The sequence below is a fragment of the Algiphilus aromaticivorans DG1253 genome (assembly GCF_000733765.1).
In the GTDB taxonomy this organism is placed as follows: Bacteria; Pseudomonadota; Gammaproteobacteria; order Nevskiales; family Nevskiaceae; genus Algiphilus; species Algiphilus aromaticivorans.
The window spans coordinates 1-111,230 of the sequence record NZ_JPOG01000001.1; the positions used below are offsets into that span (position 1 = coordinate 1).

At 65.1% G+C, this 111,230-nt stretch carries 110 protein-coding genes, 1 tRNA gene and 3 pseudogenes (1 of these 114 running past the window's edge); 53 read left to right on the forward strand and 61 right to left on the reverse strand.

Features of this window, described 5'->3' with window-relative positions:
* Positions 1–62: 62 nt before the first annotated feature.
* Together U743_RS00005 and U743_RS00010 are read right to left on the reverse strand one after the other, a co-directional pair.
* Positions 63–794, reverse strand: coding sequence for a hypothetical protein (locus tag U743_RS00005; RefSeq protein ID WP_156966273.1), 732 nt, complete (start codon positions 792–794; stop codon positions 63–65).
* A 42-nt stretch (positions 795–836) separates the two neighbouring features.
* Positions 837–1,214 carry a hypothetical protein gene (locus U743_RS00010; protein WP_043764546.1) on the reverse strand — a complete coding sequence of 126 codons (378 nt, stop codon included), beginning with the start codon at positions 1,212–1,214 and terminating at the stop codon, positions 837–839.
* A gap of 224 nt (positions 1,215–1,438) precedes the next feature.
* Between U743_RS00010 and U743_RS00015 the strand changes: the two genes are divergently transcribed.
* Entirely contained in the window at positions 1,439–1,900 is a 462-nt protein-coding gene (locus U743_RS00015; RefSeq protein WP_043764548.1) for a hypothetical protein, read from the forward strand.
* A 3-nt stretch (positions 1,901–1,903) separates the two neighbouring features.
* Here U743_RS00015 and U743_RS00020 read toward each other — a convergent pair whose 3' ends face one another.
* Positions 1,904–2,821, reverse strand: coding sequence for a LysR family transcriptional regulator (locus U743_RS00020; protein ID WP_043764550.1), 918 nt, complete (start codon positions 2,819–2,821; stop codon positions 1,904–1,906).
* A 103-nt stretch (positions 2,822–2,924) separates the two neighbouring features.
* Between U743_RS00020 and U743_RS00025 the strand changes: the two genes are divergently transcribed.
* Positions 2,925–3,533 carry an FMN-dependent NADH-azoreductase gene (locus U743_RS00025; RefSeq protein WP_198021862.1) on the forward strand — a complete coding sequence of 203 codons (609 nt, stop codon included), beginning with the start codon at positions 2,925–2,927 and terminating at the stop codon, positions 3,531–3,533.
* A 4-nt stretch (positions 3,534–3,537) separates the two neighbouring features.
* On the opposite strand, the gene U743_RS00030 is transcribed toward U743_RS00025, so the two are convergent.
* Positions 3,538–4,485, reverse strand: a complete 948-nt coding sequence (locus U743_RS00030) for a DUF3187 family protein (protein WP_043764554.1) — start codon at positions 4,483–4,485, stop codon at positions 3,538–3,540.
* 115 nt (positions 4,486–4,600) lie between these two features.
* Here U743_RS00030 and U743_RS00035 point away from each other — a divergent pair, with 115 nt between their 5' ends.
* Positions 4,601–5,668 carry a 3-deoxy-7-phosphoheptulonate synthase gene (locus U743_RS00035; protein ID WP_043764556.1) on the forward strand — a complete coding sequence of 356 codons (1,068 nt, stop codon included), beginning with the start codon at positions 4,601–4,603 and terminating at the stop codon, positions 5,666–5,668.
* A 48-nt stretch (positions 5,669–5,716) separates the two neighbouring features.
* Here the strand turns inward: U743_RS00035 and U743_RS00040 are convergent, their stop codons facing one another.
* Entirely contained in the window at positions 5,717–6,553 is an 837-nt protein-coding gene (locus tag U743_RS00040; protein ID WP_043764558.1) for a class I SAM-dependent methyltransferase, read from the reverse strand.
* Between the two features lie 168 nt (positions 6,554–6,721).
* On the opposite strand from U743_RS00040, the gene U743_RS00045 reads away from it, so the two are divergent.
* Positions 6,722–7,432: a winged helix-turn-helix transcriptional regulator gene (locus U743_RS00045; RefSeq protein WP_043764560.1), complete on the forward strand. Its 711-nt coding sequence runs from the start codon at positions 6,722–6,724 to the stop codon at positions 7,430–7,432.
* 446 nt (positions 7,433–7,878) lie between these two features.
* Here the strand turns inward: U743_RS00045 and U743_RS00050 are convergent, their stop codons facing one another.
* Both U743_RS00050 and U743_RS00055 read right to left on the reverse strand, forming a co-directional pair.
* Positions 7,879–9,873: an SDR family oxidoreductase gene (locus tag U743_RS00050; protein WP_043764561.1), complete on the reverse strand. Its 1,995-nt coding sequence runs from the start codon at positions 9,871–9,873 to the stop codon at positions 7,879–7,881.
* A 107-nt stretch (positions 9,874–9,980) separates the two neighbouring features.
* Positions 9,981–10,403 carry an HIT domain-containing protein gene (locus tag U743_RS00055; RefSeq protein ID WP_052367335.1) on the reverse strand — a complete coding sequence of 141 codons (423 nt, stop codon included), beginning with the start codon at positions 10,401–10,403 and terminating at the stop codon, positions 9,981–9,983.
* Positions 10,404–10,466: 63 nt separating this feature from the next.
* On the opposite strand from U743_RS00055, the gene U743_RS00060 reads away from it, so the two are divergent.
* The 8 genes from U743_RS00060 (at position 10,467) to mnhG (ending at position 16,930) form a co-directional block, all read left to right on the forward strand.
* Positions 10,467–11,120 (forward strand): Rossmann-fold NAD(P)-binding domain-containing protein, encoded by a 654-nt coding sequence (locus U743_RS00060; protein WP_043764564.1) that lies wholly within the window; start codon positions 10,467–10,469, stop codon positions 11,118–11,120.
* A gap of 69 nt (positions 11,121–11,189) precedes the next feature.
* Positions 11,190–13,481, forward strand: coding sequence for a hydrogen gas-evolving membrane-bound hydrogenase subunit E (gene mbhE, locus U743_RS00065; RefSeq protein ID WP_043770385.1), 2,292 nt, complete (start codon positions 11,190–11,192; stop codon positions 13,479–13,481).
* A 109-nt stretch (positions 13,482–13,590) separates the two neighbouring features.
* On the forward strand, positions 13,591–14,016 hold the full coding sequence (locus tag U743_RS00070; protein WP_043764566.1) for a Na+/H+ antiporter subunit B: 426 nt from the start codon (positions 13,591–13,593) through the stop codon (positions 14,014–14,016).
* Positions 14,016–14,363 carry a Na+/H+ antiporter subunit C gene (locus U743_RS00075; RefSeq protein WP_043764568.1) on the forward strand — a complete coding sequence of 116 codons (348 nt, stop codon included), beginning with the start codon at positions 14,016–14,018 and terminating at the stop codon, positions 14,361–14,363. Before U743_RS00070 ends, U743_RS00075 begins: the two co-directional genes overlap by 1 nt.
* Positions 14,360–15,844 carry a Na+/H+ antiporter subunit D gene (locus U743_RS00080; protein ID WP_043764570.1) on the forward strand — a complete coding sequence of 495 codons (1,485 nt, stop codon included), beginning with the start codon at positions 14,360–14,362 and terminating at the stop codon, positions 15,842–15,844. Before U743_RS00075 ends, U743_RS00080 begins: the two co-directional genes overlap by 4 nt.
* On the forward strand, positions 15,841–16,314 hold the full coding sequence (locus U743_RS00085) for a Na+/H+ antiporter subunit E (protein ID WP_043764572.1): 474 nt from the start codon (positions 15,841–15,843) through the stop codon (positions 16,312–16,314). The genes U743_RS00080 and U743_RS00085 overlap by 4 nt, the downstream gene beginning before the upstream one ends.
* Positions 16,311–16,577, forward strand: a complete 267-nt coding sequence (locus tag U743_RS00090) for a monovalent cation/H+ antiporter complex subunit F (protein ID WP_043764574.1) — start codon at positions 16,311–16,313, stop codon at positions 16,575–16,577. The genes U743_RS00085 and U743_RS00090 overlap by 4 nt, the downstream gene beginning before the upstream one ends.
* On the forward strand, positions 16,574–16,930 hold the full coding sequence (gene mnhG, locus U743_RS00095) for a monovalent cation/H(+) antiporter subunit G (protein ID WP_052367336.1): 357 nt from the start codon (positions 16,574–16,576) through the stop codon (positions 16,928–16,930). Before U743_RS00090 ends, mnhG begins: the two co-directional genes overlap by 4 nt.
* A 148-nt stretch (positions 16,931–17,078) precedes the next feature.
* On the opposite strand, the gene U743_RS00100 is transcribed toward mnhG, so the two are convergent.
* Positions 17,079–17,486, reverse strand: coding sequence for a SufE family protein (locus U743_RS00100; RefSeq protein WP_043764576.1), 408 nt, complete (start codon positions 17,484–17,486; stop codon positions 17,079–17,081).
* Between the two features lie 77 nt (positions 17,487–17,563).
* On the opposite strand from U743_RS00100, the gene rph reads away from it, so the two are divergent.
* The 9 genes from rph to U743_RS17800 all read left to right on the forward strand — a co-directional run bounded on the left by rph (position 17,564) and on the right by U743_RS17800 (position 25,402).
* Positions 17,564–18,286, forward strand: a complete 723-nt coding sequence (gene rph / locus U743_RS00105; RefSeq protein WP_043764578.1) for a ribonuclease PH — start codon at positions 17,564–17,566, stop codon at positions 18,284–18,286.
* Complete coding sequence (rdgB, locus tag U743_RS00110; protein ID WP_043764580.1) at positions 18,283–18,888, forward strand: RdgB/HAM1 family non-canonical purine NTP pyrophosphatase; 606 nt, start codon at positions 18,283–18,285, stop codon at positions 18,886–18,888. Before rph ends, rdgB begins: the two co-directional genes overlap by 4 nt.
* Positions 18,885–20,036 (forward strand): radical SAM family heme chaperone HemW, encoded by a 1,152-nt coding sequence (gene hemW / locus U743_RS00115; protein ID WP_043764582.1) that lies wholly within the window; start codon positions 18,885–18,887, stop codon positions 20,034–20,036. Before rdgB ends, hemW begins: the two co-directional genes overlap by 4 nt.
* Before the next feature lie 9 nt (positions 20,037–20,045).
* Entirely contained in the window at positions 20,046–20,231 is a 186-nt protein-coding gene (locus tag U743_RS00120; RefSeq protein ID WP_043764585.1) for a CPXCG motif-containing cysteine-rich protein, read from the forward strand.
* Positions 20,232–20,339: 108 nt separating this feature from the next.
* Positions 20,340–20,543, forward strand: a complete 204-nt coding sequence (gene rpmE / locus U743_RS00125; RefSeq protein ID WP_043764587.1) for a 50S ribosomal protein L31 — start codon at positions 20,340–20,342, stop codon at positions 20,541–20,543.
* Positions 20,544–20,666: 123 nt separating this feature from the next.
* Positions 20,667–21,923, forward strand: a complete 1,257-nt coding sequence (locus U743_RS00130) for a malic enzyme-like NAD(P)-binding protein (RefSeq protein ID WP_043764589.1) — start codon at positions 20,667–20,669, stop codon at positions 21,921–21,923.
* A gap of 20 nt (positions 21,924–21,943) precedes the next feature.
* Entirely contained in the window at positions 21,944–23,233 is a 1,290-nt protein-coding gene (locus U743_RS00135) for a citrate synthase (protein WP_043764590.1), read from the forward strand.
* Between the two features lie 123 nt (positions 23,234–23,356).
* Positions 23,357–24,703 (forward strand): MFS transporter, encoded by a 1,347-nt coding sequence (locus U743_RS00140; RefSeq protein ID WP_052367337.1) that lies wholly within the window; start codon positions 23,357–23,359, stop codon positions 24,701–24,703.
* A gap of 63 nt (positions 24,704–24,766) precedes the next feature.
* Positions 24,767–25,402, forward strand: coding sequence for an outer membrane protein (locus tag U743_RS17800; RefSeq protein ID WP_052367338.1), 636 nt, complete (start codon positions 24,767–24,769; stop codon positions 25,400–25,402).
* A gap of 732 nt (positions 25,403–26,134) precedes the next feature.
* Here the strand turns inward: U743_RS17800 and U743_RS00150 are convergent.
* Positions 26,135–26,569 carry a Panacea domain-containing protein gene (locus U743_RS00150; RefSeq protein ID WP_043764594.1) on the reverse strand — a complete coding sequence of 145 codons (435 nt, stop codon included), beginning with the start codon at positions 26,567–26,569 and terminating at the stop codon, positions 26,135–26,137.
* Between the two features lie 206 nt (positions 26,570–26,775).
* Between U743_RS00150 and U743_RS00155 the strand changes: the two genes are divergently transcribed.
* From U743_RS00155 to U743_RS00180, 7 genes are read left to right on the forward strand one after another with little or no spacing between them, the layout of a single operon-like run.
* Positions 26,776–27,369: a recombinase family protein gene (locus tag U743_RS00155; protein ID WP_043770394.1), complete on the forward strand. Its 594-nt coding sequence runs from the start codon at positions 26,776–26,778 to the stop codon at positions 27,367–27,369.
* 33 nt (positions 27,370–27,402) lie between these two features.
* On the forward strand, positions 27,403–28,230 hold the full coding sequence (locus tag U743_RS00160; protein WP_043764596.1) for a DUF6694 family lipoprotein: 828 nt from the start codon (positions 27,403–27,405) through the stop codon (positions 28,228–28,230).
* Positions 28,231–28,232: 2 nt separating this feature from the next.
* A complete protein-coding gene (locus U743_RS00165) occupies positions 28,233–29,843 on the forward strand; it encodes a type I restriction-modification system subunit M (RefSeq protein ID WP_043764598.1) in 1,611 nt (536 codons plus the stop codon).
* Entirely contained in the window at positions 29,833–31,083 is a 1,251-nt protein-coding gene (locus U743_RS00170; RefSeq protein WP_198021865.1) for a restriction endonuclease subunit S, read from the forward strand. The genes U743_RS00165 and U743_RS00170 overlap by 11 nt, the downstream gene beginning before the upstream one ends.
* Before the next feature lie 50 nt (positions 31,084–31,133).
* Positions 31,134–31,760: a hypothetical protein gene (locus U743_RS18965; protein ID WP_156966274.1), complete on the forward strand. Its 627-nt coding sequence runs from the start codon at positions 31,134–31,136 to the stop codon at positions 31,758–31,760.
* Entirely contained in the window at positions 31,757–34,861 is a 3,105-nt protein-coding gene (locus U743_RS00175) for a type I restriction endonuclease subunit R (RefSeq protein ID WP_043764600.1), read from the forward strand. Before U743_RS18965 ends, U743_RS00175 begins: the two co-directional genes overlap by 4 nt.
* Positions 34,862–34,899: 38 nt before the next feature.
* Positions 34,900–35,682: a hypothetical protein gene (locus U743_RS00180; protein WP_043764602.1), complete on the forward strand. Its 783-nt coding sequence runs from the start codon at positions 34,900–34,902 to the stop codon at positions 35,680–35,682.
* Here U743_RS00180 and U743_RS19695 read toward each other — a convergent pair.
* From U743_RS19695 to glnK, 6 genes are all read right to left on the reverse strand, one after another.
* Entirely contained in the window at positions 35,626–35,934 is a 309-nt protein-coding gene (locus U743_RS19695) for a GIY-YIG nuclease family protein (RefSeq protein ID WP_084191241.1), read from the reverse strand. The two genes, U743_RS00180 and U743_RS19695, sit on opposite strands and share 57 nt — an antisense overlap.
* Complete coding sequence (locus U743_RS18970; protein WP_156966275.1) at positions 35,927–37,237, reverse strand: hypothetical protein; 1,311 nt, start codon at positions 37,235–37,237, stop codon at positions 35,927–35,929. Before U743_RS18970 ends, U743_RS19695 begins: the two co-directional genes overlap by 8 nt.
* Positions 37,237–37,677, reverse strand: a complete 441-nt coding sequence (locus U743_RS00190) for a helix-turn-helix domain-containing protein (RefSeq protein ID WP_043764604.1) — start codon at positions 37,675–37,677, stop codon at positions 37,237–37,239. Before U743_RS00190 ends, U743_RS18970 begins: the two co-directional genes overlap by 1 nt.
* Positions 37,678–37,701: 24 nt before the next feature.
* Positions 37,702–38,886: a tyrosine-type recombinase/integrase gene (locus tag U743_RS00195; protein ID WP_043764605.1), complete on the reverse strand. Its 1,185-nt coding sequence runs from the start codon at positions 38,884–38,886 to the stop codon at positions 37,702–37,704.
* 208 nt (positions 38,887–39,094) lie between these two features.
* A complete protein-coding gene (locus tag U743_RS00200) occupies positions 39,095–40,327 on the reverse strand; it encodes an ammonium transporter (protein WP_043764607.1) in 1,233 nt (410 codons plus the stop codon).
* Between the two features lie 27 nt (positions 40,328–40,354).
* On the reverse strand, positions 40,355–40,693 hold the full coding sequence (gene glnK / locus U743_RS00205) for a P-II family nitrogen regulator (RefSeq protein ID WP_043764609.1): 339 nt from the start codon (positions 40,691–40,693) through the stop codon (positions 40,355–40,357).
* Between the two features lie 147 nt (positions 40,694–40,840).
* Here glnK and U743_RS00210 point away from each other — a divergent pair, with 147 nt between their 5' ends.
* Positions 40,841–41,095: an accessory factor UbiK family protein gene (locus U743_RS00210; RefSeq protein WP_043770400.1), complete on the forward strand. Its 255-nt coding sequence runs from the start codon at positions 40,841–40,843 to the stop codon at positions 41,093–41,095.
* The gene (locus U743_RS00215) at positions 41,092–42,600 is read left to right on the forward strand and encodes a YifB family Mg chelatase-like AAA ATPase (protein ID WP_043764611.1); all 1,509 of its coding nucleotides are present in this window, start codon (positions 41,092–41,094) and stop codon (positions 42,598–42,600) included. The genes U743_RS00210 and U743_RS00215 overlap by 4 nt, the downstream gene beginning before the upstream one ends.
* 69 nt (positions 42,601–42,669) lie before the next feature.
* Here U743_RS00215 and U743_RS00220 read toward each other — a convergent pair whose 3' ends face one another.
* A complete protein-coding gene (locus tag U743_RS00220; RefSeq protein ID WP_052367339.1) occupies positions 42,670–43,380 on the reverse strand; it encodes a TorF family putative porin in 711 nt (236 codons plus the stop codon).
* Between the two features lie 147 nt (positions 43,381–43,527).
* The gene (locus tag U743_RS00225; RefSeq protein ID WP_052367340.1) at positions 43,528–44,004 is read right to left on the reverse strand and encodes a c-type cytochrome; all 477 of its coding nucleotides are present in this window, start codon (positions 44,002–44,004) and stop codon (positions 43,528–43,530) included.
* Between the two features lie 147 nt (positions 44,005–44,151).
* Here U743_RS00225 and U743_RS00230 point away from each other — a divergent pair, with 147 nt between their 5' ends.
* A complete protein-coding gene (locus U743_RS00230) occupies positions 44,152–44,544 on the forward strand; it encodes a hypothetical protein (protein ID WP_232226682.1) in 393 nt (130 codons plus the stop codon).
* An 80-nt stretch (positions 44,545–44,624) separates the two neighbouring features.
* Positions 44,625–45,071: a CoA-binding protein gene (locus U743_RS00235; protein WP_043764615.1), complete on the forward strand. Its 447-nt coding sequence runs from the start codon at positions 44,625–44,627 to the stop codon at positions 45,069–45,071.
* A gap of 132 nt (positions 45,072–45,203) precedes the next feature.
* On the opposite strand, the gene U743_RS00240 is transcribed toward U743_RS00235, so the two are convergent.
* The 8 genes from U743_RS00240 to U743_RS00275 form a co-directional block, all read right to left on the reverse strand.
* Positions 45,204–45,617: an OsmC family protein gene (locus U743_RS00240; protein WP_043764616.1), complete on the reverse strand. Its 414-nt coding sequence runs from the start codon at positions 45,615–45,617 to the stop codon at positions 45,204–45,206.
* Positions 45,618–45,621: 4 nt separating this feature from the next.
* Entirely contained in the window at positions 45,622–45,960 is a 339-nt protein-coding gene (locus tag U743_RS00245) for an adenine nucleotide alpha hydrolase family protein (RefSeq protein WP_043764618.1), read from the reverse strand.
* A gap of 262 nt (positions 45,961–46,222) precedes the next feature.
* Positions 46,223–47,083 (reverse strand): VOC family protein, encoded by an 861-nt coding sequence (locus tag U743_RS19205; protein ID WP_198021866.1) that lies wholly within the window; start codon positions 47,081–47,083, stop codon positions 46,223–46,225.
* A gap of 105 nt (positions 47,084–47,188) precedes the next feature.
* Positions 47,189–48,244 (reverse strand): ACR3 family arsenite efflux transporter, encoded by a 1,056-nt coding sequence (arsB, locus tag U743_RS00255; RefSeq protein ID WP_043764620.1) that lies wholly within the window; start codon positions 48,242–48,244, stop codon positions 47,189–47,191.
* Between the two features lie 60 nt (positions 48,245–48,304).
* Positions 48,305–49,033 (reverse strand): arsenical resistance protein ArsH, encoded by a 729-nt coding sequence (gene arsH / locus U743_RS00260; RefSeq protein ID WP_043764622.1) that lies wholly within the window; start codon positions 49,031–49,033, stop codon positions 48,305–48,307.
* Positions 49,034–49,043: 10 nt separating this feature from the next.
* Positions 49,044–49,463 carry a GFA family protein gene (locus U743_RS00265; RefSeq protein WP_043764624.1) on the reverse strand — a complete coding sequence of 140 codons (420 nt, stop codon included), beginning with the start codon at positions 49,461–49,463 and terminating at the stop codon, positions 49,044–49,046.
* A gap of 4 nt (positions 49,464–49,467) precedes the next feature.
* Positions 49,468–49,965, reverse strand: a complete 498-nt coding sequence (locus U743_RS00270; RefSeq protein WP_084191242.1) for an arsenate reductase ArsC — start codon at positions 49,963–49,965, stop codon at positions 49,468–49,470.
* On the reverse strand, positions 49,950–50,285 hold the full coding sequence (locus U743_RS00275; protein WP_043764627.1) for an ArsR/SmtB family transcription factor: 336 nt from the start codon (positions 50,283–50,285) through the stop codon (positions 49,950–49,952). Before U743_RS00275 ends, U743_RS00270 begins: the two co-directional genes overlap by 16 nt.
* Positions 50,286–50,381: 96 nt before the next feature.
* On the opposite strand from U743_RS00275, the gene U743_RS00280 reads away from it, so the two are divergent.
* Positions 50,382–51,212 (forward strand): SDR family NAD(P)-dependent oxidoreductase, encoded by an 831-nt coding sequence (locus tag U743_RS00280; protein ID WP_043764629.1) that lies wholly within the window; start codon positions 50,382–50,384, stop codon positions 51,210–51,212.
* A 114-nt stretch (positions 51,213–51,326) separates the two neighbouring features.
* Here the strand turns inward: U743_RS00280 and U743_RS00285 are convergent, their stop codons facing one another.
* Positions 51,327–51,926, reverse strand: coding sequence for a TetR/AcrR family transcriptional regulator (locus tag U743_RS00285; protein WP_043764631.1), 600 nt, complete (start codon positions 51,924–51,926; stop codon positions 51,327–51,329).
* A gap of 238 nt (positions 51,927–52,164) precedes the next feature.
* Here U743_RS00285 and fadI point away from each other — a divergent pair, with 238 nt between their 5' ends.
* The 4 genes from fadI to U743_RS19390 are packed head-to-tail and all read left to right on the forward strand — an operon-like array spanning position 52,165 to position 59,359.
* Complete coding sequence (gene fadI / locus U743_RS00290; protein WP_043764633.1) at positions 52,165–53,469, forward strand: acetyl-CoA C-acyltransferase FadI; 1,305 nt, start codon at positions 52,165–52,167, stop codon at positions 53,467–53,469.
* Positions 53,470–53,481: 12 nt separating this feature from the next.
* Complete coding sequence (gene fadJ, locus U743_RS00295; protein ID WP_084191243.1) at positions 53,482–55,854, forward strand: fatty acid oxidation complex subunit alpha FadJ; 2,373 nt, start codon at positions 53,482–53,484, stop codon at positions 55,852–55,854.
* A 9-nt stretch (positions 55,855–55,863) separates the two neighbouring features.
* Positions 55,864–58,113: an acyl-CoA dehydrogenase gene (locus U743_RS00300; protein ID WP_052367341.1), complete on the forward strand. Its 2,250-nt coding sequence runs from the start codon at positions 55,864–55,866 to the stop codon at positions 58,111–58,113.
* A 13-nt stretch (positions 58,114–58,126) separates the two neighbouring features.
* Entirely contained in the window at positions 58,127–59,359 is a 1,233-nt protein-coding gene (locus U743_RS19390; protein WP_043764635.1) for a CaiB/BaiF CoA transferase family protein, read from the forward strand.
* A gap of 18 nt (positions 59,360–59,377) precedes the next feature.
* Here the strand turns inward: U743_RS19390 and U743_RS00310 are convergent, their stop codons facing one another.
* Positions 59,378–59,956 (reverse strand): rhomboid family intramembrane serine protease, encoded by a 579-nt coding sequence (locus U743_RS00310; protein WP_043764637.1) that lies wholly within the window; start codon positions 59,954–59,956, stop codon positions 59,378–59,380.
* A 27-nt stretch (positions 59,957–59,983) separates the two neighbouring features.
* On the reverse strand, positions 59,984–61,120 hold the full coding sequence (locus tag U743_RS00315) for an aminotransferase class V-fold PLP-dependent enzyme (protein WP_043764639.1): 1,137 nt from the start codon (positions 61,118–61,120) through the stop codon (positions 59,984–59,986).
* Between the two features lie 299 nt (positions 61,121–61,419).
* On the opposite strand from U743_RS00315, the gene U743_RS17805 reads away from it, so the two are divergent.
* The gene (locus tag U743_RS17805; RefSeq protein WP_052367342.1) at positions 61,420–62,487 is read left to right on the forward strand and encodes a GGDEF domain-containing protein; all 1,068 of its coding nucleotides are present in this window, start codon (positions 61,420–61,422) and stop codon (positions 62,485–62,487) included.
* A 6-nt stretch (positions 62,488–62,493) separates the two neighbouring features.
* Here the strand turns inward: U743_RS17805 and U743_RS00325 are convergent, their stop codons facing one another.
* A complete protein-coding gene (locus U743_RS00325) occupies positions 62,494–63,039 on the reverse strand; it encodes a YaeQ family protein (RefSeq protein WP_043770428.1) in 546 nt (181 codons plus the stop codon).
* A gap of 114 nt (positions 63,040–63,153) precedes the next feature.
* On the opposite strand from U743_RS00325, the gene U743_RS00330 reads away from it, so the two are divergent.
* Complete coding sequence (locus U743_RS00330; protein ID WP_043764641.1) at positions 63,154–63,765, forward strand: DUF6151 family protein; 612 nt, start codon at positions 63,154–63,156, stop codon at positions 63,763–63,765.
* Positions 63,766–63,815: 50 nt separating this feature from the next.
* Entirely contained in the window at positions 63,816–64,418 is a 603-nt protein-coding gene (locus tag U743_RS00335; protein ID WP_052367343.1) for an MOSC domain-containing protein, read from the forward strand.
* 75 nt (positions 64,419–64,493) lie between these two features.
* Here the strand turns inward: U743_RS00335 and mdoH are convergent, their stop codons facing one another.
* Both mdoH and U743_RS00345 read right to left on the reverse strand, forming a co-directional pair.
* On the reverse strand, positions 64,494–66,821 hold the full coding sequence (gene mdoH / locus U743_RS00340; protein ID WP_052367344.1) for a glucans biosynthesis glucosyltransferase MdoH: 2,328 nt from the start codon (positions 66,819–66,821) through the stop codon (positions 64,494–64,496).
* Positions 66,818–68,371, reverse strand: coding sequence for a glucan biosynthesis protein G (locus tag U743_RS00345; RefSeq protein WP_043764642.1), 1,554 nt, complete (start codon positions 68,369–68,371; stop codon positions 66,818–66,820). The genes mdoH and U743_RS00345 overlap by 4 nt, the downstream gene beginning before the upstream one ends.
* A 271-nt stretch (positions 68,372–68,642) precedes the next feature.
* Here U743_RS00345 and U743_RS18975 point away from each other — a divergent pair, with 271 nt between their 5' ends.
* Positions 68,643–68,834 carry a hypothetical protein gene (locus tag U743_RS18975; RefSeq protein WP_156966277.1) on the forward strand — a complete coding sequence of 64 codons (192 nt, stop codon included), beginning with the start codon at positions 68,643–68,645 and terminating at the stop codon, positions 68,832–68,834.
* Positions 68,835–68,846: 12 nt separating this feature from the next.
* Here the strand turns inward: U743_RS18975 and U743_RS00350 are convergent, their stop codons facing one another.
* The 6 genes from U743_RS00350 to U743_RS17810 form a co-directional block, all read right to left on the reverse strand.
* Positions 68,847–69,869 carry a fatty acid desaturase gene (locus U743_RS00350; protein WP_043764645.1) on the reverse strand — a complete coding sequence of 341 codons (1,023 nt, stop codon included), beginning with the start codon at positions 69,867–69,869 and terminating at the stop codon, positions 68,847–68,849.
* Positions 69,870–70,401: 532 nt separating this feature from the next.
* Entirely contained in the window at positions 70,402–71,148 is a 747-nt protein-coding gene (locus U743_RS00355; protein WP_156966278.1) for a PEP-CTERM sorting domain-containing protein, read from the reverse strand.
* A gap of 62 nt (positions 71,149–71,210) precedes the next feature.
* Positions 71,211–71,573, reverse strand: coding sequence for a VOC family protein (locus tag U743_RS00360; protein ID WP_043764647.1), 363 nt, complete (start codon positions 71,571–71,573; stop codon positions 71,211–71,213).
* Positions 71,574–71,672: 99 nt separating this feature from the next.
* Positions 71,673–72,035, reverse strand: coding sequence for a potassium channel family protein (locus U743_RS19600; protein ID WP_198021868.1), 363 nt, complete (start codon positions 72,033–72,035; stop codon positions 71,673–71,675).
* Positions 71,938–72,945 (reverse strand): IS30 family transposase, encoded by a 1,008-nt coding sequence (locus U743_RS00370; protein WP_043770443.1) that lies wholly within the window; start codon positions 72,943–72,945, stop codon positions 71,938–71,940. Before U743_RS00370 ends, U743_RS19600 begins: the two co-directional genes overlap by 98 nt.
* Positions 72,894–73,241 (reverse strand): hypothetical protein, encoded by a 348-nt coding sequence (locus U743_RS17810; RefSeq protein ID WP_052367347.1) that lies wholly within the window; start codon positions 73,239–73,241, stop codon positions 72,894–72,896. Before U743_RS17810 ends, U743_RS00370 begins: the two co-directional genes overlap by 52 nt.
* Before the next feature lie 485 nt (positions 73,242–73,726).
* Between U743_RS17810 and U743_RS00380 the strand changes: the two genes are divergently transcribed.
* Positions 73,727–74,869: an epoxide hydrolase family protein gene (locus tag U743_RS00380; RefSeq protein ID WP_043764648.1), complete on the forward strand. Its 1,143-nt coding sequence runs from the start codon at positions 73,727–73,729 to the stop codon at positions 74,867–74,869.
* 290 nt (positions 74,870–75,159) lie between these two features.
* Complete coding sequence (locus U743_RS00385) at positions 75,160–75,960, forward strand: alpha/beta hydrolase (RefSeq protein ID WP_043764650.1); 801 nt, start codon at positions 75,160–75,162, stop codon at positions 75,958–75,960.
* A 605-nt stretch (positions 75,961–76,565) separates the two neighbouring features.
* Here U743_RS00385 and cadR read toward each other — a convergent pair.
* Complete coding sequence (gene cadR, locus U743_RS00390; protein ID WP_007148576.1) at positions 76,566–76,973, reverse strand: Cd(II)/Pb(II)-responsive transcriptional regulator; 408 nt, start codon at positions 76,971–76,973, stop codon at positions 76,566–76,568.
* A 95-nt stretch (positions 76,974–77,068) separates the two neighbouring features.
* Here cadR and U743_RS00395 point away from each other — a divergent pair, with 95 nt between their 5' ends.
* The 3 genes and pseudogenes from U743_RS00395 to U743_RS00405 all read left to right on the forward strand — a co-directional run.
* Positions 77,069–77,965, forward strand: coding sequence for a cation transporter (locus U743_RS00395; RefSeq protein WP_043764655.1), 897 nt, complete (start codon positions 77,069–77,071; stop codon positions 77,963–77,965).
* A 3-nt stretch (positions 77,966–77,968) separates the two neighbouring features.
* Positions 77,969–78,481, forward strand: a complete 513-nt coding sequence (gene lspA, locus U743_RS00400) for a signal peptidase II (RefSeq protein ID WP_003821921.1) — start codon at positions 77,969–77,971, stop codon at positions 78,479–78,481.
* A gap of 21 nt (positions 78,482–78,502) precedes the next feature.
* Positions 78,503–78,781 (forward strand): annotated as a pseudogene (locus U743_RS00405) (transposase family protein); the annotation flags it as partial.
* Positions 78,782–78,851: 70 nt separating this feature from the next.
* Here U743_RS00405 and istB read toward each other — a convergent pair.
* The 8 genes and pseudogenes from istB to U743_RS18490 form a co-directional block, all read right to left on the reverse strand.
* Positions 78,852–79,517 (reverse strand): annotated as a pseudogene (gene istB / locus U743_RS00410) (IS21-like element helper ATPase IstB); the annotation flags it as partial.
* 8 nt (positions 79,518–79,525) lie between these two features.
* Entirely contained in the window at positions 79,526–80,557 is a 1,032-nt protein-coding gene (locus U743_RS00415) for an IS30 family transposase (RefSeq protein WP_043764661.1), read from the reverse strand.
* An 18-nt stretch (positions 80,558–80,575) separates the two neighbouring features.
* Complete coding sequence (locus U743_RS18980; protein ID WP_156966280.1) at positions 80,576–80,734, reverse strand: hypothetical protein; 159 nt, start codon at positions 80,732–80,734, stop codon at positions 80,576–80,578.
* Positions 80,731–81,747 carry an IS21 family transposase gene (istA, locus tag U743_RS00420; protein WP_043764662.1) on the reverse strand — a complete coding sequence of 339 codons (1,017 nt, stop codon included), beginning with the start codon at positions 81,745–81,747 and terminating at the stop codon, positions 80,731–80,733. The genes U743_RS18980 and istA overlap by 4 nt, the downstream gene beginning before the upstream one ends.
* Before the next feature lie 201 nt (positions 81,748–81,948).
* Positions 81,949–82,218, reverse strand: a complete 270-nt coding sequence (locus tag U743_RS19700) for an antitoxin Xre/MbcA/ParS toxin-binding domain-containing protein (RefSeq protein ID WP_043764664.1) — start codon at positions 82,216–82,218, stop codon at positions 81,949–81,951.
* Between the two features lie 201 nt (positions 82,219–82,419).
* Complete coding sequence (locus U743_RS18480) at positions 82,420–83,742, reverse strand: TniQ family protein (RefSeq protein ID WP_084191246.1); 1,323 nt, start codon at positions 83,740–83,742, stop codon at positions 82,420–82,422.
* Positions 83,739–84,812, reverse strand: a complete 1,074-nt coding sequence (locus tag U743_RS18485) for an AAA family ATPase (RefSeq protein WP_084191247.1) — start codon at positions 84,810–84,812, stop codon at positions 83,739–83,741. Before U743_RS18485 ends, U743_RS18480 begins: the two co-directional genes overlap by 4 nt.
* Positions 84,809–87,307 carry a hypothetical protein gene (locus U743_RS18490; RefSeq protein ID WP_084191248.1) on the reverse strand — a complete coding sequence of 833 codons (2,499 nt, stop codon included), beginning with the start codon at positions 87,305–87,307 and terminating at the stop codon, positions 84,809–84,811. The genes U743_RS18485 and U743_RS18490 overlap by 4 nt, the downstream gene beginning before the upstream one ends.
* A 1,567-nt stretch (positions 87,308–88,874) precedes the next feature.
* Here U743_RS18490 and U743_RS19400 point away from each other — a divergent pair.
* Positions 88,875–89,188, forward strand: a pseudogene (locus U743_RS19400) (ATP-binding protein); the annotation flags it as partial.
* A gap of 647 nt (positions 89,189–89,835) precedes the next feature.
* On the opposite strand, the gene U743_RS17815 reads toward U743_RS19400, so the two are convergent.
* Positions 89,836–90,396, reverse strand: coding sequence for a methyltransferase family protein (locus U743_RS17815; protein ID WP_052367350.1), 561 nt, complete (start codon positions 90,394–90,396; stop codon positions 89,836–89,838).
* A gap of 117 nt (positions 90,397–90,513) precedes the next feature.
* Between U743_RS17815 and U743_RS00460 the strand changes: the two genes are divergently transcribed.
* Positions 90,514–91,518 carry an adenylate/guanylate cyclase domain-containing protein gene (locus U743_RS00460; protein ID WP_084191250.1) on the forward strand — a complete coding sequence of 335 codons (1,005 nt, stop codon included), beginning with the start codon at positions 90,514–90,516 and terminating at the stop codon, positions 91,516–91,518.
* Positions 91,519–91,564: 46 nt separating this feature from the next.
* On the opposite strand, the gene U743_RS00465 is transcribed toward U743_RS00460, so the two are convergent.
* The 6 genes from U743_RS00465 to U743_RS00485 form a co-directional block, all read right to left on the reverse strand.
* Complete coding sequence (locus tag U743_RS00465; RefSeq protein ID WP_043764676.1) at positions 91,565–91,897, reverse strand: P-II family nitrogen regulator; 333 nt, start codon at positions 91,895–91,897, stop codon at positions 91,565–91,567.
* A gap of 14 nt (positions 91,898–91,911) precedes the next feature.
* Positions 91,912–95,010: an efflux RND transporter permease subunit gene (locus tag U743_RS00470; RefSeq protein WP_043764678.1), complete on the reverse strand. Its 3,099-nt coding sequence runs from the start codon at positions 95,008–95,010 to the stop codon at positions 91,912–91,914.
* Positions 95,011–95,025: 15 nt separating this feature from the next.
* Positions 95,026–96,411 (reverse strand): efflux RND transporter periplasmic adaptor subunit, encoded by a 1,386-nt coding sequence (locus tag U743_RS00475; protein ID WP_052367351.1) that lies wholly within the window; start codon positions 96,409–96,411, stop codon positions 95,026–95,028.
* A gap of 11 nt (positions 96,412–96,422) precedes the next feature.
* Complete coding sequence (locus U743_RS00480) at positions 96,423–97,691, reverse strand: TolC family protein (protein ID WP_084191251.1); 1,269 nt, start codon at positions 97,689–97,691, stop codon at positions 96,423–96,425.
* Positions 97,692–97,757: 66 nt separating this feature from the next.
* Positions 97,758–98,072, reverse strand: a complete 315-nt coding sequence (locus tag U743_RS18985; protein WP_156966283.1) for a hypothetical protein — start codon at positions 98,070–98,072, stop codon at positions 97,758–97,760.
* Positions 98,073–98,371: 299 nt separating this feature from the next.
* A tRNA-Ile gene (locus tag U743_RS00485) sits at positions 98,372–98,447 on the reverse strand.
* A 395-nt stretch (positions 98,448–98,842) separates the two neighbouring features.
* Here U743_RS00485 and U743_RS00490 point away from each other — a divergent pair.
* On the forward strand, positions 98,843–100,435 hold the full coding sequence (locus U743_RS00490; protein WP_043764680.1) for a peptide chain release factor 3: 1,593 nt from the start codon (positions 98,843–98,845) through the stop codon (positions 100,433–100,435).
* Positions 100,436–100,461: 26 nt separating this feature from the next.
* Here U743_RS00490 and U743_RS00495 read toward each other — a convergent pair whose 3' ends face one another.
* The 3 genes from U743_RS00495 to U743_RS00505 form a co-directional block, all read right to left on the reverse strand.
* A complete protein-coding gene (locus tag U743_RS00495) occupies positions 100,462–100,683 on the reverse strand; it encodes a hypothetical protein (RefSeq protein WP_043764682.1) in 222 nt (73 codons plus the stop codon).
* 96 nt (positions 100,684–100,779) lie between these two features.
* On the reverse strand, positions 100,780–102,126 hold the full coding sequence (locus tag U743_RS00500) for an MATE family efflux transporter (RefSeq protein WP_052367353.1): 1,347 nt from the start codon (positions 102,124–102,126) through the stop codon (positions 100,780–100,782).
* 4 nt (positions 102,127–102,130) lie between these two features.
* Positions 102,131–102,775 carry a hypothetical protein gene (locus tag U743_RS00505; protein ID WP_043764684.1) on the reverse strand — a complete coding sequence of 215 codons (645 nt, stop codon included), beginning with the start codon at positions 102,773–102,775 and terminating at the stop codon, positions 102,131–102,133.
* A 65-nt stretch (positions 102,776–102,840) separates the two neighbouring features.
* On the opposite strand from U743_RS00505, the gene U743_RS00510 reads away from it, so the two are divergent.
* Positions 102,841–103,134 (forward strand): acylphosphatase, encoded by a 294-nt coding sequence (locus U743_RS00510; RefSeq protein ID WP_043764685.1) that lies wholly within the window; start codon positions 102,841–102,843, stop codon positions 103,132–103,134.
* Here the strand turns inward: U743_RS00510 and U743_RS00515 are convergent.
* From U743_RS00515 to folE, 3 genes are all read right to left on the reverse strand, one after another.
* Positions 103,109–103,948, reverse strand: coding sequence for an SDR family NAD(P)-dependent oxidoreductase (locus tag U743_RS00515; RefSeq protein WP_043764687.1), 840 nt, complete (start codon positions 103,946–103,948; stop codon positions 103,109–103,111). The genes U743_RS00510 and U743_RS00515 overlap by 26 nt on opposite strands.
* Positions 103,949–104,009: 61 nt before the next feature.
* On the reverse strand, positions 104,010–104,990 hold the full coding sequence (locus U743_RS00520) for an acyl-ACP desaturase (protein ID WP_043764689.1): 981 nt from the start codon (positions 104,988–104,990) through the stop codon (positions 104,010–104,012).
* A gap of 124 nt (positions 104,991–105,114) precedes the next feature.
* Positions 105,115–105,678 carry a GTP cyclohydrolase I FolE gene (folE, locus tag U743_RS00525; protein ID WP_043764691.1) on the reverse strand — a complete coding sequence of 188 codons (564 nt, stop codon included), beginning with the start codon at positions 105,676–105,678 and terminating at the stop codon, positions 105,115–105,117.
* A 74-nt stretch (positions 105,679–105,752) separates the two neighbouring features.
* Here folE and U743_RS00530 point away from each other — a divergent pair, with 74 nt between their 5' ends.
* Positions 105,753–106,532 carry a ParB/RepB/Spo0J family partition protein gene (locus tag U743_RS00530; RefSeq protein WP_043764692.1) on the forward strand — a complete coding sequence of 260 codons (780 nt, stop codon included), beginning with the start codon at positions 105,753–105,755 and terminating at the stop codon, positions 106,530–106,532.
* A gap of 346 nt (positions 106,533–106,878) precedes the next feature.
* Positions 106,879–108,642 carry an SLC13 family permease gene (locus tag U743_RS00535; protein WP_043764695.1) on the forward strand — a complete coding sequence of 588 codons (1,764 nt, stop codon included), beginning with the start codon at positions 106,879–106,881 and terminating at the stop codon, positions 108,640–108,642.
* A 129-nt stretch (positions 108,643–108,771) separates the two neighbouring features.
* Here U743_RS00535 and mnmG read toward each other — a convergent pair whose 3' ends face one another.
* Both mnmG and U743_RS00545 read right to left on the reverse strand, forming a co-directional pair.
* Positions 108,772–110,652: a tRNA uridine-5-carboxymethylaminomethyl(34) synthesis enzyme MnmG gene (mnmG, locus tag U743_RS00540; RefSeq protein WP_043764697.1), complete on the reverse strand. Its 1,881-nt coding sequence runs from the start codon at positions 110,650–110,652 to the stop codon at positions 108,772–108,774.
* Positions 110,653–110,859: 207 nt separating this feature from the next.
* Positions 110,860–111,174: a DUF962 domain-containing protein gene (locus U743_RS00545; protein WP_052367354.1), complete on the reverse strand. Its 315-nt coding sequence runs from the start codon at positions 111,172–111,174 to the stop codon at positions 110,860–110,862.
* 38 nt (positions 111,175–111,212) lie between these two features.
* Here U743_RS00545 and U743_RS00550 point away from each other — a divergent pair, with 38 nt between their 5' ends.
* Positions 111,213–111,230, forward strand: partial view of an ATP-dependent zinc protease family protein gene (locus tag U743_RS00550; RefSeq protein WP_052367355.1) — the 5' portion only. 414 nt of this gene lie beyond the right edge of the window; 18 of the gene's 432 nt are visible here — the first part of the coding sequence; it begins with the start codon at positions 111,213–111,215; the stop codon falls past the right edge of the window.

Genomic DNA, 111,230 nt, shown 5'->3' on the forward strand with positions numbered 1-111,230 from the left:
CCCCGAGACGACGGCGGCGATAAAGGCTGTTAGGCAGAAGGCTGCGAGCAGCACCCGCGGTGCTAGAAGCGGTAGCCGATGGAGAAGCCGGCTACGGGATAGAGCTTGAAGTCGTCAAGTCCGGCTTCCAGGTCTGCACGTTCTCTCTCGAGTTCTTCCCGGAAAACCACCGCGCGCGGATCGTTGCCCTCGACGTCGAAGGAGGTTGTGCTGCAGTCCGGGGACGCCACGTCGCACACGCTGCCGGAGCCTTTTGCCTCGGCGCTCGGGCTGCCCTGGAAGAGCACGCCCAACTCCAGCTTGAAGTAGACGCCGTTGTTCTCGGCCTGCGCGGCGTTGCCCCAGCCGACGCCCGCGTAGGGCGCCACGGACTCGAAGTCCAGGCCGGCCGTGAGTTCAAAAGGATTATTGGGGTCGGAACGATAGCTGCGATTGCCCACCTGGAAGCTGTCGTTGCCGGTGGCTTCGCTGGCGAGTAGGTTGATTTCGTTGCCATTGCTGTAGAGGCCGCCGGTGAGATGGAAGCCGCCGCCGAAGATGTGCACGTCGGCGAGCAGCCCTACCGTGCGCAGCTGCAGCTCGCCGTCGTAGTTGATGTCGTCCTCGGTGATGTCGTCGCTGTAGCGGAAGGTGTTGAAGGGCACGCGCAACACCAGTCGGTCGAGCAGCCCGACCGAAAGCTCGGCGCCGGCACCAAGGGTGGAGGCGCGTAAGCCGATACCGGTCTCGGCGGCTGTAGCCACCCCTGGCATCAAGCTAAGCATTCCCAGGCCCGCCAGCCAATTCTTTATCAAGTCACGCTCCGTTTCATCGTTTTGCAACAAGCAGCGCGAAGCTTAGCGGGAAGTGAGGCGGTGAGCCCTCAGCGCAGGCGCGGCGGGTCGGTGATCGGCGACGGCGATATCGAAGTCGCGATCGGTAGGAATGCGGGTCAGCGGCGCCCCGGCCCATAGCACGAAGACGCGCCGGCCCTCGGTGTCGCGGTAGGCGCCGGCGGCGTAGCCCGGCGTGCGAATGCGGCCTTCCGCTTCAAGGGCGTCGAAGGCGATGGGCGTGGCTTGCTCCGGATGCAGCTCGTCGAGCGGCAGCTTGATGGAGAAGGCACGGCTGGCGCGCATGTGCATATGTTCGCCATCGTTCCAGGCGCCGTTGCTGCTGATCACCCAGCTGCCGATGGTTGCGGCCATCGCGCCGATGATGCCGAGCGCCAACACGATGCCCCCCGCGTATCGCTGGCGGCATCGCCTGCGCGCTGTTGGGCGCGATGCGGCGGTAGGCCAGGGCGATGGCGAGCGGCAGAAAGGCCAGCAGGCAGACCCAGCCGATCTGGCTCCAGCCGGGGGTGACGATGGCGATGGGGATAACGGAATCGGGCATTGGGTCTGCGGCGCGCTTTGGATGCTGCGATTATGCGGCCTCCCGTTTTCCGGAAGCCTTCATGATCGATCCCCTCGCGCTGCCGACCGCCGTACGGTTGGCACTGTCCGCCGCCGGTGCGCTGCTGATGGTGGGTCTGCTCACCGGCGTCTGGAAGTACGCTCAGATCGCGCGCTCGTCGAACGCGCAGGCGCATCCCTATGTCGACATCGCACACCGTGCCAGCCTGCTCTACAGCTTCGCGGCGCTGGTGCTGGCTGCGCTCGCCGCGGTTTCGGTCTGGCCGGGCTGGGTGAATCTGCAGGCGGTTCTCTGGCCGCTGATCTTCTTCACGCTGGCTATTGCCAGCTACGTCCTGCACGGCGCGCTGGGTGATACCGACAATCAGCTGCGTTCTCCGCACGTGCTGGGTGCGCGCCGCCTGCCTGCCTGGCCACTGCACGCCTTCATGGGCGCGCTCATCGTGGCCGAGATCGGTGGCGTGGCGGTGCTGCTGGCCGGGGCGCTTGTAGCGCTCTGGTAGGCCTCAGGCCTCGCTGCAGTCGAAGCGCGCGCGCAGCGCTTCGTCGCCACGCAGCCGCTCGCGGAACCAGTTGAGAGCCAGCCCCTGCTCACCGCTGCGCCAAGCCACCAGCAGGCGCGTGCGCTCGCGCGGCACTTCCACCTGCAGGCGCACCAGGCGGCCGTCGGCGAGCCAGGGATAGGCCAGATGCCGTGGCACGAAGCCAACGCCCAGCCCGGCGGCCTGGGCGGCGATCTTGTGCATGACGCCGGACACTGCCAGCACGGGCTGGCCATCCTGCACGCCCGCGGTGCGCGCGGCGAGCTTGCGCGCCGAGTCGGCGGCCACCACGGAGCGATGCCGGCGCAGCACGCGCGGTGGCAGCGGTCCCTTATCGGCCTCGGCCACCAGGGGGTGGTCGGGCGCGCAGGCGAAATCCCAGGCGATCTCGGCCAGGCGGGCGCTGCTCAGGCCGTAGCCGCTGGGTGCCTCGCCGCCGGCGATGGCGATGTCGGCACGGCCGCCGATGAGCGCGTCCCAGGGACCGCCCAGGGTTTCCTCGATCAGGCGCAGCTCGGTGCGCGTGGCCAGCGCGTCGAAGTCGGCAACCAAGGGGAACAGCCAGTCCACCGGCAGCATGGCGTCGGCGGCGATGCCCAGCCGCGCCTCCCAGCCCTCGCCCAGCTTGCGCAGGCGGTTGTCGGTGGCCTCGGCCTGGCGCAGCAGCGCGCGCGCTTCCTCGACGACCGCCTGGCCGGCGGCGGTGAGCTGCATGCGCCGCCCGACGCGCTCGAAGAGCTGCAGGTTGTAATCCGATTCCAGCTTCTGGACGGTATAGGTCAGCGCTGATGGCACGCGATGCAGGCGCTCGGCGGCGCGCGCGAAGCTGCCGGCCTCGGCGATGGTTTCCAGCGTGCGCAACGATTCCAGGGTCAGGCGCATGGCGGCATTCAAATGAATTGATTACTGGATTCTGCACGCTCCGCTTTTTCATCGCCACGCCGAGGCATAGATTGCGGCTCAGGTTTCAATAGAGATGAAAGCCATGAAGCTCCATGTCGTCCGCTACACCCCTCGTACCGGCTCGCGTACTGCGCGTCTGCTCGATCACGCCCTGGCGCAGCTCGAGGTCACGCCCACCGTCACCGACCTCGGCGCCAGCCAGCCACCGCTCTTCGACACCACACGCGTCGACGCCTACGTCGCGCGCAACTACGGTGGCGCCGAACTCTCCGCGCAGGCGGCCGCGGCTATCAAGCCCATGGATGCCTACGTCGACAAGCTGCGCGCGGCCGATCGCGTCATTCTTGCCACGCCGATGCACAACTTCGGTCTGCCGGCGCCGGTGAAGGCCTGGTTCGATGCCGTCATCCAGAAGGATCGGACATGGACGGTGCGCGACGGGCAGTACGAGGGATGGCTGACCGGCCACAAGGCGCTCGTGCTTTACACCAGTGCTGGCCAGTACGAGGAGGAACCCGGCAGCTACGACCTGCTCACGCCCACCGTGCGCCAGCTCTTCGGCTTCATGGGTTTCCAGGAGGTCGATGTCGTCGCCGGGCAGGGAGCCGCCGCTGATCCGGACACGGTCGAACAGCGCCTGGCTGCGGCCTGCGGGCGTATCGACGGCGTGTTGGCGCGCTGGCGCGCCTGAGGCATTACCAGTAGATCGCGGCCTGCATGCTGAAATCCGGCGAAGCGTGGACGCCCAGATCCTCCTGGAAAAGAAGGTGGAGGCGGGTGGTCGCGCCGAGCCGGAAGACGCCGCCCACTGAAAGCTGCACGCTGTCGCGGGCCAGTGCCTCTATTTCGCTGTCGGTGTAGGGCGCGCGGTGCGCGTAGATCTGCACCAGGCCAGTGAGCCAGTTGGTGATATCCAGCCCCAGGCCTGCACCGCCGAAGGGTGTGACGCGGCGCTGTTGCTCGGGCAGGACGTCGCCGCGCTCGTTGAAGGCGCCGCCGGCGGACAGGAACCCGCTAACCGGCCCGGCACGAAAATCGCGCGTGACCCAGAGCGCCGCACCCCAGGCGCCGCCGCCGGATAGCTTGTCGCCGTCGCCGGTGGGGGCGCGCAGCTGTGCACCCAGCAACCAGTCGTCGGCGGGCTCGAAATGCCAGGCGACTTCCAGGTCGCCGAGGCGGTTGCCGCGGTCCTGCACGTTGAGCAGTACTTCGCCGTCGCGCTCGTAATAGAAGACGTACTGGTCGTCGAGCGCTTGGTCACGCCCGCCCTGCGGTAGCCCGAAGAAGTCGTGCCAGTCGACGATGATGCTGTCCATGAAGCCGCCGCCCTGGTGCAGCAACGGCAGGCGCACGCTCCAGAAACTGCGTTGGGAGAAGCGTCCGCTGGCGGACAGCGCCAGCTTGTAAACCTCGCCGTCGGCGAGGAATCGCTCGTCGGCCGCTTCCAGCGCCGCATACTCGCTGATCAGATCGAAGCTGGCGCCGAAGTCGAGCTGCCCGGCTTCCGGGGCGCGTGGTGCGAGTTCGGGCAGCGGCACGGCGCGCGCCAGCTGAGCGTCGTTGCGCACGGCGAAGAAATCGGCGGCTGGGGCGGCGGGCAGGGCGCACAGCAGGAGCAGTGCGCAGACAATTCGATACGGCATGGAGGCTCGGCCATAGGCGGAAGTGTCGCCGAGGATAGCCGATGCGCATCGGAATGCTGCGAAGGGTCTGCTAGTATCGCGCGCCCGAATTGATCCCACAGCAGCAGGTGCTGCCATGTCCGCCGTAACCGAAAACACCCGAATCCGCAGTGTGCGCCCCGTTTCGACCCCGGCCGAAGTCCAGGGCGAGTACCCGATGTCGCAGGCCGCCATCGATACCGTGCTGAGCGCCCGCCGCGAGATCCAGGAGATCCTCGCCGGTCAGAGTGACCGCCTGCTTGTTATTGTCGGCCCGTGCTCGATCCATGACCCAGAGGCAGCCCTGGAGTACGCCGAGCATCTGCGCGCGTTGCGTGAGCAGCTGTCACGCGACCTGCTGGTGGTCATGCGCGTCTATTTCGAGAAGCCGCGCACCACGGTCGGCTGGAAGGGCCTGATCAACGACCCGAGCCTGGACGACAGCTACCACATCGACACCGGCCTGCGCGCCGCGCGCAAGCTGCTGCTGCAGCTCACCGAGTCGGGTGTGCCGGCGGGCGTGGAGTTCCTCGACCTGCTGACGCCGCAGTACCTGGCGGATCTGGTCAGCTGGGGCGCCATCGGCGCGCGCACCACCGAGTCGCAGCTTCACCGTGAAATGGCTTCCGGGCTGTCCTGCCCCGTCGGCTTCAAGAACGGCACTGACGGCTCGGTGAAGCTGGCCGTGGACGCCGTCATGTCGGCGGCGCACTCGCATCACTTCCTGTCGATGACGCGCGACGGTCAGGTCGGCATCTTCGAGACCACCGGCAACCCGGACTGTCACCTCATCCTGCGCGGCGGCTCCAGCGGCACCAATTACGACGCCGCCAGCGTTGACGCGGCCTGCGCGGGGCTGGCCAAGGCCGGGCTGCCCGAGCAGGTGATGATCGACTTCTCGCACGCCAACAGCCAGAAGGAGCACAAGCGGCAGATCAGCGTCGGCCAGGATGTGGGCGCCCAGATCGCCGAGGGTGACAACCGCATCGTCGGCGTCATGGTCGAGTCGCATCTGCAGGAAGGGCGCCAGGACCTCGGCGGCGAGCTGACCTACGGCCAGTCCGTCACCGACGCCTGCATCGGCTGGGATGACACCGTCGCTGTGCTGCGCGAGTTGGCCGGAAATGTCGCGCAGCGGCGCAAGCGGTTGGCCGAGACCGCCTGAGCGAAGGCGTTCAGTTAGGGGGGGGGCGTCGCCGAGCGCCAGGCTGCGTTAGCCAGCTCGACGTGCGACGACCTCCAGGTATTCCGACTCGCAGTAGGTGCCGCCGTCGGCCGCTTGGTTGTGCGCCTTCCAGTGCTGCGTCAACTCCGCGTGCAGCGCTGCCTGGCCTGCTTCGTCGAGGGCAGCGAAGGCCTTCTGCGCCGGGCCGTAGTAGTCGCGAAAGAGATCGACCACCTCCGCCGGGCCGAAGGGATATTCGAAGGGGTAGTGGCGGCGGGTCAACGTCAACTCGGCGCCCTCGCCGAGGCGCTGCCGAACGGTAGCCTCGTCGCCCCATTTGACCGGCGGCGCCATCAGCGGGGAGGGCGGCGCGTGCCTGCCGATGATCTTGAACATGCCGCCGACGAAGCCTTCGGGCGTCCAGTTGCCCATGACAATGCGGCCGCCGGGCCGGCAGACGCGAAGCAGTTCGGCGGCCACCGCGTCTGGCTGTGGCGCGAACATTGCTCCGAGCAGGCTCGTCACCAGATCGAAGCTGGCGTCATCGTAAGGCAGGGCCTCGGCGTCGCCCACTTCGAAGCGGGCGTCGACACCTTCGTTGCGCGCCCAGCTCTGCGCCTGCTCGACGAGGTTCGTGGCGATGTCCACGCCCGTGACCTTCGCGCCGGCACGCGCCGCCGGGACGCTGATCTGGCCGGCGCCGCAGGCGACATCGAGCATGCGCGTGTCCGGCTCGATACCGATGCGTTCCAGAAAATCGACGGCGCCGCGCTCCAGGTAGATCGCGAAGGCACCGTAGTCGCCCGATTCCCAGGTTGCCTTCAGGCGCTGCTTGAGTGCCGCCATCTCCGGGTTGGTGGCTGCTGTGGCCTCGGTTGTGCTCATGGGTTCCTCCATGTGTGGCTCTTGTGTCTGGCTCGCCGTCGAGCCTGTCGACGGTGCCGGTGACTATCGCGCTCTGCTAGGCTCGTAGCCAGTTCAAAAGATGTACCGGCTCACTCGCGCCAAGTCGTGGTTGCATCGATGGCAGTGCCGGTGCTGGGGGAATGGGCGATGGCGTCGCAGCAGGGCTACGGCCAGTTCTGCCCGGTGGCGATGGCCGCTGAAGTGTTGGGCTCGCGCTGGACGATTCTGGTGCTGCGCGAGCTGATCTGCGGCAGCACGCGCTTCAACGAGCTGCGCCGTGGCGTGCCGCGCATGTCGCCGGCGCTGCTGTCCAAGCGGCTCACCGAGCTGGAGGCCCACGGCCTGATTGCACGCAGTCGCGGCGCCGACAGAGGGACCCCTGTCTACCGGCTGACCCAGGCTGGAGAGGAGCTGCGACCCGTGATCATGTCGCTGGGAAGCTGGGGCCAGCGCTGGCTGGAGTCGCAGCTTTCGCTGCGGAATCTCGACCCGTCACTACTGATGTGGGACATGCGCCGCAACTTGAAGCCGGACGCGCTTCCCGAGCGCCGCATCACGATTCAGTTTCTGTACCCGAAGCTCGAGCGCGGGCAGCGGAAGTGGTGGCTGGTCGTCGACAAGACAGCCGCACATGGGCCGGTCGATCTCTGCATGATCGATCCTGGGCACGAGATCGACGTTCACGTGGTGACCGATCTGCGCACGATGACGGCGGTGTGGATGGGCATTACGTCCATCCGTGAGGCGGTCGACAGCGGCCAGCTGCGGCTCAATGGTGCGCCGGAACTCACGGGGCGCATCGAGGAGTGGCTGGGGTTGAGCGCCTTCGCTGCGGAGCGCAAACAGGTGCGCGCCTGAGGGTTGTTCGCGTCAGCGGCTGCCGCTGTCACTGAGCTCGGCATCCTGCCTCGTCGCGGCTCGCGGACGCTCCGACCCCGCGCTGTCGCGCGGGGCCCTCGTCGCTGCTCGCTGCTCCAAGTGACCCACGCCAGCACATCCATGTGCTGGCGTAATTTCGCGCTGCGACTTGGTCGGCGTCCCTAGGCGACGCGCGTCAGCGGCTGCCGCTAGCACTAAACTCGATCTTCCTGATCTCGTTAAGTGCCCCGCGCCCGGCCATCCATGGCCGGGCGTGATTTGCCGCTGCGGCTTGCCTTTGGTGCCTCTAGGAAGTGCGCGTCATCGGCCGCCGCAGTCACTAAGCTCGATCTTCCCGATCTCGTTAAGTGACCTGGCCCGGGCCATCCATGGCCCGGGCGTGCGCCACGCTGCGAACAGCCACCGGCTGTTCGGTCGTGCCGCACTCACCAATGCTCCCCCTTGAAGAGATTGGCGAAGACGACCTGCTCGATGGTGGGCTTGCCGCCTTCCTTGATGCCGTGGGCGGCGCTGGAGGAGGGGAAGAGCTGGAAGCCTTTGGAGAGGATGTAGTCGTTCATCTTCGGCCAGACGGCATAGCTCAGCGCGGCGGCGGTGCCGACCGGGGTGGCGATCGACTTGGGTCGCTTGAGGATGGCTTCGACCACCGTGTCGGCGGCGTGCTCGGGGGTCCAGGTGGGCACGTAGTCGTACATCTTGGTGGGCGCGATCATCGGCGTGCGCACCAGCGGCATGTAGATGGCCGTGGTGTGGATGTTGCGGCTACGCACTTCGGCCGACAGGCAGCGCGTGTAGGCGTCCAGGGCCGACTTGGAGGCTACGTAGGCCGAGAAGCGCGCGGCATTGGCCAGCACACCGATGGAGCTGATGTTGATGATGTGCCCGGACTTTCGGCGCGCCATCTCGGGAAGCAGATTCATGATCAGCCGGATGGCGCCGAAGTAGTTCAGCTGCATCGTGCGCTCGTAGTCGTGGAAGCGGTCGAAGGATTCGAAGACCGCGCGGCGGATTGAGCGCCCGGCGTTGTTGATGAGTACATCGACGTGCCCGAAGTCGGCCAGCACCTGCTGGGCCATCGCGTCGATGGCCTCCATGCTGTTGAGGTCCGTGGGGTAGCAGTGTGCCTCGCCGCCGGCCTTCTCCAGGATGTAACGGGTTTCATCCAGCTTCTCGGGGGTGCGCGCGACAAGGATCACCTTGGCACCGCCTGCGGCCAGTTTCTTGGCGGTGGCGAAGCCGATGCCGCTGGAGGCGCCGGTGATGAGCACGACCTTGCCGCCGATGCGGCGCGGCAGCGCCGACGGAATCCTTACGTCCAGGTCCAGGTGCAGCTCCCAGTACTGGAAGAGCTTGTCGGCGTAGTCGCGGATATCCGGGCACTGGATGCCGGTGCCCTTGAGCGCAGCGCGGGCGTTGCGTTCATCGAAGATGGCCGGGTTGAAGACATAGCCGAGCACCGAGACCGGCACGCCAAGGGCACGTGAGGTCATGCGCAGCACGTTGCCGGGAACGAGGCGGATCGCCGAGTCGGTGACCTGACGCATCGGTGAGGGAAGCCTGCCCATGCCGCCAAGGTCGACCGAGCGCGCAATTTCCGGGCCGTGCGCGGCTTCGAGCAGGGTACCGATGAGTTCGCCGACGCTGGGCGACTTGGACTGGATCAGGTGAAAGCACTCACCGTCGCCCTTTTCGCGGTGGGCGATGGCGTGCATGGCCAGTGCGACATAGTCGACCGGCGCCAGCGGCACGCGGCCGCCGTCGACGCCGATCATGGGGAGCCACTTCGGAACCTTGTCGCGCAGGCGCTGGATGGTCTTGAAGAAGTAGTAGGGGCCGTCGACCTTGTCCATCTCGCCGGTCTCGGAAGAGCCGACGACCGCGCCGGGGCGATAGATGCGGAAGGGGACCCGGCACTCTTCGCGGACGAGTTTCTCGGACTCGAACTTGGTCCGGTAGTAGGGATGATCCAGGCGCTGGCCCTCGTCGAACATGTCCTCGGTGAACTGGCCGTTGAAGTTGGTACCGGCCACGGCCACCGAGCTCATGTGGTGGAAGCGCGGGTTGCCGCCCAGGCTGTTGGCGAAGTCGACGACGTTGCGCGTGCCATCGATATTGATGCGATCGGCCGTTTCGTCGTCCATGTTCATGTCGTAGACGGCGGCCAGATGGAAGATGTGATCGATCTTGCCGGAGAGCTTCTTGCGCGCGTTGGCCGAGGTGAGTCCGGACTCGGAGATGTCGCCCCAGACCGGATGCAGGCGGGCGGCCATGTCGTCATCGAAGGCGCGCTTCAGCTTGTCGAGCTTGTCGCGGGAGGCTTCGCGCACCAGCACGTGCACCTGCGCGTCGCTGTCCTGCAGCAGACGTGCGACCAGAAAGCGGCCGATGAAGCCGGTGGCACCCGTGACGAAGTAGTTCATGCTGTCTTCTCCCCTAGCTCTTGTTCACTTCCGCGTCGGGCGAAGCCCCGGCACGGCTCATTACGCATCAGTTTAGCCACAATACACCCGGCCCTTGTGAGCCGGATTCACGGTCTGAGGCGGCCGGGAAGCGCGTCCAGTAGCTCGCTGCTTCGTTGCTTCGCCACGGTTTCCCCGCAGGCCTGCGCCTCGCCGTAACCCCAGACCGGCGCCGGCCAGGCGTCGTCGCCCTGGTAGCGTGCGATGTGGTGCACGTGCAGCTGTGCCACCTGGTTCCCTAGCGCCGCGACATTCAGCTTGTGCGGCGTGAAGGCGATCCGAATCGCGCGGCACAGGTCCGCAGACTCCTCCCAGAGGCGGCGGTAGTCCTCGGTATCCAGATCGATGGCGTCGCGCGCGCCGGGGATGCGGGGCACCAGCAGGAACCAGGGGAAGCGGGCATCGTCCATCATCAGCAGACGGCACAGCGGGAAATCGGCGAGATGCAGGCAGTCCCGCTGCAACCGGGCGTCGAGGACGAAGTCATTCATGGAGGTGTGCGTCGATTTGGCTAGACTCGCCACGACGCTGCCAAATACGGGGAGGATTGTCCAATGCAGGATCTGACGGGGGCGCTGCTCGCCGGTGGCACGGGGCTGGTTGGCGGGCAGGTGCTGGAAAGCCTGCGCAGGCTGGCCGTGGCTCCGGTACACGCGTTGGCACGCACGCCGCGCGCAGACAGCGAGGGACTTCATTGGCACGACTGGGCGTGGTTTGATGCCGATCCGCTGCCGGAGTGCGCGATGGCATTCTGCTGCCTCGGGACTACCCATGCGCAGGCTGGCTCGAAGGCAGCCTTCGCGGCCGTGGATCGGGATCTGGTGCTGCATTTCGCTGAGCGCGCACGCGCCGCTGGCGTGACCCGCTTCGGTCTGGTGAGTTCGGTGGGGGCCGATGCCGGTGCACGCTCGCACTACCTGCGTATCAAGGGGCAGGTTGAAGACGCCATCAGCGCGATGGCCTTCGACGCGCTGCACATCATCCGGCCTTCATTGTTGCTTGGCAGTCGCGGCGATTCGCGGCCTGCCGAGGATCTTGCGCAAAGGCTGGCGCCGGTCGCAGGTGCCCTGATGGCCGGGCCGCTGCGGCGCTATCGGCCGGTGGGCGCCGACAAAGTTGCACGGCAGCTGGTACACGCCGTGGTCGCGGGTGAAGCCGGGCGCCATGTGCATTACCCTTGGCTCGCGGGCAAGATCAAGAACGCCTAACCAAAGAACGCCTAGCCAACGCCCCAGGGAGAAGCGCTGCCCGTGATTGTCGAGGCCCCCACCAACGTCATGCTGCTCGCCGTCGTGGTTTGCCTGGCCTCCGCCGCGTCGGCGCCGTGGCTGCTGCGCTGGGGGAGCGCGCGCGGCGGCATGCTGCTCGCCGCCGTGCCGCTGATGCTGCTGGCGGTGCTGCTCGGCATGCACGGTGCGGAAGCGCGCAACGGTGCCGTGCTGGAGTCGCTGCCCTGGATACCGGGGCTGGATGTAGCCGCGGATTTCCGTCTCGACGGCTTGTCGCTGCTGATGGCGACGCTGGTGCTCGGCATCGGCGTCATGGTGGTGGCCTACTCCAGCCGCTACATGCCGGACGAGGCGCGAACCGGTCGATTCTTCACCTATCTGATGGCCTTCATGGCCGCCATGCTCGGGGTGGTGCTGGCGGATAATCTGCTACTGCTCTTCGTCTTCTGGGAGCTCACCAGCCTGACCTCCTTCCTGCTGATCGGCTTTGACCACGAATCCGAGAAATCGCGTCGTGCCGCGCTGCAGGGGCTGATCGTGACGGCGGCCGGTGGCCTGGTCATGCTCGCCGGCATGGTGGTGTTGGCCGAGGCAGCGGGTAGCTATCGCATCAGCGACATCATCGCTACGCCCGGATTGCACGAGGCCCCCGGCGCGGGGCTGGCGCTCGGGCTCATCGTCATGGGCTGCTTCACGAAGAGCGCGCAGTTCCCCTTCCACTTCTGGTTGCCAAACGCGATGGCCGCCCCTTCGCCGGTTTCGGCCTATCTGCATTCGGCGACGATGGTGAAGGCCGGCGTCTATCTGCTGGCGCGCCTGCACCCGGCGCTGGGCGAGCACGCGCACTGGTTCTGGTGGCTGGCGCCGGTAGGTGCCTTCACGATGGTGCTGGGCGCGGTGATGGCCTTCCGCAGTTCGGGCATCAAGCGCGTGCTGGCTTATACGACGGTCATGGCGCTGGGCACGCTGACCCTGTTGCTGGGCCTGGGTGCAGCAGCCGCGGCCATGACCTTCCTGCTAGTGCACGCGCTCTACAAGGGCGCACTTTTTCTCGTCGCTGGCATCATCGATCACGAGGCCGGCGCCAAGGACATCCGCGAGGCCAGCGGCCTGGCGCGGGCGCTGCCGGTGACGGCTGCCTTCGCGGCCATCGCCGCGGTGTCGGCTGCCGGCGTGCCCCCGCTCTTCGGCTTCATCGGCAAGGAGTTGCTGCTGGAGTACGGACTGAAGAGCGGCCTCGTCTTCGGCGTGGCGGGCGCGGTGGCTGGTGCGCTGGTGGCGGCGATGGTCGCCACGCTGGTGCTGCGCGTCTTCTTCCTGGGCGAGCGCCGCGCGCCCATGCAGCACATTCACGAGGCACCGTGGCCGATGCTGCTCGGCCCGGTCGTGCTCGGCATAGGCAGCGTGCTCTTCGGTCTGCTGCCGGGCATTCCCGAGGCGCTGGTGCTGCAGTCGGCCGCTGCGGCGGTGGCCCCCGGCACCGAGATGCATCTGGCGCTCTGGCACGGTTTCAATCTTCCGCTGCTGCTCTCCGCGCTGTCATTGGCAGCGGCGGCGGGGCTCTTCGTGGCCTGGCCGCGCTGGCAGGCGGCTTTCGCGGGCTGGTCGCTGCCCGAGCGACGCGGGCCGGAGGCCGGTTACGACGGCTTGATGGCGGGCATCGACCGCTTCAGTGATCGCCTCACCGGACGCATCCAGAGCGGCTATCTGCGCGCCTACGTCCGCACGATCATGGCGGTCGTGCTGCTGCTGACCGGGGCGACGTTGATACTGCGTACCGACGCCGGTCTGGCGGCGGCGCCCTTCCTGATGCCGGGTGTGATTCCGGGGGTGATCGCCGTGGTCGTGGTGATGGCGGCGCTGGCGGCGCTGGACGCGCGCTCGGCGTTGATCTCGGTGATGGCCATGGGTGCGCTGGGCTTCGGTATTGCTCTGCTCTACGTCTGGTACTCCGCGCCCGATCTGGCGATCACGCAGGTGTTGATCGAGACGCTGACGACGATCCTGCTCATGCTGGTCATCTTCCGCATGCCGCGCTTCAAGCGCCTGTCCAGCCGCAACGCGCGTCTGCGCGACGGTGCGGTGGCCGCCGCCTTCGGCCTGCTGGTGACCTGCCTGCTATGGATGGTGGCGGGCAATCGCGAGTTCCCTTCCATCGCGGACTGGCTGCTCGAGCATTCCGTGCCCGACGGCCACGGTCGCAACGTGGTGAACGTCATCCTGGTCGACTTCCGCGCCTTCGATACGCTGGGCGAGATCTTCGTGCTGGCGCTGGCGGCGGTGGGCGTCTACGCGCTGCTGCGCGAGCGCGGCAAGCCTGACGGAGGCTTCGCGGCATGAGACTTTCTGCGTCAATCCACGGGAACGATTCTGGGGCATGCCCACACCGACTCGCGACGCTAAGACCCCCGCGCTGCGCGCGGGGCCCCTCCACGCTACTCGCGGTGTTATGAGCACTTCGCTGATCCTGCGCTCGGCCGGCCAGCTTTTGCTGCCGCTGCTGATGGTGTTGTCGATTTATCTGCTGCTGCGTGGGCACAACGAGCCGGGCGGCGGCTTCATCGCCGGTCTCGTCGCGGCCTCGGCCATCGCGCTCAAGCTCTTCGCCGCCGATATCCAGTCGGCGCGCGGCGTGCTGCGTGTGGATCCGCGCCGGCTGCTCGGCATGGGGCTGCTGGTGGCGTTGGTCGCGGCGCTCATGGCGCCTTTCAGTGGCCGTGGCGCCTTCTTCGAAGGTCTGTGGGTGGATGTGGCACTGCCCGTGGTTGGCAAGACGCACCTGGGCACGCCGCTGCTCTTCGACTTCGGCGTCTATCTGGTGGTCATCGGCGCGGTGCTGACCATGGTGCTGACTCTGGCAGAGATGGAGGACTGATGGCGGGCTGGCTTGCGATCTCGGTGGGGGCGCTATACGGCTGCGCTTTCTACATGCTGTTGCGGCGCTCGATGACAAAGATGGTCATCGGCCTGATCCTGCTATCGAATGCCGCCAATCTGCTCATCTTCGTCGCCGGTGGGTTGACTGAGGCGGCGCCGGCCATCGTGCCGCCGGGAGCTTATGCCCCCACAGGTCTGGTCGCGGATCCGTTGGCGCAGGCGCTGATTCTGACCGCCATCGTCATCGGTTTCGGCGTGCTGGCTTTCGCCGTAGTACTCATCCATCGCGCGCACGAGGTGCTCGGCGAGGATGACCTGGACATGCTCAAGGACGAGATCGAGTGACGCCCGTTCTGCCCATCGTCATTCCCATGATCGCCGGGGCGCTGTCCCTGGTGTTCTGGCGCTCGCGCCGCTCGCAGCGGTTGCTCGCGGTGCTGGGGACCGCGGCGATGGCCGTGTCGGCCGTCGCGCTGCTGGCGCAGGTGCAGGTCGAGGGTGTCGTGACGGTAGCCGCAGGCGGCTGGCCGGCGCCCTACGGCATCGTCCTGGCCGCGGATCTGCTGGGGGCGGTGCTGGTGCTGATGACCGGCATCACCGGCTTCGCCGTGGCGCTGTACTCGCTGCCGACGGTGGGTCGCGGCCTGGAGAACGCCGGCTACTACCCGTTGATGCATCTGCTGCTGGCCGGTGTGGCGGGGGCCTTCCTGACCGGCGACATCTTCAACCTCTACGTCTGGTTCGAGGTGCTGCTGCTGGCGAGCTTCGCGCTGCTGGCCATGGGCGGCGAGCGCGCGCAGATGGCCGGCGCCATCAAGTACGTCGTGCTCAATCTGGTTTCGTCGGCGCTGTTCCTGACCGCCATCGGCCTGCTCTACGGCCTGGCCGGCACGCTGAACATGGCCGATCTGGCCGTGAAGCTGGCGGCCGTGGATGCGCCCGACCGCGTCACCGTCATCGCCACGCTCTTCATGGTGGCCTTCGGTATCAAGGCGGCGGCTTTCCCGCTCTTCTTCTGGCTGCCGGCCTCCTATCACACCGCACCGGTGGCGGTATCGGCGCTGTTCGCGGGGCTGCTGACCAAGGTCGGCGTCTACGCCCTCTACCGCAGCCTGACGCTGCTCTTCACCCAGGATCCGGCCTTCACCTTCGGCATCATGCAGGGGGTGGCGGCGGCCACGCTCATCGTCGGCGTCTGCGGCGCCATCGTGCAGACCGAGCTGCGCCGCGTGCTTGCCTTTGCGCACATCGGGCAGATCGGCTATCTCTTCCTGGGCCTGGCGCTCTATACGCAGACCTCGCTGACGGGCGGGGTTTTCTATCTGGTGCACCACATTCTGGTGATGAGTAATCTCTTCTTCATCGCCGGCATCGTCTATGGCCTGACCGGCTCGCACCGCATCGATCGCATCGGCGGGCTGTGGAAGAGCCACCCGGCTCTGGGCCTGGCCTTCTTCGTGTCGGCGCTGTCGCTGGCCGGCATCCCGCCCTTCTCCGGCTTCTGGGCGAAGTTCATCCTGATCAAGGCGGCGGTGCTGAGCGAGGCCTGGGGGCTGGTTGCTGCGGCCATCGTCGCCGGCGTGCTGACGCTCTACGCGGTCATGCGGCTGTGGAACGAGGTCTTCTGGAAGGCGGCGCCGGACACGCAGCGCGGCCGCATGCCGGCCATCCCGCCCATCATGGGCGTGGTGGTGCTGGCATTGACGCTTGGCACCGTGGGCATCGGCCTGGTCGCGCAGCCGCTCTGGGCGCTGGCCGATGCGGCGGCGCTGCAGCTGCTGGACAGCGATGGCTATATCTCGGCGGTGATGGAGGGGGCGCCGTGATCGGCTACGTCTTCAATCTCATGCTCATGCTGGCCTGGGCGGCGATCACTGGCCTGTTCTCGATGGGTAATCTCATCGTCGGCTTTCTGCTGGGTTATCTGATCATCGCCTTCACGCTGAGCGATGCCGAGCAGTTCCAGGGTTATATCCGCAAGGGGCCGCGTCTGGTCAGCTTCGCGCTCTACTTCTTCCGTGCGCTGGTGATATCGAATCTTCGCGTTGCCTACGACGTGCTGACGCCGACGCATCTGATGAAGCCGGCCGTGATCCGGATGCCGCTGCGCGCGCGTTCGCCGGGCGAGATCACCATTCTCGCGAATCTCATCTCGCTGACGCCCGGCACGCTGAGCCTGGATATCGACGAGGAGCACTTCGTGCTCTATGTGCACGTCATGTACCTCGAGGCCGGCGAGGAAACGCTGCGCGAGCTGCAGGATCTTGAGACGCGCGTGCTGGAGCTGATGCGATGAGTGTGATGGCCGGCCTGACCTACGCGATCCTGGCGCTGGCGCTGCTCTTCGCCGTGCTGCGCCTGCTGCGCGGGCCGAGCGTGGCCGACCGCATCGTCGCGCTGGAGCTGATCGCCTCGGTGACGGTCGGCATCATCGCCGCCTATGCGGTCTTCGAGCAGGTCGAGTCGGCGCTGGATGTCGCGCTGGTGCTGGCGCTCACCGCCTTCCTCGCCGCGATCGCGCTGTCGCGTTATCTGGAACGCCGTGGAGACGAGCAATGATCGAATGGCTGGCCGCGACGCTGCTGCTGATCGGCGCGATCTGGATGCTGATCGCTGCGCTGGGCGTGCTGCGCATGCCGGATCTGCTCACGCGCATGCACGCCACCACCAAGTCGGGCGTCTTCGGCGCGGGCCTCATGCTGCTGGGCGTGGCCTTCTTCTATATGGACGCCAGCGTTACAGCGCGGGTGCTGGCCATCGTCGGCTTCATCACGCTGACCTCGCCGGTGGCGGCGCACGCCATCGGCCGCGCCGGTTATCACACCGGCTCGAAGATGTGGGAGGGCACGCTGAAGGATGATCTCGGCGCCGACCGTGCCAGGGCTGCGGCCAAGCGGCGCGGAGGCCGGTAGGCTTTAGGGAAGCTCTGATCTATGTCGCGAGCGAAGGCAGGTTGGCCGCCGCCGGAGCGCAGGAAGCGCAGTGTATGGGTGAATACATGAGCATTTCGAGCACCGCCGGCGGCCAAGATGCCGAGCGCAGCAATAAATCAGAGCTTCCTTAGCCCGCCGCGCGCTCCGCGGCCAGCGCGCGGATGCGCTCGACCATGGCGTAGAAGCCGTTGCGCCGGTTGGCAGTGATCTGGTTCTCCAGCCCGAGGCGGCTGAAGATGTCGCCGATGTCCATGGCCTGCACTTCCGAGGGGCTGCGCCCGGACATCAGCATGCGCAGCAGCGCGATCAGCCCGCGCACGATGTGGGCGTCGGAGTCGCCGCGGAAGACGAGCTTCTCCGGATCATCGTCGGCCACCAGCCATACCTGAGACATGCAGCCGCGCACGCGGTTGGCTTCGTTGCACTCTTCCTCGGAAAGCGGCGGCAGCTCCTTGCCCAGCTCGATAAGGTACTGGTAGCGCTCTTCCCAGCTGCCCAGCAGCTCGAAGTTGTCAATCAACTCTTCAGGATCCATGGGCGCTATGCTAAACCACTGCCGGACCGCGACAGCGCGCATGGCTATACTGCGCGCCCTCATTTGTGGAGCATTTCATGCCCCGTCCCTCCGGCCGCAACCCGGACGCCCTGCGCCCCGTCAGCTTCGAGCGCGGCTTCACCCGCCACGCCGAGGGCTCGGTGCTGGTCAGCTTCGGCGACACCCGCGTGCTCTGCACGGCCAGCGTCGAGGAGCGCGTGCCGCCCTGGAAGAAAGCCGCCGGCGGTGGCTGGGTGACGGCCGAGTACGGCATGCTGCCGCGCGCCACCGGCGACCGCACGCGCCGCGAGGCCACCACCGGCAAGCAGGGCGGGCGCACGCTGGAGATTCAGCGCTTGATCGGCCGGAGCCTGCGCGCCTGTACCGATCTTGACGCCCTCGGCGCGCGCACCGTGACGCTGGACTGCGATGTGCTGCAGGCCGACGGTGGCACGCGCACGGCCTCGATCACCGGCGCCTATGTCGCGCTCGTCGATGCCGTGCGCGGCCTGCGCAAGCGCGGCGTCGTGCAGCGCGATCCGCTGCTCGGGCAGGTGGCCGCGATCTCGGTGGGCATCTACCAGGGCCAGCCCGTGCTGGACCTCGACTACGCCGAGGATTCCGAGGCCGAGACCGACATGAATGTCGTCATGAACGACGCCGGCCAGTTCATCGAGCTGCAGGGCACTGCCGAAGGCCACGCCTTCCGCCGCGACGAGATGGATGTCATGGTCGACCTCGCGAGTGCTGGCATCGCTCAGCTCATGCAGGCCCAGCGCGAGGTTCTGGAGGCCGCGTGAAGCCGGTCGTTCTGGCCAGCCGCAACGCCGGCAAGCTCAAGGAGCTGGCCGATCTGCTCGCGCCCCTGGACTGGCAGCCGCGGCTGCTCTCCGAATTCAGCGATGGTGCTGCGGAGGAAACGGCGCCGAGTTTCGTCGAGAACGCCCTCGCCAAGGCGCGTTTTGCCGCGGCGGCCTCGGGGCTGCCGGCGCTGGCTGATGACTCGGGCCTGGAGGTCGCCGCCCTGGGCGGTGCGCCGGGCGTGCGCTCGGCGCGCTACGCCGGCGACGCCGCCGATGACGCTGCCAACAACGCCAAGCTGCTGGCGGCGCTGGCCGGGCGGCCGGAGGCCGAGCGCGGCGCGCGCTTCGTCTGCGTGGTCGCCTTCCTGCGCCATCCCGAGGACCCGGTGCCGGTCATCGCCCAGGGCTTCTGGGAGGGGCGCATCCTGGAGGCGCCGCAAGGCGAGGGCGGCTTCGGCTACGACCCGCTGTTCTTCGTGCCCGAGCGCGGCTGCAGCGCCGCCGAGCTGAGCGCGGCGGACAAGGGGCAGCTCAGCCATCGCGGCCGGGCGCTGCGCGCGCTGGCCGAGCTGATGCCGCGCGAGGTCGGCGAGGGATGACACCGCCGCTGGCGCTCTACGTGCACCTGCCCTGGTGCGTGCAGAAGTGCCCCTATTGCGACTTCAACTCGCACGCGCTGCGCGAGGTGCTGCCCGAGGCCGCTTATCGGGACGCGCTGCTCGCCGATCTGGCGCTGGAGCGCGCCGCCGTGGCGGATGACCGGGCGATTACCTCGGTCTTCTTCGGCGGCGGCACGCCCAGCCTGTTCGCGCCCGAGGCCATCGGCGCCGTGCTGGAAGCCGCCGACAGCGCCTTCGGGCTGGCGCCGGATTGCGAGATCACGCTGGAAGCGAATCCCGGCACGGTGGATGCCGGCCATTTCCGCGGCTATCGCGATGCCGGCGTCAATCGTCTGTCCATTGGCGTGCAGAGCTTCGACGACGCCAAGCTCGCGGCGCTCGGTCGCATTCACGATGCGGACGCCGCTCGCCGCGCGGTGGAGACTGCGCGCGCCGCCGGTTTCGACAATCTGAACCTGGATCTGATGTTCGCGCTGCCCGGCCAGGATCGTGCCGGCGCCGAGGCCGATCTGCGCGCCGCCATCGCGCTGGAGCCGGAGCACATCTCCTGGTACCACCTGACCCTGGAGCCGAACACGGCCTTCGCCGCCGCGCCGCCGGCGCTGCCGGACGAGGACGCGGCGGCCGAAATGATGGACGCGGGTACGGCGATTCTGCAGGCGGCCGGCTTCGCCAGCTACGAGACCTCGGCCTGGGCGCGCCCGGGTCGGCAGTGCCGGCACAACCGCAACTACTGGTCCTTCGGTGACTATCTGGGCATCGGCGCTGGCGCCCACGGCAAGATCAGCCGTCGCGGCGAGAGCGGGGAGCTGATCGTGGAGCGTCGCGTCCGGCAGCGGCATCCGCGTCGCTATCTGGCCGCTGCCGGTAGCGAGGCTGCCCTGGCGCAGCGCGAGCCCGTGGCGCGAAGCGCGCGCGGCTTCGAGTTCGCGATGAACGCGCTGCGCCTGCGCGACGGCTTCGACTGGGCGACGTTGGCGGCGCACACGGATCTGGAGCAGGCGGATCTCGCCGCACCGCTGCAGGCCGCGACGGCGCGAGGTCTGGTGACGGTGGGTGCCGGCGGCGTGCGACCGACCGCTCTGGGCCGGGCGCATCTCAATACGCTGCTCGGCCTCTTTCTCTAGGCTGGCGACATGATCGAGGAAGTCGCTGTGAGCTGTCCGGCCTGCTGGGAGACGATCGAGCTGACCGTCGATCTGTCGGCGGGCAGCGCGGCCTATACCGAGGATTGCAGCGTCTGCTGCCGGCCCATGTTGGTGCGGCTGGAGGTCGCCCCGGACGGCGACTGGCGCGTGGATGTCGCCGCCGAGAACGACTGATCTCCGCCGCCGCCGCGCCCCGGCGCTGGGCCGTCCGCGCGACTGCTGGCATTCCGGGCCGCGCTTGCAATATACTCCGCGCCCTTTATTGAAGTGCCGGGAAACGCCATGAAGGCCGAAATCCACCCCCAATACGCGCCGGTGACGGTCACCTGCAGCTGCGGCAACACCTTCGAGACGCAGTCCTCGCTGGGCAAGCCGGATCTGCACATCGAAGTCTGCTCGCAGTGCCACCCCTTCTACACCGGCAAGCAGCGCTTGCTGGATGCGGGCGGCCGGGTCGATCGCTTCCGCAAGCGCTACGGCGGCTGATCGGCGGTAGCCACCGCGCGGCCCGCTGACGGGCCGTCGCGGGCGTCCGCCGCTTTCCGCCTCCTCCGACGGCGCCGCGGCAGCGCGACGCCCCCGCCCGTACCCCCGACCCGACGGCCTCCGATGTCCGACGCCTTCAAGCAGGCTGCGCTCGACTATCACGCCAAGCCCCGTCCGGGGAAGCTGGCGATCGCCATCACCAAGCCCTTCACCACCCCGGAGGAGCTGTCGCTGGCGTACTCGCCGGGCGTGGCCGAGCCGGTTCTGGAGATTCAGAACGACCCCGAGGAGAGCTTCCGCTACACCTCGCGCGGCAATCTGGTGGGCGTCATCACCAACGGCACCGCCGTGCTCGGCCTCGGCCGCACCGGCGCGCTGGCCGGCAAGCCGGTGATGGAGGGCAAGGCGGTGCTCTTCAAGAAGTTCGCGGACATCGATGTCTTCGACATCGAGGTCGACGCCGACGACCCGGACGACTTCATCGAGACCGTCGCGCGCATCGCACCGACCTTCGGCGGCATCAATCTCGAGGACATCGCCGCACCCGACTGCTTCCGCATCGAGCAGGCGCTGATCGAACGGCTGGATATCCCGGTCTTCCACGATGACCAGCACGGCACCGCCATCATCGTCGCGGCCGGCCTGGTCAATGCGCTGCAGTTGCAGGGCAAGGACATCGCCGATATCCGCATCGTTTGCCTCGGCGCCGGCGCCGCCGGCGTCGCCAGCATGGAACTGCTGGCGGCACTGGGCGCGAAGCGCGAGAACATGATGATGGTCGACCGCGCCGGCGTCATTCATAGCGGGCGCGAGAATCTGCCGCCGGAGAAGCAGTCCTTCGCGGTCGATACCGATCGCCGCACGCTGGCCGAAGCCATGGACGGTGCCGACGTCTTCATCGGTGTCTCCGGCCCGAAGCTCGTTTCGGTCGAGATGCTCAAGAGCATGGCCGCCAAGCCGATCGTCTTCGCGCTGTCGAATCCGGTGCCGGAGATCATGCCCAGCGAGGCGCTGGCCGCCCGCGACGACGTCATCATGGCGACCGGCCGCAGCGACTTCCCCAACCAGGTCAATAACGTCCTGGGCTTCCCCTATATCTTCCGCGGGGCGCTGGACGTTCGCGCCCGGCGTATCAATACCGAGATGCAGATCGCGGCCGTGCATGCGCTCTGCGCCTTGACGCACGAGCCCGCCCCACGGGTCGTGATGGAAGCCTATCGGCAATCTTCGCTAAGCTTCGGTCCTGAATACATCATCCCCAAGCCGCTCGATCCCCGCCTGATCGAGTTCGTGCCGCCTGCTGTTGCCGCTGCCGCGGTGGACAGCGGGGTCGCGCGCGCACCCTATCCGGCGCACTATCCCGCGCGCCCCGACGCATAGACAATCTGGAGTAGCTCCTCATGGCGCAATACAGCCTCCTCAACGAGGAAACCGGCGACAAGACCGAACTGCCCGTCAAGGAGGGGACCGTCGGGCCAGTGGGCCTCGATGTCGGCAAGGTCTACGCTCAGCAGGGTGTGTTCACCTACGATCCCGGCTTCACCAGCACCTGTTCCTGCGATTCGGCCATCACCTATATCGACGGTGACGCCGGTCTGCTGATGTATCGCGGCTATCCGGTCGACCAGCTGGCGCAGAACTCCAGCTTCATCGAAGTGGCCTATCTGATCCTCAACGGCGAGCTGCCGAATGCGCAGCAGCTGGAGAGCTTCGATCAGAGCATCCGCCGGCACACGATGATCAACGAGTCGCTGAAGCGCTTCTTCGAGGGCTTCCACTACGACGCGCATCCCATGGCGATGCTCACCGGCGTCGTCGGTTCGCTGTCGGCCTTCTATCACGACACCACCAACAACAAGGATCCGCATCACCGCGAGATCTTCGCGCACCGAATGATCGCGAAGATCCCGACCATCGCGGCGGCGGCCTACAAGCGCTACTTCGGCCAGCCCTTCATCTATCCGCAGAACCACCTCGACTACAGCTCGAACCTGCTGCAGATGATGTTCGCGGTGCCCGCCGAGCCCTACCACGTCGATCCGGTGGCGGCGAAGGCGCTGGACGTGCTCTTCATCCTGCACGCCGATCACGAGCAGAATGCCTCCACCTCGACGGTGCGTCTGGCCGGCTCCACCGGCTGCAATCCCTACGCGGCCATCGCCTCCGGCATTGCCGCGCTCTGGGGCCCGGCGCACGGTGGCGCCAACGAGGCGGTGCTGCGCATGCTCGACGAGATCGGCACCGTCGACAACGTCAAGCCCTTCATGGAGAAGGTCAAGAACAAGGAATCGGGCGTGCGCCTGATGGGCTTCGGCCACCGCGTCTACAAGAACTTCGATCCGCGCGCCACCATCATCCGCGAGCACTGCCACAAGGTGCTGAAGCACTTCGGGCAGGAGAACGACCCGCAGATGGAGCTGGCGCTGGAGCTGGAGCGCATCGCGCTGGAGGACGACTACTTCCGCGAGCGCAAGCTCTACCCGAATGTCGACTTCTACAGCGGCATCATCTACAAGGCGCTGGGCATTCCGGTGAATATGTTCACGCCCATGTTCGCTATCGCCCGCGCGGTGGGCTGGGTGGCGCACTGGAACGAGATGAGCTCGGACGCCAGCACCCGCATCGGCCGGCCGCGCCAGATCTACACCGGCCCGGCGCAGCGCGACTACGCCGCCATCGACAAGCGCTAGGCCGAAGCGGGAGCCCCGCCGCCATGCCTAACAGGAAAGGCCACGCAAACGCGTGGCTTTTTTCTTTGCAGCGGGATCGACAAGGCTTCTACGCGCCGTCGGCCGGACGCAGCATGCGCAGCCATGAACCGCGAGCGCATCAACAGCCGTATCGATAACGGTATCGGCTGGGGGCGGCTGCTGGCATACGGCGTTCCCGGCCTGCCACTGACGGCTATGCTGCTGCCGCTGGTGGTCTTCCTACCGCCCTATTACGCCGCCCTGCCCGGGGTCGGTGCGGCGGCGGTGGGGGCGGTGCTCTTCGGCGCGCGCATCTGGGATGTCGTCACCGATCTCGGCGTCGGCTGGGCTTCGGATCGCTGGCGCGGGCGTCTCGGACGACGTCGCCCCTTCATCCTTGCCGGTGCGCCGCTGCTGCTTCTCGGCACCTGGCTGCTCTTCGTGCCACCGGAGGGCGCCACCTGGGTCTATCTCCTGGTGACCGCGCTGCTGGCCTACCTGGGATGGACCATGGTGTCGCTGCCCTATCAGACCTGGGGCGCGGAACTCTCGGCTGACTACGACGAGCGCTCGCGCATCACCGCGGCGCGTGAGGGTTTTGCGGTGCTCGGCACGATGGTGGCCATCATGCTGCCGACCGCCGTGCAGCGCGCTACCGGAAGCGAGGCCGCCGGTCTGGAATCGCTGTTCTGGTTCATGCTGGTTGCGTTGCCGTTGTCACTGGGCTTGCTGTTCTGGAAGGTGGACGAGCCGGCTGCACCGCAGGCCGCCGGACTGGACCTGCGCGCGGGGATGAAGCTTCTTGCCGGCAATCAACCCTTCCGCCGGCTGCTGCTGGCCTATCTCGCCAACGGCGCGGCCAATGGCGTCCCGGCCACGCTCTTCCTCTTCTTCAATCTGCATGTGCTGGAGGTCAGTCAGGAGCAGGCCGGCATCGCGCTCATCGTCTACTTCCTGTCGGCGGTGGCGGGCCTGCCGCTGTGGCTGCGGCTCGGGCGCGGCCGGCCCAAGCACCGTCTGTGGTGCGCCTCCATGGTCTGGGCGGCCCTGGTCTTCGCCTTCGCCACGCAGCTGGGCGCCGGCGACTACGGCTGGTATCTGCTGATCTGCGTGCTGGCTGGCTCCTGCCTGGGCATCGACCAGGCCGTGCCCGCCTCCATGCAGGCCGATGTCATCGACGAGGACACAGCTGCGGGCGGTGGTGGCCGCGCCGGGCTGTACTTCGGCCTGTGGGGCATGGCCACCAAGCTTTCCTTCGCGCTGGCCGTCGGCCTGACCTATCCGCTGCTCGAGTGGGCGGGATTCAACGCCTCGACCGACGCGCAAGGCGAGTCCGCACTGCAGATGCTGGTCTTCCTCTACGCCGGCTTGCCGGTTCTCGTGAAGCTGGCAGTGGTCGCGCTTGTCTGGCGCTATCCGCTGGACAGGGCCCGACATGCGGAGTTGCGCAGTCGGATCATTGGCGCCTGAAACGCGTCCGCCCGGGTGGAGGGCTGTGCTAGCCTTCCGGCGAAATCCAAGGGGGAAAGCGCCATGAGTGGCAATCGTCTATCCGGCCGGCTGGCCGCGGCCATCCTGATTGGCGGTGCGGTCGGCAGCGCTGCTGCCGCGGATCTCATGCCCGGTCCCTACCTCAAGACCTACGCCGGCTACTCGGAAGGCGATGTCACCTTTCGCACGGACGACGGCAGCAGTCGCGACTTCGCGCCGGACGGCGGCGCCTTCGGCGCAGCGCTCGGTTATCTGGCACCGCTTGGGCAGGGTGCCTTCGGCGTAGAGGTCTTCTACGGCGCCGACGATGCGCGCAGTAGCGATCCGCTGGTACCCGGCCAGTCTGACGGCTCCTCGGCACGCCGCATTTTCCAGGGGGACGAGAGCTTCGGCGCGTCGGCCCGTATCGGCGGCTTCGTGGCGCGCAGGGCCCTCGTCTATGCCATCGGTGGCTGGGAGTGGTATCGCCTCGAGAATACCGCCATCGACGGTGCCGGCGAGCGCACGACCACGGCCACCACCTACAACGGCCCGAGCGTCGGCGTGGGGGCGGCCATGCCGCTATTCAGCAATCGGCTTTCGCTGCGCCTCGAAGCGACCCGCAGCTTCTTTGAAGACCGCGAAGGCGTTGATCCGGAGCACGACCTCTACAGCATCGGTCTGGCCTGGTCCTTCTAGCCGCTTTCGCTTTCGGCGAGCGCACATAACACGATAAGCGCACTATTCAGAAGGAAAGGCGAACTATTGCTTTGTGATCGACCACTGAAGCGAGTACGTCGGCAGGATCAGCGCTTTCAATCGGAGTGGCGGTAGACCTGCTTGCTATCGGTCGGCGGACAGCTCAGTTTGGCTCAGTAGGATAAACGTTGTGTTCTGGATCCCACCAGACAACGAAGAACAGGTCGGAGATCCGATAGCCCCACAGTCGCCCTCTGGCACCGATTCGAAATCGATATGCCGTTTCGTACTGCTCCAAATCTACCGTGCGCCATCGATCTTGTGCCTCTTTGCAGAGCGACGAGACCTCTTGATCATGGTGCTTCTGCCGACCCCGTACTCGGTGTTGAGCTACTTCACCCCACGTGAGGTTCAGGACGTCATTCAAGAAGGGCTCAAGTTGGCATTCCCAGTCGTCGAGCAGTGCGGAACGCGGCCCCCAACTCCAACGCCCCTCTACATCTTGCTGGCTGCAGCAGTACCGAACGGCTTCCGCGAAGATTGAGCCTGGGTCCTGGCTCGCCTTAGGAACTCGACTGGTCGTGGGTTCGCCGGCAGTTCTAGGTCGCTTGTCATGTCCCGCCGGCATGGAGCCTTCTAGCAGTCTCGGCCTTTTGCCTTCATGACGAGCTTGCCTCTCAAGCTTCTTTAAGCGCCTTTTCTCCGCGCGGCTTATTCTCTTTCCGTCTGAGGTCACAGACCGGAATAGAACTCATGCATTTGAGCGTGCGTGATTTCTCTGTTGCAGGAGGCGCCGGCTGGGAGGTCGCCGCGTGCAAGCTTCCACGGCTCCTCCATATGTGTGAGGTCACTCAGCCATTGCGCGTTGTGCTGCCCATAGAAGGCAATGACCTGCTCGACAGTATCCTTTTGGGAAGCATTCAAGGCCTCAGGATTGCCGCTCGGGAAATCTTCTTCGGTGACTCGAAACTTTCCCCGGTGCTCATCGTATAGGTCGCGCACGACCGGCCCGTTTGCCCACGCCTCTATCCTCGCGTGGAAGAGAGGCTCTTCATCCCACACCAGGTTCCAAGCCTGCGCGTAATAGACCAGCTTCTGCAATTTCATAGCGGTCATCGGGCCGCACCGGCGGAGGATGAACCGCGCAACGTCAACGACAGTAGTCATGGTTGCTCTCCTGTTTGGTTGCGGACGCTACCACGTCGGTATCCCAATGACACCAATAAGCCGACGAGTGGTTGCAACTTCGGCGTAAGTCAGAAAACCACCGTTTTCTTTACATCCCGACTGTCCCCTCCCGGAGCCCCTGAAAGGGCTTGATACCGCGCAAGAAACCGCGTACAACTATCTACGTAAAGACTAGGTGCGTTTTCTTGCTAATCGGATATGCCCGAGTATCGACGATCGACCAGCGCCCAGAACTGCAACTGGATGCGCTGCGTGACGCTGGGTGCGAGCAGGTTTTTGAGGATCGGCTCTCGGGGGCCACTAGAGATCGTCCGCAGCTTTCAGCCTGCCTGCAGACGCTTCGCAAGGACGACACCCTGGTTGTGTGGCGCCTGGACCGTCTGGGACGCTCGTTGAAGGACCTCGTAGCGATCGTCACGGAGCTGGACTCCCGAGGAATCGGCTTTCAGTCCGTGACCGAGGCCATCGACACCAGTACGTCGAGCGGACGCCTTGTCTTCCACATATTCGCGAGCCTGGCCGAGTTCGAGCGATCGATCATCCAGGAGCGCACGCGCGCTGGGCTCGCGGCGGCCAGAGCACGCGGTAGAAGAGGCGGGCGGAAGCCAAAGATGACGCTGGCAGATGTGCGCAAGGCCTCGGCCATGTTGCGCGATCCGAACATGACCAAGGCGGAGGTGGCAGAGCATTTTGGCGTTTCACGCATGACGCTGAATGCTTCACTCAAGCGCCACGCCTTGCCGGATACCCCAGGGTCACCAGGTGAGCCTGGGGCGTGATAAACAACAGCTATTCCTAAGGGGACTCGTTTTATGCAAACAAGACCGACACTCGCTCTCTTGCGTGCCGTGGTGCTGGGCCTCTGCGGCGCGCTCGTTGCCTGTCAGGCAGAGCCCACCATAGACGCCAGCTCGGATGCCGCGCTTGAAGCGAGCGCTGAAGAAGTTCGCGAGTCGCTGGCACCCGAACGCCGAGAGAAGTTCGATGAGGCAATGACGCTCCTAGCGTTCAGCAGCATCGACATCGAGGCCTTGTTCAGCGGCGATGCCTCGGCTACTGCGGCCGGGGCGAAAGGGAACATGAAAGCTAGGCTTGATGGCAAAACAGCGGATGAAGTGATCGCGGAAGCTGAGCAGATCAGGGCGCAGCGACGTGAGAAGGAGCGAAGGCAGGCTCTCGCCGAGATTGAGGAGCTGGTCGCCAAGCGCGAAGCCAGCAAAGAGGCCGAGGAGGCTTTGAAGCAGTTCGAGGTTCAGCGCTCCCGCTTCTACGTCGAGGAGCGATCCTTCAGGGATCAGCCAATCATTGAGTTGACGGTCCAGAACAACACCGAGCACGCAATATCCCGAGCCTTCTTCCATGGCGTCGTCGCCAGCCCGGACCGTGCCGTCCCCTGGATTGAGGAAGACTTCAACTACACGATTCGCGGCGGCCTGGAGCCTAGCGAGAAGGCCACCTGGGAGCTTGCTCCAAATTCCTATAGCGGATGGGCAACCGAAGTGCCGGAGGATGCGGTTCTGACAGTCTCGGTTGAGAAGCTCAACGGACCGGACGGCGAGACGCTGTTCGATACGGGCGCATTTGGCGAACGCGAGAAGCGGCGCTTGAAGGCCCTCCGCGACGAGTATGGAACCCAGTAACGATGACCGAAGAAGACTTCAAGAAGACCCTCTGGGATACAGCCAACGCGCTGCGCGGCTCGGTTTCAGCCGCCGAGTACAAGTACCCGGTGCTGGGGCTGGTGTTCCTCAAGTACGTGTCCGACATGTTCGATGCCCAGGCCGAGGTCATCCGATCTCGGCTTGCCGACCCGAAGTCGGACATCTACATGGACGATGAAGCGATTCGCGCCGAGGCCGAGCAGGAGTTCCTGACTGATCGCAGCTTCTATGACGCAGACAACGTGTTCTGGGTGCCGGAGGAGGCGCATTACTCCCGCCTTCTCAAAGGTGCGGCGGCTGCCGGCAAGGATCTGCCCAACCAGCTCAATGCGGCCATGCGGGCCATTGAGAAGGAGAACGCCAGCCTGAACGGCGTGCTCTATCGTCAGTTCGATCAGCTCGAACTCGGGCCGGGGACGCTGGCCTCTCTCATGGCCAAGATCGCGGAATTGAAGTTCGATCCGGGGAAACATGGCAGCCGGGACATCTTCGGCGAGATCTACGAATACTTTCTTGGCGAGTTCGCGCGCGCCGAAGGCGCACAGGCCGGCGAGTTTTATACGCCGAAGAGCGTGGTGAATCTGCTTGTCGAAGTGCTCGCGCCCTTCCGAGGCAAGATCTATGACCCCTGCTGTGGCTCGGGCGGCATGTTCGTCCAGTCCGCGAAGTTCAAGGAGGCCCACGCCTCAAAGCTCGGCAAGAAGGGGGATCTCCCAATCTACGGCCAGGAGATGATGGCTGCGACTCGCCGGCTGGCGAAGATGAACCTCGCGGTGCACGGGCTGGGAGACAGCGATCTCGGCGAAACCTATGGCTCTACCTTCAACAACGACCAGCACCCGAAGCTGCGGGCCGACTACATCCTCGCCAATCCGCCCTTCAATATTTCGAACTGGGGCGGCGACAAGCTGACCGAAGATCCGCGCTGGACCTACGGCATACCGCCGAAGAACAACGCCAACTACGCTTGGCTGCAGCACATGCTGGCGCGGCTATCGACACATGGGCGCGCAGGCATCGTGCTGGCAAACGGTTCGATGACCACCAACACCTCGGGTGAAGGTCAGATCCGCAAGATGATGATTGCCGCCGATGTAGTCGAGTGCATGGTCGCGCTCCCGGGGCAGCTCTTTTCCAACACGCAGATTCCGGTATGCCTCTGGTTCCTGACCAGGGACAAGAAGGCCGGCGTCAATGGGGCTACCGATCGATCTGGCCAGACATTGTTCATCGATGCCCGGAAGATGGGGTCGCTGCAGCTCAGCCGCACCATGATCGGGTTCTCGGATGAGGAAATTCACCGCATTGCGCAGACCTACCATTGGTGGCGGGGCACGGAGTTTGTTGACGAAGGCGAGTACGAGAACGCCCTGGGCTTCTGCAGGTCGGCGGACTATGCGGAGATCGAGAAGCACGGCTTCGTTCTGACCCCAGGACGCTACGTCGGAGCGGCGGAAGTCGAGGACGACGACGAGGCCTTCGAGGAGAAGATGCAGCAGCTCACTTCCAAGTTGAGCGAGCTGTTCGCTAAGGGCAAAGCGCTAGAGGATGAGGTGCGGCGGCAGTTGGAGAGGGTTGGGTATGAGGTGTAGCCGCCCTCTATCGGAAGTAGCCCGTATCCAACAAGGTCGGTACTTAGCGCAGAACGAAATGGCCGAGTGTCCCGGGCCAGGCGCAGAAGTGCCCGTCTGGGGGGCGAACGGCATCCTTGGCTACACATCGGAGCCGGAGTATCAACAGGCGGTAGCTCTCGTGACCTGTCGAGGCAATGGTTGCGGGAAAGTCCAGTGGACTAGAGCGGCGGCCCATGTGTCAAACAATGCCATGGCGATCATTCCAATGGACGGTGACGGCGTAGATCAACGCTTCATGTACTACTCTCTTCATGAAGCAAACATTGCATCAGTTATCTCAGGATCTGCGCAGCCGCAAATCACGCGAACCCATCTCAGTGCCGTCGCCATCTCCTGGCCGGATCGAGGTGAGCGAGAGCGGATCGTTGAGTGCCTCGATTCGCTTGACCAACGCATCGCCAACAACCGCTTCCTAGCCACCAACCTCGAATCCATCGCGCGCGCCATCTTCAAGTCCTGGTTCGTGGACTTCGACCCGGTGCGCGCCAAGATGGAAGGCCGGGAGCCGGAGGGCATGGATCCGGAGATCGCGGCGCTGTTCCCGGATCGGCTGGTGGAGAGTGAGTTGGGGTTCGTGCCGGAGGGGTGGGAATGGGTCCCTCTCTCGGAAATGGCCGAGTTTCTGAATGGTCTAGCACTGCAGAAATTTCCACCGAACGGCCACGACGACTTGCCCGTACTCAAGATTGCTCAACTGCGCTCAGGTGCGTTGGATCCCGATAAACTTGCCTCTCGGGAAGTCGGTGACCGATACATCGTTAGCAGTGGGGACCTTATCTTCTCGTGGTCTGGTTCTCTTATGGTCGATGTGTGGTGTAGCTCTGACTGCGCGCTCAACCAGCATTTATTCAAGGTCAACCCGGCATCTTGGGCATCTAAAGGTTTGCTGTGGGCGGCTATACAGAAAAATATCGAAGGTTTCCAAGCAATCGCGGCCTCAAAGGCAGTCACAATGGGGCACATAAACCGTCGTCACTTGGATGAGGCATTCGTCGCACTTCCCTCACGCGAGAGCGTGAAGATCATGAGTTCTTCGCTCGACGCGCTGACTGAAAATATTATCCATGCGCGCCTGGAATCACATGCTCTCGCTTCCTTGCGAGATTTTCTTCTCCCTCGTTTAATTTCTGGCCGGTTGTCCATAAAAGAAGTTGAGGCTGCGGCAAATACAGAGCCCTGCGAACATAGAGTTGATTAATTGTGCAGATCCTAATAGAAATTGGCCACCTTCTCAGCGCGCTGTCCACAGTGGCAATCGCGATACTCACCTATCACTTATGGAGGGAAAATAAAGCCCTGCGGAAGATGAGTTCAGAAGCGGAAATTGTGCCGCATTTTGAGACTCATCCGGACGGTACCGGCGGGTTGAACCTTTGTCTATCCAACGTCGGCCCTGGACCGGCCATGGATGTCACTTTCTCAATTATTTCCGGTGAAGCTGAGTTTCATCGATATGGTGTCATACTAGATCATAGCAAAAGGCGTTCCGCGATCACGCTAGTGCCTTCTGGGGGGAAATTCAGCTTCCTTTTCGGGATTGGCTATCAGCTCTTCAATCCAAAGGACGGCGATGCAGGTGAGCCGCTTAAGCCGTTTCAAGTCGAAGTGGCTTGGCGAACATCTAAGGATGTTAATATCGTTAAGAAGGTTCACACTCTGGACGTTTCGCAGTTCAGAGGGCTTCCAGGTATGATGAACATGCCTTACGCCCTGCAGAGTGCGCTTGAACTAAAGGCTATGAATCAGCAGCTAGCCGCATTAACAAAGGTGCTTGCGCCCATCGTGGGTTTTGTCGATGCAACTAAGCCAGAAAATCAGTCACGACAGAAGGCGAAGGGCAATCCAGAACCCAAGGAAGGTGGTGGGGGGCAATGAAAGAAGACCACCTCGAAACCTCCGCCCTCGACTGGCTCGGTAGCCTCAGCTACGAGTGCTGCAAGGGCGAGGCGATCACCGGCGAGAGCAAGGACCGGGAGCGCTATCGCGAGGTGGTGCTGAAGCCGCGCCTAGCATCAGCGGTGCGAGCGCTAAATCCCGACCTCGCCGAGGTGGATCAGGTCGTCGAGAAGCTCGCCGACTACAGCGCCCAGTCCCAGATTGAGGGCAACCGCGAGGTTCACGACTGGCTGACCAGCGGTGTGCCGATCGAGGTGATGCGCGACAACGGTGAGCGCGAGGTCATCCGCGCCCAGGTGATCGACTTCGAGAATCCCGAGGCGAATGACTGGCTGGCCGTGCAGCAGTTCACGGTCCACGGCACCCATCCCCGTCGCCCCGATGTCGTGGTCTTCGTCAACGGCCTTCCACTCATCGTCATGGAGTTGAAAAACCCCGGCGACGAGGACGCGGACACCGAGGAAGCCTGGAAGCAGATCCAGACCTACAAGCGGGAGATCCCGCAGCTCTTTCACTACAACCTGCTGAACGTCATCTCTGACGGCATCGTGACCCGATACGGCTCGCTGACCGCCGATCTGGAGCGGCACTCACCCTGGCGCCTGATCGGCGCTGAGGAAGCGCCTAGCCACATGATGGAGCTGGAGGTGCTCTGCCGGGGGCTGCTGGACAAAGCGACGCTCCTGCGCTTCCTGAGGGGCTATGTGGCCTTTGTGACCGACGACGGCGCGGCGCAGGCCAAGGTCGTCGCGCAGTGGCAGCAGTTCCATGGCGTCGAGAAGGCGGTCGAGCGCGCTGTTTCGGCCTATCACAGCGGTGACGGTAAGGGCGGTGTCGTCTGGCACACCCAGGGCAGCGGCAAGTCCTTTCTGGCGCTGTTCTACGCCAATGCGCTGCGCAAACACCCGGAGCTGGAGAACCCGTCCATCGTGGTCGTCACCGACCGCAACGACCTCGACGGCCAGCTCTTCGAGACTTTCGCGGCGTGCAGGGACACGCTGGAGACCGTGCCGGTGCAGTTCGAGGATCGCGCGGACCTGCGCAAGCAGCTTCAAGCCGTAGCAGCGGGCGGAATCTTCTTTACGACCATCAACAAGTTCGCCCCCGTCGAGGATGGCGTCGAGGCGCTGAGCCAGCGGCGCAACATCATCGTGATCGCCGACGAGGCGCACCGCACGCAGTACGGCTTCAAGGCCAAGATCAATGCGGAGACCGGCAAGAAGAAGTACGGGCTTGCCAAATACATGCGTGAGGCGCTGCCGAACGCCATCTATCTCGGCATGACCGGCACCCCTGTCGAGCAGGATGACCGCGACACGCGGGGCGTGTTCGGCGAGTACGTCGATGTCTACGACATGCTCGACGCCCAGCGCGACGGCGCGGTGGTGCCGATTAGCTACGAAGCCCGGATCATCGATCTGGCCTTCAACGAGGCCGAGAAGCAGGCCCTGCTCGACGAGTTCGAAGAGGCCATGGTCGATGAGGACGTGGAGGGGCAGAGCAAGGCGGCCAGCCGCTACACGCGCCTGGAGGCGCTCGCGACCGCCGAAGGCCGGATGCAGACGCTTGCCGAGGATCTGGTCAAGCACTGGGAGCAGCGCCAGGAATCCATCCAGGGCAAGGCGATGGTAGTAGCCATCTCTCGCGCGGCGGCCGTACAGCTCTACGACGAGATCGTGAAGCTGCGCCCTGACTGGCATAGCGACGATCTGGACAAGGGCAAGATCAAGGTCGTGATGACCGGCAGCAAGGCCAGCGACCCCGAGCACTTCGCCCCGCACCGCACGAACAAGACGCAGCGCAAATTTGTCGAGAAGCGCTTCAAGAAGGCGGATGACGAGCTGGAGATCGTCATTGTCCGGGACATGTGGCTGACCGGCACTGATTCGCCGCCCTGCCACACGATGTACATCGACAAGCCCATGCATGGCCACGGCCTGATGCAGGCCATCGCCCGCGTCAACCGCGTCTGGAAGGACAAGCCGGGTGGGCTGGTGGTGGACTACATCGGCATCGGCGAGGACCTCACGAAGGCGATCACCAGCTACACCTCGGCGTCCGGTAAAGAGGAGGAGCCGGTCGATCGCTCCGGTAAGGCGCTGGGCGTGCTGCTCGACACGCTCGACGTGCTGCGCAAGGAGTTCTGGCGCGGCTTCGACTACAGCGGCTTCGAAGACCCTCAGAAGGCCGTGGCGCTGCTCAAGCCCGCGATGGACCACATCGCCCAGATCAACCCCAAGGGCGACGAGAAGGGGCGCAACCAAGGCATCCGGGACTACATCGATCAGGTCACCAAGCTGACCAAGGCCCAAGCGATTGCTGGCACCCGCGAAGAGGCCCTGGCTGTGCGCGACGAGATTGCGTTCATGATGGTCATCAAGGCCGGCCTGGTGAAGATGACGCGCGCCGGGAGCGGCAAGTCCAGGCTCGAAAAGGAAGCCGCTCTGCGCCAGCTCGTCGCCAAGGGTGTGCTGGTCGAGGGTGTACGCGATCTCTACGAGGGCTTGGGCATCGACAAGCCGGACATCTCGCTGGTTGATGAGTCTTTTGTTGAGAAGCTCCGCGAAATGCCTCAGAAGAACCTGGCGGCTGAGCTGCTGCAGCGCCTACTCGACGACAAGATCAAGTCGCGAGGCAGCCGCAACGCGGCGCTGGAAGTCGAGTTTGCCGGGAAGCTGAAGGACGCCATCGACAAGTACCGAAGCCGCTCGCTGCACAGCGCAGAGGTGATCGAGGAGCTGATCCAGATCGCCAAGGAGCTGGCCGAGCACAAGCCCCCTCAGGGTTTGAGCGAGGAAGAGGCTGCTTTCTACGAAGCGCTCGTGAAGAACGAGAGCGCGGTGCGAGAGCTGGGAGATCCGACGTTGCGCGCGCTGGCCCAGGAGCTGACGGACAAGCTGCGCAAGTCGGCCACCATCAACTGGCATGAGCGTCAGTCCGCCCGAGCCGGTATGCGTGCGATGGTCAAGGTGCTGCTGAAGCGCTATCGCTACCCACCCGACAAGCAGGAGGCAGCGACCGAAACCGTGCTGTCGCAGGCGGAGCGTCTCGCTGACACCTGGGCATTTGAGCTGTCGTGACGCATCCCACATCCAGTTGCTGAACAGCCGAAGCGTCCATGCCTCTGCTTCGTTATCAGATCGTCGGCGAAGGCGAAGAACACCCCGATAGCACGACCGGCGCCCGTGACGGGCACTTGGCCGTTCTGCTCAAGCATGACCACGAGCAGGCCAATGCTCAGGTCTATTCGGAGATCGCCGCCAACCGGCTGGCGCAGTTTCTCGGGATCCCGGTTGTGCTCGGTGTCATGGCCACCGGAGAGAGCGACCCTCACGCAGTATCTTTTGCCTCATTGCGGGCGGCTGAGAGTGCACTGCAGCTCTATGATTTCACGCAGCTCGATGAGCGAATGGATGCCGATGAGGCCGACGTGGCTCCCGGTGCTTATATGGGCAGCGGTCATCTCACCGAGATCAAGCGGCTCTGTGAGACGTATCCCGTCGAAGCGGCAGCAGTGGCCGTGTTCGACTTGTGGATTGCCAATGCGGACAGAGCCCTCAACTTCAAGGCGGAGCTGGATGGTGGGGAGAGGGGCGTCCTGTTCGCACTGGACCAAGGCTCGTCTTTGCTCGCGAGTTGCTCGACGATCGAGGCTTCTCTGGATGCTTTGAGCGATGGCACGCGACCAAAAGACCACCCCTTTCAGAAGTATCTCCAGGGTGTACATTGCGGGTCGATGGTCGAACGCATCCGGTCACTGCCCGAATGGGCGATCGAATCGGCGATGACTTACAACGACACGATCGGCAACGTGACACTCGACCAACAGTTCCTGGCTTGCGACCTACTGATCGAGCGCCGGAAGTTGCTGGAGGAAATGGTCAAGCGAGTGCTGTTCTGACCATTGATCAGCGATATGCCGCTTTGCGGTGTGAGGAAGCGGTTTGATTCTCGCTTCCAGGCTCAGGGCTTCACGCTTCGAGCCCACAGGGCGCACGGCTAGTAGCCGAACAGGCTGGTTCATACGTGTGTAACGCGCTCCCTTGCCCTGAAGGTGCTGGCCGAGCCGTCGCACTGGGTCCGGGGAAACGCCCGTATAAATGCGGTTGCCGCGACATAGCAGTAGATAGACGTGCCAGATCGCATCACTCATCGCTGGCGAGGATCTTGTTGTTGCGCGCCCGTACCAGTGCTGGGTCCACCCGATGATGCATGTCCACTGGAAGCAGATGCTCAAGGCGAGCAAGGCCGCTCATGGATGCGCCGGTTACGAAATGCACGACCACCCGGTCGTTGTGGCCACGATACATCGCGCGCAGAAGGCCCGAGTTGCGAATCATGTTCGCCCCGTAGGGCGCGAAGCACCGACTATAAAGATCGTTAAGACGCGGCAAATACGGCTTGAGAAACCGCACAGCCGGGACGCTGTCGGGGTCGTTTGCAGGCCACGCTACCGGTGCCAGTCGGGCGTAGTCAGCCAGAACATTGCCTACATGCGATGGCGTGGGCACCCATGCGGAATGGGGTCGAATCAAAACGCGGCCATCTTCGGCGAGCGTTATCCGGTCGAGTGAAAGTGCGTGGGCTACGGTTGCGCGCAGACCTGCCCCACCGACAAGCCATACGAAGGCGTACTCTGCTGGCGTCATACGTTCGCGCGCTGAAGCGAGAAATGCCTCCAATGTCTTTGGTTGCAGCGCCTTTGGCGGCTCCCGCCGAGCAAAACGAGCGCTTGTCATCTTGTGATGGCGACCTCTGCGATCGGGCCGTAACATTTTCCCGGTAGCAAACCGGAAGAAGTGGAGCAGCTTGTAGCTCTTTATCCGAGGGTTGGCCGCGAGAAACTCGTTCGCGTCGTTGTCTCGCATCACATCCCAGCGATTAACCCCGCGCTCGTGCAGGAATTTCGCGAGTCGAATCGGGATGCGCATACGTTCATAGACGTACTCATTTGAGCGCGTGTGTCCCTTCTTGGTCAGCATCTCGTAGCGCGCTTCGAGGGTCCGGCGGTATTCGGCCAGCACGTCGCGAAGGCCTTCTGGCAAATAGTCCGGTATAGAAGCTGCCCGGGGTGGGTCAATCGGCACTACGTCCGGCAGGTGTACGAGCGCTTCATGGAGTAAAACCTGCATATCAATACTCCCACTGCGCAACAGCATCCCAAGTCCAACGCGGTTGGCGCGGCGGAGATACTCAACAAGTGGCTCACCGTCCACTCCGCAGGCTGCGACGAGGTCCCGGGTTGCCGCGAATAAGATGTCGCGCTTTCCCGATTGCAATCTCGACGGGTTCCGCATTGTCGCGTAGGCCGCCGAATGCAAGCGCGTGCCTCTGGCCGCCCAGCAGGATACTGCGCGGGAATAGCCGGTACGTCCGCAATGGATGCGCTTCCGAGCCTTCTTGCCCGGTGCGGCCTCAATAGCATCACCGCAAATGTCGCAGGTTCTGATCGGCATCAGTTGCGGTCTTTGAGAGCGTCCTTGCTCAGGTGGGTGACTTTCGGCCCAAGGGCTTCATCTTCGTCAGCGGGCTTGGCTTCTTCAGACGAGGGAGCCTGGTCGGGTCTCGCTTGTTCAGCACGCCCCTTGGCGGTGCCCAGGCTGATCGAGCCGTAGCGAAACGGCAGGAGACGGCTCTGGATCGCCTCGGCCTCTTCCTGGGCCGCTTCGGTGATCTCGACGCCGTACACGTCGCCTGGGAGGCACTGCAGTGTGTTGCAGAGCGCCTCGACGAACTGGAGATTGAGGTTCGCAGACGGGTTCCGGGCAATACGGCTCAGCGTGCTTCGAGTGATCGGGAACCCCTGATTCGTCAGGGCCTCGGCTAGTTTCTCGTAAGAGGGGATGCCGCTGTCTTCCATCAACAGGCTGAGGCGGTTTTTCAGCTTGATCTTCATGGTTGAGCGAGTCCTTGGAGGAAGTTACTCATCGTCGGGGAAGTATCCGTCGATGTACACGCCGGCATGCTGGTTGCCGGCGTGCAGCACCTGTGGGTGGTAGTAGTGAAGGGTTGTCGCAAGATGCTTGTGGCGCATGTACTTCTGGGCGACCTCGGGTGAGTAAAGGGGGACCATGAGCGTGCAACCCGTATGCCTCAGGGTATGCGGGGTCGGTTTGCGCGGAAGCCCTGCTTGCAGGGCCACGTTGCCGAGGCGCTTCCGATAGTTGTTCGCGGACATCACGCCACTGCGCTCCGTCGGAAACAGCAGGTCCGAGAGCGGGATGCTCTCCTTGCCGAGTCGGCAGATGCCGTCCGGGTTCTTGCAGCGCGAGAGAATCTGGGGTCGCACCGAGCCGAGATACCAAGTCAGAAGGGCGTGGATGTCAGGCTCGCGCATCGGGATAGTGCCGAATACGTCATTCTTCCCGAAGACCGACAGTGCGCCATAGTCGCCGAATCGCGCGTTTAGGCGAGGGTCGTCGCTGGCGTGGAAGTCCGATAGCTTGACCGTCACCAGTTCTGAAACACGGAGTGCGAAGTGGATCGCGAGATGGAACATCACACGGTCGCGCAGCACGGGTAGCAGGGACTTCGTGCCCCGCTGCTTGGCGACAGCCGCTTCGTATCGAAACTCCTTGTCCATCGCGTCGATGTGCGAGGCATTGAGCGCCCACCCGGCCGCCCGCTTGTCGGGCTTTCGGGTCTTGATCCCGACCGCGTTGGCTTCTGTGACGAACTCGGTAGGCCGCTGGCCAAACTCTCTGGCGATGTCGTTGATCGTCTCCTGCTTGAGCAGGAACGACTGGAAGGAGCGCCAGGCCGATGCATAGCCGGCGATCGTGCTCGACTGCAGCCCATGCGGCCTTTCGGGCGTGATCCGCGACTCCAGATAGTTCACGACATGGATGGGGCGCAGCTCCCAAGGGGTGACTTCTGCGTGGCGGAGGAGGCGCAGGAGCGCATCCCGGTGTTGGTCGCAGCTCGCGGGCTTGTTGCCCTCCCAGTGACGGATGTGTCCGTACCACTGACTGATCAGGCTGTTTGCGTACTCGCGCTCCCGGCCGGATAGGAACGACAGGGCATCTGCCTGAGGCGCCTGCTTGAGGCTTGCCTCCTCTGTAGGCGCACTATTGATCGTGCGCTTCATCGGCAGAACGGTCGTCATGGGGCGTATTGTTGCACAAACAACACGCGCGTGCAAGTTCTGCACGATTAGGCGGGGCCGTGTGGGGTACTGGGCAGCCCGGCTGGTTGGTGTTAGCCTCTAAACGTGCATATTCTGCACGATAAAAGTAGGCATAGTGGAGTAAAAAAAAAGCGGGCCCCCGAGGGAGCCCGCAGTCGGTCTTCAGACCGGGAGACCTGCGAAAGTCTTAGTCGTTGGTGAACTCGGGGTAGGCCTCCATGCCGCACTCGGCGAGGTCCACACCGGCGTCTTCCTCTTCTTCGCTCACCCGCAGGCCGATGAGGGCCTTGATGATGAAGCCGACGACCAGAGCCAGACCGAAGGACCAGGCGAAGATCGCGCCCAGGCCGATCAGCTGCGAGCCGAGGCTGGCGCCGCTGAAGACCCACACTGCGAGTACGCCCCAGATGCCGACCGTGCCGTGCACGGAGATGGCACCGACGGGGTCGTCGATCTTCGACTTCTCCAGCCCGATGATCGAGAAGACCACGATGATGCCGCCGATGAGGCCGATGATCGTCGCCAGTGCGCTGCTCGGGGAGAGCGGGTCGGCGGTGATTGCGACCAGGCCGGCGAGCGCGCCGTTCAGCGCCATCGTGAGGTCCGCCTTGCCGAACATGATCTTGGCCGTGATCAGTGCTGCGAGCAGGCCACCGCAGGCCGCCATGTTGGTGTTGACGAAGACGCGGGCGACGTTGTTGGCGCTCTCGACGCTGGCCACCGCCAGTTCCGAGCCACCGTTGAAGCCGAACCAGCCCATCCACAGGATGAAGGTGCCGAGCGTGGCTAGCGGCAGGTTCGCGCCGGGGATGGCCTTGACCGAGCCGTCGGCGCCGTACTTGCCCTTGCGGGGGCCGAGCACGAGGACCAGTCCCAGGGCTGCTGCGGCGCCGCACATGTGCACGATGCCCGAGCCAGCGTAGTCGCTGTAGCCCAGCTCGCTCAGGAAGCCACCGCCCCAGCTCCAGAGACCCTGGATCGGGTAGATGAAGCCCGTCATGACCACCGCGAAGGCGAGGAAGGAGAAGAGCTTCATGCGCTCGGCGACAGCACCCGAGACGATCGACATGGCCGTCGCTACGAACACCACCTGGAAGAAGAAGTCCGACAGGTTGGAGTAGTAGGGGGCGTCGTCGCCGCCGGCATTGACAGCCTCGGCGGTGTTATCGGTCATGCTCAGGATGAGGTCGAAGCCCGGCAACACATAACCGCCGCCGTACATGAAGTTGTAGCCGATGACCAGATACATGATGCAGGCCACGGCGAACAGCGAGACGTTCTTGGTGAGAATCTCCACCGTGTTCTTGGAGCGGACGAGGCCCGCCTCAAGCATGGCGAAGCCGGCAGCCATCCACATGACGAAAGCGCCGGCTACCAGGAAGTAGAAGGTATCCAGCGCATATGCGAGTTCAGATTCCATTACAAAGCTCCTTGATTATTGGGCGGCTCAGAGCGCGTCCGTGCCGGTCTCACCGGTGCGGATGCGAACGGCCTGCTCAAGTTCGAAGACGAAGACCTTGCCGTCGCCGATCTTCCCGGTATGGGCGGCCTTGGTAATGGCCTCGATGGCGGTGTCGAGCTTGTCCGGCTCGATGGCGACTTCGATCTTCACCTTGGGCAGAAAATCGACGACGTACTCGGCGCCGCGGTAGAGTTCGGTGTGCCCCTTCTGACGGCCGAAACCCTTGACTTCGGTGACGGTGATGCCCTGTACGCCGATCTCCGACAGGGCCTCCCGCACTTCGTCAAGCTTGAACGGCTTGATGATTGCGCTGATGAGTTTCATTCCAGACTCCATTTGGTCGTGTGAGCCCGGACGCGGCTGCCTGCGCCCGGTTGCCGCTTAGTAATGCGAGAGTCGTGCCAACTTCGGCAGGCCGTGGTCGCTCGCGCCCTGTGGCGTCGCGCCAGCGCGATCGCCATACTTCGCGGCATGAACGAAACACCACAGCTGGATGAGCTCGCGGCGCGCCTGGTGCGTGCGGTTCCGGGGATGAGCGGCATGCGCGCCGAGCTGGAGAACAACTTCCGGGCCCTGCTGCGCTCGCATCTCGATCGCCTCGACCTAGTGTCGCGCGAACGCTTTGACACCCAGGCCGAGCTGCTCGCTCGTACCCGCGCCCAGCTCGAGTCGCTGGAAGCGCGCATCCGCGCGCTGGAAAGCGACGAGGGCAACGCTTCGCGGTGAGCCTGGCCACGGTTGCCTCCCGGGCCGTCAATGCGCTGGCGGCCGATCCGGTCGCCGTGGAAGTGCATCTGGCACCGGGGCTGCCGGGCTGGAGTGTCGTCGGCCTGCCCGAGGCGGCGGTGCGCGAGGCCAAGGATCGCGTGCGCGCCGCCATCCTGCAGTGTGGCTACGAGGTGCCGGCGCGGCGTATCACCGTCAACCTCGCGCCGGCTGACCTGCCCAAGGAGGGTGGGCGTTTCGACCTCGCCATCGCCCTCGGCATTTTGATCGCTTCCGGGCAATTGCCTGCTGCTCCATTGGCGGGCGTCGAGGTCCTCGGCGAGCTGTCTCTGGGCGGTGTGGTGCGGCCGGTGCGTGGCGCGTTACCGGCCGCCGCCCGCTGCCGCGAAGCCGGCCACGCCCTGTTGCTGCCGCACGAGAATCTGCAGGAGGCGGCATTGGCGCGCGGCGTGCAGCTTTACGCTGCTGGCACACTTGCCGAGCTGTGCACAGCGCTGCACGCCGGAGCGCTGCCCGAGCTTGGCGATGCCTCGGATGCCGCCATGGCAGAGCGTCCGCCGCTGCCCGATCTGCGCGATGTCGCGGGCCAGCCGCAGGCGCGGCGGGCGCTGGAACTGGCCGCTGCCGGTGCGCACAGCCTGCTGATGGTCGGTCCGCCCGGTAGCGGTAAATCCATGCTCGCAGCCCGGCTCCCCGGTCTGTTACCGCCCCTCGATGAGGCAGGCGCGCTCGAAGTCGGTGCCATCCATTCGGTTGCGGGCTGTTTCGATGCCCAACAATGGGGCGTACCGCCATTTCGTGCACCACATCACAGCACATCCGCGGTGGCTCTGGCCGGTGGCGGCGCCATGCCTCGGCCTGGCGAGGTCAGCCTGGCCCATCGCGGGGCATTGTTTCTGGACGAATTGCCCGAGTGGCGGCGCGATGCCATCGAGATCCTGCGCGAGCCGCTGGAGAGCGGCCGCATCTCTATTGCGCGCGCGGCGCGTAGCGAGGAGTTTCCGGCGCGTTTCCAGCTGATCGCGGCGATGAATCCCTGCCCCTGCGGCTGGCTCGGCGATGCGCAGCGCAGTTGCGCCTGCACGCCGGAGCAGATCCAGCGTTATCGCAGCCGCATTTCGGGTCCGGTGCTGGACCGCATCGACATGCAGATCAGCGTGCCGCGCATGCCGGTGGAGCAGCTGGGTGGCGCGACGGCGGAAGCGGGCGAGGCGAGCGCGCCCGTGGCGGCACGCGTGCAGTCGGCGCGGACACGCCAGCAGGCGCGCCAGGGATGCCTCAATGCCGAGTTGCAAGGCGAGGCGCTGCGCGAACTCGCTATCGCCACCGACGCCGAGCAGCTCCTGCTGCAGTCGGTGGAGCGGCTGCAGCTCTCGGCGCGTGCCTACCACCGCATGCTGCGCGTGGCGCGCACCATCGCCGACCTGGCGGAGGCCGAGACCATCGCGACTGCGCATGTCGCTGAAGCCGTGCGCTACCGCGAACTGGACCGGCCTGTGCAATAAAGCTGCTGGCCACGAAAAAGGGCCGCTTGCGCGGCCCTTTTCCGTTGCAGCCGAGGCTGCGAGTCTTGCTTACATCAGGTCGAAGCTGTAGCTGGCGTCGACCACCATCTTCGGATCGTCATCATCGATGTCGGTCATGACAAGGCCGAAGCTGAAGCCGAAACCGTTGTCGAGGCCGGCCGAGACGCCGAGGTTGTACTCGATGTACGGGTCGCTGTCCGGCGTGAAGCCTTCGTTGCCCTTGCCGCCGTTGTAACCGATGGCTGCGTCGAGGGCGAGTACGCTGGTCAGCGGGAAGCTGCCCGAGCCGTAGACACCGTATGCGGAGTCGTCAACACCAAAGTAGGTGTCCGGCGCGTAGTAGGCGGAAAGCGACAGGGGGCCGAAGCCCAGCGAGCCGTAGATCTCCGGCGTGTTGTAGGAGGGATCGGGGTTATCGACCTCGTCCTCTTCGCTGTACCAGTAGTAGATAGCGCCAACGTCATAGCTGAAGGCGTCGGTTTCACCGGCGTAGCCAGCGTACACATCGACCTCGGTGCCAGCGCCGCCGGCGCCCGTGCCAAAGTTGATCGTGGCCGCCCAGGTGCCGACATAGAAACCGGAATCGGCTGAGTAGTCGAGGCCACCGTAGACCGACGCGCCAGTCGACTGCGTCAGACCACGGAACAGGTACTCGCTCATGACGCCGGCGTTGCCGGACAGATCGGCAGACGCGACGGTCGGCGCCATGGTGGCGGTACCGAGTGCCGCTGCTGCGATCACGTGCTTGATCTTCATCATTTCTTGCCTCTCCAAAGTATTTACAGTGTGGAAAGGCCCTGACCGATCCCCGGCAGCCGGGAGGCGCGATCTGGACCTGGCTCTGGAAAAGCAAAGGGCGTGCCATTTCTGGCACGCCCTTGGCGCAGCGGGCTTCTTGGGGCGGGGTTATTGCCCCGATTCCTCCAGCATGTAGCTCACGGTCTTCTCGATATCCTCGTCGGAGAGGTCCGGGTTGCCGCCGCGGGCCGGCATCTGGTTGAAGCCGTTGATGGCGTGCGACACCAGCATCTCCATGCCCTTTTCGTCCAGGCGCTGACCCCAGTCTTCTTCGTCGCCGACGACCGGAGCGCCGAGCGTGCCGTTCGAATGGCAGGCCGCGCAGTACTGCTCGTTGATCTCGGAAGCGGAGAGCTCTACGGCCTCTTCTTCCTCGTCGGCGCTCGCCAGCTGCGATTCGTCCGTCGCAACCATGGCCAGGGGCTGCACGCGCGCCTCGATGCGCGGTATCTCGGCTTCGTGGATGCCCTCATCGCTGCCGCCCACGAGGTTGGCAATGATGATGATGAAGATGGTCAAGGCGACGAGCGCTCCGAGCACGCCCAGCGTGGTTCCCACGAACTGTTGATCGTTGGCAGCGGACACGGCAAATCCCGATGAAAAAATGAACCTGCGGATTATAGCCGCCGCGGATGCAGGAGGCGGCGCGCGTCCGAAGACGCCGTTGCGCTCGTACTAGCCAAGCGTTTAAGTTTCGGAGCGATGATGCAGACGAATACGCAGGACGTGAGGATGCTTGAGGACCCCATGGCGGCGCATGCGCGCTGGGTGCGACAGCGCGCGGGGGCCGAGCAGTGGCAGCTGGACGAGGCTTCCCGCGAAGTTTTCGATGCCGACGGTACGATCGCGGTTTGCGCGCGTGCGGGGGATGCCCGCTTGATTCTTGCGCTCTGCGCCGCCGATGACCCCGGCGCGCTGGCTGCCGAGGCGGAAGCCAGCTCCGATGCCGATCCGCCGAGTCCGCCGATCTGGTGCCGTGACGAGTTGGCGGACGGCACCGAATCGGAGCGCCGACTGCGCGACGGCAACAACCATCCCATCATCACGCTGCGCGTCGACCATCCGCGCAGCGCCTTCAATGAGGATTTCATCCTCATCAGCCGCAACGCCTGGCTGGAAGACTAGGTCTTGCGCCGAATTGGTGCGGCCCGGCGATCGCGCCCTGTTATGGTGCGTCGCGCCGGAAGGGCGCGGTACGCCTCTTCATGACCGTGAATGTTCACCTGCTGGAAGAGGACGCGGCCATCAGCGCCCTGCTGGCGGAGGCGCGCAGCATTGCCGTGCTCGGCGCCCGCGGCGATGCCCACCGCGACCGGCCGGCGTATTACGTGCCCAAGTACCTGAAGGAAGCCGGTTATCGGCTGTACCCGGTTCCCGTGCACGAGCCGCTGCCGTTGGAGATCCTGGACTTCCCGAGCGTCAAGCATCTCGAAGACCTGCCCCCGGTCGACATCGTCAACATCTTTCGTCGCGCCGAGGATGTTCCCGCGCACCTGGACGCGCTGCTGGCGCTGCGGCCGCGGGCGGTCTGGCTGCAGCTCGGCATCCGCAATGACGAAGTCGCCGGGCAACTCGCGCAGGCCGGCATCGACGTGGTGCAGGATCGCTGCATCATGGTGGAGCATCGACGGCTGCTGGCGCCGGCTGGTTAGCCCCTTGCGGGTGGTGTCCTGCTAAGACAATCAGGTAGGAGGCCGGATAGCGCCGCGCCCTGCCTAAGGAGGGGGCGAACAGCCTTCCGGAAGAAGCCGCTACGCGCCTTGTCGGGGCGATCGTTCAGGGCCTCAAACCCCCGTGGCGCGGCGCCGGATCGTGCCTTCCAGCTGCGTGGCCTCGGCGACGGTGTTCGAGATCGTGCCGTACTTGCGCACATTCTTGTGCAGCAGCTCCAGACGGTGGTCGCTCTCGTCGGTATCGATGACGATCTCGTAGTCGATGGCGTGCATCTTCGGCGGGCTGTCCTGCCGGGTGCCGTGCAGCTTCACTTCGACGCCGCGCAGCTCGAACTTCAGGATCGGCGTAACGCGCTCGATGCTCTTGAGCATGCAGGCCGCCACGGCGGCCAGCAACAGCTCGGCCGGGTTGAAGGCATCTGCGCGGCCCTGAAGGTCGGTGTCGATCGTGATCTCCGCCTCCTTAGTCGTCGCGAGGCTGCCGTGGTCGTCGGTACGCTGGGCCTGAATGGTGTATTCCAGCATGAAATTATCTCCGTGCGCGGGTAACAATCAGGATCGGGCGGTGCATCGTTTCACGCAGCTTCGCGCCCGTGCTGCCGATGGTCTTGTCTGCAGCCCGGTTCCAGCCGTGTTTGCCGACCATGATTGGAGAGTAGCCTTCCTGCCAGGCACGGGTGATGGTTTCGGTTTCATCGCCGCTCTCGATGCGGGAGCTGGCACGGCCGGCGGTGCCTGTCATCTGCTTGATCAGGCCCTGGTGCCGGGCGTCGACGCTTTTCCGAGCGAACTCATCCGGCGCCAGGACTGTCAGGACGGCCATCTCGGCGGAACGGGACGGATCGGAAAGATCCGTGGTGAGCAGCACACACTAAATGTCCTGCTGCAACCCCCCTCGCTGGTGTCGGCTTCGCCCGATTTGACCGGGTCAGCCACTCGATGCGCGCGGGGATAGAGGTGCCGGATGAGCTTCGTGGTGCCGTTGCCCAGGGGCAGTGCACGGTGGAATGTGTGGCTGCGCAAGCCGACCTCGACGATACTCGCCTCATGTCCCGGGCGGGGGCAGCGGGGACTCCTGCGCCGGTGCGCAGTCGGCGCCGACTAGGGCCCCGTGGAGCATTGGCGTGGTCCTACTCCTTCGGCTCGGTGCCGGGTACGAGGAATGTGGGTTGCTCGTCGGCCGGCTTTTCGGCCAGTTCGCTGTCAGTCAGGCGGGCGTAGATCTCGATCAGGGTCCCGTCCGGGTCGCTCAGCCACAGCTCGTGCAGCGGCGTGCCCTTCCAGGTGGTGCGCGGCGGCTTTTCGATGCGCGCTCCGAAATCGGAGGCCCTGTGGTAGGCGTCGATGACTGCCTGCCGGCTGTCCACGCCCACCCCCAGGTGATAGAGGGTGTCGTGGTGCAGGGTCTTGCCGTCGGAGACCAGCAGCACGAAGTTCAGCCCCAGGTCCGGGCGGATAAAGATGGCGTAGCGGTGCGTCCACTCCTTGGGCCAGACATTCAGCAGCCAGGCGTAGAAGCGCACGCTTGCCGGCAGATCCGCTACGCGGATGCTGCCGTGGAACTCGGAGGAAACCGGGCCTTCCGGCAGGTCGAGCAGTTGCTCGAGAATCGCGATGCGCATCTGCAGCTGCTCGCACAGCGCGGCGAAGGCAGTGCGCTGCATGGATGCGTCCGCTTCCCGTGGCAGCGCCGGCAGCTTCCAGTGCAGCTGCCGGGTCGCGCCCGGCACCGTCGGTGCCTCAGTGGTCGGCCCGAGGCTCACCACGAGGTCGGCGTCTGCCAGATCCACCTCCCCGCTGTGCTGCGTCGTCAATGCATCGGCGTCGATACCCCGCTCCGACAGAGCGGCGACGGCCTGCGGGTCGGGGGCTTCAAGCTGCGTGCTGGCGCCGACGATGGATGCCTTGTCGCCGAAGCGCTGGCGGGCAAGGCCCTGCGCCATCAGCGCATAGGCCGACACCTCCGGGCTCAGGAAAACGACTTTGCTCATGATGCGCTCCTTGTCAGGCTTGCGAGCACAGTGGTGCGCGCTGCTATGCCTTGTGCCATGTCGTGCCGGCGAAATGGCCGAGTTGTCATGGCGTCGATCTCCGGTCTAGCTGGATGGAAACCAGCCGCGCGTGCGGTTGGCAAAGGCAACCAGCGACAGCATCACCGGCACCTCCACCAGCACGCCCACGACGGTGACCAGAGCCGCACCGGAGTTCAGCCCGAAGAGGCCGATGGCCACTGCCACCGCGAGCTCGAAGAAGTTGGATGTGCCGATGAGCGCGCAGGGTGCGGCGACGTTGAAGGGTACGCGCCAGGCCAGGGCCGCGGCGTAGGCCAGCATGAAGATGCCGTAGCTCTGAATCAGCAGGGGGACCGCGATCAGGCCGATCAGGGCAGGTTGCTCGAGGATGATCTGGCCCTGGAAGCCGAAGAGCAGCACCACGGTAGCGAGCAGGCCCAGCACGGATAACGGCTTGACCTTGGCGTTGAAGCGGTCGACTTCCAGTTGCGCGGTTTCGGGCGTCGGGCTGGACGCGCTCAGGCGCATGCGCGTGATGACCCCGGCAATCAGCGGAATGATGACGTAGAGCCCGACCGACAGCAGCAAGGTTTCCCAGGGCACGGCGATATCGGTGACGCCGAGCAGCAGGGCGACGATCGGCGCGAAGGCGAAGATCATGATCACGTCGTTCAGCGCTACCTGCGTCAACGTATAGGTGGCGTCGCCGCGCGTGAGCTGGGACCACACGAAGACCATCGCCGTGCAGGGCGCGGCGCCCAGCAGGATCAGCCCGGCGATGTACTCGCTGGCCTTTTCGGGCTGGATCAGGTCCACGAAAAAGTATTCGAAGAACAGCACGCCCAGCGCCGCCATCGTGAAGGGCTTGATCAGCCAGTTGACCGTCACGGTGATGATCAGACCCTTCGGCCGTTCGTGGATGCGCTTCAGGCTCGAAAAGTCCACCGACACCATCATCGGATAGACCATGAACCAGATGAGCACGGCGACGATGAAATTGACCGAGCCGTACTCCACGCGCGACAAGACTTCGAAGACCGCCGGGAAAAGGCTGCCGAGGCCGATGCCGGCGGCGATGCACAGGGCGACCCATACCGACAGGTAGCGCTCGAAGATGGAAAGGGGTTGGGGCTTATCCACGGGACGGTTTCCTTGTCGCTTGCGCCTGAATTGCGGGGCAGTGCATGGGCTTGAGATGGTTCACAGGCGCGCCCCGGCTTGCGCCGCGGCAGCGCGCGCGTGCTGCTCGATGCGCTCGCTGTAGCGGTCGGTCAGCGCCTCGCGGTGGGCGCGCGTCAGCAGCGTGAAGCGCACCAGCTCCTCCATGACGTCGACCACGCGTTCGTAATAGGCCGACGGCTTCATGCGCCCGTCGTCGTCGAACTCCTGCCAGGCCTTGGCCACCGAGGACTGGTTGGGGATGGTGATCATGCGCATCCAGCGCCCCAGTAGGCGCAGCGTGTTGACGGCGTTGAAGGACTGCGAGCCGCCGGAGACCTGCATCACGGCCAGCGTGCGCCCCTGCGTCGGCCGGCTGGCCCCCAGCGACAGCGGGATGTGGTCGATCTGGTTCTTGAGCACGGCCGTGACCGCACCGTGGCGCTCAGGGCTGCACCAGACCTGGCCTTCCGACCACAGCGACAGCTCGCGCAGCGCCTGTACCTCGGGGTGCTCGGCGGCGTCGGGGTGATCGGCCTGCGGCAGACCGCTCGGGTCGTAGATGCGCGCCTCGCAGCCCATGTAGATGAGCAGGCGCGCGGCCTCCTCGGTCAGCAGTCGCGAATAGGAGCGCTCGCGCAGTGAGCCGTAGAGCAGCAGGATGCGCGGCGGATGGTCGTCGGCCAGGCCCAGAACGCGGCCGGGATGGCGCGACAAGGCCTCGGCATCCAGGGCAGGCAGGTGGTCGGGGTCGGGGAGTTCGCGGAGCATGGTGGGTCCTTCAGGCGATGCGGGGGCCGTCCTCGAGCGCGGCGTACTGCGGCAGGCCGTCGTCGATGACCTCCCACTCGGCGCGCGAGGTGGCATAGATGTGATGGCTGGGCCGCGCGTCGATGGGCGTGTCCAGCGTGCCGATGCGCAGGCGCAGCACGCCGGGCAGGTCCTCGCGGCGGCTGTAGATGGGGCTGCCGCAGTCTCTGCAGAAGGCGCGCAGCTTGCCCGGCGAGGAGGCGAACTCGCGCAGGGACTCGCTGCCGGCGGTGAGTCGGAAGGCGCCGGCGTCGACGGGGCTGTTGGTGGCAAAGGCCGTGCCCTGCGCCTTGCGGCATTGCTGGCAGTGGCACATCGCGATCGGCCCGAGCGCGCCCGCGTGGACATAGCGCACGGCGCCGCAGAGGCAACTTCCTTCAAGTGCGGCCATGGCTTCAGCTCTCCGCGGGCGCGAGCCGGTCGTGCAGGGCCTGCGCGCGCTGCGCGAAGTCGGGGGCGTCCCAGTCGGCGTCAGGCCAGCGCAGTAGCTCGTCGATGCGCGCGGCCAGCGCCTCGCGCACGGCCGCGAAGCGCGCCCGCTGCGCGGTCTCGTCGCCGGCGGCCGGCGGATCGGGCATGCCCCAGTGCGCGCGCGCCGCGCGGCCCGGAAACAGCGGGCAGCTCTCGCCGGCGGCCGCATCGCAGACGGTGATGACCAGATCCAGCGGCGGCGCGTCGGCCTCGGCAAAGGCATCCCAGGACTTGCTGTGCAGGCCCTCGGTGGCGATGCCGGCCTCGCGCAGGCATTCCAGCGCCAGCGGATGCGGCGCCGCCTTCGGCTGCGAGCCGGCTGAATGCCCGCTCACGCGGCCGTCGGCGCGATGATTGATCAGCGCCTCGCCCAGGATCGAGCGCGCCGAGTTGCCGGTGCAGAGAATCAGGACGTGGCGCATGTCTGCGGCTCCTTGCAATCGCCGGCGGTGTCGGCAGAATCCGCACAGCAGTTCTCGCCGAGGTAGGCGATCAGGGCGTTCATGGCCGTGTAGTCGGCCGCGTAGTAGAGGTGGCGGCCGGCCTGCCGCACCGACACCAGGCCGGCACCACGCAGCGCCTTCAGGTGGAATGAAAGCACTGACGGCGTCAGCCCGAACTCCTCCTGCAGCTGCGAGGGGCACAGGCCGTCTGGGCCGGCGCGTACCAGGCGCCGGAAGACGGCGAGACGTACGCTCTGCGCAAGTGCGGCAAGGCTTTCGACGGCATTGAAGTGATCCATAGTTCGATAATTATAGAATAATAGAAGCGAATGGCAAGCCCCCGGCGCGCGGCGTTGTGCTGCAATGGCAGACGGATATTTGTTCAGGAGCCCTGCATGTCCGCTTTTCCGTCGTCGCCCGTCGTGCTGATCTCCGGCTGTTCCAGCGGAATCGGCCGCGCGCTGGCCGAGCGCTTCCATCAAAGCGGCTGCCGCGTTTGGGCGACCGCGCGCGACCCGGAGCGGATCGCGGATCTGGCCGTGCAGGGCATGCGTACGCACGCCCTGGATGTGACGAGCGCCGCCTCCATCGCTGCCTGCGTGGCGGCCGTGGAGGCCGAGCATGGGGCCGTGGACATGCTCATCAACAACGCGGGCATTCCGGTCATGGGGCCAACCGCCGAGGTCGCACTCGAGGATCTGCGCGCCATCTGGGAAACCAATCTCACCGGCGTGGTCGCCCTGACCCAGGCCGTGATTCCGCAGATGGTCGCTCGTGGCAGCGGCCGCATCGTCAATATCGGCAGCGTTTCGGGGATTCTGACGACGCCTTTCGCCGGCCCCTACTGCGCCAGCAAGGCGGCGTTGCATCACCTCAACGATGCGCTGCGTATGGAGCTGGCGCCCTTCGGGCTGGAGGTCCTGCTGATCCAGCCCGGCGGCATCGCTTCGGGCTTCGGCGACGCTGCGCGCGCGCAGACGGATGCCGGGCAGTGGCGCCTCTACGCCGACTACTGCGATGGGATCGCCCGGCGCGCCGGCGCTTCGCAGGAGAACTCCACGCCCGCCACCGAGTTCGCGCGCGATTGCGCGGCCGCTGTGCTTGCCGACAAGCCGAAGCCGGTGGTGCGCATTGGCGCCGGCAGCGGTCTGCTGCCGCGGTTGGCGAAGCTGCCGGTGTGGGTTAAGGATCGGTTGTTGATGAAGCGTTTCGGCCTGCGCGGTTGAAGTGCGACCTAGCCACGGACGCAGGCGATCGGCCGCGGCTTTCCGCAAGACCGCTGTTTAAAAGAAGATCTGCGGAAATCTGCGGTTCGAGATCGATTGACGGGGAGGGGCGGCTCAGCGCTGGTTCGGATGCGCGATGGCCCGCCAGAGGATGTCGAAGAGGGTCCCGGCCTGATCGGCCAGGGGCTGGGTTTCGCCGCGGGCGATGTGCATCTGGATGAGTCGGATCAGCACGCCGTAGAAGTAGTCCAGGAGTAGCCGCTCGCTGATCTCGTCGGTGAGAACGCCCTGCTCGCGGCCTTCGCGCAGCACGCGCAGGAAGAGCGCGGTCAGGGTGCGCTGTTCGTCGGTGACGTCGCGGCGCACGACCTCGGAGCTGACGCTGTTCTGGATCATGCGCGCCACATCCGGGTTGCGATCGAAGTAGTCCAGTACGACCCAGAAGACCTTGCGCAGGCGGTCCTTGTAGGTCTCGATGCCCTGCAGGTGGTCGGCCATGCGCGTGGCGAGATCGCGCGCCCAGCGGTGCAGGCAGGCTTCCAGAATGGCTTCCTTGCTGCCGTAGTGGCGGTAGATGGTCTGCAGCGAGGCGCGCGCCCCGGCGGCGATCTCGTCGAGGCCGACGTGATGGAACTCGCGCTCGGCGAAGAGCTGCAGCGCCGCAGCTTCGATGCGCTCCCGGCTGTCGCCGCGCGTCTTTTCGTTGGAGGGCATTGCCGGAATCCGCAATCCAGGAGTCCTTAAGTGTAAGGCATATTACGGATGCAAGCTTGGCAGCTTATGCTTCCGGAATCACGTTGACAGTAATGTGCGCTGCAGCATAGGCTTCATGGCGATGCATTACCCCTTTAACTGAGCACGCTTTCGTAAGCAGCGTTACACATCCGCAGGCATATCTGCGGAATCCGGCGCCAAGCGCGCCCGCTGCCAGCCGAGCCAAACGGAGTCCCCAATGAGTCAACGCCTGAAGCTGAGTGGCCCGCGCGGCCGCGTCGCCATCGTCGCCGGTCTGCGCACGCCCTTCGCCCGGATGGGCACGCATTTCCGCGACATCAACGCGGTGGATCTCGGTGCCATGCTGGTGGCCGAGCTGATCGCGCGCAGCGATCTGGAGCGTGACGAGATCGATCAGATCGTTTTCGGCATGACGGTGATGATGCCGGAGGCCCCCTTCATCGCCCGCGAGATCGCGCTGGCCTGCGGCATGCCCGACGTCGACGCTTACAGCATCACCCGCGCCTGCGCGACCAGCTTCCAGACGCCGGCCAGCGCGGCCGAGAGCATTCTGACCGGTCAGACCGACGTCGCCATCGCCGGCGGCGTCGATTCCACCTCGCACCCGCCCATCACGATTTCCAAGAAGCTCACGGCGGTGCTGCGCGATGCGCAGCTCGCCAAGACCACCAAGCAGCGTCTCAAGCTCTTCGCCCAGCTGCGGCCGAAGGATCTGCTGCCGGTGCCGCCGTCGATCACCGAGTACTCGGTGGGCGAAACCATGGGCCAGAGCGCCGAGAAGATGGTCAAGAAGTGGGGCGTTACCCGCGCCGAGCAGGACGATATCGCCCACGCCTCGCACAGCAACGCCGCCAACGCCTGGAAGCAGGGCTGGATGGACGACCAGGTCATGACCGCCTTCGTGCCGCCCAAGTCCTCGCCGGTGCACGAGGACAATCTGGTGCGCATGAATTCCGAGCGCAGCAGCTACGACAAGCTCAAGCCGGCCTTCGACAAGCAGTTCGGCTCGGTCACCGCCGGCAACTCCAGCCCGCTGACCGACGGCGCGGCGGCGATGATCCTGATGAGCGAGGAGAAGGCCAAGGCGATGGGCTACAAGCCGCTGGGCTACATCCGCGGCTACCACTTCGCGGCCAAGACGCCCGCCGATGATCTGCTGATGGGCCCGGTGCGCGCCGCGCCGGTGGCGCTGGACCGCGCCGGCGTGACGCTGGCCGACATGACGCTTGTCGACATGCACGAGGCCTTCGCCGCACAGATCGCCTGCAACCTCAAGGGCCTGGCTTCGAAGAAATACTTCGAGGAGACCATGGGCCGCAGCCAGCCGGTGGGCGAGGTCGATCCGGCCAAGCTCAACGTCAACGGCGGCTCCATCGCCTACGGCCACCCATTCGGTGCCACCGGCGCGCGCGTCATCACGCAGACCCTCAATGAGCTGCAGCGTCGGGGCGGCGGCATGGCCCTGACCACGGCCTGTGCGGCCGGTGGCATCGGTGCCGCGATGGTGCTGGAAAGCGAATAACCGGAGCGAGCCATGAGTGAAGAAGACAACAACCGCGTTGCGAAGAAGGCTGCGGCCAAGAAGACCGGCGCCAAGAAGGCAGCTGTGAAGAAGTCCGCCGCCAAGAAGACGGTGGTCAAGAAGGCGACTGCGAAGAAGACGGCTGCCAAGAAATCCGCCGCTGCCAAGAAAGCGGCGCCGGCCAAGCGCGCGGCGGGCAAGACCGCGACCAAGGTCGCCTCCGGCACCAGCTTTCGTTTCACCCGCGGTAACGACGACATCGCTGTCATCGAGATCAATGTCCCGGGTGACGCGCAGAACACGCTCAAGGCCGAGTTCGCGGACGAGTTCGCCGCGGCCATGAAGCAGGTGCGCGGCGACGGCAAACTCAAGGGCGTCGTGCTGATGTCGACGAAGCCCGGCTCCTTCGTTGCCGGCGCCGACATCCAGATGTTCGAGCGCGCGCAGACCGCGGCCGAGGTCGAAAAACTCTCGACGCAGTGCCAGCAGGCCTTTCAGCAGCTGGAGGATCTGGAGATCCCGGTGGTCGCGGCCATCGACGGCGCTTGCCTCGGCGGCGGTCTCGAACTGGCGCTGGCCTGTCACGCGCGCATCGCCACCGACAGCGCCCAGACCAAGCTCGGCCTGCCCGAATGCATGCTGGGCCTGCTGCCCGCCGGCGGCGGCACGCAGCGCCTGCCCCGCCTGATCGGCATTCCGGGTGCCCTTGATCTCCTGCTGACCGGCAAGGAGCTGCGCCCGGCCAAAGCCAAGAAGCTCGGCATCGTCGATCAGGTCGTGCCGGCCGGCGTGCTGCTGGAGGCCGCGCGCAAGCAGATCGCCAAGATGCAGGGCAAGACCCCGCGTCGCACCAGCACCCAGCAGAAGGTGCGCAAGGACTTCAAGGCCGTGGCGACCGGCATCGCCATGGAGGACAACTCGGCCGGCCGACACTTCCTCTTCCAGCAGGCGCGCAAGCAGCTGCTGGCCAAGACGCGCGGCAATTATCCGGCGCAGGAGCGCATCCTCGACGTCGTCGCCACCGGCTACGCCAAGGGCATCACCGCCGGCTACAAGGCCGAGGCCAGGGCCTTCGGCGAGCTGGCCATGACGGAGGTTTCCAAGCAGCTGCGCGGCATCTTCTTCGCGCAGACCGCGCTCAAGAAGGAGACCTTCGTGCCGGCCGGCGTCGAGCAGCGTCCGGTGCAGCGCGTCGGTGTGCTGGGCGCGGGCCTGATGGGCGCGGGCATCGCGCTGGTCAGCATCAACAAGGCCGGCAAGGATGTGCGCTTCAAGGATCGCGACAACGACGGCCTGGCGCACGGCTATAAGTATCTGCGCGGCTTCTACGACAAGCGCGTCAAGCGCGGCGCCATGCGCCGCTTCGACGCCGAGACCGAGCTGCGCCGCGCCACAGGCACCACCGACAACCGCGGCATGGCCGGCTGCGACATCGTTGTCGAGGCCGTCTTCGAGGATCTCGACCTCAAGCACCGCATGATCGCCGACGTGGAGGCCAACTGCCGTCCGGACACGGTCTTCGCCTCGAACACCTCCTCGATCCCGATCACCGATCTGGCCAAGGGTGCCAAGCGCCCGGAGAACGTCATCGGCATGCACTACTTCTCGCCGGTCGAGAAGATGCCGCTGCTGGAGATCATTACCACGCCCAAGACCGCGCCCGAGGTCACCGCCTCGGCCGTTGCGCTGGGCAAGGCGCAGGGCAAGACCGTCATCGTTGTCGCCGACGGCCCCGGCTTCTACACCACGCGCACGCTGGCGCCCTATCTCAACGAGGCGACGCGCCTGCTGGGTGAGGGTGTCGATCCGCACGCCGTCGACAAGGCGCTGATGGATTTCGGCTACCCGGTGGGCCCCATCGCGCTGCTCGACGAGGTCGGCATCGATGTCGGCACCAAGGTGGCGCCGGTGCTGGAGAAGGCCTTCGGTGCGCGCATGGAAAGCCCCAAGGCCTCCGGCTCAATGATCGAGGCCGGCTATCTGGGCCGCAAGACGGGCAAGGGCTTCTACGTCTACGACGCCAAGTCCAAGAAGGAGGGCGACAAGCCGGTCAACGATGCGCTCTTCGATCTGCTGGACGCACCGCGCGGACAGTCCGTGCCGGCCGAGACGATCACCGAACGCTGCACTTGGATGCTGGTCAACGAGGCCGTGCACTGCCTGGCCGACGGCATCATCAGCGAGCCCATGCACGGCGACATCGGCGCCGTCTTCGGCATCGGCTTTCCGCCCTTCCGCGGTGGGCCCTTCCGCTTCATCGATGGCATCGGTGCCGACAAGGCGGTGAAGACGCTCGAGCGCCTCGCCAAGCAGCACGGCGAGCGCTTCGAGCCGGCACCGCTGCTGCGCGAGATGGCCGCCTCCGGCAAGCGCTTCTACGACTAGGAACCCGACATGTTCGAAAAACTCATGCACTGGATGCGGGACAACAAGCTGCTCCCGCAGATCTCCGATACGGAGCGCGAGGCGCTGGAGGCCGGCGATGTCTGGCTGGACGGCGAGCTCTTCGGCGGCAACCCCGATTTCAAGCGGATGCTGGCCTACAGTTATCAGCGCCTGACCGAAGAGGAGCAGGCTTTCCTCGACGGCCCCTGCGAGGAGCTGCTCAAGCGCGCCGACGGCTATGCCATCGCCGAGAGCGGCGAGGCACCCGAGGAACTGGTCGCCTTCATGCGCGAAAAAGGCTTCTTCGGCCTGATCGTGCCCAAGGAATATGGCGGTCTCGGCTTCTCGACGCTGGCGCGATCGACCATCATGGCCAAGGTGACGCCGCACTCCGGCACGCTGTCGGCGCTGGTGGTCATTCCCAACACCCTGGGCGCGGCCGAGCTGCTGGTGGACTACGGCACCGAGGAACAGAAGGCCTACTACCTGCCACGCCTGGCGCGCGGCGAGATGATTCCCTGCTTCGGGCTGACCGAGCCCGGCGCCGGCTCGGACGCGGCCTCGATCCAGGCCGAGGGCGAGGTCTTCCGCGCCGAGGACGGCACGCCCAGCATCCGTCTGAACTTCCGCAAGCGCTACATCACCCTGGCGCCCATCGCGGACCTGATCTCGCTGGCCTGTCATCTGCACGACCCGGAGAATCTCCTGGGCAAGGGCGAGCACCCCGGCATCAGCGTCGTGCTGCTGCACAGCGATACGCCGGGGCTGACGCAGGGTGAGCGCCACGAGCCCATCGGCGAGCCCTTCCCGAACGGGCCGCTGGAAGGCAAGGATGTCGTCGTGCCGGCCGAGCGCATTCTCGGCGGCCTCGACCGCGCCGGCCAGGGCTGGAAGATGCTGATGGAATCACTGGCCGGTGGCCGCATGGTCTCGCTGCCGGCGACCGCCGCCGGCGGCCTGCAGGCCGCGGCCGCGATGGTCGGCCCCTACTCGATCGTTCGCGAGCAGTTCGGCATGCCCATCGGGCGCATGGACGGTGTCGAGGACAAGATCGGCCGCGTGGCGGCCACCGCCTACATGGTCGAGGGCGCGCGCATCTTCGGCTGCTCGGCAGTCAACGACGGGATTCATCCGCCGGTGGTCTCGGGCGTCATGAAGGCCTATACCACCGAGCTGGGCCGTTCGGCGGCCACCGACGCCATGGACGTCTTCGCCGGCGCCGGCGTCATGCAGGGCCCGAACAATGTCATCGGCCGCGGCTACTGCTCGGCGCCGGTGGCGATCACGGTCGAGGGCGCCAACATCATGACGCGCACGCTGATGATCTTCGGCCAGGGCGCGACACGCTCGCACCCCTACGCCATCAAGGTCGTGCGTGCTGTCGAGAACGACGACGCCGATGCCTTCCGCAGCAATCTGTTGGGCTGGGTCGGCCATTTCTTCTCTGGTATCGGCCGCAGTGTCGTGCGCGGCCTCACGCGCGGCTGGACCGTGCGTGTGCCGGACGTCCACCGCGACACCAAGCGTTACTACCGGCGTCTGGGCTGGGCCGCGGCGCGCTTCGGGCTACTCACCGATCTGGCGATGTTCTTTGTCGGCGGCAAGCTCAAGGCGCGCGGCAAGCTCACCGGCCGCTACGCCGACGCCGTCGCCTGGATGCTGCTCGGCTTCGCCGCGCTGCGTCGTTTCGAGGCGGAAGGTCGTCGCGAGGAGGACCTGCCGCTGGTGCACCATGCGCTGCAGACCGCCCTGCACGAGATCCAGCAGGCCTTCGAGGGCATCTACCGCAACTTCGGTGGCCCGGTGGGCGTGCTGCTGCGCTGGGTCGGCCTGCCGCTGGCGCGCATCAATCCGCTGGGCGCGGCGCCCGACGACACGCTGAGCCACGCTGCGGCGCAGACCATTCAGAGCGACAACGCCCAGTACGCGCGCCTGATGGAAGGCAGCTTCCTGCCGCAGGACCGTACAGTCGGCGGCGGTCGCCTGCTGCACGCCTGGCGTCAGGTCTGTGCCGCCCAGCCCGCCGCCGCCCGCGTCGCTGCAGCGCAGAAGGCACGCAAGCTGCCGCGCGGCCACGCTGAGGAACTGGCCGAGCAGGCGCTGGCCGCGGGTGTCATCAGCGAGGTCGAGGCCGAGCAGCTGCGTGCCGCACGCGCCGCGCGGATGGCGGCGGTCGAGGTCGACGTCTTCCCGGCCGACCACTTCCGCAGCCGCGCGCAGCCTGTTGCCGAGCCGGCCAAGCAGGCCGCCAACTTCTGAAACCGGATCAATCATGAGCGATACCGCCAACCCGCTGCTCGACGGCCTGCGCGTGCTGGACTGCTCGCGCCTGCTGCCGGGGCCCTTCTGCACGCTCTATCTCGCTCAGCTCGGCGCCGAGGTCATCAAGATCGAGGAGCCCGACGGTGGCGACTATGCGCGCGCCATGAGCCCGGAACTCTTCGAGCTGGTCAACCGCGGCAAGAAGTCCGTGACGCTGGATCTGCGCAAGGCCGAGGACGTCGAGGCCTTCAAGCGCCTCGCCGCCGAGGCCGACGTCGTGGTGGATTCCTTCCGCCCCGGCGTCATGGACCGGCTGGGCTGCGGCTACGAGGATCTGCGCGCGGTCAACCCCAAGCTGGTCTACGCCGCGCTTACCGGCTACGGCCAGAGCGGGCCCTACCGCGACCGCGCCGGCCACGACATGAACTACCTCAGCTACGCCGGCGTGCTCGACCAGATCGGCAGCGCCGGTGGTCCGCCCGTGCAGTCCAATGTGCAGATCGCGGATCTGGCCGGCGGCGCGCTGACCTGCGCCATCGGCATCCTGTCGGCCGTCATCGGCGCACGCGCGTCGGGGCAGGGGGCCTTCGTGGATGTCGGCATGCAGGACGGCTCGCTGGCGCTGCAGACGGTGGCGTTGTCGACGCTGCGCAGCCTGGGCCACACCCAGGCCCGGGGCGAGGACATGCTCTCCGGGGCGCTGCCCAACTACAACCTCTATCGCTGCCGCGGCGGTGGCTATATCGCCGTCGGCGCGCTGGAGCCGAAGTTCTTCCAGAAGCTGCTGGCTGCCCTGCAGGAAGAGCTGGTCCCCGGCGCTGTGAGCAGCGTGCTGGCATCGGCCGCGAGTCGACTGCAGAAGAAGAAAAAGTCCAGCGGTGGCGGGAAATCCTCTGGTGGTGGCAAGGGCGGCGTCGGCAAGCTGGCCAAGCTGATGGATGATCCGACCCGCGCCCGCCGCGCGCTGGCGCCGGTGCGCTGGGCGCTGGTGGCGGCCTTTCGCCTGAAGACCCGCGACGAATGGGCGCGCATTCTGGAAGACGCCGACGCCTGCATCAGCCCGGTGCTATCGCTGGAAGAGGCACTGGCCAATGAGCAGACCGTGGCGCGAGGCATGGTCGAGGATCACGGCGGCAAGCCGGCGCTGCGCAACCCTATCCAGTTCCTGGGCGCGCAGACGCGCAGCGGTGGCGCACCGGCGCTGGGTGCTGACAACGCCGAGATCCTGGGGCGCCCGGCCTAGCGGCCGGCCGCCCCCGGCTCAATGCCTTACGGCGCGGGCGCGCCAGTAGCGCAGCAACACGAAGGCGCCGGCGAGCCCGCCCAGGTGCGCGAAGTGGGCTACGCCCGACAGCGTGCCGCTCATGCCGGCGTAGAGCTCGAAGGCCGCGTAGAGTGCGACGAAGACCGGCGCGCGCATCGGGATGGGTGGAAAGAGCAGCATGATCTGCCGTCGCGGGAAGAGCATGGCGTAGGCCACCAGCAGGCCGAATAGGCCGCCGGAGGCCCCCACTGTCGGCACCGGATCGCCGAAGGCGGTGACCACCAGCTGGGCAAAGGCCGCCGCCAGCACGCTGGCGGCGTAGAGCTGGATGAAGCGGATGGGCCCCAGCGCGCTCTCGATGTCGCGGCCGAACATCCAGATGCCGAACATGTTCACGGCCAGATGGAAGACGCCGCCGTGCAGGAAGGCGCTGGTGACGATCTGCCAGAACTGGAAGCCCTCGCCCAGCGGCCACAGCGCGAAGCTGCGCAGCAGGCCGTCGGCGGCCTGCATCTGCAGGCCGAAGATGGCGATGCACACCGCCATGATGATGTAGGTAACGTTCTCGGATCGCATTGCGGCTCGACTTGTTGGGGGTGGGCCTCAGCCCTCAGCCGGGATGGTATCGAGCGCAGCTTCCAGGCGCGCAACGGTGCCGTCGACGTTGGCAAGCTTGTCGAGGCCGAAGAGCCCGATGCGGAAGGTCTTGAAATCCTCCGGCTCGCCACACATCAGCGGGACGCCCTTGGCGATCTGGATGCCGCGCTCGGCGAAGGCGGCGCCGCTGTGGATGGCGTCGATACGCGTGTGGCAGACGACCACGCCGGGGGCCGCGAAGCCCTCGGCAGCGACACTGGCGAAGCCGCGAGCGGCGAGGCTGCCGCGCACGCGCCGGCCCAGCGCCAGCTGGCGCTCGCGCGCCGGCTCCAGGCCGAAGGCACGCGTCTCGACCATGGCGTCGCGGAAGTGGCGCAGGCCGTCGGTGGGCAGGGTCGCGTGATAGGCGTGGCCGCCATCCTCGTAGGCCCGCATGATGCCCAGCCACTGCTTCAGATCGAGCGCGAAGCTGGAGCTTTGCGTGGCCTCGACGCGTGCCAGCGCCGCTCGGCTCAGCATGACGAGGCCGGTCGAGGGGGTGGCGCTCCAGCTCTTCTGCGGTGCGCTGATCAGTACGTCCACGCCCAGCGCCGCCATGTCCACCCACAACGCGCCGGATGCCACGCAGTCCAGCACCAGCAGGCCGCCGTTGGCGTGCACGGCCTCGGCTAACTCGCGGATATAGGCGTCGGGAAGCAGCATGCCGGCCGAGGTCTCGACGTGCGGCGCAAAGACAAGGTCGATGCTGGACTCGGCGATGGCCTCGGCGACTTCATCGACGGGCGGTGGCGCCCAGGCCGCCTGCGGCGAGGGTTCCAGCGGCGCGGCCTTGAGAACCATGCTCGTCGTGCCCAGTCCGCCCATCTCCAGGATTTGCGACCAGCGATAGCTGAACCAGCCGTTGCGCACGATCAGGCAGCGCTGGCCGGGCGCCAGCTGCCGGGCCACCGATTCCATGGCCGCCGTGCCGCCGCCCGGCACGAGCACCGCCGCTTCTGCCGCGTAGGTCTCGCGCAGCATCTGCGAGAGATCGCGCATGATCTGCTGGAAGGCCGCGGACATGTGATTGAGGGCGCGGTCGGTGAACACCACCGAGTATTCGCGCAGCCCCTCCGGATCGGGGTTGGTCGGGAAGCTTGCCAATCTGTGCACTCGCGCCGAAAACTAGTGCCCATGATGGGAGTCCGCGCCGCCGCGCGCCACTTCCGTTGCCTTGTCGTCCCTGGTAAACGGCAGCGAGGCGCCGGACGTGCGGGCTCGTCGGCCGCTCCGGTGATGGTTACACTGCAAAATGACTCACGCGAGCGAGGGAGCCGAATTCATCCGAAACGGCAAGCACAGCCTGTGCCGAGACGGAGCCAGCAGGGGACACCGCTGCATGGTCGCTTACTGTGCCTTGGCGCGTCCGCAACGGGGGAATTGCATCCGTGATGAAGAGACCCATGCCGCCACTTGAGTGGGATGCGCACACAGTGCAGCTGCACGGCTTCGCGCGCGGCGTGCACCAGATTCAGTGGCTGCTGGTTACCCTGGTGTTGCTCTATCTGATCCTGGCCGGCGAACCGCTGGGCGGTGACCAGGTGGCTGCGCTGGGCACGCTCGGCTACTTTGGCGTGAGCATGGCCGCGCACGGCTTGACCGCCTTCGGCCTCAACCGGCGCTGGATGCTCGCGCTGCACACCTGGGTGATGATCGGCTTCATCACCTGGCTGTTGCTGGAAATGCAGGGTATCGACGGCCCGCTGGTCGGCCTGTATCTGCTCGCGGTCATTACCAGCGCGCTGGCGCTGGGCAAGCTGGCGACGCTGCTGGAGGTGGCTGTCATCGCCAGCTGCTACCTGCTGCTGCTCTATCAGGGGCGCGGGCTGGAGGCCTTCATGGGGGCGGAGCTGGCGGCTGCCGGCGCGCATGTCGTCATGTTCCTGCTGGTGGGCTATCTCACCACCATGCTGGCCGACGCCATTCATCTGGCCAATGAACGCATGCTGCTGATGGCGCACACCGACCAGCTCACCGGGCTCGCCAATCGCGCCGCTTTCGCCACCCGCACCGAGAACCTCGACGACGACGCCTTGCGTGTCGCGCGACGCTACGCCGTGGTGATGGCCGACATGGACAATCTCAAGAAGATCAACGACGAGCACGGCCACGCCGCAGGCGACGAGGCGCTGGCGGCGGTGGCCCGGCACCTGGAAGCGGCGACGCGTAAGCAGGACATCACCGCGCGGCTGGGCGGCGACGAGTTCGTCGCGGTTCTGCCCGACGCCAATATCGAAGATGCGCGCAAGCTGGCCGAGCGCCTGTTGCGGGAGATCGGAGCGCTGCCGGCCACGCCTGTGCCGCCCCGGGTGAGCATTGGCGTGGCGGCCTGTCCCCAGCATGGCCGTGCCGTGCAGGCGGTTCTGCGGCGGGCGGACGATGCGATGTATCGCGCCAAGCGCGCCGGCGGGCATGCGGTGTGTGTCTCCGGCGTCGATGCCGAGCCGGTGAGTGCCGCCGCGACGGTCTGAAGCGCTTTAGAGGCCGGCTGCGCTGTAGCGGTGAATCTCGCTCATTCGGCTGTCGCCGTCGATGTCGAGATAGAGCTGCCCCTCGGTTACCGATACCGCCAGCTTCGAGCGCCGCTGCAGCGTTTCGGCTGCCGCCGTCAGGAAGTCGCGGTCGAAGGCGTAGACCGGCACCTCCGTGGCACGGTGGATCTTCGAATCGGCGTACTGCGTCAGCAGGGGGCGCGGGTCGCGGTGCGTATACACCATCGCGCGACCAGCCAGCTTGCTGCCCCGATGCACGCGCTCGGCGTCCGGCGCACCGACCTCGATCCATTTGGTGATGCGCCCGGTCAGGTCACGCACCACGACGGCGGGCTCGTCGGTGGCCGCCACGCCCTCCGTCAGCGCGATGCCGTCCTCGAATTCCAGACAGTAGGCCAGCACGCGCAGCAGCATGAAGGCGCCCGTTTCCGATGGCTGCTGCGCCACACGCAGCGCGAAATCGGCGTAGACGCCCCGGTCCATGTCTGCGAGCTGGAGGGTGAAGTGGTGCAGCGTTGCGGTGAGGGCCATCTCCGGAGTATGCGGCACGCGCGCGGTGCAGGGGGCATGTGTGACTGCGCGCAGTCTTGCGTCGGTCATCAGGCCTCGGTAGCTTCTGTCTCCGAAAACCAGAGGGGCGCGCGCATGGAGACAGCGCTTCGCATCCGGTGTGACTGCGGCAAGCTGCAGGGCATCTTCCGCGGCGTCGCGGCAGGCAGCGGCAACCGCACAGTGTGCTACTGCCGCGACTGCCAGGCCTTTGCCCGCTTCCTGGAGCGCCCCGATGTGCTCGACGCTCACGGCGGCACGGAGGTCTTCCAGCATTCGCCGAGGGGGCTGGTCTTCACCGAGGGGACCGCGCAGCTCGCATGCGTGCGGCTCAGCGACAAGGGCATGCTGCGCTGGTACGCGGCCTGCTGCCGCACGCCCATCGCCAACACGATGCCCGCGTCGGCCATGCCCTTCGTGGGCCTGATAAGCGCCGCCTGGGACGCGGAGGGCGATACCCTGCTCGGACCAGTCCGCAATCGCATTCAGGCGCAATCCGCGATCGGTGATACGGGTGATCTCGAAGCCAGTCAGGGCGTACCCCTGCCGGTGTTCGTGCGGGTGCTGTGGCTGCTGATCAAGGCCCGCCTGCGAGGTGATCACCGGCATTCGCCCTTCTTCGACGCAGCAACCGGTCAGCCCCGCGCGCGGCCGCAGGTGCTGTCGCCGGAAGCGCGTCGCGCGCTGGAAGGCCCCGAGGCGCACTGAGTGCGACGGCCGTATCTATACTGCGCGCCGAGAATCGGTGGAGCGCCACAATGACGAAGCTCGCGCGCGAGCCCTATGGCCCGAAGGGCGATCCGGAGCGGCATCTTTCCTTGGCCGAGTTGCGCGCCGGCCTGGATGCTCTGCCGCCCGAGCCGGATGCGGAGCGCGGGCGCGTCGCATGCATCGTGCGCCGCCGGGCCGACGGTAGTCGCGAGACTCTCAGTGCCACCGAGCTGTCCGTCGATCTCGGCGTGCCCGGTGACGGCTGGTTCCGCCGCCCGCCGCGCGATCCGGAATCGCAGATCGCGGTGATGCGCAACGCCGTCGCGCGGCTGATCGCCAACGGTCAGGATCTGAGCTTGTTCGGCGACAATTTCTTCGTTGATTTCGACATCTCCGCGGCGAATCTTCCGCCCGGAAGCCGGCTGTGGGTGGGCGCCGCGCTGGTCGAGGTAACCGCCAAGCCGCACAACGGCTGCGCCAAGTTTCATGAGCGCTTCGGCGACGATGCGCTGCGCTTCGTGCAGGCGCCTGCCGCGCGACACCTCAATCTGCGCGGCATCTTCTGGAAGGTGCTCGAGGGCGGCACCGTTCGGATGGGCGATGCCATCGCCGTGGTGACACGTCCCGACGAAGGGGGTGCGAGCGGCTGATCCGCATCGCGCCGCTCGGATCCGATCGCATCGGCGCTCCGCCACGGTGGTGTGGCCCGCCAGCTGCGCTGCGGATCAGGCTGCGAGCCTTGCCGCCGGAGCATCTGGTGCTTGCTCTGTCAGCGCCCAACCGGGGTGGGCCAGTTCCGGTTGCATCTGTAGCAGCCAGTACAGCCTAGACAGCGCCCGATTGTCCGCGAGCAGTCGGCGCCATTGCATGCTGCTCAGCGCATCCGGTCCATTATCGAAGGCGTGCTGGATGGTGCGTCCGGGGTTGCGCATGGCCTCCTCATCGTCGCGCGTCATGGCGCGGTGCAAGGCCCAGATGCGCGGATCCAGGACGGCGTCGCGGGCGTGGATGCCGGCGGCCAACGAGTGCTCGGTATGGCGCTCCAGCGCCTCGGCGGTCCATCGCAAGACGGCCGGTGGGCGCGACTCTTCCGGTGTGACGAAGCAATGTGCCTGCCGGGTCGCACGGCCCGCGCTACGGCTTGCAGACGCTGCCGCCAGCGGCACGGCGATCACTAGCGGGCCAAGCACCGGTATCGACCACCACAGATAGGCAGGATCCAGATACCAGAGATAGCTGCCCCACGCGATGGCGATCAGGCTGGGCAGGGCGAACAGGCGTAGCGCGCCCTCCCACGGTACGGCGCCGTCCGCGCGGGCCTGGCCGCCCCATTGCGTGCGGATGCCCAGCAGCACGGCAATGACGAAGACGGTGTGCGCGACCATGCGCAGCGGTGCCAGCAGACTGGAGACGAGAATCTCCATGAGCAGCGAAGCGCTCAGGCCGAGCCATCCGCCGAAGGCGCGCGCGCCGGGTCCGCGCGTGACTGCCACGATGGCGGCGAGGATCTTGGGCGCGATCAGCAGCGCGATGGTAGAGGCCAGCAGAGACACAGCCAGCTCGGGGCGCCATATGGGCCAGTCCGGGAAGAGCACGCGGTGCTCCGGGAAGTACTGCGGCGACGCGAAAGCCTCGATGGTCAACTGACCGGTGGTGGCGAAGAGGAAGAGGAACCACAGTGGTGCGGAGAGATAGGCCATTACCCCGACCAGGAAGCCGGCGCGGTGCGCAGGGTGCAGGCCCGGAGTATTGAACAGCCGCAAGTGCTGGAGATTACCCTCGCACCACCGCCGATCTCGGATCAGCTCCTCGATGAAATTCGAAGGGGGTTCTTCGTAGCTGCCGTCGATGTCGTAGGCGATCCACACCTGCCAGCCGGCGCGGCGCATCAGTGCGGCTTCGACGAAGTCGTGACTGAGAATTGCGCCACTGAGCGGGCCGCGTCCCGGAATGCGTGACAGGCCGCAATAGCGGATGAAGGGCGCCAGCCGGACGAGCGCGTTGTGCCCCCAGTACTGCGCTTCCCCCAGCTGCCAGTAGTGCAGCCCGGCCGAGAAGACGGGGGCGTACAGGCGCGAAGCGAACTGCTGGACGCGCGCGAAGATCGACTGCCTGCCGGCGGGCACGGGGGCCGTTTGCAGGATGCCGACCTGCGGATTCGCCTCCATGATCTCGATCAGACGCCGCAGGCATCGGCCTTCCATGACGCTGTCGGCGTCGAGCACCATCATATGGTCGTAGCGCGCGCCCCAGCGCCGGCAGAAGTCCGCGATATTGCCGGTCTTGCGGTTGATGTGATGCCGTCGCCGCCGGTAGTGCACGCGGCCGGCCGCGTTCAGGTCGCGGATGAGTTCGGCCCAGGCCAGCTCCTCGGCGAGCTGGATGTCGGGGTCGGTGCTGTCGCTGAGCACATAGCAGTGAACCCGCCCGCCGAGGCCGGCTTCATCAATGGAGCGCAGCGTGGCACGCAGGCCGGCGAAGACGCGGTCCACCGGCTCGTTGTAGATTGGCATGACCAACGCCGTGCGCGTGCTAATGGGCGGCGGATCAGTTGGCGCCCGTCGCGAGATTGCGAAGCGGTCCAGGCGCGTCAGGCAAATCCAGGTGCCGGCGATCGCCGTCCAGAAGCCGATCGATACCCAGAAGAAGAGCGCCGCGAAGAGCAAGGCGACCACCAGCTCCAGGCCCTGCTCGCCCTGATGCGGCATGAGACCGACAAAGAAGAAGCTGGCGTACACAGTCTGCGCCGCAGCCAGGCCGACCAGCAGCAGGCGGCGCAGCCAGGCACTCAGCCGATCTCCCGGGCGCCGCGGCCATTCGCTGGCCGATTCGGGGCGCCTGGGCGCCATCGATGTGCGCCGTAGCGCCGGCATGGCCTCCAGCTTCAGGGGCCACCGCGCGATGCGCGCGGCTTCGGCGCCGGCGACGCCGAACCAGTGCATCACGATGCGCGCCGCGCTGTCAGCCAGTGTCCGCTGCGTTGGCATGGCCTCCTCCGGCAGTAGGTGCTCCTGCTGTGCGATCTTGCCGGTGTCCTGGCTTCCGGCGCTCATGACGGGTCAATGCTGTAGGACCAAACCTCACTGAGGGCTTCGTCGTCGGCATCGCGCAGCTGCAAACGCAGCTCGATGGCCTGCTCCTGTGCATCGTCGCGCGGCCTGCCCTTGATCACCGCGCGCCATCCGCCGGTGTGCGGGTTGTGCATGGTCTGCACTTCCTCGGCCTCGAAGTTGCCGCTGTGGCTGAATTCGCGGCGAATCTCCGCGTCCGGCGCCAGCCCCGCGAGCGGCCCGCCGGCGAAGTCGATGATGAAGTGTCGTGCCTTCTCGTCGCCCTCGGGCCGGGCCAAGCGGGTGGCTCGAACCGTCGCCAGTTCGGGGCCGCTCAAGCGCGCGTGCTCCCAATGGATGGTGTAGGCGAAGGACAGGGGGGCCTCGGGCGTCACTGCCCGCTCCGGTACCCAGAACGCCACGATGTTGTCGTTGACCTCGTTGCTCGCCGGGATCTGTATCAGCTCGATGTGCCCGGCGCCCCAGTCACCGTGCGGCTCGACCCATGCGCTCGGTCGCCGCTGGTAGTCCGCTTCCAGATCCTGGTAACTGGCGTGGTCGCGGTCGCGCTGCATCAGGCCGAAGCCCTGAAGGTGTTCGCTGCTGAAGGCGTTGGCGGTCAGTTCGTCGGGGTTGCGCAGCGGACGCCACAGCCACTCGTCGTCGGCGTGCACGAGCAAGCCGTCCGAATCGTGCACTTCCGGCCGGAAATCCTTGGGTGGCCGCGGTGTGGCCTCGCCGTAGTAGTACATGCTGGTGAGCGGGGCGACTCCGAGCTTGTCGATCGCTTGGCGCGGGAAGAGCTTCGCTTCCACCTTGGTGCGGGTGGTGTCTCCCGGCGTGACCTCGAAGGCGTAGGCGCCGGTGACGCTGGGACTGTCGAGGAGCGCCAGGATGCGGAAGCTGGTGGCGTCCTTGCGTGGCCACTCAATCCAGAACTCCCGGAATGCCGGGAATTCCTCGCCGCTTGGCTCGGCGGTATCGATGGCCAGACCGCGCGCGGAGAGCCCGTACTGCTGCCCCCGACCGAGCGCTCGGAAGTAGGAGGCTCCCTGGAATACGATCAGCTCGTCCTTGTAGTCCGGAGCATTCAGCGGGTAGTGCAAGCGAAAGCCGCTGAAGCTGAAGTCTTCGGGTATCTCCTCAGGAGCCTCGTTGCGCCCGTAATCGAAGAGCGCCGGGTCGAAGGGCACGGCCTCGACGCCGTCTTGCGTGATCAGGTTCAGCGCGATCGGGGTGTCGTAGTACAGCCCCAGATGCAGGAGTTGCAGCTCCACGGGCAGCTCGGTATCGCGCCAGATGGCGCGCTCGGGTCGAAAGCGGATGTCGCGATAGGCGTCGTAGTCCAGCTCCTCCAGCGACGGTGGCATGGCGACATCGGCGGGCTGGAAATCTTTATCGGCGAGGCTGCGGGCGCGTTCGACGAGCGCGTCGTAGGAACGCACCTCCGCCCATCCCGTCGTTGACAATCCAACGCCGAGAATCGCCGTCGCCAGGCGAAGTACGACCTTTGTGCGCAGCTTGTAGTGGCCTCTGTCGTTGCGTCCCAGCATTCCTTTGCCCTCCTTGTGGCTGCAGGACATCTTCGGGCTCGTCGCCGTCGATCGGATGGCGCACTGGCGCATGGGCGCGAGTGCCGAGGACAAGCCGGATCATTCGCCGGCAGTGTTGTCACCCTGGCCTGACTGATCGCTGACTGTGCGCTGGCGCGGGCAGTGCGCGTCAGCGCACCGACCGTGGCGTACTCTTCGGCTAGCTTGCTATGGAGCCCTGATCCGAGCGCCGAGCACTCCTGCCCCGCGCAGGAGTCAGAGGGAGATGGCAATGACCGAACACACCCAGGCAACCTCTGACGCGGTCGGCGAATCACGAGCGCCGGATGCATCCGCTGGCCGCGGCCAAAGGCGCCCGTTAAACCCCGTGACGGTTTCGCGCGATTTCATGGGGTTGAAGCCGCACGATCAGCACGCCAGCGCTGCTGCGATCAAAGCCTACTTCGCGCCGCCCAAGGGCTGACATGCGGCGGAATCACGAAGCTTGATGCCTTTCGCGCAGGCGGCGCCAGCCGATCAACTCGTTGGTCGATTCGTCCCACAGCCGCAAAGGAATCGAGCGAAAGCTCCCCAGCAGGGTCAGCGTGGCGACTTCCTGAAATACGGGATGCGCGGTGTGGCAACGTTCCAGATGGTAGTTGGGGACGCGCGGATTCAGGTGGTGCACGTGGTGAAAGCCGATGTTGCCGGTAAACCATTGCAGCACCCGCGGCAGCTTGTAGAAGGAGCTGCCTTGCAGCGCAGCGTCAACGTGGCGCCTGTTTTCGTGGCGTTGCCAGCTGACCGTCTCGAACTGGTGTTGAACATAGAACAGCCAGATGCCTACGGAGCCCGCAAGGCCGATGACGCCGAGCTGTATCAGCACATAGGGGCCGAGTCCCAGGGCGGCGCTCATGCCCCAGGCCGTCACCGCGATGGCGAGATTCGTCGACCACAGCGACTGCCTCTCGCGCTTGTCCGATGCGGCCGCGGTAAAACGATGATCCACCAGGAAAACGTAGAGCGGGGCGAGAACAAAGAGCACGAAGGGGTTGCGCCCGAGGCGGTAAGCCAGACGGGTGCCCCATGAGGCGGATAGGTACTCCTCGACCGTAAGCGTCCACACGTCGCCGGTGCCGCGGCGGTCAAGATTGCCGGCCGTGGCGTGGTGCAGCGTGTGCTCGCGGCGCCACTTGTGATAGGGCGTGAAGACCAGGGCCCCGCAGACGAAGCCCCAGATAGCGTTGGCGCGCCGGCTCTGGAAGAAGGAGCCGTGGCAGCAGTCGTGGAAGATGATGAAGATGCGTACCGCCAGGCCTGCGGTTACGACGATCAGCGGCGGGATGAGCCACCAGGACACGGACAGGCTGAGATACATCAACAACCACAACAGCGCATAGGCGCCGAGCGTGTTGACGAGCTGCCAGCTGGCCTTCATGAGATCGGCCCGCTGATAGGGCTTCACGGCCTCGTGCAGTGCTGCGGGCCGGGGTAGGCGGTTGGCCTCGATCTTGTTCATATCATCCTGGGATTTGGTGCTTCGGAGTGGCGCATCACGGGCCCAGCGACCCGCGCTGCGAACTGCCAGCGCCGCTTCCGGGAAACCGTGCTTCGTGGTCATTGGCGGCAATTGCGGTCGCGGTAGAACGCGACCAGTTTCGGCAAGTTCCGGTTCGTCGTCGGTACGCTGCCGAACATAGATGCGGGGGCTGGCGCGGCCCCCGCCGCGTTGCCGGTTTAGCTCAGCGTCCGTGGAGCAGGCGGTGGCGTTCCAGCGGGACCGCACCTTAGCCCGCGCAACTCAATGGCTCCAGCGCGGGGCGGTCGCGGCACCGAATCTCCCGGCAGCGTATGGAGCAGTCTGCGCCATACGCGTGATCAGTGCCTGATGGCGCGCAGTGGTAGCGCCGGCGGGGCGCCGTGACGCGGGAATTCCGCCTGCAACCCGGTCCGGGCGGGCGGCAGCGGCGTCGCCGCTCAGTACCATTGCCCTGAGCGGTCGATGCTCGGCCGCCTTCGACGACCGCTCGGTCCGCGATATGCGGGCTGGCCTACCGCGGCTCCAGAGTGGCCACGATGCGCGTATAGAACAACTCGGTACGCCCCTCGAAGCCGGAATCAGTGCCCACCGTCACCCAGGCCACGCCATCAGAGTCGGTGTTCAGGATGAAGGCGCCGTCGCTTTCCACCGTCTTCAGCTCCCAGACGCGCTCGCCGACATTGCAGCCCGAGCCCTCGTTGGCGACGTTGCCGATGATGATCGCGTCCTTGCCGCCCGCCGACTGGTTGCCCTTGTCGATATTCATGCGCCAGTGCTCCTCGACCAGTACCGGCTCCGGTTGCCTCGTGGTCATGCCGGTCTTCACCCATACCGACTCGCCGGGTGCGCCGCCGATGCCGGCGCAACCCGCGGGCGAGTCGGTCGCGAACTCGACGCGGAAGCGCGCCTCGTAGGAGGTCTCCGGGGCCAGCCCTTGCACCGGTCCGGTCCAGTACATGAAGACGTCATCCGAGCGGTTGGTAGCGCCCACCATCAGGCCGTGCCCCTCGCCCGATAGCTTTCCGGGAAGCGGCTCATGCCCGGAGGCGAACTCCATGATCTCCTCTTGCTCGGGCGAATAGTCGGCGAAGCCGGCCTCCCATCCCGAGGCGTCCGGGGCGTCTGCGGCCGTGAAATCCAGCGTCACGACTTGTCTTCCGGAATCGTTCTGGCTGCTGCTACAGGCTGCGAGCAGCAGCGATGCTGCCGCTAATAGCGTGGCCAGTGCGGTCCGATTCCCATCAAGCAATCCCTGCATGGTGATCTCCCGAGTCCTTCCACGGTCAGGGTATCGAAGCGGCCGGAGTCGCGGCCAGACGCTCAGTAAGGGCCGCCGGGCAGAGGCGTGGCGAAGGACAGCTCATGACCGTCGGGGTCCTGGATGTGGAAATAGCGCTCGCCCCACTCGGCGTCCCGGGGCGCGAAGTCCGGTGTCAGGCCGGCTGCCAGCGCCGTGGCGTGCACGGCATCGACGTCGTCGACATGGAAGATCGCGCGGCCCCAGCCGGTGTTGAGGGTCTTCGCCCGGGCCAGATTGAGAAAGCCCTCGCCGGCGTAGAAGCTCGTGAAGCCGGCCTCTTCCCCGCCAAACTTCAACGCGAAGCCGAGCGTGCGGTAGAAGGCACAGGACTGCGCCATGTCGGTGACGAAGAGGGTGACGGCGCTGAGCCTTTCGATGCGCACCCCGGTCACGCTCCGTAGTGTCGGACGGATGGTCGTCGAGACCCACGCCCCGAGGCTTCGATTTCGCGTTGCCTCCACTGGTGAGGGCTGGGCGCCTGATCAGTCATCCTGTTTCTTGCCCCATGTCCGGTCCATGACGAGATAGGTAAAGGAGGCCGACCAGGTGATCAGCATGAAGCCAACCAGCGCTTCGGTTCCGGCCAGAAAGCGCGTCGCGCCGATGGCGTTGAGATCGCCCCAGCCCACTGTGGTGTAGGTCGACGCCGAGAAGTAGATGCAGTCTAGGAGGGTCAGCGCGTCGTAGCCTACGATGGCGCCTGTATCCGGGGGTGGATTCCAGGCCCAAGTGCAACATCCTCGGCTATCAATGTTGTGTTGTTGCGTAGGCGGCCTCGAAGAAGACCTCGGCCGGTGTCCGAAAGCCCAGCGATTTGCGTGGTCGATTGTTGAGTTGCCAAGCAATGGCGTCGAGTTCGCGCTGGGTGTAGTTCGACAGGACATGGCCCTTGGGCAGGTACTGGCGGAGCAAGCCGTTGGTGTTTTCGTTGATTCCCCGCTGCCAGGGGCTGTTCGGATCGGCGAAGTAAATACTGAGGCCCGTGCGCTCAGCCAGCTCGCTGTGGCGCGCCATTTCCTTGCCCTGATCGTAGGTCAGCGTCCGTCGCTGCGCCTCAGGCAGGGCATTGAAGGTCTTGCTGAACCCCTCCAAGGCGGCCTCGGCGGTGCAGCCATCCATCTTGGCGAGCATAACGAAGAGGGAATGGCGGTCCACCAGCGTGCCGACCGCCGATTGATTGCGGCGCCCGACGATAAAGTCGCCTTCCCAATGCCCCGGCACCAGTCGGTCTTCAGCTTCCGGCGGGCGCACATGGATGCTGACCATATCCACGAGCCGGCCGCGCCGATCCCGGCCTTGGCGGCGCTTGCGCCCGGTGCGATGCCCTTGTCGCAGCAGCGACGTCAACTCGCGTCGGAGCTGCCCCCGTGGCGTGGCGTAGATCGCGGTGTAGATCGTCTCGTGCGACACCCCACCCAGTCTGCCGGCGATCTGTTCCGGGGACCAACCGCGATGCAGCCGATCCACCACCTCCGGCCAGAGCGCGCCTGTGCGAACCAGCTTGCGTTCCACACGCGGCTTGCGGCGCAGCCGGCTGGCGCGCCGGCCTGCGCTCGGCGCGTCATATCGGGGAATCTTGCGCGGCCGCCCCTTGAGCGACTCCGATTCCTGCCGGTAGCCGTTGCGCCGGAGTTCCCGCTGGACCGTGCTCGGGGATCGGCCGATGGCCTCAGCGACGCAACGCATGCTCGCACCGCCCAGGATCATCGCCATGATCGTGCCCCGTTCCTCCGCGCCCAAGTGTCGATAGTGAATCCCCACAGCACACCTCCTTTGCCGGAAGTGTTGCACTTGGCGCTTGAATCCAAGGGGATATTGATGAGCAGCCAGAAGGCGCCGCCAAACAGCCAGATCTCGGCAATATGGGTTCCGAGCAGCACGCTGATGACGATCAGCAGGGTCGGACGGTCGTGGTGATCCCTTTGCTTGTCGATCGGGCGCGTTCGGGTCCAGCGGTTGAGCGCAGCGATGACCTCGAAGTGGAGAAACACGGCCAATCCGACGACCAGCGTGGTGACGGCCACGACCGTCCAGTCGGAAGCGCTGATCACGATGCCCCTGCCTGCTGTCTGCCAAACATGAGCCCTGTGGTCGCTACGCGGTGGCAGCCTTCAAGCGAGTGCGGGAGCGGTCGGCGCAGCTTTGCCGTATATGAGCGAACGCCGCCGCATCTCGGGGAAGGCGGCGCTTCCGTACGCCATTTCGTTGGAAGCATGGGCGACCTCGCCCTCGTCAATTTACGTTTCCCGGATATTCGGCTGTGAACTTCCCGCATGCCCGCAGCTTAGCAATATGGATCGCGTCGGAGCCGGGGGGGTGAGGCCGCGATCGACCCTGCGGGCGCACCTTGGCGTCGTCCTGTTCGTCTCCGAGGCGACAGGGCCATCATTCATTTGCCTGGCAAGCGAGGCGCTTTTCCATCCGTGAACCGTGCTAGTTCTTCTTGCCGGATCGCCGGGGCCCGCCCGTTGCGTGCTGGCAGTATGCAGTGCGCTGCGCGCCTCGCGTGGCGGGATAAAGTCGCAAGGAGTAGCCCTTGAAGCCATCCATCGAGCCCTTCGCCATCCATGTCGCCGACGCTGCGCTGGACGATCTGGCCGAGCGGCTGCAGCGCACACGCTGGTCGGAGGCAGAGCTGGTCGACGATGGATCGCAGGGCGTGCCGCTGGCCTGGATGCGGAACATCTGCGAGCACTGGCTCGAACACTACGACTGGCGCTCGCGGGAGGCGCGCATCAACGCCTGGCCGCAGTTCCGCACCGAGATCGACGGGCTGGGCATCCATTTTTTGCACGTGCGCTCGCCGGAGTCGAATGCCACGCCGCTGCTGATGACCCACGGTTGGCCGGGTTCGATCGTGGAATTCCTGAAGGTGTTGGGGCCGCTGACCGATCCGCGCGCCCACGGCTGCGATCCCGCCGATGCCTTCGAGGTCATCTGTCCCAGCCTCCCCGGTTATGGCTTCAGCGACAAGCCATCCGAAACCGGCTGGAGCGTGGAGCGCATCGCCCGCGCCTGGGCGCAGCTGATGGCGCGCCTCGGGCACGAGCGTTATCTGGCGCAGGGCGGGGACTGGGGGTCGATGGTGACCACGGCGCTATCCAAGCTCGACCCGGAGCATTGCGCGGGCATTCACTTGAACATGGCGCTGGCTACGCCTACGCAGGAAGACATGGCGCAGCTCACGGAGGGCGAGCGGGCGGCGCTGACGCGCATGGAGCACTACCGCAAGCACGACAGCGGCTACGCCAAGCTGCAGGCGACGCGGCCCCAGACGCTGGGCTATGGGCTGACGGACTCCCCGGTGGGACAGGCGGCCTGGATTCTGGAGAAGTTCTGGAGCTGGGTCGATCACGACGGCAGCGGGCCGGACGCTGTCATCAGTCGCGACGAGCTGCTGGACAACGTGATGCTCTACTGGCTGCCCGCCACGGCCGCCTCTTCGGCGCGCCTCTACTGGGAGAGCCTGCGCAATTTCGACCGCGAGCCGGTTACCGCGCCCACGGCCGTATCCGTCTTTCCGGGTGAGATATTCCGGCCGTCGCGGCACTGGGTGGAACGGCGCTACCTGGATCTGCGCTACTTCAACGAGCCCGAGCGCGGTGGCCATTTCGCGGCCTTCGAGCAGCCGGAGCTCTTCGTGCAGGAATTGCGTGCGGCCTGCCGCTGTATGCGCTGAATCGGGGCAATCCCAGTCCGAATCGGACAAGCTAAGAATGGTGGGAATCGTGCGTTGTACAGCCCAAGAATCGCTCTGCTTTGCGAGCGGTGTGCAGGCGCACAGCGCTCGTACCACCCAGCGCTGAGTTCGCGCCAGCTCGGCGCATGGCTCGCTTCGCTCAAACCGTTGAAGGAAGGCTCAGCAACCGGCCGGATGGGGCAGACAGTAAAACCAGGATTGGTCTGGTATCTCGACGAGACCTGTTTCTGCGTACGATTTATCCAACGAACACGACTCGGAAAGAGCCGATGAACCTGGAAGTCATTCGCAAGGGCAAGCGCGGTGATACTGCAGCCAGCCCGCTGCTATTCGTGCACGGCGCCTGGCATGGGGCCTGGTGCTGGGAAGAGTTTCTTCTGGATTATTTCGCCGGGCTGGGCTACGAATGCGTGGCCCTCAGCCTGCGCGGACACGGCGGCAGTCCAGGCGTGGAGAAGATGAATCGCTACCGCATCGCCGACTACGTGGCGGATGTGGCGTCGGTTGCCGAGAGTCTGGATACCCCGCCCGTTGTCATCGGACATTCCATGGGCGGCTTGGTGACGCAGCATTATTTGGCCCAGCATCCGGCCCGCGCCGGGGTGCTGCTCGGTTCGGTGCCACCCTTTGGTGTCTGGAGGGTCGTTCTGAAGCTGCTGCGTCAGCATCCGCTGCGTTTTCTGGCTGCCAATCTGCGCCTGAATCTGCAGTTGCTGGTGAACAGCCCAGCCAAGGCGCGCGAGCTGTTTTATTCGGCGGGCGTATCGGATGCCGATGTGGCCCGTTATGCGCAGCCGCTGACCAGCGAGTCGTTCCTCGCTTTTCTGGATATGGTGATCATGAATCTGCCCCGGCGAGGCTCAGTGAGCACGCCGTTGCGGGTGCTCGGTGGAGAGCTGGATTCGATCTTCCCACCCGCCGATGTGCGGGCCACGGCGGCTTTCTATGGCACGACCGCCAGAATCTACGCCGAGACGGCCCATAACCTGATGCTGGAACCGCGCTGGCAGGACGTGGCCGACGACATCCACGCATGGATCCAGGGCGGGTTTCAGGCAGAGGCATCGTAGTCTGGTTCAGCGACCGAGCCGGCAGCTTGGGCGCTGAAAGCGGATCTGGTGGGTCTGCCAGGATTCGATGAATCGGCAGGAAAGCCGATTCACGCGACCGAAGGGAGCCCGGAGGGCTTGGGCCATGGATGGCCCAAGCAACCAGGAACCATTCCCCAAGCCAGCGATTTCGTCGCTGAAAGCGGATGTGGTGGGCCTGCCAGGATTCGATGAATCGGCAGGAAAGCCGATTCACGCGACCGGAGGGAGCCCGAAGGGCTTGGGCCATGGATGGCCCAAGCAACCAGGAACCACTCCCCCGAGCGAGCGACTTTGTGCAGTAAACGATAATGTTGCTTCGCGGTAAACGTTTTTCCTTGCCAACAGGGGCGCTACTTGGCGCTACCCGCATGCACCCTTCCCTGACTTCCCAGCGTGTTAGTAAACTGAAAATGCAGCAAAGAGTCGGAAGAAAACCAATAGCGTACTCATCTATTTGTTGGGTTGCTATAGGCTGGATCCGGTGCCCGTAAAATATTGGGTAAGCGGATTAAATGGTTGATCTCACCTTTGCATGAGAGTGAGACAGACCGGCATCTCATCGGATTATCTGGTTGATGCTTCACCTACTGCTGGTGCATGTTTCCTTCGCTAATTCCAGCAAGAACCCCACACGCCTCAACTTCCCGGTCATCGTTGCAACTCGCTCTCAGTGAAACGAGTTGTTTCTCAAGCGCTTGCAGAGCGGTTATCTGCGACCGCACATGAGAGATGTGATCATCGAGCAAGGTGTTGACGGCGGTACAAGGCTGATGAGGGTCGTCCTGATAGCTCTGTAGTTCGTGAATCTCAGCCAGTGACAGGCCCAGGATTCTGCAGCGACGGATGAAGGCCAGCCCCTCACCATGCTTCTCGGTATAGACACGGTAACCGTTGTCCTGCCGATCAGGCGGCGGCAACAAGCCCTGCTGTTCATAGAAGCGGATCGTCTGTGTTTCGACCCCTACCAACTGCGCCAACTGACCAATGCGCATCAGCCTCCTCCCCAACGGATTCTTTACTCTATTGACCTTATAGTAGCTTTATAGTTTTAAATGGTACCACAACATTGTTCAAGTGGAGTCGTATCATGAGCAAATCCTGTGGTGGCGCCTGTGGCGGTGATGCAACGTCCGCAGCGGATACCGATATACAGGCCTCCTCCGAGGCGCCAGGGAGATGGGTCAGTGTTTATGCCGTGCCGAAGATGGACTGTCCATCAGAAGAACGAATGATTCGCCTAGCCCTGAACGGCTTTGAGGAGATTCGGGCGCTGTCCTTCGACTTGTCGAACCGCCGGCTGAAGGTCGTGCATGACGGCGAGGTCGAGCCCGTCACCTCGAAACTGAAGACCTTGGGGCTAGGCGCCTCGCTTCAGGAAACCGTCGCTGCAAATCCGGAGACCATCAAGGCCGCCGAGTTTTCGGCAGCTTCTGCTAAGCAAGAATCCGGGACCCTGCGCTGGTTGCTCGGCATCAATGCACTTCTGTTCGTGGTGGAAATGACTGCCGGTCTGATCGCCCGGTCCGCCGGCCTGATTGGAGAATCCCTGGACAATTTTGCCGATGCGGCGGTGTACGGGCTTGCCCTTTATGCGGTTGGACATAGCGTGAAAATGCAGGTACGTGCCGCGCATCTTGCTGGTGTACTGCAACTGATCTTGGCTGTGGGCGTGCTCGTAGAGGTGGTGAGACGCTTTGTATTCGGTAGTGAGCCTGAATCGCTGGTGATGATGGCTATCGCATTCGTCGCATTGATTGCCAATACCAGTTGTCTGCTGCTCATATCCAAACATCGGGAAGGCGGGGCGCACATGAAGGCAAGCTGGATATTCTCGGCCAACGACGTGGTGATCAACCTGGGGGTCATCACCGCCGGCGCCCTGGTCGCGTGGACCGGTTCCAATTATCCGGATCTGATTATCGGCACCATCGCGGGGGGCATTGTACTTAACGGTGCCAGACGCATTTTGGCGTTGAAGGGTTAAATAATGCTCATTATTGGCAAAAAGCTCTCGCCGTATGCCCTATTGTCCATATCGGGCCTGCTGGCAGCGTCTGATCAGGCTGTAAAGTGGCTGGTGCAGCAATCAATGGCCTATGGCGAGTATGTTTCGGTGACCCCGTTCTTTAACTGGGTGCACCTATGGAACACCGGTGCCGCATTCAGTCTTTTTGCGAATGGTGGAGGCTGGCAGCGCTACTTTTTTATCGGAATCGCGGTAGTGGTCTCGATTTTTCTGATCAAGCTGATCCTTGAAAATCGTCATAAAGGAGAAGCCATCGCTTACAGTCTTATCCTCGGTGGCGCCATGGGCAACCTGATTGACCGGGTCTTTCGCGGCTATGTTGTGGATTCCTTTGATTTCTATTGGCGAGACTGGCATTGGCCGGCCTTCAACCTGGCTGATATTGCAATTGTCCTCGGTGCCTTACTTTTCGTTTCCAGCAGCTTGTTGGGTAAAAAAGCAAACACCAATGCCGAGTCGGATGGATCTGACTGACACCTACGCCTATACAACACCATGACCGAACTTCCCGACAACATCCTTCACCTGCCGCAATACCAAGTACTGGGCTGCAAATCAACCGACGACGAAATGCACTTCCAGGTGGACGTGCCCGATCCCATCGCCTGCGAGGAATGCGGCGTGCAGGGTGAGTTCGTACGGTTCGGCAAGCGTGACGTTCCCTATCGTGATCTGCCCATCCACGGCAAGCGGGTCACTCTCTGGGTGGTCCGCCGCCGATACACCTGCCGGGCCTGCAAGACAACATTCAGGCCCCAGCTACCGGAGATGGTTGTCAACGCCGACTGAAAACTGACCCACTTCCGGTGCAGGTCGCCGAAGTAAAACTGACCCAGGGCCACGCTCATTCGATGGTCGTGGCGGCAGGCCGTTGGACGTGTCCGGCCTTGCGCTTGTCTTTGAGGCGGTAGCTCTCGCCGCTGATCTGGACGATGTGGCTGTGATGCAGCAGGCGGTCGAGCAGCGCGGCAGTTAGCGTGCTGTCGTCGGCCAGAGCCGTGGACCATTGGGCAAAGGGCAGATTGCTGGTCAGCACGATGGCGCCGCGCTCGTAGCGCCGGGCCACGACCTGGAAGAAAAGATTGGCCTCGTCGCGGCCGAAAGGCAGATAGCCCAGCTCGTCGATGACCAGCAGCCTGGGGCCTGCGACGACGCGGTTGAAGTAGCTTTTCAGCCGCCCCTGGCTTTTGGCCGTGGCCAGCTGCAGCATGAGATCGGCGGCGGTGATGAAGCGCGTCTTGATGCCCGCCTGGATGGCTTGATAGGCCAATGCGCAGGCGATATGCGTCTTGCCGACGCCGCTGGGGCCGAGCAGCACGACATTCTCGGCGCGCTCGACAAAGGCCAGCCCGGCGAGCTGCTGGATCTGGGCGCGGGGCGCGCCCGAGGCGAAGCGAAAGTCGTAGTCGTCAAGCGTCTTGACGGCCGGCAGGCTGGCCAGGCGCAGAAGCGACTGGCACTTGCGCTGCTGGCGGGCGTCGTGCTCGGCCTTGAGCACGGCTTCGAGGAAGGCTGGTCTCAAGAATGAAGTGCAACGTTATCGTGAAAGTTAGCCATTTCCTGGGCCATGACTTCCTCGGGCGTTTGCCAGTCCAGGGTTTTGCGTGGTCGCCCGTTGAGCAGGCGCGCGACGTCGTTGAGCTGGGTCTGGCTGACCGTCGACAGGTCCGTGCCCTTAGGCAGGAATTGGCGCAGCAACCCGTTGGTGTTCTCGTTGCTACCGCGCTGCCACGGGGCATACGGGTCGGCGAACCAGATATCGAGCTTCAAGCGCTGGGCGAGCTCCTCATGACGCGCCATCTCGCTGCCCCGGTCGTAAGTGAAGCTCTCGCGCATGAAGGCAGGCACCTTCTTCATCTGGCGCGTGAAGCTTTCGAGCGCCGCGTCGGCGCTGCAGTCCGCCATCTTGCAGAGAATGACGAAGCGCGTTTTGCGCTCAACGACGGTGCCCACGGCCGAGCGGTTGTAGGCGCCCTTTATAAAGTCGCCTTCCCAGTGACCCGGCAGCTTGCGCTGCGTCACATCTTCGGGACGATGAATGATCCTCAGATCCTCGGGCACCACCATGCCACCCTTGCCGGCGGCGGTACGCCGTTTCTGGCCGCGCTGCGGCTTGTGCTGGCGCAGGGCTTCCACCATGGCTTTCTTCAGCGCTCCCTTGGGGTGCGCGTAGATCGCCGCGTAGATGGTCTCGTGGCTGATCTTCCAATCCGGATCGTCGGGAAACATGCGTTCCAGTCTGCAGGCGATCTGCTCTGGCGACCAGGCAAAGTAGATCAGGCGGTCGTGCACGTATTGCCAGAGCATCGAGCCGGACTGAAGCTTGCAACGCCGTCCGCACCGCTGTCGTCGCTGCCGGTAGGCCGCGGTCGCCGCCGTAGCGTTGTAGGCCTTGCTAGCCATCGCATTACGCCGACGTTCCCGCGAGATCGTCGACGGCGAGCGCCCAAGCCGTCGGCTGATCTCCCTGGTCGTCACGCCTTCATCAGCCAACAACATGATCGCCGCGCGTTCCTCCGCCGAGAGATGGCGGTAGCTTCTTGTCGTCATCGCAACACCGTATCTGCATCAGAATGGGGTGTTGCACTTGGTTCTTGAGTCTAAGAAGTCGCTGTGGCTGCCTTCGGTCTTGGCGGTATGGTCGGCCAGCGCCGGATACTCGGCGGCTACCGCATCAAGCTGGAGCTGCTGGCACAGCGCCTGGATGCGCTCGGTCTGGAGGTTCACGGATGCACCTCCAGCAGATCCTGGTAGACCGACAGCGGATGCTGGAAGCTGTCGATGGGTACGGGCCTAGCTGCGGCCGGTACCCGGGCCGGCGCCTCGTCGCGGGCCGCCGGCAGCGCCTGCAGCACATGGCGTTCCTCGTCGAGCCGCACCGCCGGCTTGACGCCGGTGGTGCCGTGCACGCGCTGGTCGGCGACCTCAATCAGCCAGCGTCCGACGTGGGCGTTGGCGACCGCAACATCGAGCTGCAGCCCCGCTGTCTTGAGGCTGGCGGCCAGCGGCGTGACGAAGGATTCCTTGAGATAGCGATTGAAACGCTCGACCTTGCCCTTGGTCTTGGCCCGATAGGGTCGACACAGCTTCGGCAGGAAGCCGTAGGCCTCGGCCAGCGCCAGCAGATCCGGATGCCAGCGGTGCAGGCCGTCGCCGTAGGCGTCGCGCTCGATGACCACCGATTTGGCGTTGTCGAACAGCACTTGCTTCGGCACGCCGCCGAAATGCACGAAAGCGGCCTTGAGGCCATCCATCCAGCTGGCGGCATCCTCGCGGTCGCAGAAGCGCACGGCACTGGACCGGGAATAGCCCAGTGTGCCGACGAAGGCCAGCAGTCGATGCCGGCCCCGCCGGATCGTGGTGAAGTCGACCTGCATCTGCTCGCCGGGGGCGGTCTCGAAGCGCACCAGCGGCTCGACTTCCTGCCGCTTGAGCGGTGCCAACAAGGCCTTCAGCTGGCTGATGCCGCCGTCATAGCCTTGCTCCCGGATCTCGCGCAGCAGCACCGTCGCGGGGATCCAGTGCGGCCGTGCGGCTTCCACCCGCGCCATCAGATAGGCCTTGTACGGATCCAACTTCTGCGGGCGCGCCGCACGATCGGCGTAGCGCGTCGCCTCCGGGTCCCGCAGGTAGCGCCGCACCGTGTTGCGCGAGCATCCCAACTGCCGCGCGATCTCTCGAACACCCACATCCTGCCGGGATAGGACTCTGATCTCCACTGCTTGCTCCAAGCTCAACATGGGCGGCCAAAAGGCCGCCATCCTCGCCCAGGTGGGTCAGATTTACTTCGGCGCGGTGGGTCAGTTTTACATCGGCGCTAACAAATACAAGGCCACCCCGAGCAACAGTCACCAACACGACGCCTAATTCCAGGAATCAATGCTTCGATAAAGGCAGGCGGGTCAGATCTTGCTGAAAATATAGAGCCAGCAAAAGAACGTTTAAGGTGGTATCCCGTACTTGATGCGCATCAGTAAATCAATCACGCGTTGCCGTTGCCCACGCGCGAGCAGGTCGATCGGGGATGCCCCGCCTAGCCCAAATGCAGGCTGACTGAGCCAATACCCGGCGTTGCTCGGCTCGCACCCCAGAACCTTGAGTACGAGCCCAGCAAGGTCGTTATCCAGCTGTTGCAGCTTTGAGAACCATTGCGCCCATTCCTGCGCCTGCCGTGCACGGAGGGTAAGCGCTGAATTCAATAGGTTTTCCATATCAGAGTTTTCAGTAACCAATCCGTCGCCTATAGTCAATTCAAGCGTGGTTCCGCTAAGAGCGATAGGAGTACTATCTCGATATATGTGATAGACAGCGGCAGAATCAGGCGCGCTCCTATCTGAGATAACGAACAATAAAGCTTGCTTTAGCCTTTTATTCCTGGTGTCTCGATGTCTAGCGGTTGAACGTGTCAGTCATCAGTTTTTCTTCCCGCGAACCCCTTCCATCACACGCCCGAACTCATTCTTGGCTCGGTGCTCAGTACAAGATACTTGCTCCCGAAGCTGGCCAACGAAGCGCTTGCGGGTCAACGGCTCGCGCCTACGTATCAGCGCGGCGATCGCGGCGATTGCCGCCTCGCGCAGCTCCTCTTCACTTTTCTTGAGGCGAGCCTCACGGCTCGCTTTGATGCGTGCCGCATACTCCCGTGCCTCCTGTTTAGCGATAGAGTATAGAGTCGACGGGTCAACTCCGATTTCCCTCGCAAATGCATTGACTGATTGATGCTTCGGCTCTTCTTGCTCGAGTTCAGCGAGTAAAGCCGCCCGGACGGCGTCTTTGTCGTGCCGGATTATCGGCGGCTTGCGACTCGGCACAAATATGCTCGGCGCCGCAAGTTCGAAGGGCATCTGACGAGCAGCTTCTATTGGATCTCGGAGAGGGCTGCATGGTGAGATATCAATCTGTGCGCATACCCGAAGCCAGGTTTCGAGCTTGGGCTTTGAGCGGCCTCTAATCCAGTTGGCTAGCGTTTGCGACGGTACCCGAATCTTCTTAGCAAAAGCTTCGACGCTTAGACGGCGAGCACCAGCCACGGATCGCAAAAATAGCCCGCACTCCCGCCCTGTAAGGAAAGGGCGGAGGTCGCTGCGAGCCTGTAACAATTCGGGAAGGTGCTTGATCAGCCATTCCTGATATCCCTTGTCTTCAGGGGTGCTGTCCTGAAGTGACTTGTGGCTGTTGGGATGCCAAAGAAGTGCGCCACAGGATTGACAGGCGTCCAGGCATCCTCGGCGGGTGAGGAACGGTTGGGTCTCTCGGCACTCAGTGCAATGAGCATGTAGCTCGACTCTGTGCGTGGGACAGAACCTCAGTTCTGGCATCTGCCATATCAGCAGATCGACCGGATCCTCCTCAGACTTGGTCCTCTCCTCATAGCAAAGCGCACACCAGTGCTTCTCCGCCTTCAAAGCGCCAGTGCCTTGGTTCGCAAACACCGCGCTGAAGTCGCACAGCGTGGTCTCTTCAAAGCCCGCGTGGCCCAGCGCTCGAGCCAGTGCGGTCCGAATTTCCGCCTGGGTCTCCGTATAGTGGTTCAGGGTGCGTCCACCGCTGCCACGTAGTAGGTCTTTGGTTTTTGCGAAGCTGTGCCCTGTTAGGCCGCCAAGTAGGGTTAGTAGTGACTGTGTCGGGATCCGGTGGGCCCTCGCGAGTCGCCCAAGGTAGGAAGACAGGCACTCGACGTAGGGTGTGCCCGTGCCGTTGACGGGGAGTTGGAAGAACTCGATGCCTCCGTTCACTGCTCATCCCCGCGCCCTACCTGGTCTCGAGAAGGGTTCCGTTCGCCCACTCGGCGCTTGGACCGGTGTGGGGTTGAAGAGCGCAGTGAAGGTGTCTCGCCTGCTACCTCCTCCGAGAAGAAGCACGCGCCGTCCTCGATCTCGAGCGCGAGATTCTTTTGCTCCCTTTTCGTAGGCAGGCTGTCACGGATGTGGTCCCAACTCAGTTGCGCGGCATCGCTCTGAGAAGAGGTGGCAATCGCACGCAGCAAGGTGCGCTGTAGCCAGCCGATGCATCCGAAGGTTGCCTCAAATAGCGCGTCGGCTCGATCAACTAGCAGGTTGCTCGGGCAGTAACCCCCCATGAGCTCTTGGTACGTGGCGCAGCACGAGAGCCAGGCCTTGACGTCGCTCTCAATGGTTGGTGACAGGGGCCGAAGATGCACGAATTTCGTCGGAAAGTCAGAGGCCGCGCAGATATTAGAAATGCGCAGGAGCTCATAGGATCCAGTTGCTACCACTACAGCGGGTAGCCCGAACCGGCTGTTCGCGAGCTGATGCAAGGTAATTGGAACCGCATCCAGGTCGGACGCCTTCGCGCGCCGGAGCATATGGTGGGCTTCCGAAATCAGAAGTGTTGTACAGCCGCGGCGATGAGCAGCATTGGCCATCTGCGTCTGGTGCTGGTCGCGTGTGGTCCAGGTCGCTGACTTAGAGAATTCTGTGATTCCGTGCTCAGACTCGGAAGCTCGCCGACGTTGCCCAAGAATTGGGTCATTCAGCGCTTCAAGGCCCGATTCAAAGAAGTTCTTCCACCTGAAAGGGGTATCCGTGGGGAAGCGGGCGCGGAGCTCTAAGGCCGCGTAGTGATTCTCAGGTTGTGTTCTGGCTACGAGTTCACTTGTCAGCCGCCGAGTAAGCGTGGCGACCCCGGAGCCAGTCGGGCCTACGCATACGAGGACAGTTCCTCGCGGAGCGAATTGGATATTGGCCAATAGGTCGTTCAGGGTGTCCGTGAAAAGTGGCGTTTCAATGGACTGCGTTTTGATCGCCCGAGTAGCCCGGTCCCGCAGATAATCCCGCTCCATCATTCATCCCCCGATTGAAATGTAGGGCAACTGTGTATGTCCCCGTGAATTGCGAATGGTGAAACGGGCTCGTCCTCCATGACTTCTTCCTTTTGGGAATTCCTCCCAATGCGCGACTCTTCCCACTGTGCGAGCGGGTCATGAGGAATCTGCGCAACGCGTTCGAGCAAGGCGCCAAGCTGCTCCGCTCGTTCGGGCGACGCGGCCTCATGCCTTTGTGCTAATTCAACGATTTCCCTGCTATAACCCGCTAAGCGCGCAGAGGACAAACCACTGAATTGATGGGCATATTGATGGCAAAAATCAGTCCATTTTCCTCCGAGTGAGACATAGATGTATGTGATATCCAGCGGATCGAATTTTACAATATAGGTGTGCCCATAAAACTCAGGTGAAATGGGTTTGTTCGGTAAGTAACGCTGCCCATGTATCCGGATTCCATTTTGCCGGTCTAGCTTTCGCATTCCACCTCGACTGACTAGCGGGAGCAGGTGAGGGCGGTCAGCATCGAGGTCAGTACTGACGCGATACGCGCGTGCCCCATGGGCGCGAGCCGATGCGGCTTGGTATCCGTCCGGAGACAACCCAGACGTCTTCGGGCTCGCAAATGATGTGTTGTAATAATCGAAAAAGAACTCCTCTGTGGCTAGCCAAAGCGATCCTAAGGTTCTATCCGCTAATTGATCAGGACGCCATCCGCGTTCCCAAGACTTGGGATCTTGGCGTAGCACATAATTACCGTTGAGATAAGCGAGCAGTGCGTGCTGAAACAAGCTGAATCCTCTTTCAATGCCGCTGCCATCTCTGGGGCTCATATACCGGCGGCAGAGTTTGTCTATTCTTTCGTGCGCAAGTAGTTTCTCTACTGCAATAGAATCATGCGGTTTCTCCCCATCGAGGCGGAGTGTCTCGGGGAATCTTTGGTATCTGCGGTAGCAATCCCATAATGTGGATTGGACAGTGAGTGTGGTTGGTCTCTGAAAGGACAAATAGACCCCACGAATCCCGCCATCGGCATCGTCCCGCATGTACGTGAGCCAAGGCGAATTGGCAATGGGCGTGCCCAAGAGGGTTTCAACCAGTCGGATCGGTAGGGGGGTATGGTCCAGTGTTGCTGATTGCCAGCTTCGCTGAGCGAGTCTTGAGATGGTGGATGTTGTGAGCTTCTCTGCAGGCTGCGCCTGATACGCTGCGTCTTTTCCGCGTGCGCTGTGGATAGCGCGCAATTCCGCCCGCGCCGCGCGTAGTCTTTTATGAAAGGTGGTCTTTGAGGGTGGCGCGAGTCCCAATTCACGGCAAGTGGCCCTGAGTTGTCCGTAGCGACCCGTGTAACGCGCTTGCTCGCAGGCTCCCTCTTGCACGGTCAGGGTTAGTAATTCCTCGACTTTCGGCGCAAGTTTGCAGCCACGATGGCCGCGGGCGTGATAGTGGGGGATCAGCCCGAGGAAGCCAGCCTGCGCGTCGCACTCGGCAGCCAAGTATCGTTGGTGCCAATTCTTCTCGCTACGTGAGAGCGTACTTCGAGCTTGGTTGCCGGCTAGCACTTCACGGATAGCCGCGAGTCGTGTCCATGCCTCCTTAAGAGCCGCTGATGAGCACCTGGATAGCTCAACGATCGCTTCCTGTGGTGGGGGGAATTTGGGCCTTTGTTCGATCTGTGCGGAGCCGGACCTCACGAGGTCCGCAAACTCTTTGCATCGGTAGACCGGTGTTGGCGCTGGCCCGGTGATGCGATCGCGATAGATGTCGACCCAGACCATCCCTTCATTGAGGGCATGGATGAGGTCATCGGCCGACCAGTCCTCGCTCTTTGCCAGCTCTTCGTAGGTTGAGACGCCAATGCGCTGGACATGGCAGACCAAAGCTTCGGTTGTCCGAGAAGCAACGGAGGCTCTGTGGCCGCCCTTGCCCAGAAAGATGAGATTTGACACCAGCGTGTGGTTCACGGCATCCGTCGTGAGCACTATGAACGGCAGGCCGTGCCTTGCAGTGGCTGCGTTTGCAGGACTATCGATGTAGCAGCCCTTCATGCTGGAAGGCTGGAAACGTGGGTTGCCTTTGATGTGTTCTGCGTGCGCCTTGTCTTCGGGTTTCGTCTCCACTATGGCAATCCGGCCGTCGTCCAGCTCGACGAAGGCGTCTGGACGGATGCTGGTCACAACGCGCTTGTTCTGCGCATTGATATAGTCAAGATCGATGGGCGGAAGTTGGCTCGAGAACTGGGCTACCCGCGAGTTGTGCTCGCACTCGAGTGCCAGCACGTATTCCAGACTTACGCTCTCTGCTTCGACGACTTCGCCGCGCTTCTCGCTGGAGTAGCGCATCGCGCTGTGGTGCGGTGAGCGTCTGACTCGGCGGGAGGGGCCGCTTCGGATGGCTTCGTCAATGTAGTTGCGACCGAGCTCATTCGGTACGCGGGCGAAGTGATCGACGTAGTCGATAAGGCATTGCGGGGTTACGGCGCAGTTCTCTGGCGTTGCGCCATCTGCAGCAGGCATGGGACTCCCTTCGCCGCTTGGCGGCGACTAGCTGGGTAGGGAGGAGGCTTGACGCAGGGTCGGTGCCGTGCTGTACTGAGCTTGCCAAAGCGGTATCAGCAATGATCACCGAGCCCGGGGCGGCCTCCGCTCCGGGTTTTTTGTGCGCGCGATCTATTTCAACTTTCTGCTCCTTGCGTCGTGCTCTTTGTATGTAGGGCGCGAACCCATGCGTGTACCTCGTGGCGAAGAGCGAATCGACCGCGGCGGCCTGGGGTCCTGAAAGTGTGGACAGGCAACGTGCCTCGGTTGTCTGCTTGCGTCATCGCGGCGGTCGACGGATACCCCAGCATTTTGGCTAGGTCGCTGCCGCCTACGATTCCCGCGGTATAGGCTGGCTCGATGTCGTGTGCTGCGGTTTCCCTGTTCCTATCCATACAGCTCTATATAGATTCGTCTAGCAATCAATGCCGTCGATGATGGAGCAGACGTCATGCTCTCCATAACCCCCCGGGTGTTTGCATCTTTGATTCTTGATGGGCTCGAGCGCCCTGTGATCGAGGACGAATGGGAGGCGATATTTAACGTCCTGATTCGCATGCAATTGGCGCAGGACAACCCCACGCCTGCGCAGCTTTGGAGGGCGGCCGATACCGTGGCGAGGCGCTTCCTAGGCGACGGCATCCCCAGAGACTCGTCTACCAGGGCAATCTCATGGGGGGAGCTCCGGGCGGTCTCGGAAGCGATGGCTCGGAAGGATCATCCGGGCATCGCGCGCGTTGATCCAACCGCGCTACCAGTGGTTCGGTTTCGATTCGGCTATGCATTTAGGCGACTTGTCCTAGCGTTCTACGATCGCTCGCGCAAGCCTCCATCCGTGTCCGACGGAGTGGTCGGTCATTGCCCCTATTGCTTTCGGTTGACGCCGCATGCTGGAGGGCTGATGCCTATGGGGTCGCTATGCAGCGTTCACTTGTCGAGGCGGACCGATGAAAATGGGAGCAGGCGCTCAAACCCGGATTACCATGCGGCCCGTCGCCTGAACTCAGCGTTCATCGCCCAATGGCAAGAAGTCCGGTTAGAGACCAGGTTTGCCTTCCTCGATCCCACGGTGCCGATGTCGGACTTCCCCGTCTGGCTGCGTCGCTACTATCGCGCTGCGTCCAAGCGCTATCCAACTGCGAAGAACCTACTTTTGCTTCTGCAGCAGTCGGATGATCCGGTCGCGCTACCAAGGGCGCTTCGGGATCAAGTCCATCAAGAGTTTGCCGAGGATCCGGAGATGGCAAGGAGCTATCTGAACAGGCTCGAAGCATGGGAGCGAGCGTTTGCTGAGCGTCACTCCGCGGGCAGACGCGGAGGCCGGCGCGTCGGCGCCGGCCGCAAACCAGGGGCCAAACGTGGCTCGGAATCTACCGCGTAAGTGGAAGTGAGGTCCCTTTCGTGTCCCGGTAGATCCGGTCGATGGACGTGAGCGCCGGTGCGAAGCTGCCCCATTGCGTCGAGGTAAATCTGACCCACGTAGGCGAAGCTGGCGGCCGGATTAGCCATCGGCAGTCGGGCTGTCAGCCAGTACTAACTTCTGCACGTTGTGAGTTGCTCCAGACCGCTGGTCAACGACGAGTTGGGCTATCTACCCTTCGGGCGGAGACGAGACCAACCTCTTCTTCCAGGTCGTGGTCCGGCGCTAGGAGCGCGGCGCCATAGTGCTCACTCACCAGCAATTTGCCCTTTTCCCAGTGGTTCACAACCCTGGACGACGTCAGCACAGCGACCGCCGCGCCGGGCGACCACCTACTGGATCCCAGCCACATCGCTCAGATCAGCGGCGAGAGCTGCCGCCTCAAAGACGAGCGCGAGGCCGGGCACGTCCAACGGTCTGTCGCCAAGACCATCGAATGACCGTCTTGCTGGGTCAGATTTACTTCGGTGCCCAACACCGAAAGTGGGTCAGTTTTCAGTCGGCGTTGACACATTACGCAGCCCAAGCACCTCCATGATGCGCTTTATGTCGTACTGCAGCATCGTGTTTGGCATCTTTCGTGGCGTTACCGAGGCTTTATTTCCGGTGCACAAAGGGTGAAGATGAGCTGGGTCCGGGCGCAATAACCGGAACGCCGACCACGTTTTTGCCGTCCCCTTTGACAGGGTGCGCACCATTGCAATGGCGCTCTCTACCGGCCGCGAGTGAGGGCACCCGTGACCTATGGAGGCTGTGAATGACTAATACGGGCAGCACCAAGCCGGGAGCTGGCAGGTCTCAAGGTCCAAGCGTCCCTGAAGAAGACGCTTTCGACCGTCTGTACCGGCACTTGAACAGTCCTCGTCAGCGACAGGCGCAGGAAGCCCTTCGTGACGTCACTGTTGAGGATCTTCGGCAGAATTACCAGCCTGGCGGGACTGAGACGGGGGGCAACTGATCCAAGAATGATCGTACGTCTTTCCTCCGAAAGTTCGGCGCCGGGCGCTACCGACTCTTGCAGGGGCAGCGGCTGAAGCCGCTCGTGGCCGCATTGCGTGACGACCCCAGCCATCGGCGCCAGCGAAGATCATTCCGACGCGGACGGCAAGCCGAGATAACGGGGCACCGAACGCAAATAACGTTCGTAAGCGGCGCCGTGGACATGCCCCAGAAACCGTTCCTCTGAGGGTATATAGGCGACGAACAACGCCAAGGCTACCGACGTGCCCGCGAGCGCGAAGGCGCTATCGCCGGCAATCGCCGCTCCCAGCATCGCAAGGCCCCAGCCCACGTTCTGTGGGTTGCGACTGAAACGATAGACGCCGCCGGTCACTAGGGTCTCCAACTCGCGCCCGGACATCCGGCTGAGCGACGCCATGCGCCCGATGCCGGCAGCAGCCAGCAGCACGCCTACCGCGAGCAGACTGCCGCCGGCAAGCCCACGCAACCAGACCGGAATGTCCAAAGGTGCTATCCCAAGCCACGCCGCGAGGAAGGCGAGCGCCGTGAGCCAGACGTAAAGCGCCCACACGACGATCACGGTTGGAAACGACAACGGCTGTAGTGCCAACTGCTCGCGCAACACGCGCTGAATCGCGTAGCCCCCAAGCAACGCGCCCGCTCCCAAAGCCAACAACCACAAGATCATTTTTCCACCTCCTATTCAGTCCAAAGTTTCAGGTATTGAGCTCCCGCATACATGTGAACATATGAACAACTATTTGTACAATAATGCGAAACCCTTAATCCTTAGAGGCGATTGGTGATGCCGCACCCCGTTGCTCGTCTGACATCGGATGCGCTGCAGGCGCAGTTGCAAACGCAACAGCCCCCACTGTTGTTGGATATACGCCGCCGAGCAGCCTTCGCTCACGTCCCGTTGCGCTTGCCAGGCGGCATACCGCTGCTTCTCGATGCTGAACCGATCCGTATTCCGGACGCAGAGCGGATGCGCCCAGTCGTCACCTACTGCCTGTGCAGCGGGGAGGCCTCCAGCCTGCGCGTAGCGCAATGGCTCGTGGAAGCGGGCTACGAATCGGTGGGCGTCCTCGCCGGAGGGCTGCCCGAGTGGCGACGCGCCGGCTACGAAACGCAGGCGGTCGATCTCTTGGCTGGTGCAGCGCTGGCGTGGCAGGACCTGTCCGGCCCAGGCAACCACGGCGGTCTGGACGCGCACAGCGCACTCGTCCCGCTGGTTGCGGAACAGACGCTTCTGGCGGGCGTCACGCTACCAGTGCGGCGCGAAATGGCCGTGTTGTTCATCGACATGGTGGACTCAACCCGGCTGATCATGAATACATCCGCGGAGCGCGCCTTGTCCCTGGTACAGACGTTCATGGCCGCCGTGACCGAGATAGCCCTGCACCATTGCGGCGACGTACACGACTTCGCGGGCGACGGCGCGCTGCTCTATTTCGCCGGCGCCGGCGAGGCGGTACCCGCGGCATTCGCGCTGCGAGAGCGCCTGGCCCTTGCTCGGCTCGACGAACCCGAGCTCCCCGAGGCGCGCATCTCAGTCGCTTCCGGGCCGCTATTGATCGGCCGCATCGGAGGCGCGCATCGACAAGGCCTGTCCTTCCTCGGCCCCTGCGTCAATATCGCGGCGCGCAGCCAGACCCAAGCACCGCCGGGAGGAATCGTCATCACGGACGACGTCTACCGGGAAACCGAAAGCACCGATCCGGATCTCGCCGGCTGCTTCAAGCCACTGCCAACGACACGGCCCCCGAAAGGGATCGAAACGCAAATGCCGGCGCTGTACCTGGCATAAGTCAGGATCCGCCTTGGCCTACGCGCTCCGCATGCCGCCACGCCGATTATCGTCGCGTCACCGCTGCCTCGCCACGCGCACCATCCGAAATGCGCACCGCCTCGCCCAGGTTGGAGACGAAAATCTTGCCGTCACCGGCATGTCCGTCGCCGGTACGCGCATGGCGAAGGATCGTATCCACCACTGGCTCGGCAAGCGCATCCGGAACATCCAGCTCAAGCTTGGCCATCTCTGCCTTGGCGAGACCGCCGTCATCGGCCGCGTGGCCGTATTCCCGCAGATGCACGACGGCGATCCCGGGCAACCCCGGGATCGCCGCGAGGGCATCCATTACGGCATCACGCATGTTCTCGCGCACATATGCCTTGATTTCCTTCATGACCGTCTCCTTTGTCAGAGCTGCACTTCGCGCCGGGGCTCAGCGAACCAGCGGTAGACCGCCGGCAGCACCAGCAGCGTGAGCAGTGTTGAAGTGATAAGCCCTCCGACCACGACCGCCGCCAGCGGTCGCTGGACATTGGCGCCGATGCCGTCGGCCAGCAGCAGCGGCACGAGACCGAAGATCGAGGTCACGGCCGTCATCAGCACCGGTCGCAGCCTGTGCTCGGCGCCGGTGCGCACGGCCTCGGTGATGTCCATGCCCTGTCCGCGCAGCTGATTGATGTAGGAGACGAGCACCACGCCGTTGAGCACCGCCACGCCGAAAACGGCGATGAAGCCGACGGCGGCCGGCACCGAGACATAGAGCCCCGTCAGCCACAGCGTCACGATGCCGCCGGTGACCGCGAAGGGCACATTAAGGAAGATCAGCGCCGCGTAGCGCAGCGACGAGAAGGCCGAATACAGCAGCAGGAAGATCAACCCCAGTGTGACGGGCACGACGAGATAGAGTCGTTGCATCGCCCGCTCCTGATTCTCGAACTGGCCGCCGAATTCGACGAAGTAGCCCGGCGGCATGTCGATCTCCGCCTCGATACGCTGGCGCAGATCCTCGACCACGCTGCCCATGTCGCGGCCGCGGACATTCATCTGCACGTAGATGCGCCGGCTGGCGTTGGAGCGGGAGATCTTCTTCGGCCCGGTGTAGAGCGACACATCGGCGACCCGGCTCAGCGGCATGAGCGCGCCGTCCGGCGTTCGCAACTGCAGACGCCGTATCTCGTCGAGGCCCTTGCGTTGACTCTCCTGCAGGCGCAGGAAGATATCGAAGCGCCGTACGCCGTCGAAGACCTGCCCCACAGCATCGCCGCCCACGCCGACCGAGAGCGTACTCAGCACCTCGTCGACGCTGATGCCGTAGCGCGCCAGCGCATCGCGATCCGGCTTGACCACGATCTGGCGCTTGCCGGACTGCTGCTGCATCCGTACGTCGGTAGCGCCGGGCACCTCCCGAGCCAGTGCCTCGACCTTGCGACCGACGGAAGCCAGCTCGTCCAGATCCTCGCCGAAGATGCTGGCCACGAGTTGCGCCTGCACGCCGGAGAGCAGCTCATCGGTACGCAGCTGAATGGGCTGCGAGAAGTTGTTGGCGAGCCCCGGGATGCGTTCCGAGACGCGCTCGGCCATGGCCGACTGCAATTGCTCGTAGTTGCGGCCGCTTTTCCATGCGCCCAGTGGCTTGAGCGTAATCACCGTGGCCACGACATTGACTGGCTCGGGATCGCCGCCCACCTCGGCACGCCCGACGCGCGAGTAGGTGCCGGTGACTTCCGGAAACTCGCGCAGCACCGACTGGATGCGCTTGCCGTACTGTATGGCCGAATCGAGGCTCGCGCCCGGCGGCAGGGTCGAGCGCACCTGGAAGGTGCCTTCGCGCAGCGTCGGTACGAACTCCGAGCCCAGCAGCGGGAACAGCAGCAGGCTGCCCGCGAAGAGCAATACCGCCCCGCCAAGCACAGCCGCCGGCCAACGCATCGCGCCATCCCGCAACGGTCGATAGCCGGCCTTCAGCCAGTGCACCAGCCCCGGTTCGGCCTGGGCGGCGCCCTTGCGGAACAGCAGTGTGACCATCACCGGGACCAGCGTCAGCGCCAGGAGCAAGGCGCCCAGCAGCCCGAAACTGATGGTGTAGGCCATGGGCGTGAACAGCTTGCCCTCGACGCCCTGCAGGGTGAACAGCGGCAGGAAGACAATGATGATGATGCCGGTGGCGAAAACGATCGGCCTCGCGACCTCCCGCCCGGCTTCGCCGACGATGCGCAGCAACGGAACGTCCTTGCCCCCCTGTCGCGCCTCCAGATTGCGCAGCACGTTCTCCAGCATGACGACCGAGCCGTCCACCATCATGCCGATGGCAATCGCCAGCCCGCCCAGGCTCATCAGGTTCGCGGAAAGCCCCACGAAGTACATGGCGATGAAGGCCGCCAGCACGGACAGCGGCACGCTGGCCACGACGATCAGGGTAGAGCGGAAGTTGCCGAGAAAGAGGTAGAGGAAGAACAGCACCAGCACCGCCCCCAGTAGCAGCGCCGACTGCACCGTGCCGATTGCCTTGCTGGTGAGCTCGGCCTGCGAGTAGAAGGGCTTGATGCGCAGCCCGTCCGGCAGGGACTGGTTGATGTCGGCGATCTTCTTCTCGACGTCGACCAGCACCTGCTGGGTATTGGTGCCGATCAGCTTGAAGACATAGCCGCCGGCCGACTCCTCGCCATTGGCGATCTGCGCACCGCGGCGGATGGCTGCGCCATGGGCGACCTCTGCCACATCGCCGACCGTGACGGGGTTGCCACCCTGCTCGGCGACGATGATGTCGCGGATGTCGTCGAGCCCGGCCTCGCCGGAATCCACCCAGCCGTAACCCCGAATGATGTATTCCTCGCCGCCGCGATTGATGAAGGAGGCGCCCACATTGCGGTTGTTGGCGGCGAGCGCGCGGCGGACATCGGCGACGGTCAGGTCACGCGCCAGCAGCGCGTTCTGATCGAGCCGGACCTGGTACTGCTTCTCGAAACCGCCGATGGAGAGCACGCCGGTCACACCGGGCACGGTGCGCAGCTGCGGCTTGACGATCCAGTCCTGGAAGGTGCGCTTCTCCATCAGCGAGAAGCCCTCGCCTTCCATCGTGTACATCAGGATGCGGCCAAGCCCGGTGGTGATCGGGCCGAGTTGCGGCTCGCCCAAGCCCGGCGGAATCTCTCGCCGGGCCTCCGCCAGTCGTTCGTTGACCAGACGCCGGGCGAAATAGATGTCGGTGCCGTCCTCGAAGTAGACGTCGACGCGCGACAGCCCGAAGATCGATGTCGACTGCACCTTCGCCAGATTCGGCAGTCCGTACATGCTGATCTCGATGGGATAGGAGATCAGCGTCTCCACATCCTCGGGGGACAGCCCCTCGCTGGACGTGAATATCTGCACCATCGTCGGCGTGGCATCCGGGAAGGCATCCACCGCCAGCCGCTGGAAGGAGAAGTAGCCGCCGATCGCCAGCCCGATGACCGCGACGACGACCAGCACCCGATTCTCGAGCGCAAGTCGCAGGATTGCGTTGATCATGATGTCCGCCTCGCGCTAGTGGCTGTGCGCGGCACTGCGGCCACTGGCAGTGAGCGCGGATTTGAGGTCGAAGGCGCCAATCGTGACGACGCGATCGCCGGGGGACAGTCCCTCGCGAATCTCGATGCGACCGTTGCCTTCGGCGCCGGTGACGACCGGGGCGGCGCGAAACGCACCTTCCTCATCCCCGGGCACGAAGACGAACTGCTCACCGTCGATCGTCTGCACGGCATCCACGGGTACCAGTGCATAACGCGCGCTGTCGCCGGTGGCGATGCGGGCGGTGCCGAACATGCCAGCGCGCAATGCACCGTCCGGATTGGTCACCTCGGCGCGCACTCGCACCGTGCGCGCAGCCTCGTCCAGCTCCCGCGACACCCAGTCCGTGACGCCCTCGAAGGGGCGTCCCGGCAGGGCGCGCAGCGACAGCGTCACGGGCTGGCCCGGTGCCAGACGAGGCAAGTCCTGCTCGTCGGCCTCGATCATCACCCACATGCGCTCGGTATTGACGATGTGGATGGGGGTGTCCTGCGCGGACAGGGTCTGCCCCGGGACCAGATCGCGCTGCTGAATCGTGCCGGCGATGGGAGCAGTCAGTGGGTAACGCGACAGCGGCGCGTCACCGCCGGCGGCAATGCCCGCGATAGCGGCCTCGCTGAGGCCGTAGAGGCGCAGCTCGGCGCGCGCGGCGTCGCGCTCGGCCTGCGCCTGCAGGTAGGTCGCACGCGAGCTCAGCAGCTTCTCCTGACTGATGATCTGCTGCTCGGCCAGCTTCTCGTGCCGCTGATAGTTCGCGCGCTCGGCCGAGAGCTTCGCGCGGGCAGTCAGATACGCCGCCTTGGCGCGTCCCAGGGCGACACTGTCCAGAATGGCAACTGTCTCGCCGGCGCTGACGCTTTCACCGAGATCCCGGGTCACCTTCAGCACCTTGGCCTCCAGCCGCGGCCCGACGCGGGCAATGCGATCCGCGTCGAAAGCCACTGTCGCTGGCGCCTGCACACTGTCGGTCGCCGTGCCGGCCTCGGCTGGCGCAATGCTCAGCGACAACTGATTACGCTGGGCCGGCTCCAGATGTATTGCGCGCTCTTCCTGGGTGTGACTCGCACGGCCTTGCTCTCCACCTTCGTCATGTCCGGCTTCGCCGTGGCCTTCCGTTGCCTCTTCGCCATGCTCGGCCTCGCCGTGTCCGGACGCCTGCGGGCGCCCCGCCTCGCTGCCTCCGGCTTCGTGTCCGCCACTCTGGTGCTTATCCTCTGCGCCGTGCGCCTTGTCTTCGTGGCCGGCATGCGTATTGTTTCCGGCAGGGGCGCTCTCGGCGCTATCGGTACTGCCACCGCAGGCAGCGGTAGCCATCAATGCGCCGGCCACCAGCAGCAGCGCGGCGTTATGTCGTGTACGCATTCGGTATTCCTCTATTCGTTGGCTGGCGCGTTACCGAGGGCGATCAGGCCCCCGGTTGCGCGCTCCAGTTCGGTGCCGGTGGCAACCAGCTCGCGCAGGGCGTCGAGATGGTCGCGCCGCGTATTGATCAGGGTGTCCTGCGCTGTGGTCAGCGCCGGCGCGCCCAGCTCTCCGGCCTGGAAGGCGCGCTGAGTCAAGGCGAAGTTCTCGCGCGCAGCGGCCACCACCTCTTCGCTCATGGCCTGCACCCGCTGTCTCGCGGCCTGCATACCACTGAGCGCGGACAACACTTGCAGCCGGACCTCGCGCTCCAGGGTTTCGCGGTCGAGGCGCGCCGCATCCAGGCCGGCGACGGCTTGCTGGCGCTCCCCGCCGTAGCGGTGAAGCACCGGAAGTGGCAGGGAGACGCCGCCACCGGCAATGCGCGCCCCTTCCTCTTCTTGGTAGAAGCCGAAGACCGTGAGATTGGGGATGACCTGGCGGCGAGCGAGCTGAAGCTCCTCGCGCGCCGCCGCCACGCGCGATGCGGCAGCCGCGAGGTCGTCGCGCTGGGCGACCGCGCGCTCGATCAGGACCTGCTTGTCCGGCATTTCGGGCGCCGTGGGCCTCAGCCGGCCTTCGAGCTGCAGCGGTGCATCCGGTGCCAGCGCCAGCAGCTCGCGCAGCCGGATACGGGCCTGCGCCCGTTCCGACTGCGCGCGCGCAAGCAGCGCCCTGGCGCGCCCCGCACCAATGCGGGCGACATTGGCCTCCATGCGCGTGCCCTGACCCGCATCGAGACGGCGCTGCGCGTAGTCGGCAAGGTCGCGGTTGACGGCCACCACCTCCCGCGCGGTGGCCACGGCGCGCTCCGCCACGAGCGCATCGAGAAAGGCGGCGCGCACGCGCGAACGCATGGCAACCTGCAGAAATCGCAAGTCGGCTTCATCGGCGCTCAGTCGCGCCTGCGCGGCGCGCTGGCGCAGCCCGCTCTGCCCGGCGATCCAGAATTCCTGGCTCAGGCGGATGCCGATATCGGTACTGGCCGATCCGTCCGGTGGATCGCGATCGGCAGCTTCGAGCCCGAGTTGGGGATTGGCGGGCACCGCCCGCTCGGCGTGGACCAGCGCACCCTCGCGCTGGCGCAGCCCGATGCGCGCGGCAATCAGTGTGGGGTTGTTGCGCTCGGCCCAGTCCAGGGCCTGGTTCAAATCAAGCGGTGACGGCGGCTGTGCCGCAGCCGCCCAGCAGGGCGCGCCGGCCAGCAACAGGCCGGCAAGGCGCATCAATCGGAATGCCATCGTGTGTCCTCATCGCGAAAAGCGGTCGCGCCGCGCTTGGCGCGACGCGTTACGGGCGAATAAGGCTCAGGCGATGGGCGGTGTGAAGGGCGGTTCGAGCGCCGGCGGCCGTATCCCGGCGGGGACTGTTGCGTGATAGTCCCCGGCGGGCACGGAAACGAAGAGCGGGATATTGCTCGTCAGTGCCACTAGATGGGCCGAGGCGTGACAGCAATGATCACAGCCCGAGACGAGTTTCCCGCCCTCTGCGTGCGCGTGCGTCTCGGCAACCGTGCTGTCGTGATCAACCGGCAGATCAAGATGCGCAGACCACGCCACCCCGCTCAGCAATACGCTGAGCGCGACGAGCATCGCCATGGTGGGCAGAAAAGAATTGCGCACCTCTACACTATAGCAGCGCTTCCGCCAGCCCTGCTCGTTAGCTGCGACACGCGTTACTCCCCAGCCATCGACGGGCCGGGGCGCGGACGCGTCTCAGTCGTGTACCGGCGCGAAGGACTGCATATAGGAATTGTTTTCGTGGTGCTCTATGCGGATCTAGCCGCAAGCGCTGAGCCTTCAGCAAAAATTTCTGGCCTTCTCGGTAAACCGATTGTGGGACATGCGCCAGGTACAGCGATTGCGCGCTATTTCGACGGCCTTATCGTTTACTGCACAGACTTGGTCGCTGAAAGCGGATGTGGTGGGCCTGCCAGGATTCGAACCAGGAACCAAAGGATTATGAGTCCTCTGCTCTAACCGTTGAGCTACAGGCCCGCGAGTTACAGGCGGCATTCTGCCACCTTCGCCGCAGCCACAGAGCCCGGTCGTCTTGGCCCCGCTGGGTGTCCTGCCCGCAGCGTTCGGGTGCGGGCGCGAGCAATGCTCGCGCTTCTCTGGCTTGTGCACTTGCGCTACAGGCCCCGGAATGCTCGTTGCCCGCATGCTGCTACCTTCGCCGCGGCCGCTAAGCTCGGCCGTCCTGGCCTCGTCGCAGACGCGCCGGTCGGATCCCCGCTTCGCGGGGCCCCTCCTCCTCGGCGCACTGCTCCAAGTGGCCCGGCCCGCGCCGTCCTGGCGCGGGCGCTCGCCGGGCGCGAGCAATGCTCGCGCTTCTCCGGCTCGCCCTTTACAATCGCGCGCCCTGTCTCCCTAAGCACCCGAGCATCCTCATGGCCTCCGTTGCCCAAGAGGTCGCCCGCCGCCGGACCTTCGCGATCATCTCGCATCCGGATGCCGGCAAGACCACCCTGACTGAGAAACTGCTGCTCTTCGGCGGCGCTATTCAGATGGCGGGCACCGTCAAGGGGCGGAAGTCGACGCGGCACGCGACCTCGGACTGGATGCAGCTGGAACAGCAGCGCGGCATCTCCGTGACGACTTCGGTGATGCAGTTCCCCTACGGCGACAAGATCATGAATCTTCTCGACACGCCGGGGCACGAGGACTTCTCCGAGGACACCTACCGCACGCTGACGGCGGTGGACTCGGCGCTGATGGTCATCGACGCGGCCAAGGGCGTGGAGCCGCGCACGATCAAGCTGATGGAGGTCTGCCGGCTGCGCGACACGCCCATCATCACCTTCGTCAACAAGCTGGACCGCGAAGGACGCCCGCCGCTGGAGCTGCTCGACGAGATCGAGAAGGTGCTCGGGCTGGCATGCGCGCCCATCACCTGGCCGGTGGGCATGGGACACGAGTTCAAGGGCGTCTACCATCTGCTCGAGGACTGCTTCTATCTCTATACCGGCGCCAAGGACCGCATATCGGACATCGAGAAGGTCGAGGGCCTGCACGCGCCAGGCATCGCCGAGCGCCTGGGGCGGCCCTATCAGCAGCTGCTGGAGGAGATCGAGCTGCTGCAGATGGCGGGCACCGAGTTCAACCTGGAGGACTACCGCGCGGCCAAGCTGACGCCGGTCTTCTTCGGCAGCGCCATCAACAGCTTCGGCGTCTCGGAATTGCTGGACGGCTTCGCCGAATGGGCGCCGCCGCCGCAGCCGCGCGAGGCCGAGCCGGCACCGGTGCCAGCGGACGCGGACTACTTCTCCGGCTTCGTCTTCAAGATCCAGGCCAACATGGATCCGAAGCACCGCGACCGCGTCGCCTTCATGCGTGTGTGCTCGGGTGTCTACGAGCGCGGCATGACGCTCCACAGCGTACGTATCGGCGCGCCGGTGCGCGTGTCCAGCGCGCTGATCTTCATGGCGGCGGAGCGCGACCACGTCGAGCGCGCCTACCCGGGCGACATCATCGGCCTGCACAACCACGGCACCATCGCCATCGGCGATTCCTTCTCCAGCGGCGATCCGGTGACCTTCACCGGCATCCCGGTGTTCGCGCCGGATCTGTTCCGTCGGGTGGTGCTGCGCGACCCGCTCAAGGCCAAGCAGCTCAACAAGGGCCTCGACCAGCTCTGCGAGGAGGGTGCGACGCAGGTCTACCGGCCGATTACGAATAACGACATCGTGCTGGGTGCTGTCGGTGTGCTGCAGTTCGACGTCGCCCAGCAGCGCCTGCGCGACGAGTACGGCGTCGAATGCAGCTTCGAGCCGGTAACCGTGCACACCGCGCGTTGGGTACAAGCACCGGATCAGAAGAGCCTCGACAAGTTCAAGGACGCCAACCAGCAGCGCCTGGCGCTGGACCACGGCGGCTACCTGGTCTATCTGGCCTCCAGCCGCGTGAACCTGCAGATGGCCGAGGAGCGTTATCCCGAGATCACTTTCTCGGATACGCGCGAGCAGCGCTTCGACGCGGGGTGATCCTGCGGCTGCGCCGCGCCGGTCGCTCAGCGGCTTTGCGCCTCGATGGCCTCGCGGCGTTGCTGTGCGGATTCCTCGACGCTGCGGTTCATGTCATCGGCGAAGCGGTCCAGATCGCCCGGAGCGTTGGGCGCCTGCACGGCGTTGCTCTCCCCGCCATCGGCCTGCGGCGCGGGTGACGGGCCGATCTGACGCGCTACCAGCAAGCCGATGATGAGGACGCTCGCCAGGAGCAGGATCAGGCGCATTGACAATCTCCTTCCGGGTCATCGGTAATCACTGTAGCCAATCCCCGCGTGCAGGTAATGCTGCCCGGCCGGGGTTGATACCGCATCGCGCCGTCGCTAGACGCGCAGTCGTCGCCAGCCCCCGCCTTGCCAGGCCGCCACGAAGATCGCGGTCTGCGCGCCGCGCCAGACCACCATGGCCAGCCAGACGGCAGTGAGCCCGAGCCCCAGATAAGGGCCGAGTACCCAGGCGATCGGCAGAAAGAACGCCCATTGCAGGGACACGGCGACGATCATCACCAGCCGGGCCGCGCCGGCGCCGAGCAGCGCGTGCATCAGAATCAGGCCAAGGGCGTCGACGACGATGCCGAGGCCGAAGATGCGCAGCGGCGTGACGCCCAGCGCCACCAGATGCTCCTCGCGCAGGAAGAGGCCGAGCACGGGCTCGGTGGCCAGCAGTGCCACCGCGGCCAGCAGCACGAAGATGGGCAGCGACTCGCGAAAGACATCCCAGGGCCAGCGTGCGGCTTCGAGGTGGGCGCCGCGGCCGATGGCCTGGCCGGCCAGCGAGGCGGCGGCGATGCCGAAGCCCAGACCCGGCAGGATGGCCACCAGCGAGAAGGTCACCAGCACGTGCGCTACGGCCAGCTCCTGGGTCCCGATCTGGCCGACGATCCAGAACAGCGCCGTGAAGCCCATGGCGAAGAGCAGCTGCTGGGTGGCATTGGGCAGGCCCAGGCGCAGCAGGCGGGCGATGTCGCTGCGCGCGGGCAGGCGTCGCAGCAGGCCGTCGCCGGCGGCGAGGCGCAGGCCGAGCGCGATGTGGATAAGGGTGGCAATCACCAGGCTGGCGGCCGTGCCGATGGCTGCGCCGGCCACCCCCATCTCCGGCAGGCCGAGGTAGCCGAAGATCAGCGGATAGCTGATGGCGACGTTGAGCACGTGGACGGCGACGATGGTGCCGAAGTAGTAGCGCGGCCGGTCGACGGCGCTCCAGTAGCCCCGGAACGCGAAGTTCATGCCGACGAAGGCCACCGCGGTCAGGCGGATCATCAGATAGACGCCGCCGGCTTCCTGCACGGCCGGATCGCTGTTGAGCAGCGCCATCAACGCCGGCGTCGCTGCGATCAGCAGCAGGCTCACCGGCAGGCCCACGGCCACGGCCAGCAGCAGGCCGCCGTTGAGCGCGGCGGCGGCCTCGTCGGGCCGGCCGGCGCCAAAGCGCTGTGCGGCGATGCTCTGCACCGAGGGCGCCATGCCGGAGATGAAGGCCACGGCGACGAAGACGATGAAGCTGGCCAGGCCGACGCCGGCCAGCGCCGATGCCCCGAGGGCGCCGATCATCCAGGCGTCGACGAGATTCAGGACATTCTGCGAAGCCATGCCACCGATGATGGGCAGCGCCTGCGCGTGAATGCGGCGCCGCCGCTCGCGGGGCGTCATGCCCGGCATGGCCTCGGTCACGGGCTCAGTCGTCGTCGCGCTCGCCGGACTGTTCGACGATCTGCGCGAAGGTCGCGGCCAGTCGCAGCGGCTTGTCGGAGGCCTTGCCGCGGCGCCCGGCCATCAGGTGCCGCTCGTCGATCTGCAGCGTGGTGATCTGCGCCATGCCTCGCGGCGTCGGTCCTGCCCAACTCTGCACGGGCGGGCCGTCGCGGTCGGGCATGACGCCGATGCGCGCAAGTCCACGTGGCAGCATGTCGTCGGCGTTGCTATCCAGCGGCGCGGTGCTGCCGTGCAGGTCCATCCAGCTTTCGACGCGTTGCCCGGCCAACGGCGCCAGCATGCGGCGGGCCACGGCCGTGTCCAGGGCGGTGTCGAGCACGCGTCCCACGAGCCGTCCAGCGCGGTTGCTCAGCTGCTGCAGCGCGCGGCCGCGCGTGCCGGGTTCGGCCGGGGCGCTCAGGCGGGCGCGCGCAGGCGCCCTGGTCATCGGTAGCAGGCGCGAGAAGTCGGCGCGCAGATGGCTGCGCAGCCGCAGGTGCTCGCCGTCGGCATCCTCGCGCGTCGTGATGGCACAGTCGAAGGCCAGCCAATCACCCTCCTGGTCGTCGCGTGCTGGAAGCCTTAGCCTGAAGTGCGCGTCCTCGTCGCTGCCCTGAAGACGGCGCAACGGGGGGCGTACGGTATTCCGTAGACGACGGAGTAGGGACATGCAGATCAGTCGACAGGTGGTCGATGAGTGAGCAGGCAGTGTATCGCTTCCGCGTACGTGGTCGCGTGCAGGGCGTGGCCTTCCGCGCGCACACGCAGGCCCGGGCGCAGGACATCGGTGTGCGCGGCTGGGTGGCGAATGCCGCCGACGGCAGCGTCGTCGGCGAGGCCGCCGGCGCGCCCGAGGCGCTGGAGGCGTTCCGTGCCGCGCTGAACAGTGGTCCGCGAGCCGCGCGCGTGGACCAGCTGGATTGGCAGTCTGTCGAGGCTGCGCCGGTGCAGGCGGGCTTCGTTATTGCCCCGGACGTGGCTGGATGAAGGCCCGGGTGGCGCGGCGCACCATCTTGAAGAAGAGCTCCGGTGAGGCGCGCTTGAGCGCCCAGCGCGGCAGGTCCGGCCGCATCACGACGAGGAACTGACCGCGCTCCGCGGCGCGGTACATGGCCGCTGCCACGTCATCGGCTGTGAAACTGGAGCGCGCCATCAGCTTCTCGGTGATCTTTTCCATGGCCTGCGGCTTCTCCGGTGCGGCTTCGCCGGCGACTGTGCGGCTGGTGGCGAGCAGATTGGTCTTGAAGAAGCTGGGGCAGGCAACGACGACGTGGATGTTGTCGTCGGCCAGCTCGGCGCGCAGCGTTTCGGAAAGCGAGATGACGCCGGCCTTGGCGACGTTGTAGCTGGCCATGCCCGGCGGGTTGGCGATGCCGGCGAAGCTAGCGACATTGGTGATGTGCCCGCCGCCGGCCTCGCGCAGCCAGGGGATGGCGGCGCGCGCGCCGCGCACGACGCCGAGCAGGTCGATATCCAGCACCGTCTGCCACTGCGACATGGGGGCATCCGCCACCGTGCCGGAGGATGCGATGCCGGCGTTGTTGACCCAGGCGTCGAGGCGTCCGAAGCGCTCCGCGGCAGCTGCGGCTGCGGCCTCGACGGCCTGCGCATCGCGCACGTCCACGGCTTCAGCGATGGCGTCGCCGCCCTCGGCCATGACGGCCTGCGCGGTTGCTTCGGCAGCGGCGCGGTCGATATCCAGGGCTGCTACGGACCAGCCTTGATGGGCGTAGTGCAGGGCGAGCGCTCGCCCGAGACCGCTGCCGGCGCCGGTGACGACGACGGCCTTCTGCTTGCTCATGCCTTTCCCCCGAAATGCGTGACGCGAGTGTAGCGGTTGCTCCCTGATCCGGGGCGCGCGCTCAGGTACGGATGGTCTCGTCGCCGATGAAGGCGAAGCGGAACTCCTTGGGCTCGCTGCGCGCTTCCTGCGCCTTGACCATGCGCTCCATGCGCGAGGGCATCTTCATCAGGCGCTCCTGCGCCTTGGCACCTTCGGCCGACAGGCCGGTCATGGCGCCGATCTGCCAGTAGTCGAGTAGCTCGATAACGATCTCCCGATACTGCCGCGTGCCGAAGATGTTCTGCCGCGCCACGACCTCGCTCATCGCCTCGAAGTCACCGATGGCGTGGCCGGGCATGGCAAAGCCCACCGTGACCTTGAGTAGCGAGACCAGCGCGCGGTTCGGATCCTCGGCGAGCAGGGTCGCGAATATGCTGCGGTAGAACTGATAGTGGCGCGACTCGTCGCCGGCGAGATGCGCGAGCACGCGCTGCAGCTGCGGTTCGTAATCGCGCGCCAGCCGGCCGGTGTTGGCGTGCGCGTACTGCGTGGCCTTCTCCTGCAGGCTGGTGTAGGCCAGCAGGCGGTAGGGGTCCTGCTCCCAGTCCGGGTCGAAGCCGGCGGCGATGTAGCCGTACTGCTCCTGCTCGAAGACCCGCATGTGGAAGAGACGGGCGTCGCGGACGTAGTCGCGCAACACGCAGCCGTGGCGGTCCTCCTCGGCGGTCCACATATTGTTCCAGTCGCGCCAGGCCGAGCCTTCCGGGAAGTGCGTCGCGATGAGGCGGTGGAAGTGCGGCAGGCCCTCCTCGGTGAGCAGATTCAGTGCTACTGCCACCCGCACGGCCGCCGGCAGGCCACGGGCGCGCTCGCGCAGTTCGCGCAGCTCGGCGTCGCGCTCCTCGCCGAGGGCGATGTCGGCCGAACCGAGGTCGTCCGGCATCCAGAGATTGCGGCGCTCAATGTGCGTGGCCATTTCCTGTCGCACCACGTCTTCGATGGAGCGGATGAGCTCCAGACGGTGGGCTAGATCCTGCGGCAGTTTGGGATTGCCGGTCATGGCGCGTCTTCCTCGCAGTGGCGTGTCGGCAGCGGGCCGGTTCGATCGGGCGCGTGACACCCTTCCAGCTTCTGACCGATTGTAACCGGCCTGTCCCCACGACCGACAGTAAGCGACGGAGCCGCTATCCGTTGCCCCGGTTGATGAGCGTCAGGAACTCGCTGCGCGTGCGTGGGTCATCGCGGAAGCGGCCGTGCATCCAGGATGTGGTCATCGAAGAGTTCTGCTTTTCGACACCGCGCATCATGGCGCAGAGATGCTTCGCCTCGATGACAACGCCGACGCCGCGGGCGTCGGTGACCTGCTGGATGGTTTCACCGATTTGCTGGGTGAGGTTCTCCTGAATCTGCAGCCGGCGCGCGAACATGTCCACGATGCGCGGGATCTTCGACAGGCCGATGACCTTGCCGCTGGGCAGATAGGCGACGTGGGCGCGGCCGATGAAGGGCAGGAGATGATGCTCGCAGAGCGAATAGAGCTCGATATCGCGGACGATGACGATCTCGTTGTTGGTCGACTCGAAGACGGCGCCGTTGACGATGTCGTCGATCTGCTGCTGGTAGCCACGGGTGAGGAATGCCATGGCACGCGCGGCGCGGCCCGGGGTATCGCGCAGCCCGTCGCGCTCGCTGTCTTCGCCTACGGCCTCGATAATGGCCCGGTAGTGCGCTTCCATTGCATCCTTCATGGTTTGGGTTCCCGGAATCGGCGCGCATTATTTCACAGCGCCTGTTGCTGCCTTCACACCCACTCGACCAGACTATGACAACCACTACGCGCGACGTGCCCATCGAGCAGATTCGCCCCGGCGCCAACCAGGCCCGGCGGCGCTTCGACGAGGCAGCGCTCGACGAGCTAGCCGAGTCGCTGCGCGCCTCCGGGGTCATTCAGCCGGTGGTGCTGCGTAGCATCGACGATGGCTACGAGCTGCTCGCTGGCGAGCGGCGTTGGCGGGCGGCCCAGCGCGCCGGCATGAAGCGGATTCCGGCCATCGTGCGCAACGATCTCGACCCGGTTTCCGCGCAGGTGCTGGGTCTTGTGGAGAATCTGCAACGCGAGTCCTTGTCGCCGATGGAAACGGCACAGGGGCTGCGCCGGCTGGCCGATCTGCTGGAGCTGACGCACGAGGCAATTGGCCACCGCATCGGCAAGTCGCGCGTCTATGTCAGCAATTTTCTGCGTCTGCTCAAGCTCTGCGACGAGGTTTCAGCCATGGTCGATGCCGGCGAGCTGAGCATGGGCCATGCCCGTGCTCTTGCCGGTGTGGCCCCCGAGCAGCAGAAGCGGATGGCTGACGAATGCCTGCGCCGGAGCTGGACGGTCAGGCAGCTGGAGAAAGCGTTGGCGCGTGCGGCGGCCCCGAAACCGGCCGATGGCCGTCGTGAGCCGGAATGGGAACGGCTGGAACGCGCGCTCGGCGAGCATCTGGCCTGCCCGGTGACGCTGCAGGCCGACGGCAGCGGGCGGGGAGAGCTGCGTCTGCGCTTCTTCTCCCTCGACGAACTCGACGGCCTGCTCGAGCAGCTCGGTTATCGCGAATAATCCTTTTGCGCACAGATGCTGTCCAGCACCCTGCGCAGAAGCTGTGGATAAGCCTCGGCGCCGCTGTACTGGCGGGCGTGTGCCGTGAGAGGCCATTTTCTAACCAGGCGCGTAGCCGCGGGCCGTAGCTTTTGCACACAGGGTGCGAACAAGGCTGGGAGCGAGTTGTGGAAAACCCCGCCAAGCCGGGCGTGGCAGGCGTCTACCGGAATCTGGCCAGTTCCTGTCCAGCCTGCACTTATCGCTCGAAGTGATAGCGATGCACCTTCTTATTCGTTCCTTGTGGGAAGCGGCGCGCCGTCCTGATAGCCTGCGCGTCTTATTCGGCGGAAGGTAGGCGGCAAGAATGGGTTGGGAGGCGTGGTTGGCCGTTGCGGTCATCCTCGGCGTGCTGTTGCTGCTCGCAACCGAGCGGCTGCGGCCCGAGATCGCGGTGTTGGGGGGCATGGTGGTGTTGCTGGCCTTCGGCGTGCTCGTGCCGGAGCAAGCGCTCTCAGGCTTCTCCAACGCCGGCATGATCACCGTGGCGGCGATGTACGTCGTCGCCGCCGGCCTGCGCGAGACCGGCGCCATCGATCTGGCCTCGCGCGGCTGGCTGGGTAACGGCGGTGGCCTGCGCTGGACGCAGCTCAAGATCATGCTGCCCACCGCCGGGTTGTCCGCTTTCATCAACAACACCCCGGTGGTGGCCACATTCCTGCCCGTGGTCGCCGGTTGGGCGCGGCGCACGGGGGTATCGCCCTCGCGGCTGATGATGCCGCTGAGCTACGCCGCGATCTTCGGCGGCATGTGCACGCTGGTGGGCACCAGCACAAACCTCGTGGTCAACGGCAAGTGGGTTGCCGAGGGCGGGCGCGGCCTGGGCTTCTTCGAGCTGGGGATGGTGGGCGTGCCCTGCGCGCTGGCCGGCATGCTCTATCTGCTGACCATCGGGCGCCGCCTATTGCCGGATCGCGAGGCTGCCGGCAGCCCTTTCGAGAATCCGCGTGAATACACCGTGGAAATGGACGTGCTCGCCGACGGACCGCTGGTAGGCAAGACCATCGGCGAAGCCGGGCTGCGCCACCTGGGCAAGGTCTTTCTTGTGGAGATCGTGCGCGATGGCGGTGTCGTGCCAGCGGTGAACACCGAGGAGCGGCTGCAGGCCGAGGACCGCCTCGTCTTCGCCGGTGATATCACTTCGGTGTTGGATCTGCAGCGCATCAAGGGCCTGCAGCCCGTGCGTGAGGCTGATGCCGCAATCGCCCAGCAGTACCCGGAGCGCAAGCTGGTGGAGGTCGTGCTGTCGGCGCGCTGCCCCTTGATCGGGCAGACGCTGCGCGACTCGCGCTTCCACACCTACTACGGCGCCTCCGTGGTCGCCATGGCGCGGGACGGCAAGCGTCTGCGTGGCGGGTTGGGCGAGGTGCGCTTGCGGCCGGCGGACACGCTGTTGCTGGAGGCGCGCCCGGTCTGGGTGCAGCGCCATCGCTATTCGCCGGACTTCCTCCTCATCAGCCAGCACGGCGAGGATCCGCCGCGCTACGAGCGCGCCTGGGCAGCCTGGCTGGTGCTGGCGGGCATCGTCGGTACGGTGGTGGCTGGCGTCTTCGACATGCTTACCGCCGCGCTGATTGGCGCCGGCGCGATGGTGGCCAGCGGCTGCGTGGGCGTGGCAGGTGCGCGCAAGAGCGTGGACATGCAGGTGCTGCTGGTCATCGCCGGCGCTTTTGCACTCGGCGAGGCGCTGCAGGTGACGGGCGCCTCGGCGGTGATCGCCTCCAGCGCATTGGCCATGGCGGGGGACCGGCCGTGGCTGCTGTTGGCACTGACCTACGCCGTGACCTCGATCATGACCGAGATGATCACCAACAACGCGGCGGCTCTGCTGATGTTTCCCATCGCCGTGGCGGCGGCTTCGGGCATGGGGCTGGCCCACGAGCCTTTCGTGGTGACCGTCATGATTGCCGCCTCGGCCGCTTTCTCGACGCCGCTCGGCTATCAGACCAACCTGATGGTGGCCGGCCCGGGCAACTACCGATTCCTCGATTTCACGCGCGTTGGCCTACCGCTGAACGTGCTCACAGGTGTCGTCGCCGTGACGCTGATTCCGCGTATCTGGCCGTTCTGACAGAGGCATAACCGCGGATTACGCAGATTTCGGGGTGTGCTTTCTGGCGTACGCAGACGAAGTCAGCGCACGCCAGAAGCGGGAAGAATCTGCGTCAATCTGTGAAACCTGTGGTTCTCTTCCCCGCCCTCAAGCGCTCTTCGCGAGTTGGCCGCGCTTCTTGAGATGTACGAGCAGCAGCGAGGTTGCTGCTGGCGTGATGCCCGGGATGCGACCAGCCTGGGCGACGGTCTCGGGGCGGTGGGCAGCGAGCTTGTCGCGCACCTCATTCGAGAGGCCGGAAACCGCGCCGTAGTCCATGTCCGCTGGCAGCTGTGCGTTCTCGGCCTGGGACATGCGCGCGACTTCGGCTTCGGCGCGGGCGATATAGCCGGCGTAACGCGCTTCGATGGACAGCTGCTGCGCCACGATCTCATCGGTTGTGGTGTCGGCCAAGTCCAGTTCGGCGAGCAGGCTGAAGTCGACCTCGGGGCGGCGCAGAAGCTCGAAGGCGGACACGCGGCTCGACTCCGGAAGTGGGCCAACGCGCTCGGCCAATGATTCGCGTGCGGGGTGGCTGGGCGTCAACCAGGTTTGCTCCAGCTGTTCGCGGGTGCGCGCGATGGCCTCGCGCTTGGCTTCGAAAGCCGCCCAGCGGGTGTCGTCGACCAGCCCCAGCTCGCGGCCGATGGGCGTCAGGCGCGCGTCGGCGTTGTCCTCGCGCAGCAGCAGGCGGTGCTCGGCGCGCGAGGTGAACATGCGGTAGGGCTCGCTGGTGCCGCGCGTGGTGAGATCGTCAACCAGCACGCCGATATAGGCTTCGAAGCGCTGCGGCACCCAGGCTTCTTCGCCGCGGGCTTCGCGCGCTGCGTTGATGCCGGCCAGCAGCCCCTGCGCGGCGGCTTCTTCGTAACCGGTGGTGCCGTTGATCTGGCCGGCGAAGTAGAGGCCGGCTACGGCACGTGTGGCCAGGCTGCGCGACAGATCGCGCGGGTCGAAGTAGTCGTATTCGATGGCATAGCCGGGGCGGGTGATGCGCCCGGCCTCCAGCCCGGGGATCGTGCGCAGGAACTCCTGCTGCACGGCGAAGGGCAGGCTGGTGGAGATGCCGTTGGGGTAGATTTCGGTGCTGTCCAGCCCCTCCGGCTCGAGGAAGATCTGATGGCTGTCGCGATCGGCGAAGCGGTGGATCTTGTCCTCGATGCTCGGACAGTAGCGCGGCCCCAGGGAGTCGATTGCCCCCGAGAACATCGGCGAGCGCTCCAGGTTGGCCGCGATGACCTCGTGGGTCGCCGTGCAGGTGCGCGTGATATGGCAGGGAATCTGCCGCGGGTGGTCGGCGCGCGAGCCCATGAAGGAGAAGACCGGGCGCGGCTCGTCGCCGGGCTGGGTGCTGCAGCGCGACCAGTCGATGGAGCGGCCGTCGATGCGCGGCGGCGTGCCGGTCTTGAGCCGGCCGGTGCGCGGCATGGCTTCGCGCAGCATGTCCGCCAGCCGGGTGCTGGCCGCGTCGCCGGCGCGGCCGCCGGTCTGCTGTCGGTCGCCGACGTGGATCAGCCCGGACAGGAAAGTGCCGGCGGTGAGCACCACCGTGCGCGCACCGAAGACCATGTTGCCCGCGGTCTCGACGCCGGTGACGCGCCCGCCGCTGACGCGCAGACCGGTGACTTCCTGCTGGAAGATCTCCAGGCCGTCCTGTTGCTCGAGGATGCGACGAATGGCGGTGCGGTAGCGCACCCGGTCGGCCTGGGCGCGCGTGGCGCGCACGGCCGCGCCCTTGGAGGCATTGAGGGTGCGGAAATGGATGCCCGCAGCGTCGGCGGCGCGCGCCATGGCGCCGCCCAGGGCGTCGATCTCGCGCACCAGATGGCCCTTGCCGATGCCGCCGATGGCCGGGTTGCAGGACATCTGTCCGAGGGTGTCGATGTTCTGCGTCAGCAGCAGCGTGCGCGCGCCCGAGCGCGCCGCGGCCAGGGCGGCTTCGGTGCCGGCGTGCCCGCCGCCGATCACGATGACGTCGTAGTCAGACATGTTCGCTTCCGCTCGAATCTCCGTGGGCGTGCCCGTCGCCCATCACGGTGGCGTCGCCGCTATGCATGGCTCGCCGAGCTGCCATGGCGCCCGCCGCGGCGCAGCGGCGCCCGCGGCCATGACGCCTGCCCAGCCGCCGCACTCGGGTCAGCCATTGGGGCCTGTGGCGGATCCGCGTCATGTCGGGCGATTCCTGCTGCCCGGGGTTCAGAAGGGGATCTTGCCGGCGAGCGTTTCCCACCACATGCGCCAGTCGCCCTTGTAGGATTGCCAGGGATACTTGAAGGTGGCGGGCTTGTTCTGTTCGAAGAAGAAATGGCCCACCCAGGCAAAGGCGTAGCCGACCACCAGCGCTGCCGGAATCAGCCAGAGCTGGAAGGTGACGATGCCAACAACGAAGAGCAGCAGTCCCAGGCTCGTCCCCACGAAGTGCAGTCGCCGGTTGGTCCGGTTGCTGTGCTCCTCAAGGTAATAGGCGTAGAACTCGTCGAAATCGCGAAAGGATGCCGTGTTGTCGCTCATTGAAACCGCTCCGACGGCCGCAGGGCCGCGTTTGATGCATGTCGCATTCTAGGCCA

Excerpts from the sequence above, each read along its gene's own strand:
- U743_RS00015 (WP_043764548.1), top strand. The coding sequence starts at position 1,439 with ATGATCGATCCCCTCGCGCTGCCGACCGCCGTACGGTTGGCACTGTCC.
- U743_RS00020 (WP_043764550.1), bottom strand. The coding sequence starts at position 2,821 with ATGCGCCTGACCCTGGAATCGTTGCGCACGCTGGAAACCATCGCCGAG.
- U743_RS00025 (WP_198021862.1), top strand. The coding sequence starts at position 2,925 with ATGAAGCTCCATGTCGTCCGCTACACCCCTCGTACCGGCTCGCGTACT.
- U743_RS00030 (WP_043764554.1), bottom strand. The coding sequence starts at position 4,485 with ATGCCGTATCGAATTGTCTGCGCACTGCTCCTGCTGTGCGCCCTGCCC.
- U743_RS00035 (WP_043764556.1), top strand. The coding sequence starts at position 4,601 with ATGTCCGCCGTAACCGAAAACACCCGAATCCGCAGTGTGCGCCCCGTT.
- U743_RS00040 (WP_043764558.1), bottom strand. The coding sequence starts at position 6,553 with ATGAGCACAACCGAGGCCACAGCAGCCACCAACCCGGAGATGGCGGCA.
- U743_RS00045 (WP_043764560.1), top strand. The coding sequence starts at position 6,722 with ATGGCGTCGCAGCAGGGCTACGGCCAGTTCTGCCCGGTGGCGATGGCC.
- U743_RS00050 (WP_043764561.1), bottom strand. The coding sequence starts at position 9,873 with ATGAACTACTTCGTCACGGGTGCCACCGGCTTCATCGGCCGCTTTCTG.
- U743_RS00055 (WP_052367335.1), bottom strand. The coding sequence starts at position 10,403 with ATGAATGACTTCGTCCTCGACGCCCGGTTGCAGCGGGACTGCCTGCAT.
- U743_RS00060 (WP_043764564.1), top strand. The coding sequence starts at position 10,467 with ATGCAGGATCTGACGGGGGCGCTGCTCGCCGGTGGCACGGGGCTGGTT.
- mbhE (WP_043770385.1), top strand. The coding sequence starts at position 11,190 with ATGCTGCTCGCCGTCGTGGTTTGCCTGGCCTCCGCCGCGTCGGCGCCG.
- U743_RS00070 (WP_043764566.1), top strand. The coding sequence starts at position 13,591 with ATGAGCACTTCGCTGATCCTGCGCTCGGCCGGCCAGCTTTTGCTGCCG.
- U743_RS00075 (WP_043764568.1), top strand. The coding sequence starts at position 14,016 with ATGGCGGGCTGGCTTGCGATCTCGGTGGGGGCGCTATACGGCTGCGCT.
- U743_RS00090 (WP_043764574.1), top strand. The coding sequence starts at position 16,311 with ATGAGTGTGATGGCCGGCCTGACCTACGCGATCCTGGCGCTGGCGCTG.
- mnhG (WP_052367336.1), top strand. The coding sequence starts at position 16,574 with ATGATCGAATGGCTGGCCGCGACGCTGCTGCTGATCGGCGCGATCTGG.
- U743_RS00100 (WP_043764576.1), bottom strand. The coding sequence starts at position 17,486 with ATGGATCCTGAAGAGTTGATTGACAACTTCGAGCTGCTGGGCAGCTGG.
- rph (WP_043764578.1), top strand. The coding sequence starts at position 17,564 with ATGCCCCGTCCCTCCGGCCGCAACCCGGACGCCCTGCGCCCCGTCAGC.
- hemW (WP_043764582.1), top strand. The coding sequence starts at position 18,885 with ATGACACCGCCGCTGGCGCTCTACGTGCACCTGCCCTGGTGCGTGCAG.
- U743_RS00120 (WP_043764585.1), top strand. The coding sequence starts at position 20,046 with ATGATCGAGGAAGTCGCTGTGAGCTGTCCGGCCTGCTGGGAGACGATC.
- rpmE (WP_043764587.1), top strand. The coding sequence starts at position 20,340 with ATGAAGGCCGAAATCCACCCCCAATACGCGCCGGTGACGGTCACCTGC.
- U743_RS00130 (WP_043764589.1), top strand. The coding sequence starts at position 20,667 with ATGTCCGACGCCTTCAAGCAGGCTGCGCTCGACTATCACGCCAAGCCC.
- U743_RS00135 (WP_043764590.1), top strand. The coding sequence starts at position 21,944 with ATGGCGCAATACAGCCTCCTCAACGAGGAAACCGGCGACAAGACCGAA.
- U743_RS00140 (WP_052367337.1), top strand. The coding sequence starts at position 23,357 with ATGAACCGCGAGCGCATCAACAGCCGTATCGATAACGGTATCGGCTGG.
- U743_RS17800 (WP_052367338.1), top strand. The coding sequence starts at position 24,767 with ATGAGTGGCAATCGTCTATCCGGCCGGCTGGCCGCGGCCATCCTGATT.
- U743_RS00150 (WP_043764594.1), bottom strand. The coding sequence starts at position 26,569 with ATGACTACTGTCGTTGACGTTGCGCGGTTCATCCTCCGCCGGTGCGGC.
- U743_RS00160 (WP_043764596.1), top strand. The coding sequence starts at position 27,403 with ATGCAAACAAGACCGACACTCGCTCTCTTGCGTGCCGTGGTGCTGGGC.
- U743_RS00165 (WP_043764598.1), top strand. The coding sequence starts at position 28,233 with ATGACCGAAGAAGACTTCAAGAAGACCCTCTGGGATACAGCCAACGCG.
- U743_RS00170 (WP_198021865.1), top strand. The coding sequence starts at position 29,833 with ATGAGGTGTAGCCGCCCTCTATCGGAAGTAGCCCGTATCCAACAAGGT.
- U743_RS00175 (WP_043764600.1), top strand. The coding sequence starts at position 31,757 with ATGAAAGAAGACCACCTCGAAACCTCCGCCCTCGACTGGCTCGGTAGC.
- U743_RS00180 (WP_043764602.1), top strand. The coding sequence starts at position 34,900 with ATGCCTCTGCTTCGTTATCAGATCGTCGGCGAAGGCGAAGAACACCCC.
- U743_RS19695 (WP_084191241.1), bottom strand. The coding sequence starts at position 35,934 with ATGAGTGATGCGATCTGGCACGTCTATCTACTGCTATGTCGCGGCAAC.
- U743_RS18970 (WP_156966275.1), bottom strand. The coding sequence starts at position 37,237 with ATGCCGATCAGAACCTGCGACATTTGCGGTGATGCTATTGAGGCCGCA.
- U743_RS00190 (WP_043764604.1), bottom strand. The coding sequence starts at position 37,677 with ATGAAGATCAAGCTGAAAAACCGCCTCAGCCTGTTGATGGAAGACAGC.
- U743_RS00195 (WP_043764605.1), bottom strand. The coding sequence starts at position 38,886 with ATGACGACCGTTCTGCCGATGAAGCGCACGATCAATAGTGCGCCTACA.
- U743_RS00200 (WP_043764607.1), bottom strand. The coding sequence starts at position 40,327 with ATGGAATCTGAACTCGCATATGCGCTGGATACCTTCTACTTCCTGGTA.
- glnK (WP_043764609.1), bottom strand. The coding sequence starts at position 40,693 with ATGAAACTCATCAGCGCAATCATCAAGCCGTTCAAGCTTGACGAAGTG.
- U743_RS00210 (WP_043770400.1), top strand. The coding sequence starts at position 40,841 with ATGAACGAAACACCACAGCTGGATGAGCTCGCGGCGCGCCTGGTGCGT.
- U743_RS00220 (WP_052367339.1), bottom strand. The coding sequence starts at position 43,380 with ATGATGAAGATCAAGCACGTGATCGCAGCAGCGGCACTCGGTACCGCC.
- U743_RS00230 (WP_232226682.1), top strand. The coding sequence starts at position 44,152 with ATGCTTGAGGACCCCATGGCGGCGCATGCGCGCTGGGTGCGACAGCGC.
- U743_RS00235 (WP_043764615.1), top strand. The coding sequence starts at position 44,625 with ATGACCGTGAATGTTCACCTGCTGGAAGAGGACGCGGCCATCAGCGCC.
- U743_RS00240 (WP_043764616.1), bottom strand. The coding sequence starts at position 45,617 with ATGCTGGAATACACCATTCAGGCCCAGCGTACCGACGACCACGGCAGC.
- U743_RS19205 (WP_198021866.1), bottom strand. The coding sequence starts at position 47,083 with ATGAGCAAAGTCGTTTTCCTGAGCCCGGAGGTGTCGGCCTATGCGCTG.
- arsH (WP_043764622.1), bottom strand. The coding sequence starts at position 49,033 with ATGCTCCGCGAACTCCCCGACCCCGACCACCTGCCTGCCCTGGATGCC.
- U743_RS00265 (WP_043764624.1), bottom strand. The coding sequence starts at position 49,463 with ATGGCCGCACTTGAAGGAAGTTGCCTCTGCGGCGCCGTGCGCTATGTC.
- U743_RS00270 (WP_084191242.1), bottom strand. The coding sequence starts at position 49,965 with ATGCGCCACGTCCTGATTCTCTGCACCGGCAACTCGGCGCGCTCGATC.
- U743_RS00275 (WP_043764627.1), bottom strand. The coding sequence starts at position 50,285 with ATGGATCACTTCAATGCCGTCGAAAGCCTTGCCGCACTTGCGCAGAGC.
- U743_RS00280 (WP_043764629.1), top strand. The coding sequence starts at position 50,382 with ATGTCCGCTTTTCCGTCGTCGCCCGTCGTGCTGATCTCCGGCTGTTCC.
- U743_RS00285 (WP_043764631.1), bottom strand. The coding sequence starts at position 51,926 with ATGCCCTCCAACGAAAAGACGCGCGGCGACAGCCGGGAGCGCATCGAA.
- fadI (WP_043764633.1), top strand. The coding sequence starts at position 52,165 with ATGAGTCAACGCCTGAAGCTGAGTGGCCCGCGCGGCCGCGTCGCCATC.
- fadJ (WP_084191243.1), top strand. The coding sequence starts at position 53,482 with ATGAGTGAAGAAGACAACAACCGCGTTGCGAAGAAGGCTGCGGCCAAG.
- U743_RS00300 (WP_052367341.1), top strand. The coding sequence starts at position 55,864 with ATGTTCGAAAAACTCATGCACTGGATGCGGGACAACAAGCTGCTCCCG.
- U743_RS19390 (WP_043764635.1), top strand. The coding sequence starts at position 58,127 with ATGAGCGATACCGCCAACCCGCTGCTCGACGGCCTGCGCGTGCTGGAC.
- U743_RS00310 (WP_043764637.1), bottom strand. The coding sequence starts at position 59,956 with ATGCGATCCGAGAACGTTACCTACATCATCATGGCGGTGTGCATCGCC.
- U743_RS17805 (WP_052367342.1), top strand. The coding sequence starts at position 61,420 with ATGCCGCCACTTGAGTGGGATGCGCACACAGTGCAGCTGCACGGCTTC.
- U743_RS00325 (WP_043770428.1), bottom strand. The coding sequence starts at position 63,039 with ATGGCCCTCACCGCAACGCTGCACCACTTCACCCTCCAGCTCGCAGAC.
- U743_RS00330 (WP_043764641.1), top strand. The coding sequence starts at position 63,154 with ATGGAGACAGCGCTTCGCATCCGGTGTGACTGCGGCAAGCTGCAGGGC.
- U743_RS00335 (WP_052367343.1), top strand. The coding sequence starts at position 63,816 with ATGACGAAGCTCGCGCGCGAGCCCTATGGCCCGAAGGGCGATCCGGAG.
- mdoH (WP_052367344.1), bottom strand. The coding sequence starts at position 66,821 with ATGAGCGCCGGAAGCCAGGACACCGGCAAGATCGCACAGCAGGAGCAC.
- U743_RS00345 (WP_043764642.1), bottom strand. The coding sequence starts at position 68,371 with ATGCTGGGACGCAACGACAGAGGCCACTACAAGCTGCGCACAAAGGTC.
- U743_RS18975 (WP_156966277.1), top strand. The coding sequence starts at position 68,643 with ATGACCGAACACACCCAGGCAACCTCTGACGCGGTCGGCGAATCACGA.
- U743_RS00350 (WP_043764645.1), bottom strand. The coding sequence starts at position 69,869 with ATGAACAAGATCGAGGCCAACCGCCTACCCCGGCCCGCAGCACTGCAC.
- U743_RS00355 (WP_156966278.1), bottom strand. The coding sequence starts at position 71,148 with ATGCAGGGATTGCTTGATGGGAATCGGACCGCACTGGCCACGCTATTA.
- U743_RS00385 (WP_043764650.1), top strand. The coding sequence starts at position 75,160 with ATGAACCTGGAAGTCATTCGCAAGGGCAAGCGCGGTGATACTGCAGCC.
- cadR (WP_007148576.1), bottom strand. The coding sequence starts at position 76,973 with ATGCGCATTGGTCAGTTGGCGCAGTTGGTAGGGGTCGAAACACAGACG.
- U743_RS00395 (WP_043764655.1), top strand. The coding sequence starts at position 77,069 with ATGAGCAAATCCTGTGGTGGCGCCTGTGGCGGTGATGCAACGTCCGCA.
- lspA (WP_003821921.1), top strand. The coding sequence starts at position 77,969 with ATGCTCATTATTGGCAAAAAGCTCTCGCCGTATGCCCTATTGTCCATA.
- U743_RS00415 (WP_043764661.1), bottom strand. The coding sequence starts at position 80,557 with ATGACGACAAGAAGCTACCGCCATCTCTCGGCGGAGGAACGCGCGGCG.
- istA (WP_043764662.1), bottom strand. The coding sequence starts at position 81,747 with ATGTTGAGCTTGGAGCAAGCAGTGGAGATCAGAGTCCTATCCCGGCAG.
- U743_RS19700 (WP_043764664.1), bottom strand. The coding sequence starts at position 82,218 with ATGGAAAACCTATTGAATTCAGCGCTTACCCTCCGTGCACGGCAGGCG.
- U743_RS18485 (WP_084191247.1), bottom strand. The coding sequence starts at position 84,812 with ATGATGGAGCGGGATTATCTGCGGGACCGGGCTACTCGGGCGATCAAA.
- U743_RS18490 (WP_084191248.1), bottom strand. The coding sequence starts at position 87,307 with ATGCCTGCTGCAGATGGCGCAACGCCAGAGAACTGCGCCGTAACCCCG.
- U743_RS17815 (WP_052367350.1), bottom strand. The coding sequence starts at position 90,396 with ATGATCTTGTGGTTGTTGGCTTTGGGAGCGGGCGCGTTGCTTGGGGGC.
- U743_RS00460 (WP_084191250.1), top strand. The coding sequence starts at position 90,514 with ATGCCGCACCCCGTTGCTCGTCTGACATCGGATGCGCTGCAGGCGCAG.
- U743_RS00465 (WP_043764676.1), bottom strand. The coding sequence starts at position 91,897 with ATGAAGGAAATCAAGGCATATGTGCGCGAGAACATGCGTGATGCCGTA.
- U743_RS00470 (WP_043764678.1), bottom strand. The coding sequence starts at position 95,010 with ATGATCAACGCAATCCTGCGACTTGCGCTCGAGAATCGGGTGCTGGTC.
- U743_RS00475 (WP_052367351.1), bottom strand. The coding sequence starts at position 96,411 with ATGCGTACACGACATAACGCCGCGCTGCTGCTGGTGGCCGGCGCATTG.
- U743_RS00480 (WP_084191251.1), bottom strand. The coding sequence starts at position 97,691 with ATGGCATTCCGATTGATGCGCCTTGCCGGCCTGTTGCTGGCCGGCGCG.
- U743_RS00490 (WP_043764680.1), top strand. The coding sequence starts at position 98,843 with ATGGCCTCCGTTGCCCAAGAGGTCGCCCGCCGCCGGACCTTCGCGATC.
- U743_RS00495 (WP_043764682.1), bottom strand. The coding sequence starts at position 100,683 with ATGCGCCTGATCCTGCTCCTGGCGAGCGTCCTCATCATCGGCTTGCTG.
- U743_RS00510 (WP_043764685.1), top strand. The coding sequence starts at position 102,841 with ATGAGTGAGCAGGCAGTGTATCGCTTCCGCGTACGTGGTCGCGTGCAG.
- U743_RS00515 (WP_043764687.1), bottom strand. The coding sequence starts at position 103,948 with ATGAGCAAGCAGAAGGCCGTCGTCGTCACCGGCGCCGGCAGCGGTCTC.
- U743_RS00520 (WP_043764689.1), bottom strand. The coding sequence starts at position 104,990 with ATGACCGGCAATCCCAAACTGCCGCAGGATCTAGCCCACCGTCTGGAG.
- folE (WP_043764691.1), bottom strand. The coding sequence starts at position 105,678 with ATGAAGGATGCAATGGAAGCGCACTACCGGGCCATTATCGAGGCCGTA.
- U743_RS00530 (WP_043764692.1), top strand. The coding sequence starts at position 105,753 with ATGACAACCACTACGCGCGACGTGCCCATCGAGCAGATTCGCCCCGGC.
- U743_RS00535 (WP_043764695.1), top strand. The coding sequence starts at position 106,879 with ATGGGTTGGGAGGCGTGGTTGGCCGTTGCGGTCATCCTCGGCGTGCTG.
- mnmG (WP_043764697.1), bottom strand. The coding sequence starts at position 110,652 with ATGTCTGACTACGACGTCATCGTGATCGGCGGCGGGCACGCCGGCACC.
- U743_RS00545 (WP_052367354.1), bottom strand. The coding sequence starts at position 111,174 with ATGAGCGACAACACGGCATCCTTTCGCGATTTCGACGAGTTCTACGCC.